Origin of the sequence: Pantoea sp. At-9b, from assembly GCF_000175935.2 — a bacterium.
GTDB lineage: Bacteria > Pseudomonadota > Gammaproteobacteria > Enterobacterales > Enterobacteriaceae > Pantoea.
In genome coordinates this window covers 2,247,403-2,359,251 of sequence record NC_014837.1, presented here as the reverse complement: position 1 = coordinate 2,359,251, position 111,849 = coordinate 2,247,403, and the positions used below count along the sequence as shown (strand labels likewise).

General features: G+C 53.2%; 116 protein-coding genes, 1 tRNA gene, 3 pseudogenes and 1 other annotated feature (1 of these 121 only partly in view). Of the genes and pseudogenes, 79 read left to right on the top strand and 41 right to left on the bottom strand.

Going from position 1 to position 111,849, the window contains the following annotated elements; translation table 11 throughout:
* Positions 1-255: 255 nt before the first annotated feature.
* The 3 genes from PAT9B_RS30595 to PAT9B_RS10865 form a co-directional block, all read right to left on the bottom strand.
* Positions 256-354 (bottom strand): YoaK family small membrane protein, encoded by a 99-nt coding sequence (locus tag PAT9B_RS30595; RefSeq protein ID WP_150105787.1) that lies wholly within the window; start codon positions 352-354, stop codon positions 256-258.
* 136 nt (positions 355-490) lie between these two features.
* Positions 491-703, bottom strand: coding sequence for a DUF2116 family Zn-ribbon domain-containing protein (locus PAT9B_RS10870; RefSeq protein ID WP_013509317.1), 213 nt, complete (start codon positions 701-703; stop codon positions 491-493).
* 19 nt (positions 704-722) lie between these two features.
* Positions 723-1,448, bottom strand: coding sequence for a LexA family transcriptional regulator (locus tag PAT9B_RS10865; protein ID WP_013509316.1), 726 nt, complete (start codon positions 1,446-1,448; stop codon positions 723-725).
* Positions 1,449-1,552: 104 nt separating this feature from the next.
* On the opposite strand from PAT9B_RS10865, the gene PAT9B_RS10860 reads away from it, so the two are divergent.
* From PAT9B_RS10860 to PAT9B_RS31345, 17 genes are all read left to right on the top strand, one after another.
* Positions 1,553-1,792, top strand: a complete 240-nt coding sequence (locus PAT9B_RS10860) for a helix-turn-helix transcriptional regulator (protein WP_013509315.1) — start codon at positions 1,553-1,555, stop codon at positions 1,790-1,792.
* Between the two features lie 62 nt (positions 1,793-1,854).
* Positions 1,855-2,178 (top strand): hypothetical protein, encoded by a 324-nt coding sequence (locus PAT9B_RS10855; RefSeq protein WP_013509314.1) that lies wholly within the window; start codon positions 1,855-1,857, stop codon positions 2,176-2,178.
* The gene (locus tag PAT9B_RS10850) at positions 2,108-2,356 is read left to right on the top strand and encodes a DUF4222 domain-containing protein (protein WP_369700776.1); all 249 of its coding nucleotides are present in this window, start codon (positions 2,108-2,110) and stop codon (positions 2,354-2,356) included. Before PAT9B_RS10855 ends, PAT9B_RS10850 begins: the two co-directional genes overlap by 71 nt.
* A gap of 272 nt (positions 2,357-2,628) precedes the next feature.
* Entirely contained in the window at positions 2,629-3,633 is a 1,005-nt protein-coding gene (locus PAT9B_RS10845) for a replication protein (RefSeq protein ID WP_255360044.1), read from the top strand.
* Positions 3,626-5,011, top strand: a complete 1,386-nt coding sequence (locus tag PAT9B_RS10840) for a replicative DNA helicase (protein WP_013509311.1) — start codon at positions 3,626-3,628, stop codon at positions 5,009-5,011. Before PAT9B_RS10845 ends, PAT9B_RS10840 begins: the two co-directional genes overlap by 8 nt.
* Positions 5,011-5,367, top strand: coding sequence for a RusA family crossover junction endodeoxyribonuclease (locus PAT9B_RS10835; protein WP_041525956.1), 357 nt, complete (start codon positions 5,011-5,013; stop codon positions 5,365-5,367). The genes PAT9B_RS10840 and PAT9B_RS10835 overlap by 1 nt, the downstream gene beginning before the upstream one ends.
* Before the next feature lie 33 nt (positions 5,368-5,400).
* Positions 5,401-6,240, top strand: coding sequence for an antitermination protein (locus PAT9B_RS10830; RefSeq protein ID WP_013509309.1), 840 nt, complete (start codon positions 5,401-5,403; stop codon positions 6,238-6,240).
* Between the two features lie 212 nt (positions 6,241-6,452).
* A tRNA-His gene (locus PAT9B_RS10825) sits at positions 6,453-6,532 on the top strand.
* A gap of 1,803 nt (positions 6,533-8,335) precedes the next feature.
* Positions 8,336-8,674 (top strand): phage holin, lambda family, encoded by a 339-nt coding sequence (locus PAT9B_RS10820; protein WP_013509307.1) that lies wholly within the window; start codon positions 8,336-8,338, stop codon positions 8,672-8,674.
* Positions 8,675-8,677: 3 nt separating this feature from the next.
* A complete protein-coding gene (locus PAT9B_RS10815; protein ID WP_013509306.1) occupies positions 8,678-9,307 on the top strand; it encodes a glycoside hydrolase family 19 protein in 630 nt (209 codons plus the stop codon).
* A 1-nt stretch (position 9,308) separates the two neighbouring features.
* The gene (locus PAT9B_RS10810) at positions 9,309-9,515 is read left to right on the top strand and encodes a hypothetical protein (protein ID WP_041525799.1); all 207 of its coding nucleotides are present in this window, start codon (positions 9,309-9,311) and stop codon (positions 9,513-9,515) included.
* Positions 9,512-9,904 carry a hypothetical protein gene (locus PAT9B_RS31110; RefSeq protein ID WP_049792186.1) on the top strand — a complete coding sequence of 131 codons (393 nt, stop codon included), beginning with the start codon at positions 9,512-9,514 and terminating at the stop codon, positions 9,902-9,904. The genes PAT9B_RS10810 and PAT9B_RS31110 overlap by 4 nt, the downstream gene beginning before the upstream one ends.
* Complete coding sequence (locus tag PAT9B_RS31105; RefSeq protein WP_223300445.1) at positions 9,876-10,052, top strand: hypothetical protein; 177 nt, start codon at positions 9,876-9,878, stop codon at positions 10,050-10,052. Before PAT9B_RS31110 ends, PAT9B_RS31105 begins: the two co-directional genes overlap by 29 nt.
* Positions 10,049-10,291, top strand: coding sequence for a DUF1378 family protein (locus PAT9B_RS10800; RefSeq protein ID WP_013509304.1), 243 nt, complete (start codon positions 10,049-10,051; stop codon positions 10,289-10,291). The genes PAT9B_RS31105 and PAT9B_RS10800 overlap by 4 nt, the downstream gene beginning before the upstream one ends.
* 102 nt (positions 10,292-10,393) lie before the next feature.
* Positions 10,394-10,615, top strand: a complete 222-nt coding sequence (locus tag PAT9B_RS10795; RefSeq protein ID WP_013509303.1) for a hypothetical protein — start codon at positions 10,394-10,396, stop codon at positions 10,613-10,615.
* 573 nt (positions 10,616-11,188) lie between these two features.
* On the top strand, positions 11,189-11,410 hold the full coding sequence (locus PAT9B_RS10790) for a hypothetical protein (RefSeq protein ID WP_013509302.1): 222 nt from the start codon (positions 11,189-11,191) through the stop codon (positions 11,408-11,410).
* 216 nt (positions 11,411-11,626) lie between these two features.
* On the top strand, positions 11,627-11,755 hold the full coding sequence (locus PAT9B_RS31345) for a hypothetical protein (RefSeq protein WP_013509301.1): 129 nt from the start codon (positions 11,627-11,629) through the stop codon (positions 11,753-11,755).
* A gap of 176 nt (positions 11,756-11,931) precedes the next feature.
* Here the strand turns inward: PAT9B_RS31345 and PAT9B_RS10785 are convergent, their stop codons facing one another.
* On the bottom strand, positions 11,932-12,189 hold the full coding sequence (locus tag PAT9B_RS10785) for a biofilm development regulator YmgB/AriR family protein (RefSeq protein WP_013509300.1): 258 nt from the start codon (positions 12,187-12,189) through the stop codon (positions 11,932-11,934).
* Between the two features lie 1,262 nt (positions 12,190-13,451).
* Positions 13,452-13,703, bottom strand: a complete 252-nt coding sequence (locus tag PAT9B_RS10775) for a hypothetical protein (protein ID WP_013509299.1) — start codon at positions 13,701-13,703, stop codon at positions 13,452-13,454.
* 64 nt (positions 13,704-13,767) lie between these two features.
* On the opposite strand from PAT9B_RS10775, the gene PAT9B_RS10770 reads away from it, so the two are divergent.
* The 27 genes from PAT9B_RS10770 (at position 13,768) to PAT9B_RS10640 (ending at position 37,665) form a co-directional block, all read left to right on the top strand.
* Entirely contained in the window at positions 13,768-14,385 is a 618-nt protein-coding gene (locus tag PAT9B_RS10770; RefSeq protein WP_041525954.1) for a putative metallopeptidase, read from the top strand.
* A gap of 30 nt (positions 14,386-14,415) precedes the next feature.
* On the top strand, positions 14,416-14,895 hold the full coding sequence (locus tag PAT9B_RS10765) for a DUF2280 domain-containing protein (protein ID WP_013509297.1): 480 nt from the start codon (positions 14,416-14,418) through the stop codon (positions 14,893-14,895).
* Complete coding sequence (locus PAT9B_RS10760; RefSeq protein WP_013509296.1) at positions 14,882-16,345, top strand: hypothetical protein; 1,464 nt, start codon at positions 14,882-14,884, stop codon at positions 16,343-16,345. Before PAT9B_RS10765 ends, PAT9B_RS10760 begins: the two co-directional genes overlap by 14 nt.
* Positions 16,346-16,354: 9 nt before the next feature.
* On the top strand, positions 16,355-17,812 hold the full coding sequence (locus PAT9B_RS10755; RefSeq protein WP_013509295.1) for a DUF1073 domain-containing protein: 1,458 nt from the start codon (positions 16,355-16,357) through the stop codon (positions 17,810-17,812).
* 7 nt (positions 17,813-17,819) lie between these two features.
* Positions 17,820-18,758 carry a phage minor head protein gene (locus tag PAT9B_RS10750; protein WP_013509294.1) on the top strand — a complete coding sequence of 313 codons (939 nt, stop codon included), beginning with the start codon at positions 17,820-17,822 and terminating at the stop codon, positions 18,756-18,758.
* A gap of 36 nt (positions 18,759-18,794) precedes the next feature.
* Positions 18,795-20,204 (top strand): DUF2213 domain-containing protein, encoded by a 1,410-nt coding sequence (locus PAT9B_RS10745; protein ID WP_013509293.1) that lies wholly within the window; start codon positions 18,795-18,797, stop codon positions 20,202-20,204.
* A gap of 3 nt (positions 20,205-20,207) precedes the next feature.
* Positions 20,208-20,642 (top strand): hypothetical protein, encoded by a 435-nt coding sequence (locus PAT9B_RS10740; RefSeq protein ID WP_013509292.1) that lies wholly within the window; start codon positions 20,208-20,210, stop codon positions 20,640-20,642.
* A gap of 11 nt (positions 20,643-20,653) precedes the next feature.
* The gene (locus PAT9B_RS10735) at positions 20,654-21,733 is read left to right on the top strand and encodes a major capsid protein (protein ID WP_013509291.1); all 1,080 of its coding nucleotides are present in this window, start codon (positions 20,654-20,656) and stop codon (positions 21,731-21,733) included.
* Between the two features lie 9 nt (positions 21,734-21,742).
* Positions 21,743-22,111: a hypothetical protein gene (locus tag PAT9B_RS10730; RefSeq protein ID WP_013509290.1), complete on the top strand. Its 369-nt coding sequence runs from the start codon at positions 21,743-21,745 to the stop codon at positions 22,109-22,111.
* A gap of 2 nt (positions 22,112-22,113) precedes the next feature.
* Complete coding sequence (locus PAT9B_RS10725; RefSeq protein WP_013509289.1) at positions 22,114-22,491, top strand: hypothetical protein; 378 nt, start codon at positions 22,114-22,116, stop codon at positions 22,489-22,491.
* Between the two features lie 168 nt (positions 22,492-22,659).
* On the top strand, positions 22,660-23,007 hold the full coding sequence (locus PAT9B_RS10720) for a hypothetical protein (RefSeq protein ID WP_013509288.1): 348 nt from the start codon (positions 22,660-22,662) through the stop codon (positions 23,005-23,007).
* A 2-nt stretch (positions 23,008-23,009) separates the two neighbouring features.
* On the top strand, positions 23,010-23,450 hold the full coding sequence (locus PAT9B_RS10715; protein WP_013509287.1) for an HK97 gp10 family phage protein: 441 nt from the start codon (positions 23,010-23,012) through the stop codon (positions 23,448-23,450).
* Complete coding sequence (locus PAT9B_RS10710; protein WP_013509286.1) at positions 23,447-23,830, top strand: hypothetical protein; 384 nt, start codon at positions 23,447-23,449, stop codon at positions 23,828-23,830. The genes PAT9B_RS10715 and PAT9B_RS10710 overlap by 4 nt, the downstream gene beginning before the upstream one ends.
* 24 nt (positions 23,831-23,854) lie before the next feature.
* A complete protein-coding gene (locus PAT9B_RS10705) occupies positions 23,855-24,598 on the top strand; it encodes an Ig-like domain-containing protein (protein WP_013509285.1) in 744 nt (247 codons plus the stop codon).
* A gap of 50 nt (positions 24,599-24,648) precedes the next feature.
* Entirely contained in the window at positions 24,649-25,377 is a 729-nt protein-coding gene (locus PAT9B_RS10700) for a DUF6246 family protein (RefSeq protein ID WP_013509284.1), read from the top strand.
* Between the two features lie 67 nt (positions 25,378-25,444).
* A complete protein-coding gene (locus PAT9B_RS10695; protein ID WP_150105786.1) occupies positions 25,445-26,182 on the top strand; it encodes a hypothetical protein in 738 nt (245 codons plus the stop codon).
* A 45-nt stretch (positions 26,183-26,227) separates the two neighbouring features.
* Positions 26,228-29,257 carry a phage tail length tape measure family protein gene (locus PAT9B_RS10690; RefSeq protein ID WP_013509282.1) on the top strand — a complete coding sequence of 1,010 codons (3,030 nt, stop codon included), beginning with the start codon at positions 26,228-26,230 and terminating at the stop codon, positions 29,255-29,257.
* Positions 29,258-29,293: 36 nt separating this feature from the next.
* The gene (locus PAT9B_RS10685) at positions 29,294-29,506 is read left to right on the top strand and encodes a hypothetical protein (protein WP_013509281.1); all 213 of its coding nucleotides are present in this window, start codon (positions 29,294-29,296) and stop codon (positions 29,504-29,506) included.
* Positions 29,507-29,562: 56 nt separating this feature from the next.
* Positions 29,563-29,916 carry a phage tail protein gene (locus PAT9B_RS10680; RefSeq protein ID WP_013509280.1) on the top strand — a complete coding sequence of 118 codons (354 nt, stop codon included), beginning with the start codon at positions 29,563-29,565 and terminating at the stop codon, positions 29,914-29,916.
* Positions 29,913-30,617, top strand: a complete 705-nt coding sequence (locus tag PAT9B_RS10675) for a phage minor tail protein L (protein WP_013509279.1) — start codon at positions 29,913-29,915, stop codon at positions 30,615-30,617. The genes PAT9B_RS10680 and PAT9B_RS10675 overlap by 4 nt, the downstream gene beginning before the upstream one ends.
* The gene (locus PAT9B_RS29660; RefSeq protein ID WP_013509278.1) at positions 30,614-31,342 is read left to right on the top strand and encodes a C40 family peptidase; all 729 of its coding nucleotides are present in this window, start codon (positions 30,614-30,616) and stop codon (positions 31,340-31,342) included. The genes PAT9B_RS10675 and PAT9B_RS29660 overlap by 4 nt, the downstream gene beginning before the upstream one ends.
* Complete coding sequence (locus PAT9B_RS10665; protein ID WP_013509277.1) at positions 31,285-31,809, top strand: tail assembly protein; 525 nt, start codon at positions 31,285-31,287, stop codon at positions 31,807-31,809. Before PAT9B_RS29660 ends, PAT9B_RS10665 begins: the two co-directional genes overlap by 58 nt.
* A 63-nt stretch (positions 31,810-31,872) precedes the next feature.
* Positions 31,873-34,941: a host specificity protein J gene (locus PAT9B_RS10660; RefSeq protein ID WP_013509276.1), complete on the top strand. Its 3,069-nt coding sequence runs from the start codon at positions 31,873-31,875 to the stop codon at positions 34,939-34,941.
* Entirely contained in the window at positions 34,941-35,216 is a 276-nt protein-coding gene (locus PAT9B_RS10655; protein ID WP_041525795.1) for a hypothetical protein, read from the top strand. The genes PAT9B_RS10660 and PAT9B_RS10655 overlap by 1 nt, the downstream gene beginning before the upstream one ends.
* Positions 35,216-35,941 carry a hypothetical protein gene (locus PAT9B_RS10650; protein WP_013509275.1) on the top strand — a complete coding sequence of 242 codons (726 nt, stop codon included), beginning with the start codon at positions 35,216-35,218 and terminating at the stop codon, positions 35,939-35,941. The genes PAT9B_RS10655 and PAT9B_RS10650 overlap by 1 nt, the downstream gene beginning before the upstream one ends.
* Before the next feature lie 72 nt (positions 35,942-36,013).
* Entirely contained in the window at positions 36,014-37,285 is a 1,272-nt protein-coding gene (locus PAT9B_RS29390) for a tail fiber domain-containing protein (protein ID WP_013509274.1), read from the top strand.
* Between the two features lie 176 nt (positions 37,286-37,461).
* Positions 37,462-37,665 carry a hypothetical protein gene (locus PAT9B_RS10640; RefSeq protein WP_013509273.1) on the top strand — a complete coding sequence of 68 codons (204 nt, stop codon included), beginning with the start codon at positions 37,462-37,464 and terminating at the stop codon, positions 37,663-37,665.
* A gap of 586 nt (positions 37,666-38,251) precedes the next feature.
* Here PAT9B_RS10640 and PAT9B_RS10635 read toward each other — a convergent pair.
* Together PAT9B_RS10635 and PAT9B_RS10625 are read right to left on the bottom strand one after the other, a co-directional pair.
* Positions 38,252-38,496: pseudogene (locus tag PAT9B_RS10635) on the bottom strand (DinI-like family protein).
* Positions 38,497-39,043: 547 nt separating this feature from the next.
* Positions 39,044-39,340 (bottom strand): YciI family protein, encoded by a 297-nt coding sequence (locus PAT9B_RS10625; protein WP_013509271.1) that lies wholly within the window; start codon positions 39,338-39,340, stop codon positions 39,044-39,046.
* Between the two features lie 204 nt (positions 39,341-39,544).
* Between PAT9B_RS10625 and tonB the strand changes: the two genes are divergently transcribed.
* Positions 39,545-40,288: a TonB system transport protein TonB gene (gene tonB, locus PAT9B_RS10620; protein WP_190274630.1), complete on the top strand. Its 744-nt coding sequence runs from the start codon at positions 39,545-39,547 to the stop codon at positions 40,286-40,288.
* A gap of 33 nt (positions 40,289-40,321) precedes the next feature.
* On the opposite strand, the gene yciA is transcribed toward tonB, so the two are convergent.
* The 4 genes from yciA to PAT9B_RS10600 all read right to left on the bottom strand — a co-directional run bounded on the left by yciA (position 40,322) and on the right by PAT9B_RS10600 (position 42,573).
* Positions 40,322-40,738 carry an acyl-CoA thioester hydrolase YciA gene (gene yciA, locus PAT9B_RS10615; RefSeq protein ID WP_041525794.1) on the bottom strand — a complete coding sequence of 139 codons (417 nt, stop codon included), beginning with the start codon at positions 40,736-40,738 and terminating at the stop codon, positions 40,322-40,324.
* 66 nt (positions 40,739-40,804) lie between these two features.
* The gene (locus PAT9B_RS10610; protein WP_013509268.1) at positions 40,805-41,344 is read right to left on the bottom strand and encodes a septation protein A; all 540 of its coding nucleotides are present in this window, start codon (positions 41,342-41,344) and stop codon (positions 40,805-40,807) included.
* A gap of 50 nt (positions 41,345-41,394) precedes the next feature.
* Entirely contained in the window at positions 41,395-42,129 is a 735-nt protein-coding gene (locus PAT9B_RS10605; protein ID WP_013509267.1) for a YciC family protein, read from the bottom strand.
* Positions 42,130-42,156: 27 nt separating this feature from the next.
* Positions 42,157-42,573, bottom strand: a complete 417-nt coding sequence (locus tag PAT9B_RS10600; protein ID WP_013509266.1) for a YkgJ family cysteine cluster protein — start codon at positions 42,571-42,573, stop codon at positions 42,157-42,159.
* 250 nt (positions 42,574-42,823) lie between these two features.
* On the opposite strand from PAT9B_RS10600, the gene ompW reads away from it, so the two are divergent.
* Complete coding sequence (gene ompW / locus PAT9B_RS10595) at positions 42,824-43,456, top strand: outer membrane protein OmpW (RefSeq protein ID WP_013509265.1); 633 nt, start codon at positions 42,824-42,826, stop codon at positions 43,454-43,456.
* A gap of 53 nt (positions 43,457-43,509) precedes the next feature.
* On the opposite strand, the gene PAT9B_RS30590 is transcribed toward ompW, so the two are convergent.
* From PAT9B_RS30590 to PAT9B_RS10580, 3 genes are all read right to left on the bottom strand, one after another.
* Positions 43,510-43,719 (bottom strand): hypothetical protein, encoded by a 210-nt coding sequence (locus PAT9B_RS30590; protein ID WP_150105784.1) that lies wholly within the window; start codon positions 43,717-43,719, stop codon positions 43,510-43,512.
* Between the two features lie 195 nt (positions 43,720-43,914).
* Positions 43,915-45,588: a lytic polysaccharide monooxygenase gene (locus PAT9B_RS10585; RefSeq protein WP_013509263.1), complete on the bottom strand. Its 1,674-nt coding sequence runs from the start codon at positions 45,586-45,588 to the stop codon at positions 43,915-43,917.
* Positions 45,589-45,792: 204 nt separating this feature from the next.
* The gene (locus PAT9B_RS10580) at positions 45,793-46,107 is read right to left on the bottom strand and encodes a BON domain-containing protein (RefSeq protein ID WP_013509262.1); all 315 of its coding nucleotides are present in this window, start codon (positions 46,105-46,107) and stop codon (positions 45,793-45,795) included.
* Positions 46,108-46,308: 201 nt separating this feature from the next.
* Between PAT9B_RS10580 and PAT9B_RS10575 the strand changes: the two genes are divergently transcribed.
* Positions 46,309-46,749, top strand: coding sequence for a hypothetical protein (locus PAT9B_RS10575; RefSeq protein WP_013509261.1), 441 nt, complete (start codon positions 46,309-46,311; stop codon positions 46,747-46,749).
* Between the two features lie 44 nt (positions 46,750-46,793).
* Here PAT9B_RS10575 and trpA read toward each other — a convergent pair whose 3' ends face one another.
* From trpA to PAT9B_RS10545, 5 genes and pseudogenes are all read right to left on the bottom strand, one after another.
* On the bottom strand, positions 46,794-47,597 hold the full coding sequence (gene trpA, locus PAT9B_RS10570) for a tryptophan synthase subunit alpha (protein ID WP_013509260.1): 804 nt from the start codon (positions 47,595-47,597) through the stop codon (positions 46,794-46,796).
* Complete coding sequence (trpB, locus tag PAT9B_RS10565; protein WP_013509259.1) at positions 47,597-48,787, bottom strand: tryptophan synthase subunit beta; 1,191 nt, start codon at positions 48,785-48,787, stop codon at positions 47,597-47,599. The genes trpA and trpB overlap by 1 nt, the downstream gene beginning before the upstream one ends.
* Positions 48,788-48,832: 45 nt before the next feature.
* Positions 48,833-50,200 (bottom strand): bifunctional indole-3-glycerol-phosphate synthase TrpC/phosphoribosylanthranilate isomerase TrpF, encoded by a 1,368-nt coding sequence (gene trpCF / locus PAT9B_RS10560; RefSeq protein WP_013509258.1) that lies wholly within the window; start codon positions 50,198-50,200, stop codon positions 48,833-48,835.
* A 1-nt stretch (position 50,201) separates the two neighbouring features.
* Positions 50,202-51,795 (bottom strand): annotated as a pseudogene (gene trpD / locus PAT9B_RS31100) (bifunctional anthranilate synthase glutamate amidotransferase component TrpG/anthranilate phosphoribosyltransferase TrpD).
* A complete protein-coding gene (locus PAT9B_RS10545; RefSeq protein WP_013509255.1) occupies positions 51,795-53,357 on the bottom strand; it encodes an anthranilate synthase component 1 in 1,563 nt (520 codons plus the stop codon). The pseudogene trpD and the gene PAT9B_RS10545 overlap by 1 nt, the downstream one beginning before the upstream one ends.
* A gap of 23 nt (positions 53,358-53,380) precedes the next feature.
* Positions 53,381-53,485: a sequence feature (Trp leader region), on the bottom strand.
* Positions 53,486-53,619: 134 nt separating this feature from the next.
* On the opposite strand from PAT9B_RS10545, the gene PAT9B_RS10540 reads away from it, so the two are divergent.
* Positions 53,620-54,525 carry a PHP domain-containing protein gene (locus PAT9B_RS10540; RefSeq protein WP_013509254.1) on the top strand — a complete coding sequence of 302 codons (906 nt, stop codon included), beginning with the start codon at positions 53,620-53,622 and terminating at the stop codon, positions 54,523-54,525.
* Between the two features lie 12 nt (positions 54,526-54,537).
* Positions 54,538-55,158, top strand: a complete 621-nt coding sequence (locus PAT9B_RS10535; protein WP_013509253.1) for an L-threonylcarbamoyladenylate synthase — start codon at positions 54,538-54,540, stop codon at positions 55,156-55,158.
* Here PAT9B_RS10535 and PAT9B_RS10530 read toward each other — a convergent pair whose 3' ends face one another.
* Positions 55,159-55,815: a hypothetical protein gene (locus PAT9B_RS10530; protein WP_013509252.1), complete on the bottom strand. Its 657-nt coding sequence runs from the start codon at positions 55,813-55,815 to the stop codon at positions 55,159-55,161.
* Positions 55,816-56,625: 810 nt separating this feature from the next.
* Between PAT9B_RS10530 and rluB the strand changes: the two genes are divergently transcribed.
* Entirely contained in the window at positions 56,626-57,498 is an 873-nt protein-coding gene (rluB, locus tag PAT9B_RS10525) for a 23S rRNA pseudouridine(2605) synthase RluB (protein ID WP_013509251.1), read from the top strand.
* Between the two features lie 35 nt (positions 57,499-57,533).
* Here rluB and cobO read toward each other — a convergent pair whose 3' ends face one another.
* Both cobO and PAT9B_RS10515 read right to left on the bottom strand, forming a co-directional pair.
* A complete protein-coding gene (gene cobO, locus PAT9B_RS10520) occupies positions 57,534-58,124 on the bottom strand; it encodes a cob(I)yrinic acid a,c-diamide adenosyltransferase (RefSeq protein WP_013509250.1) in 591 nt (196 codons plus the stop codon).
* The gene (locus tag PAT9B_RS10515; RefSeq protein ID WP_013509249.1) at positions 58,121-58,885 is read right to left on the bottom strand and encodes a YciK family oxidoreductase; all 765 of its coding nucleotides are present in this window, start codon (positions 58,883-58,885) and stop codon (positions 58,121-58,123) included. Before PAT9B_RS10515 ends, cobO begins: the two co-directional genes overlap by 4 nt.
* A gap of 176 nt (positions 58,886-59,061) precedes the next feature.
* Here PAT9B_RS10515 and sohB point away from each other — a divergent pair, with 176 nt between their 5' ends.
* Complete coding sequence (sohB, locus tag PAT9B_RS10510) at positions 59,062-60,108, top strand: protease SohB (protein WP_013509248.1); 1,047 nt, start codon at positions 59,062-59,064, stop codon at positions 60,106-60,108.
* Positions 60,109-60,134: 26 nt separating this feature from the next.
* On the opposite strand, the gene PAT9B_RS10505 is transcribed toward sohB, so the two are convergent.
* Positions 60,135-60,383 carry a DUF2498 family protein gene (locus PAT9B_RS10505; RefSeq protein ID WP_013509247.1) on the bottom strand — a complete coding sequence of 83 codons (249 nt, stop codon included), beginning with the start codon at positions 60,381-60,383 and terminating at the stop codon, positions 60,135-60,137.
* 369 nt (positions 60,384-60,752) lie between these two features.
* Here PAT9B_RS10505 and topA point away from each other — a divergent pair, with 369 nt between their 5' ends.
* The 5 genes from topA to acnA all read left to right on the top strand — a co-directional run bounded on the left by topA (position 60,753) and on the right by acnA (position 68,472).
* Entirely contained in the window at positions 60,753-63,353 is a 2,601-nt protein-coding gene (topA, locus tag PAT9B_RS10500; RefSeq protein ID WP_013509246.1) for a type I DNA topoisomerase, read from the top strand.
* 190 nt (positions 63,354-63,543) lie between these two features.
* Positions 63,544-64,518, top strand: a complete 975-nt coding sequence (cysB, locus tag PAT9B_RS10495) for an HTH-type transcriptional regulator CysB (protein WP_013509245.1) — start codon at positions 63,544-63,546, stop codon at positions 64,516-64,518.
* Between the two features lie 495 nt (positions 64,519-65,013).
* Positions 65,014-65,172 (top strand): YmiA family putative membrane protein, encoded by a 159-nt coding sequence (locus tag PAT9B_RS29655; protein WP_013509244.1) that lies wholly within the window; start codon positions 65,014-65,016, stop codon positions 65,170-65,172.
* 3 nt (positions 65,173-65,175) lie between these two features.
* On the top strand, positions 65,176-65,355 hold the full coding sequence (locus PAT9B_RS10490; protein WP_041525791.1) for a hypothetical protein: 180 nt from the start codon (positions 65,176-65,178) through the stop codon (positions 65,353-65,355).
* A gap of 435 nt (positions 65,356-65,790) precedes the next feature.
* Positions 65,791-68,472, top strand: a complete 2,682-nt coding sequence (gene acnA / locus PAT9B_RS10485) for an aconitate hydratase AcnA (protein WP_013509243.1) — start codon at positions 65,791-65,793, stop codon at positions 68,470-68,472.
* A 31-nt stretch (positions 68,473-68,503) separates the two neighbouring features.
* Here the strand turns inward: acnA and ribA are convergent, their stop codons facing one another.
* Complete coding sequence (ribA, locus tag PAT9B_RS10480) at positions 68,504-69,097, bottom strand: GTP cyclohydrolase II (protein ID WP_013509242.1); 594 nt, start codon at positions 69,095-69,097, stop codon at positions 68,504-68,506.
* Between the two features lie 228 nt (positions 69,098-69,325).
* Between ribA and pgpB the strand changes: the two genes are divergently transcribed.
* The 5 genes from pgpB to yciH all read left to right on the top strand — a co-directional run bounded on the left by pgpB (position 69,326) and on the right by yciH (position 72,929).
* Complete coding sequence (gene pgpB, locus PAT9B_RS10475; RefSeq protein ID WP_013509241.1) at positions 69,326-70,090, top strand: phosphatidylglycerophosphatase B; 765 nt, start codon at positions 69,326-69,328, stop codon at positions 70,088-70,090.
* A 127-nt stretch (positions 70,091-70,217) separates the two neighbouring features.
* The gene (locus tag PAT9B_RS10470) at positions 70,218-70,523 is read left to right on the top strand and encodes a LapA family protein (RefSeq protein ID WP_013509240.1); all 306 of its coding nucleotides are present in this window, start codon (positions 70,218-70,220) and stop codon (positions 70,521-70,523) included.
* A 6-nt stretch (positions 70,524-70,529) separates the two neighbouring features.
* The gene (gene lapB / locus PAT9B_RS10465) at positions 70,530-71,699 is read left to right on the top strand and encodes a lipopolysaccharide assembly protein LapB (protein ID WP_013509239.1); all 1,170 of its coding nucleotides are present in this window, start codon (positions 70,530-70,532) and stop codon (positions 71,697-71,699) included.
* A 199-nt stretch (positions 71,700-71,898) separates the two neighbouring features.
* Entirely contained in the window at positions 71,899-72,606 is a 708-nt protein-coding gene (gene pyrF / locus PAT9B_RS10460; protein WP_013509238.1) for an orotidine-5'-phosphate decarboxylase, read from the top strand.
* Positions 72,606-72,929: a stress response translation initiation inhibitor YciH gene (yciH, locus tag PAT9B_RS10455; protein WP_013509237.1), complete on the top strand. Its 324-nt coding sequence runs from the start codon at positions 72,606-72,608 to the stop codon at positions 72,927-72,929. The genes pyrF and yciH overlap by 1 nt, the downstream gene beginning before the upstream one ends.
* A 75-nt stretch (positions 72,930-73,004) precedes the next feature.
* Here yciH and osmB read toward each other — a convergent pair whose 3' ends face one another.
* Entirely contained in the window at positions 73,005-73,220 is a 216-nt protein-coding gene (osmB, locus tag PAT9B_RS10450) for an osmotically-inducible lipoprotein OsmB (protein WP_013509236.1), read from the bottom strand.
* Positions 73,221-73,569: 349 nt separating this feature from the next.
* Here osmB and araD point away from each other — a divergent pair, with 349 nt between their 5' ends.
* The 3 genes and pseudogenes from araD to PAT9B_RS10435 all read left to right on the top strand — a co-directional run bounded on the left by araD (position 73,570) and on the right by PAT9B_RS10435 (position 76,483).
* Positions 73,570-74,268: an L-ribulose-5-phosphate 4-epimerase gene (gene araD, locus PAT9B_RS10445; RefSeq protein WP_013509235.1), complete on the top strand. Its 699-nt coding sequence runs from the start codon at positions 73,570-73,572 to the stop codon at positions 74,266-74,268.
* A gap of 224 nt (positions 74,269-74,492) precedes the next feature.
* A pseudogene (gene kdgT / locus PAT9B_RS10440) lies at positions 74,493-75,476 on the top strand (2-keto-3-deoxygluconate transporter).
* Positions 75,477-75,616: 140 nt separating this feature from the next.
* On the top strand, positions 75,617-76,483 hold the full coding sequence (locus PAT9B_RS10435; RefSeq protein WP_013509234.1) for a crotonase/enoyl-CoA hydratase family protein: 867 nt from the start codon (positions 75,617-75,619) through the stop codon (positions 76,481-76,483).
* A gap of 15 nt (positions 76,484-76,498) precedes the next feature.
* Here the strand turns inward: PAT9B_RS10435 and pdeR are convergent, their stop codons facing one another.
* The 5 genes from pdeR to PAT9B_RS10410 form a co-directional block, all read right to left on the bottom strand.
* The gene (gene pdeR / locus PAT9B_RS10430) at positions 76,499-78,484 is read right to left on the bottom strand and encodes a cyclic di-GMP phosphodiesterase (protein WP_013509233.1); all 1,986 of its coding nucleotides are present in this window, start codon (positions 78,482-78,484) and stop codon (positions 76,499-76,501) included.
* 156 nt (positions 78,485-78,640) lie between these two features.
* Entirely contained in the window at positions 78,641-78,925 is a 285-nt protein-coding gene (locus PAT9B_RS10425; protein WP_013509232.1) for a YbdD/YjiX family protein, read from the bottom strand.
* A complete protein-coding gene (locus PAT9B_RS10420; RefSeq protein ID WP_013509231.1) occupies positions 78,918-80,984 on the bottom strand; it encodes a carbon starvation CstA family protein in 2,067 nt (688 codons plus the stop codon). Before PAT9B_RS10420 ends, PAT9B_RS10425 begins: the two co-directional genes overlap by 8 nt.
* A 185-nt stretch (positions 80,985-81,169) precedes the next feature.
* Positions 81,170-83,104, bottom strand: a complete 1,935-nt coding sequence (locus PAT9B_RS10415) for an exoribonuclease II (protein ID WP_013509230.1) — start codon at positions 83,102-83,104, stop codon at positions 81,170-81,172.
* Between the two features lie 124 nt (positions 83,105-83,228).
* The gene (locus PAT9B_RS10410; RefSeq protein WP_013509229.1) at positions 83,229-85,535 is read right to left on the bottom strand and encodes an FdhF/YdeP family oxidoreductase; all 2,307 of its coding nucleotides are present in this window, start codon (positions 85,533-85,535) and stop codon (positions 83,229-83,231) included.
* A 248-nt stretch (positions 85,536-85,783) separates the two neighbouring features.
* Between PAT9B_RS10410 and PAT9B_RS10405 the strand changes: the two genes are divergently transcribed.
* The 3 genes from PAT9B_RS10405 (at position 85,784) to PAT9B_RS10395 (ending at position 89,085) form a co-directional block, all read left to right on the top strand.
* Positions 85,784-87,373 carry a PTS transporter subunit EIIC gene (locus tag PAT9B_RS10405; protein WP_013509228.1) on the top strand — a complete coding sequence of 530 codons (1,590 nt, stop codon included), beginning with the start codon at positions 85,784-85,786 and terminating at the stop codon, positions 87,371-87,373.
* A 79-nt stretch (positions 87,374-87,452) separates the two neighbouring features.
* Positions 87,453-88,172, top strand: coding sequence for a YoaK family protein (locus tag PAT9B_RS10400; RefSeq protein WP_013509227.1), 720 nt, complete (start codon positions 87,453-87,455; stop codon positions 88,170-88,172).
* Positions 88,173-88,188: 16 nt separating this feature from the next.
* On the top strand, positions 88,189-89,085 hold the full coding sequence (locus PAT9B_RS10395; protein WP_013509226.1) for a LysR family transcriptional regulator: 897 nt from the start codon (positions 88,189-88,191) through the stop codon (positions 89,083-89,085).
* Here PAT9B_RS10395 and PAT9B_RS10390 read toward each other — a convergent pair.
* The 8 genes from PAT9B_RS10390 to pspF form a co-directional block, all read right to left on the bottom strand.
* Positions 89,082-90,194 carry an oxidoreductase gene (locus PAT9B_RS10390; RefSeq protein ID WP_013509225.1) on the bottom strand — a complete coding sequence of 371 codons (1,113 nt, stop codon included), beginning with the start codon at positions 90,192-90,194 and terminating at the stop codon, positions 89,082-89,084. The two genes, PAT9B_RS10395 and PAT9B_RS10390, sit on opposite strands and share 4 nt — an antisense overlap.
* Before the next feature lie 206 nt (positions 90,195-90,400).
* Entirely contained in the window at positions 90,401-91,189 is a 789-nt protein-coding gene (gene fabI / locus PAT9B_RS10385; RefSeq protein WP_013509224.1) for an enoyl-ACP reductase FabI, read from the bottom strand.
* A gap of 141 nt (positions 91,190-91,330) precedes the next feature.
* Positions 91,331-92,134, bottom strand: coding sequence for a putrescine export ABC transporter ATP-binding protein SapF (sapF, locus tag PAT9B_RS10380; RefSeq protein WP_013509223.1), 804 nt, complete (start codon positions 92,132-92,134; stop codon positions 91,331-91,333).
* A gap of 2 nt (positions 92,135-92,136) precedes the next feature.
* On the bottom strand, positions 92,137-93,132 hold the full coding sequence (sapD, locus tag PAT9B_RS10375; RefSeq protein ID WP_013509222.1) for a putrescine export ABC transporter ATP-binding protein SapD: 996 nt from the start codon (positions 93,130-93,132) through the stop codon (positions 92,137-92,139).
* On the bottom strand, positions 93,132-94,022 hold the full coding sequence (gene sapC / locus PAT9B_RS10370; RefSeq protein ID WP_013509221.1) for a putrescine export ABC transporter permease SapC: 891 nt from the start codon (positions 94,020-94,022) through the stop codon (positions 93,132-93,134). The genes sapD and sapC overlap by 1 nt, the downstream gene beginning before the upstream one ends.
* Complete coding sequence (gene sapB / locus PAT9B_RS10365; protein ID WP_013509220.1) at positions 94,009-94,974, bottom strand: putrescine export ABC transporter permease SapB; 966 nt, start codon at positions 94,972-94,974, stop codon at positions 94,009-94,011. The genes sapC and sapB overlap by 14 nt, the downstream gene beginning before the upstream one ends.
* Positions 94,975-94,976: 2 nt before the next feature.
* A complete protein-coding gene (gene sapA / locus PAT9B_RS10360; RefSeq protein WP_013509219.1) occupies positions 94,977-96,599 on the bottom strand; it encodes an ABC transporter substrate-binding protein SapA in 1,623 nt (540 codons plus the stop codon).
* A 681-nt stretch (positions 96,600-97,280) separates the two neighbouring features.
* A complete protein-coding gene (pspF, locus tag PAT9B_RS10355; RefSeq protein ID WP_013509218.1) occupies positions 97,281-98,273 on the bottom strand; it encodes a phage shock protein operon transcriptional activator in 993 nt (330 codons plus the stop codon).
* A gap of 164 nt (positions 98,274-98,437) precedes the next feature.
* Here pspF and pspA point away from each other — a divergent pair, with 164 nt between their 5' ends.
* The 7 genes from pspA to tyrR all read left to right on the top strand — a co-directional run bounded on the left by pspA (position 98,438) and on the right by tyrR (position 104,206).
* Positions 98,438-99,103 carry a phage shock protein PspA gene (gene pspA / locus PAT9B_RS10350; protein ID WP_013509217.1) on the top strand — a complete coding sequence of 222 codons (666 nt, stop codon included), beginning with the start codon at positions 98,438-98,440 and terminating at the stop codon, positions 99,101-99,103.
* A 42-nt stretch (positions 99,104-99,145) separates the two neighbouring features.
* Positions 99,146-99,373 (top strand): envelope stress response membrane protein PspB, encoded by a 228-nt coding sequence (pspB, locus tag PAT9B_RS10345; RefSeq protein ID WP_013509216.1) that lies wholly within the window; start codon positions 99,146-99,148, stop codon positions 99,371-99,373.
* Positions 99,370-99,729, top strand: a complete 360-nt coding sequence (gene pspC / locus PAT9B_RS10340; RefSeq protein WP_013509215.1) for an envelope stress response membrane protein PspC — start codon at positions 99,370-99,372, stop codon at positions 99,727-99,729. Before pspB ends, pspC begins: the two co-directional genes overlap by 4 nt.
* 14 nt (positions 99,730-99,743) lie before the next feature.
* Positions 99,744-99,992 (top strand): phage shock protein PspD, encoded by a 249-nt coding sequence (gene pspD, locus PAT9B_RS10335; RefSeq protein ID WP_013509214.1) that lies wholly within the window; start codon positions 99,744-99,746, stop codon positions 99,990-99,992.
* Positions 99,973-101,358 (top strand): YcjX family protein, encoded by a 1,386-nt coding sequence (locus PAT9B_RS10330; protein ID WP_013509213.1) that lies wholly within the window; start codon positions 99,973-99,975, stop codon positions 101,356-101,358. Before pspD ends, PAT9B_RS10330 begins: the two co-directional genes overlap by 20 nt.
* Positions 101,355-102,428, top strand: a complete 1,074-nt coding sequence (locus tag PAT9B_RS10325) for a YcjF family protein (RefSeq protein WP_013509212.1) — start codon at positions 101,355-101,357, stop codon at positions 102,426-102,428. Before PAT9B_RS10330 ends, PAT9B_RS10325 begins: the two co-directional genes overlap by 4 nt.
* A 212-nt stretch (positions 102,429-102,640) precedes the next feature.
* Entirely contained in the window at positions 102,641-104,206 is a 1,566-nt protein-coding gene (gene tyrR, locus PAT9B_RS10320) for a transcriptional regulator TyrR (RefSeq protein ID WP_013509210.1), read from the top strand.
* A gap of 75 nt (positions 104,207-104,281) precedes the next feature.
* Here the strand turns inward: tyrR and tpx are convergent, their stop codons facing one another.
* Positions 104,282-104,782: a thiol peroxidase gene (gene tpx, locus PAT9B_RS10315; protein WP_013509209.1), complete on the bottom strand. Its 501-nt coding sequence runs from the start codon at positions 104,780-104,782 to the stop codon at positions 104,282-104,284.
* Positions 104,783-104,935: 153 nt separating this feature from the next.
* Here tpx and ycjG point away from each other — a divergent pair, with 153 nt between their 5' ends.
* The gene (ycjG, locus tag PAT9B_RS10310) at positions 104,936-105,922 is read left to right on the top strand and encodes an L-Ala-D/L-Glu epimerase (RefSeq protein WP_013509208.1); all 987 of its coding nucleotides are present in this window, start codon (positions 104,936-104,938) and stop codon (positions 105,920-105,922) included.
* Here ycjG and mpaA read toward each other — a convergent pair.
* On the bottom strand, positions 105,891-106,604 hold the full coding sequence (mpaA, locus tag PAT9B_RS10305; RefSeq protein ID WP_013509207.1) for a murein tripeptide amidase MpaA: 714 nt from the start codon (positions 106,602-106,604) through the stop codon (positions 105,891-105,893). The genes ycjG and mpaA overlap by 32 nt on opposite strands.
* Positions 106,605-106,785: 181 nt before the next feature.
* On the opposite strand from mpaA, the gene PAT9B_RS10300 reads away from it, so the two are divergent.
* The 3 genes from PAT9B_RS10300 to PAT9B_RS30915 all read left to right on the top strand — a co-directional run bounded on the left by PAT9B_RS10300 (position 106,786) and on the right by PAT9B_RS30915 (position 109,972).
* Complete coding sequence (locus tag PAT9B_RS10300; protein WP_013509206.1) at positions 106,786-108,405, top strand: ABC transporter substrate-binding protein; 1,620 nt, start codon at positions 106,786-106,788, stop codon at positions 108,403-108,405.
* Positions 108,406-108,522: 117 nt separating this feature from the next.
* Entirely contained in the window at positions 108,523-109,506 is a 984-nt protein-coding gene (gene zntB / locus PAT9B_RS10295) for a zinc transporter ZntB (RefSeq protein WP_013509205.1), read from the top strand.
* Positions 109,507-109,825: 319 nt separating this feature from the next.
* Positions 109,826-109,972, top strand: a complete 147-nt coding sequence (locus PAT9B_RS30915; protein WP_013509204.1) for a hypothetical protein — start codon at positions 109,826-109,828, stop codon at positions 109,970-109,972.
* A gap of 51 nt (positions 109,973-110,023) precedes the next feature.
* Here PAT9B_RS30915 and ttcA read toward each other — a convergent pair whose 3' ends face one another.
* Entirely contained in the window at positions 110,024-110,959 is a 936-nt protein-coding gene (ttcA, locus tag PAT9B_RS10290; RefSeq protein ID WP_013509203.1) for a tRNA 2-thiocytidine(32) synthetase TtcA, read from the bottom strand.
* Positions 110,960-111,736: 777 nt separating this feature from the next.
* Here ttcA and PAT9B_RS10285 point away from each other — a divergent pair.
* A protein-coding gene (locus PAT9B_RS10285; protein ID WP_013509202.1) for a TonB-dependent siderophore receptor crosses the window boundary here: on the top strand, positions 111,737-111,849 show its start. 2,020 nt of this gene lie beyond the right edge of the window; the window shows 113 of its 2,133 coding nt (coding positions 1-113); the start codon lies at positions 111,737-111,739; its stop codon lies beyond the right edge, outside the window.

The following is a 111,849-nucleotide window of genomic DNA, read 5'->3' as shown; positions in this document are numbered from 1 at the left end:
TCCCTGTGGAAAGTGTTAGCCCTCTAACTTGGATTGCACTTGTTGTCTCTTGCACCAATCTATCTGTAATTCTATTTCTCATATGGCGCTTGAGAGACTAACTAAACGTCTCTTCCGGCCTACCAGATGTGTATCACAAATCCCGTAAGGAGTAAGGACATCGCCAAAGTTACAGCTATCGCAGCCAACCTTTTAAGCGACTTATTAAGAATGACCATCCTTTCATTCCTCTCTCAGGTACTCTCTTGCTTTACATCACCCACCCGGCGCATAAGCCCCGCTTGCGATGAACCATACCAGCAGTGCTAAGCCAGCGACGATGATAGCTACTGGGAACAAGTATCCGATTTTCATGCTAATCCTGTTTTGTCCTGTTAACTATGGCTTCATCAGCCAGATTAGGGCCGCTATAGCAATGACGATAATTACTATTGAGCGTAGTATATGCTCATCTGGCATTTTCGCTCCTGTTCAGTGCTTCTAGCGGCTATTACTCAACAAGAATGCGTTGTTTCATCTCACGTTGGTGTTTATGGTAATCCTCACCGCACTCGGCAGAGCAGAACGCGGTATCAGCCACTACAGCCTCGTCCAGGCACCAGATGCACATGCCATTACGGCTAATGAGTCGCGGTTTACGCGCAAAGAGTGAAGCAGCCAGGTGCGCTTCTTCCCGTTCCTGCGCCAGATCTACATCATCCATAATTCAACTCCTTATTCATTTACTCAAAAGTATCTTCAGACCACTGAGCTTTAACCACTTTCCCAATGATCCGGCAATTCTCATTACAGGGAATGCTCTGATAGCGCGGATTCGTGTTAAGTGGTTCCAGCCACGGCGTCCCGTCTTCCCATACAAAGCGCTTAAATGTCACTTCCGAGTTGTTGTAGATACCCGCAACGCAAAAATCACCCGGCTTCACTTCCTGTTCAGGGTCAACAAGAATCAGTATGCCTTCAGGGAAGCTGGGTCTGCCTCCGGGAGGTGCCGTCATTGAATGACCAGACACTTCGAGCCAAAAGGCTTTTTCGCTGGCTTTTTTCGTAGTTGCTACCCAATCTTTGGCATCCTGCTGAGTGTATGTACCTGTTTCGGTAAATGATCCTGCTTGTACGCTAGTGTAGAGAGGATATTCGTATTTGGCCTCGTTTCGCTGGTTATCTTGAGGAGCTGCTGTCCCTCTAATATGAGCGAGTAATGGGCCAATACTTGGCTTGAGCTCTTCAGGAGCAACCTCTAGTAATGCTGAAAACTTCAGTATGTTTTCCGTGTTGATAGGTGCCTTAGCGTTCAGGAATTGGCTTATCGCAGCCTGAGTGCTGAACCCAAAGAAATCTGCAGCCTTCTCTTGGTTCAATCCCAACTGCTCTTTTTTGGCATCCCAAATCTGCCTCAAGCGGTTCGCAGTCTGGATGTCTTCTTCAGTAATAACGTTTTTCTTTGCCATAGCCTCAATTTTATTTGTATTACTAATATTATAAAAATAGTGCTGCTATTGATTTTGTAAATCAGTAGCACTAATATCAGTGTGTTAAAAAATGGAGAAACAACATGAATCTGAATGACTACCTGAAGCAAAACGGCATTAGTCAAGCGGACTACGCGGTGGTTGTCGGTGTTAGCCAGGGTTTTGTTAGCCAAGTTATTGCTGGCCGATACAAACCAAAGGGGCGGAAAGCTATCTGCTGGTCAGAGGCAACCAATTGGCAGGTAACGCCCCATGAGCTGAATAGCGAAGACTACCCAAATAAAACAGACGGCCTCCCAGCTGAACAAGTTTCAGTTGCCTGACCAGATTTGTGACTTACTCACTTGAGTACCACCTAACAATCCGTATAGAAGGAAAATAATCAATGGAATCAACTGCAATAGCGAGCAATTCCGTTCGCGTTAACTGTAAGCCTGAAGCGCTGGAGAGCTTCTTTCACCGAGAGGCGATATCGCGGGGGAATAAAAGTCTCGCGCTGGAAATGGGGATACATCCATCGAGGTTAAGCCGTCAGAAAATCAGCATTTTCGAACTGGCGTGCCGGATGATCCACGAACTGGGCTTGCCTCAGGGTAGCGTGGCTGCGCCGGGTGGTGAGCAAAACGTGATTCTGACAGGTGAAGAGGCCCGGAAGCTGCTTTCGATGCTGGAACACCTGCGCGAACCTGCGGAGGGTGCTGGTGGATGAAAGGTATGTTGAAACCGATAAACGATACCGCGACCGGCGGGGCGTTATTGTGCGCATTGTCAGTTATGACCGGCAGGACCGGCGCGTCATCTTCATGCGGCCCAATTATCCGGATCTGTGTTTCGTACCGAAGTGGTATTTCGAGAAGTATTTCAGGGAGTTTGAAGGGGATGGCTGAACAGCGGGAACTGCTCAGCCGGGGACTTCTACAGATATTACCTTAAGCGAAATCAATTATGCGACATAAACGCCGTAAAGCGCAACCAGAAAACACTGTATATAAAGACATGGCGCGCGATGAGTTTGCGCGCCAGATAGCGCCCGGCGTCGGGCGTCATCTTCGTGATGCTCTCGAACAGGCTAAACAGCTGAAGCGTGAGAGGTCCGGGGATGAGTAACACTGCTGAGGTTATCAATTTTCCCGCTCGCACAGAGCGTGTGGAGTCACGCATGGCCGATACCGATGATGGTTTCACTCGGCTGGCTAACGAGCTGTACGAAGAGCTGATTGGCGCTAACCTCACGCGTAACCAGGCGAAGGTAGCGCACGCTGTGTGCCGTAAAACTTATGGCTTCAACAAAAAGCTGGATCGCATCTCTGACAGCCAGATTTCTGAGCTGACTAAACTGCCACGCCAAAAGGTAAACAAGGCTAAGAATGAGCTGATCGCCATGCGCGTTCTGGTTCGTGAAGGGATGCAAATTGGCCCAAACAAGTGCCTTTCTGACTGGCAAATTCCAGAGTGTCACCAAAACGGTGTCACTGTCACCGAAACAGTGACAAATAGTGTCACCGAATCAGTGACAGGGTTGTCACCAAAACGGAGACACACAAAAGACACTATTCAAAAGACAATAAATACAGATCCCCCTAACCCCCAGAAGGGGGAATTTTCGGAGGAAGTTCTCTCACAGGCAAAACAGGTCCTGGAGTATTACAACGAGGTCACAGGCACTGCGTGCCGCTCTGCTGAAGCCTTTGCCATTTTACTCACAGAACGCTCTTCCCGTGATGCTTACACCGTTGATGACCTGAAGCTGGTGATCCGTTGGGTAGCCATGACGTGGAAGCGTCGTAACGGCACCGTGGCCAAGCCAGCCAATATCTGCCGGGTGAACCGCTTTGACGGATACCTGGCCGACGCCACTGCGTGGGAAGCCAATCAGGTTGATGTTGACTGCGTAATGGTGATCGAGGATTACAACGAGCTGGCCCAGGGACGGCTCGCCTGGGCTGACATCGACGATGGCCGTCTTGTTGCGATTCGGCGTTTGGCTTGTGAATTACCAAAAACACAGTCAGCCAATGAGAGTTTCCGTAAATATTTCAGATACTTTTTTGACCGGGCCAGTGATTATTATTTCGGGAAAAACGAAAGGGGCTGGCATGCCAATTTCGACTGGCTCATGAAATCTGAAACTCTCACGTTAGTGCGGAGGGGCAACCATGTCTGATCTGCACCTTGAGGCCAGTGTGATCGGCTGCCTGCTGCACTCTGGTCTGACGCCTGATGCGGTTGACGTTCTGAACTCAGTCGATTCATCGGCGTTTACGCATCCGTTTTACAGCCGCCTGTACAGCGAAATTAAGCGCCAGGCGACACACAAGAAAATGATCGACGCGCTGCTGGTGGCGGAGGCGATGGGCAATGAGCCGGGCATCTTTGCGGATGTGATGGAAACTGCCAAGACGGTGCCCAGCGTCAGCAACATGAAAGGATATGCAAAGCGCCTGAATGAGAAGGCCATGATCAGCGGGTTTGCTCGCCTGATGGAAACGCATTACGACAAAATCACCGGGGCAATAAACCATGATCTGGCAGTAGAGCAGATCCAGGCATTCACGCGTGAGCTGATGAACATCAATCGCCCGGATGATGAAGTGCAGCCCGTTCGGATTGACAGTCTGCTGGATGGTCTGATGGATACCATAGACAAGCGCATCAGTGATGGGGATGAGACCCAAACCGTTAAAACCGGGATCTGGGAGCTGGATAACGTTACCGGCGGCCTGAACGACACCGACCTGATTATCATCGCCGCTCGTCCTGGTATGGGTAAAACCGAGCTGGCACTTAAGATTGCGGAAGGAGTTGCCCAGCGCACCGTCACGCTTGGAACTGAGAAGGTGAAGCGCGGCGTGCTGATCTTCAGCATGGAGATGCAGGGTGAACAGATTGTCGAGCGCCAGCTGGCTTACGCCTCCAATCTTTCTGTTTCTTCGCTGCGAAAAGCCAGCCATCTCAGTGATGAGGACTGGGGACGCCTTTCCAACGGCATAGGCCAGCTGGCCAACCTCGATATCAGTGTTGTGGATGCAACCAACCTCAGTATCGACCAGATCCGTGCAGTGGCCACACGCCACAAAAGCCGCTATCCGGGGTTGTCTCTTATCATGGCTGATTACCTCGGCCTCATCAGAAAACCCTCTGCCGAACGTAATGACCTAGCGATCGGGGAGATTACGCGCGGGCTGAAAATGATGGCGATGAACCTGCACACACCAGTGGTCTGTCTGAGCCAGCTGTCACGTGACGTGGAAAAGCGCCCCAATAAGCGGCCGGTTAATGCCGACCTGCGCGACAGCGGCAGCATTGAACAGGATGCAGACGGCATCTGGTTTATCTATCGCGACGGTGCTTACAACCCCGACAGCCCGGCGGCACATCTCGCCGAAATCATCATCGGTAAAAACCGCCACGGCCCACAGGGTGGCGTGATTTATCAGGAATTTCGTAACGGCCATTTCTTTGACACCGACCAGGCAGTCGCGGCGCAACTCGCCCGCGAGAAACCGGCCTATGGCGGTAAACATTCCGGGAGAGACTTTTGATCCAGATTTACGACATCACGCCACTGGGCAAGCCCAGGCAGACACAGCGGGACAAATGGGCAAAGCGTCCGGCGGTGCTGCGATACCGGGCATTTTGCGATGAGATTCGCCTGAGGGGCGTAACTCTGCCTGAGGCCGGATGCCACATTACGTTTGTGCTGCCGATGCCTGACAGCTGGAGCAAAAAGAAACGGGCTGAACTCATCGGGCGTCCTCATCAGCAAAAGCCGGATGTTGATAACCTGCATAAGGCGCTTATGGATGCGGTATTCGACGACGACAGCGCGGTATGGGATGCGCGGATCACCAAAGTTTGGGGGGAGAAGGGGCAGATACGGATCGGCAGTATTGACTGATGTAACACGCCAATAAATATCAGGAGAATCAAATTGAATCTGGAAAACTCTATCAAATTTTTCGCGCCTAAATCACCTATGTTCAGCGATTCTCCCCGGGCAACGGCCAGTGACAGCCTGACCATAACGGATGTGATGGCATCCTTTGGTCTCACCGAAGCGCAGGCACGCTTCGGCTTTGAGCTGTTTCTGTCGAAACACGGCATCACTACCAGCGACCGTGCCGTGGAGATGCTTACTGATTTCGGTCTGAGTCAGGCGGTGCTTTACCGGGCGATTGCCGAACTCGAAAACGATATTAAACGCGACCTGGTGCAATTGCTCGCAACATTCGCTTATCAGGATTATTCACGCAGCGCGGCCAGCACCCGGCAGTGCCCATGCTGTGGTGGTAGCGGGTTTACTGATGCAGAAGTGTTCACCAACAAAACGTATTATCCCGACGGCAAGCCGCCGAAGTGGGCGCACTGCACAAAAGGTGTATTCCCGTCGTACTGGGAAGAAGTGAAGGCAAAACGCGAGGTTGTGCGCGTTCTGTGTAAATCATGCGACGGCAAAGGCAAAATCAGCAATGCTTGTCGCTGCCACGGAAAGGGGAAGGTATTGGACAAAGAGCAAAGTGATTTACAGGGCGTACCGGTTATGAAGAGCTGCCCGAAATGCTCTGGCCGTGGTTATGCCCGGCTGCCGGGGGAAACGGTGCGGCGCGCTGCTGGTTATGCGGTGATGGCCATCAGTGAACCTACCTGGCGGCGGAGCTTTAAACCGTTCTATGAGCTACTGATCATCCAGTGCCACAAAGAAGAGGCGCACGCTGATGACATGCTACTGAAGGTAACGAGAAACCGGGAAAATTTAGAAAAAATCAATTAGGTCCGGTTCGTTGTATTGACGTTGTGACGAAATTGGCCCAATATCACGTCAATGATGGGATTTCTGTGTGCTGTTCATCAGAGCCAATCCCTAAATGAACTAGATCCAAAGCCCTGCAACTGTGCGGGGTTTTTTATTACTTGCCACATATTTCCTGTATAAAACTCATGGTTGAGCGGTATTTTAACGGGCGTTATTATTTCCACTGAAAACCGCCATTAGCTCAACGAGGCAGAGCATTGCTTTGTGACAGGAAGTAAGGGCCGGGGTTCGAGGCCCCGATGGCGGTCCATTTTTGACTCTGCGATCTGGCAGGCTTGACATCCAAAAAGAGATTTTGTAAATAAACTATCGCCTGACGTGATCTGTTCAACGGTCCAATCATTCATCTCGCATGTCAGGCCGGAAGCCCCGTCTTAACCGATGGGGCTTTTTGTTTTTGCTGGTTTAGCTCAGTTGGCAGCGTGCCAGACCTGAAATCAGGATGTCGTGGGTTCTGTACCTGCAATCGGCACCACATAATCCCTTCGGCTGACGAGCCAGGCAATTAACACCGATGTGCGGCAGGGTTTTCTTCAGTATCGCATTTTGATAATTTGAATTTAATGCGGTGAATCCCCCTGTGCGGAGGGGCACGCAGTCAGGACTCCAGAAGGGTAGATAGCGCGGGTAAAGTTGACTGGCTTTACTCACCGGGAGGCACCCGGCACCGCAGAATTTTGATTTATTCTTACTATTTACCGCCAGAGATGAGAGCCATTACATGCTGAATTCAGGCAATAAAAGAAATATTGCTGATGTTAAGATAAATGCAATGCGGTGAATCCACCTGTGCGGATGGGCTAAGTCATAGTTGTCGGAACATTACCAGTAGCGAGTCAGAATCTGACTTTTCTGACTCACCGGGAGGCACCCGGCGCCGCAACAAAATTCAAATGGAAAAAAATCCCGCACATCTCAAAGAAAGGAAATGTGCGGGCAGAAACGAAAAACATCACAGGGTTATTCCGTGTGCATAATGACATTAGGTTAATTACTCTGCTAATGTTTTCGTGCGTTACCTTTAACATGTCCTTTACATGCTGTGGTTGCTAGGGTCCCGCCCCCCATAAGAAACTTACTTGAAATATAACCGGGTTTTATTATCTGTCTGGTTTTGATAATTTGCGCTTAATGCGGTGAATCCCCCTGTGCGGAGGGGCTTACAGTGAAGCATAGTCTCGGTCGAAAGCGGGTAAAGTTGCTGTGCTTTACCCACCGGGAGGCACCCGGCACCGCAGATAAAAATATTTCTGTGCTACGATTATGTGGCGGTGAATCCCCCTAAGCGGAGGGGCGAAAAGTCTGAATAAAAAAGTAGTGGTTGTCCATGTCATAATTCGCGAGCCTTTTGACTTGAAGGCTTACCGGGAGGCACCCGGCACCGCAGCAAAATTTCTTCCTGATGCTAAACTACAAGGGCGGTGAATCACACTATGCGGCGGGGCCAGGTCAGAAGTTTCGAAAGAAATTGTATCGCACAGGGCGATTCAGGTTGCTGATCTTTCTGAATCACCGGGAGGCACCCGGCATCGCAAATATCTATACTTTCTTGGCTGCTCTGAATCCCCCTAAGCGGCGGGGCGTATGGCATAACACAACAGTGGTCCCAAGCGCACGCGAACTCAAACGCCATTAAGAGTTCACCGGGAGGCACCCGGCATTGCAGCGCCGTCCTTGCATCATGGGCTTTCATTAAACATTTGCTACAGTATAATCGGCACCCGGTGAATCTTGCTTAGTGGCAGGGCAGTAGTCAACGCTCCGGATGAGCTGTCTGAGCAATGCGGGTAAAGGGACTGCACTTTACTCACCGGGGTAACGTCCGGCACCGTTAAATGACCACAATCTTCAGCAATTCCAAAGGCTCGCTTCGGCGGGCCTTTCTTCATTCCAGAACATCCAATAAAAAACCCGCGAATTTCGCGGGTTTGCTGCATTCAGAATCAGCTAAGTCCAGAGATTTTTCACCACGAAGAAAAGTTTAACCGGGCTTGGGCTGTTCAGGATGTAGACAATTCCGAATTCGGACAAGCCCTTAAGAGGGTGAGAGAACATGAAAATGCATAACGATCCCCATTCCTGGCCCGATATTTACGAGCTGCTACAGAGCTGGTGGCGCGGAGATACGCCAATTGGTGCCGTTCTTCTTGCCATCGTAATGGCCGGGCTACGTATCGCATACAGCGGTGGTGGATGGAAAAAGATGCTTCTGGAGGGCTTGCTGTGTGGTGCATTGACGCTGACAGCCGCATCCGGTCTTGAGTACCTGTCGATCCCCAAAGCACTGTCGGTGGGTATTGGCGGCGGCATCGGGTTTATCGGCGTCGAGCAGTTTCGAAAGCTGTTGATCAACATCCTCACAATCCGTTTCGGCGGCACCCCTAAGGCGTAATTAATGAACCAGACACAATTTCAGCAGGCGGCTGGCTTAAGCGCCGGATTAGCCGCGCGCTGGTTTCCACATCTCACCGCAGCGATGAGCGAATTTGGCATTTCATCAGCGGTTGACCAGGCAATGTTTATCGCGCAGGCAGGCCATGAAAGCGCTGGTTTTAACAGTCTGGTGGAGAGCTTCAATTACAGCATTGCCGGTCTTGCTGGCTTTGTACGTGCCGGACGGCTGACACAGGACCAGGCCAGCGCTCTCGGTCGTCGGCCGGGGGAATCATCTCTGCCGCCGGAACTCCAGCGTGCAATCGCCAATCTCGTTTACGGCAAACGCATGGGCAATAAGGGGCCGGGCGATGGCTGGTTTTATCGTGGTCGCGGGATCATCCAGATCACCGGCCTGTCGAATTACCGCAGTTGCGGTGACGGGCTGAAAGTGGATCTGGTATCGCAGCCCGAATTGCTGGCGCAGGATGAATACGCCGCCCGAAGTGCTGCGTGGTTCTTTGCCAGCAAAGGTTGCCTGAAATACAGCGGCGACCTCGTGCGCGTTACGCAGATTATCAATGGCGGCCAGAATGGCATTGATGATCGCCGCGTCCGCTTTCTCAAAGCTAAATCGGTTCTGGTGGTGTGATATGAGGTTAGTCGCTGACTGGAAGCGTTCATGGCGCTGGTTGTCTGTTCACTGCCTCGCGCTCGCCGGTTCTATCCCCGCCGCCTGGGTATGGCTTCCTGATGACCTCAAGCGCCACATTCCACCTGATTATATGGGGGCCATCACCGCCGTGGTTGCTGTGTGCGGCATCGTTGGTCGTCTTGTGGATCAGGGTAAAAAGCCATGACAGCAGAGATAAAAGCGGCCGTCGGCGTGTTGTTGTTGCTTATTCTTCTCGGTCTGGTTGGTGGTGGGGCTTATCTGGGCTACCAGTACAGAAGCAACAGCGCCCGCGCCGATGCTGCTGAGAAAACAGCGAACCAGGCCAGCACTGTGACAGCCAACGTTCTGAAGGCTGTTTCTATCATCAACAGCATTGTCCAGGCGAATGCAGATGCAAAGCAGAAAACTGACCAGCAATCAGCGGAGCGAATCGTTGTTATTCAACAGGCCGTTGCTGTTGATGAGTGCGCTAAACGCCGTGTACCTGCCGCTGCTGTTGAGCAGTTGCGGGACCACGCGAACCGAATACGTGCAGGTGCCACCCGTGCAAATACCGGCAAGCCTGCTGGTTGACTGTGTCATCCCCGAGTTCCCTTACCAGATGACGTGGAGCGACAGTCTTACGCTGAATGAGCAATTGCTGGCCGTGGTTGAGAAGTGCAACCGTGATAAAGCAGACATCCGTGCCATTGAACAATCCAGACAGGAACAAGCCAAATGACCTTTTATGAAACAATCATGTTGTGGTTCTCAACCATCGTTTCCGCGCTGTATCTCATTGCAGGTGGCTGGGTAAAAATTCGCGATTACTTCAAAGCCAAATCGCAGGCGAAAGCCGATGCGATTGAGGCTGAAGTGCAGACGCGTTTAAAGGCCGCGCAGGCGGGAAGCAATGATGCTCCGACAGCAACAGCCACATCCGTAGCTGGCTCAGTTAATGAATTAAAAACGACAGCATAGTTAATTATATGAATCGGTTATATATTTCGGTAGCAACTTTTATCAAAGCAGCATGTGAGTTGTGAATTACACTCATTTGGTTACAGCTATGAGGTAATTGAAATGAAAAGTAATGAATCAGCTTACATTGATGACACAGGTAATCTGGCCGTTATCGATATTTTTGACTCAGTCAGACACGTTCCACTTGCGGAAGTTGATTCACCTGAGCAACTGATTCAGCAACTCCAACTGTTGACCGCGCAAAGTAGTTTCAGTCATAAAGCATTGGATATGGCTTTTGAGATAATGGCTGAGAAAATCGGCCTTGGTGCCGGTTGCTGATTCGGTTGGTGAGTTTAATAAGTTTTCATCATAAGGCGCATTTATGAATGCGCCTTATGATCAGGCACCAGGAACTATATAAACGCTGTCTCGCAATAATGATTGCTCATCAGCGGAATGAATACCCGGAGCGATGTAATCATCCCGATACCTGATCACATCGTCAACATTCACAGGTGAAGAACAATCCCGACATTGCATATGAGTCACTGATTGTGACTCTGGCGTGCCAGCTAAGGCAATAAACTTCGTAGACCCGCAATTTTTACAAATCAAGCGAATGACTGGCATGATGGATGAGTGAGTAAAGTATGGTTAAATTCAGATTAATCTCATTTATTGGCCGTAGCTATGCTGGATTTGTAAGCTTTTCGAAAGGGCTTTGTTTTTGTAGGGTTTAAAGTTTTAGTGCTGTTTTAATCGCTCAATTAAAAGTCCCTGTATCAGAAAGATGAACAATCTGAAACCCTGATTTTTAATGTAATATTTTCGTAAATTCCCCGTCCTGCACTTCTGAGACGCATCACTAAAAGTTACATTCCGGTCTCCTGAATCAGTTCCGGAAATCTATAAATGGCAGAAGAAAATAGTACCCGACAGTACGACCTGGCGCTTGCAGCGGCAATGGCTAACCCCAGAGCTGAGTCAGAGGTTAGGCTAACTGAAGCCAGGATAACAATTACCTGGCGCTGGGCTGATGGTATACACGAAGTTGACATGACATTGACCGGCCTGACGGATGAAGTTCTGCTCGAATGTTTGTTCAGAGCTGCTATTGATATGGCTCGCAGATAACAGTTTGTAATTAAAAAACAGACAGCCACCTGCGGGTGGTTTTTTATGTTGCTTAGCAGTTTTTTGTCGATAGTCGAAGCGTGAATAAAAGAAAGGTGCTAATGCATTTTTATTTATTTTTTACGCTTAACTCACAGCCATGATAGAGAATTAGCATGTTTCGTTCATTACGGACCTAAAATAAAAGTTCCCATACGGGTATTAGTGGAGGTGAGTATGTCAGAACGTCCAGATGATGTTAAGCCGCTTCCTGATGAGGGCACCGTTCCGGATGGTCAATTTCCGGACGAAGATGATGACGATGCAGATACCGAGTTTCCGAATGAGGAAACTCCCAGACCTTAAAATCTACCAACCCCCTCATGGGGCGGTTTTCTTTTAAGCAGTTACAGCAGTATTTAATGTGCTTTTTTAAGTGCTTCTGTCAAAAAAAGCCCCCTGAATAAGGGGGCAACGGATTGAGGGAAGGGATAAAAAGTCCGTTTTTTATTGTTTGACTTTTAAATTGTAGCACATGGGATTCAGTAAGAAGCATCATCAGGTGTTTGCTGAACAACAATTTCTAAAGCTTGTCTGTAAATGTCGAGTTTTATCACATCTTTTTCTTCTTCCAGTAATTGAAGTAAGGCAAGGATGATGTCTTTATTACTTATGGTATTGTTTTTATGAGATAAATCATTGTAAATTTTAGATAAAACTTCCCTCTCGCTGGCATATTGAGCACCAAGATCCTTGAAGGATTCGGCTAACTGGGACTCTGTTGATGTAATCTGTTCCATTTCACGCCTCAGGTTTGTGCAGCTGAAATTAAGCATGCTGATTAGCAGGAAATATAAGTTTAGTGTCTTGCTTAATTTTTATGCAAAAAATTACCATCTGAAGATGGAAATCCATAACAGCTCCAGAGGCGATGCAAGGCACCATTGGTTCAAGGAACTTATTAACACCCAGTAAACATATGCAATGAAATTGATTTTGTAAAATTTCATCTAGAGCGAGTCGTGTGGTCGTATGAGTGAAGAGTAAATTGATTCAGCATCGGAATTAATGCGTCGATGACCTAACATGCATAGCATGATAGTAGAGACGGAACTTTTGATAAAACATCCCCTCTCATGGAGGACTTTTTGTGGTTAAAGTTATACTGCGCAACTCATTCAGAGTCTAAAGAACGCAAGCTGGAAATGTCGAACTGGTGCAGTAATTTTCGGGCGGCCTGACGTGCGAAGCCGCCCATCAGTTAAGACATTATGGTCCCGGGCGGCTTCCACCGCCTCCGCCACCTCCACCAGGACCCTGAGCTGGCCCGCCACCGCCGCCACCGCCATCATGTGGTCCCCACGGCCATACGCAGCCAGATAAAGAAGATACACTTGCAAGCGCAAGCACTAACAGAATGATTTTTTTCATATGCACTCCTTTTATGATGCTTTTTAACTATAGCAATGCAGAACTACCTGGAATGTCGGACATATGAAAAGGGTTACTCACTAAAGTGTAATGAACCACCATAAGCGGATGTTTTCGGAAGTGTCTTAAGGGTTAATAATCCGAACACTCACGGTATGAGCCCGGATTAAATTTAATTAGCTCGATACAAAAAAGAGCCGCCGTATCGGACAACGGCGGAGGAATGCGTGAAGACAAGGTCGGCTATATTGCCGCTATATACTGAGGTGACGGAGGGTCCGCTCGTCACCAGTGCATGACAGATACTAGTTCTCTTCCCGGATGAGTCCAGCAGCATTACGAAATAATTAAACGCTGCTAATAAATTCTTCACGTAATGCCTCTACCATTTAACAGATGAAAGGCCCAATGATTAATCGTTAATTAAATTTATCAGGTAGTTCGGCGCTATCTGTTTTCAGATTTGTATAATGTCTGTACAAATGGTGCGGTTTATAAAGTTGTAATTTCTCATTTTGGTACAGTTTTTAAATTTCCATTTTTTTTCAGTGTATTACAATTTTAAGTGATGAGGTTGTTCCCATCCATCCTGCTGCCAGGAGTAATGCAACCACTTGGAGAAGGAACGCGATTAGATAAAGTGCTGCAACTTCTTCTGAATGGCAAGCAACCGTTGTTTGGCTTCTTCATCAAGGAGCTCAATCAGAGGTCCAGTGTTCTCATTCTTAATCGCTTCAGAAATTAGCCTTCTCTTCTCCTGGCCATGAATACCTTCGAGGAAAGATAACAGGACATGAATTACTGTTTGTTGAGCAGCAACTTCCAAACGTAAATCCTTTAATTCGGCTTTGATATCTTCAAATTGTGCTAATTCATTAGTCATAGAAAAATCCTTAAGGTAACTCATGGTACTCACTGACCTGAAAGAAATATTCTCAATTGATCCGATGGCGCGTCCATACCCTCTTAATGGGGTTTTGTCTGAATTTCATCCCTATATAAGTCTGATGCCTGCCAATGAGCTCCAGGAATGGGTTACCAAGAACATCCTCACCGAGGGTGGGCATCTCTATAACCCGGATCACTCCCACCTTCTCGATGCTAACCTCCGCTTCATGTGGGCGTCATCTGCATTCGAAAAGCAGGGCCGGTTTGTTCTTGGTCAGGCGGAAGAGGTAGCAATACGAGCTGGCGGCTGGCAAAAGGCCAGAATGCAGCAACAGATGTATGAATGGTTTGGCGAGTTGCCTGATTACATCATCACATTGGCTGCGGATTACTGCGCTGAATGCAGTGATGTGGAATTCTGCGCCTTGGTGGAGCATGAGCTTTACCACATAGCGCACAAAACAGATGATTTTGGCGCACCAGCATTCTATCGCGATACCGGGAAGCCGAAGCTGTGCCTGCGAGGGCACGATGTTGAAGAGTTCGTTGGCGTGGTACGCCGCTATGGCGCCAGCGTTGAAGTGCAGGAACTTATCGACGCCGCCAGCCAACCGGCTGAGGTGGCAAAACTCGACATAGCCAGGGCGTGCGGCACATGCATGCTGAGGCTGGCATAAACCAGGACAGACCAGGACGGATGGTAAACTATGGCGGCATTAAAACCAGAGGTTAAAGCCTTTATAGTTCAGTCTGTTGCATGCTTTGATACACCATCACAGGTTACCGAGGCTGTCCTGAAAGAATTCGGTATAAAGATTAACCGCCAACAGGTTGAACAACACGACCCGACGAAGGCCAGCGGAAAGAGACTGGCGCAAAAGTGGGTGGACATGTTCAACGCCACCCGCGAACGATTCCAGACTGAGTTAGCCGACATCCCGATCGCCAATAAGGCGTACCGGCTGCGCGCACTCGACCGTATGGCGACGCGCACTGAAGGCATGAAGAACTTTGCGCTGACCGCTCAGCTGATTGAGCAGGCGGCCAAAGAGTGCGGCGACGCATTCAGCAACCGGCAGAAAGTGGAGCACACCGGCAAAGATGGCGGCGCCATCCAGACAATCACCATGAGCAAAGAGGATTACAAATCCGCCCGGCAGGAGATGATGGAGGATGACGACTGCTGAGCAAAAGGTATTCGCGCGCCGGATAGAGTGTGAAGAGGATGGCATGTATTTTGCCCGCTACTTCTTCAAGCAGCGCACCGGCGGCAAGATGATTGTCGCGCCGCATCACCAGGTGATTCAGCAAACGCTCGATCGCGTCATCGATGGCGAGATTAAGCGCCTCGTTATCAACGTTCCGCCCGGTTACACCAAAACAGAGCTGGCGACCATCAACATGATGGGGCGCGGGCTGGCGATTAACCGGCGTGCCCGCTTCATGCATCTGTCGTACTCGCATAATCTGGCGCTGCTCAACTCATCGACCGCGCGCGGGATGATCAAATCGAGCGCCTTTCAGGGCATGTGGCCGATGGATCTGCGCGACGACGCAGACAGTAAGGCCATGTGGTGGAACGAGTATGGCGGCGGCGTTTATGCGTCGTCGGCAGCCGGACAGGTCACCGGCTTTCGCGCCGGGCATATGGAACCTGGCTGGCAGGGCGCGCTGATCATCGATGACCCGGTTAAGCCGGATGATGCATACAGCGATACCGTGCGCGGCGGCGTTAATGACCGATTCAACGAAACCATCAAATCACGACTGGCCGTCGAAACGACACCAATGATCGTGATTATGCAGCGCATCCACTATCACGACCTCAGTGGATATCTGTTGCGTGGTGGCAGCGGCGAAATGTGGCATCACCTGAATTTGCCGGTGATCATCGATAACAGCCGCAGCTATGCCGAGTTATACCCGGACAACACCCACGCCATACCGATTGACCATGGCCTGCCTGATGGCTGGCTGTGGCCATTCAAGCATAACGAATCGCACCGCGTTTCACTCTTCTCCCACCGGCGAACCGCCGAGGCGCAGTACATGCAGAATCCGAAGCGTTTCAACGCCGAGGGCGCACTGTGGAATGAGGCTCTGATATCTGGAGCACACGATTTACAGATCCGCGAAGAGAAGGTGCGGACGGTCGTGGCCATTGACCCACAGGCAACGAATAGCGAAGAGAGTGATGAGTCAGGGATCGTTGTTGCCAGCGCCTATGGTGTCGGTGACAAAAAACAGTATTCGGTCGATGGCGATTACAGCGGCAAGTATTCACCCGCGGGCTGGGCCAAGAAGGCAATGTTTGCTTATGAACAGCATGAGGCTGACGCGATTGTCATTGAAACCAACCAGGGTGGCGATATGGCCGAGGAAACGCTGCGCAACGCGGGTTTTAAGGGGCGCATTATTCGGGTTCATGCATGTAAGGGGAAGTTTGCCAGAGCTGAACCGATTTCTGCTCTGTATGAGCAGGGGCGGGTGGCTAACCACGGGAATCTCTATGTACTGGAAAATCAGTTAATGGAATACGTCCCGGCCACGGCCAAAAAGTCGCCAGACCGCCTCGATGCGATGGTTTATGCGCTTACCGAGTTAAGCGGCATTTCTGTCGGCGCAATATTCTTCTAAGGAGCACCAGTGAGTGAATTAAAACCGGGGGAAAACTTCCTCGTAAACGCGCTGGCCGCTACCGTGGGGCGTCTGCGCTCCCTCTATGCCGGGGTGAATGGCAACACGAAGCGAACCAAGCTTTGGGATGAGTTCGGCTACCCCGATCAGATTGGCTTTGACCAGTACTATCGGGCTTATGAGCGTAATGCTGTGGCTCACGCAGCAGTACACAAACTGCTTGATAGTTGCTGGATTGATAATCCGACCATTATCGATGGTGATGAGGCGAAGGAATCGACGAAAACTACGCCATGGGAGGCGCAGGTAACCAAGTTACTGAAGAAGCACTGGCCGAAAATCAAAGATGCCGATCGCCGCAACCTGATTGGCCGCTATTCGGCAATTCTCATTCAGTTCCGTGACGGGCAAGAGTGGAGCCAGCCGGTTGACCGTAATGCTGTAAGAAAACTCAAAGACAAAGCGATTGTGAAGTTGATCCCGGCATGGGAATCACAGGTAAAGCCTGGCAATTTCGACACAGACACAATGTCGGAAACTTATGGGCAACCGATCAGCTACAACTTCAACGAGCAACCCGTTGGCGACGACGGAACGTATGGTGTAGTGCGCGGTGTCACGGTGCATCCCGAACGAATAATCATCCTGAGTGAAGGCTCTGAAGATGAAAATATGCTGTCTGGGGTGCCTTTCCTGCGTGCCGGGTACAACAAGTTGCTCGACCTTGAGAAGATTTCCGGCGGTAGCTCCGAAGGCTTCCTGAAGAATGCCAGTCGCCAACTCGGTATTGCATTTGATGCGAATACGGATATGCAAGCCATCGCTTCTCAGGCGGTAAAAGCCGGTTACGCTGACATTGGCGAGGCCATGAATGAGAAAATGCTAAAACTCAATCGTGGTACTGATTCGGCGCTTGTTACGCAGTCCGGTACAACGTCAGTGTTATCTGTGGCTGCTGCCGATCCTGAACCTACATGGACAGTTACAGCGAATGAGTTTGCTGCATCAATTCAGTGTCCATTCACCATTCAGTTCGGTCAGCAAACGGGCAGACTTGCATCTGATGAAGATAAAACGGACTGGGCGAAGCGCTGCAATGGGCGGCGTTGGGGTTTTATGACAGCAGTGATTACCACGCTCATTGAGCGGTTCTGGATCACGGGAATAATTGACCCACCAAAGTCCGGGGAAATTACACTGGCATGGTCTGACTTACTCGCGCCAAGCGAGAAAGAGAAGATAGCCAACATGAATGCAATGGCTGACGTGGCTGTGAAAACGACCAATGCATTTGGTCGCTCTGCTATCAGTCCTAATGAGGTTCGTGCTCAGGGAGAACTGGAGCCGGATCCAGAACTGGAAAACACCGATGACGACGAACCTCCAGCCAAGCGCGCCGATCCTCTCGGTGGAAACGATGATAAACCGGAAGCCAAAGAGTCCGGTGATTCCACGGTCACGAGTTGATCCCACAATGTCGGGTAAGTCAGTCAGCAAGATGGCCCGGGACATTGATGAACGGTATTACCAGATAAAGCTGGCGCTTAAATCGCTGTTTGATCAGCGCCTGACAGGGCGGCAGCCAGAGGGTAATTCTCACCAGTGGCATTTCCTGTGTCATCAGAACGGTGATATGCCTACGCTGTATCAGGTCAACGCTTCAGCCTACATCTACGACATGACGAGCCAGCAGCTCAACGAGATGCTGAATCTGATGCAGGCAATTCTGGATAATCACCTGATGGCTGGCGGGCAGAATGATTTCTGGGCTTCCGGTTACGTTGAGCAGGAGCTACAGCGCGGCACGTTTGAGGCGTTCAATAATCTGTCCCGGCAGTCTGATTACTACGCCCAGCAGACGACGCTGGCGCAGCTGCTGAGCAGCCCGGCATACCAGAACCAGGTAGCAGCGGCCGCGCTGTCTACTTACAGCGACTGGAAAAGCATTAGCGATGCGGCGCGCGGCGATCTGGCGGGTATCGTGATTGATGCGGTGGCGCGCGGTGTGAACCCGATCGAAACCGCGCAGGTGGTCAGCAAACGCCTTGATGTATCGATGTCTAAGGCGCTGACCATTGCCCAGACTGAGCAGGTTGGCGCTTTACGCAAAGCGCAGCGCAACGAAACAAAGTGGACGCGGGACCGGCTGGGGCTTAATACCGTCATGCTCTGGATGTCAGCGCTGAAGCCCACCACGCGCCCGTGGCACGCCTCGCGGCACGGCAAGCTGTACACCCCGGAAGAGGTTGAACAGTTCTATGCCGAGAACGGCAACCGCTATAACTGCTATTGCAGCCAGATCCCGGCGCTGCTCGATGACGACGGCGAGATAGTGAACCGGGGTATGGTGGAAAAGCTCGCTGCCGAGCGGGACGCCTGGAAGCCCGGAACCGGAAAAACACGCCGCAGTTAGCGGCTTTTTTATTGCCTGTAAAAAGAGGACGCAACGTTGAAGCTATCCAGCATTCACGTTAAATCCCTCGCCATCAACGCCTCCAACATCTCAACGACCACCATCGATGGTGCCGAGCATTACGTCATTCGTGGCGTGGTGCCGATCGTCGACGACATCGTGATGAATGGCGGCCTGTATCCGGCGGAGGAGATTAACAACAGCTACCAGTCGATGGAAGGCAAGCTGATGCCGCTGTCGCATCCGAAGGTTGACGGCAACTATGTCAGCGCCAATGATCCGCGCGCCGTGAATAAATATCACGCTGGTGCGTGGGCGCAGAACGTCAGCAAGGCCGGTGACAAGGTCGTGATGGACGTTTACGTCAATAAGGCGGTCGCCGAATCCAAGCCGGACGGCAAGCGCCTGATTGAACGCCTCGATGGCATGGTGGCGAACACCAACACCGACCCGATCCACGTTTCCACCGGCCTGCTCACCAACAAGGAAACCAGAGCGGGCGAATCGAAGGGCAAGAAGCATTCGTGGATCGCCCGCAATATGCGTTTCGACCACATTGCCATCCTGCTCGATGAGCCGGGCGCTGGCACGCCGGAAGAGGGCGTGGGCATGTTCGTAAACGCTGACGGTGAGCAGGGTGAAGTCGAGAGCGCCAGCATTACCGAGGCGGCCAACAACACCCGGGATGGCATCTGGAACAAGGTGAAATTCTTCTTCAGCAACGCAGCGGCTATGTCCTTCGACGACATCTACCAGGCGCTGCGCATGGCTATCAAATCCGACGATAAGACGTGGCGCTACATCGTCAGCGTCTGGCCGGATCATTTCATTTACGAGCAAAACGCTGAAGGCGCTACGCCGAAGCTGTTCGACCAGAAGTACCTCATGGCTGACGGCGTAGCGACGCTGGTTGGCGATCCTGTAGAAGTCGTGCGCAAACCCACTGAGTACGAAATTAAAACCAACGGAGAAAACGATCCGATGAAAGACATCATTGTTAATGCGCTGAAAGCAGCTGGTAAGCCGACTGAAGGCAAGACCGACGCCGAGCTGATGGATGCGTACAACCAGATGCAGGCTGACAAGGCGAAAACGCCTGTTGAAACACCTGAAGAGAAGGCAGCTCGCGAGAAGAAAGAAGCTGAAGAGAAGTCGGCTAAAGAGAAGGCTGCCAACTCAGAAGAAATGCCAGGTTGGGCGAAGTTGCTTTCCGAAGATATTGCCGGACTGAAAACCCAGCTTAATGCCAACTCTGACAAAGAGAAGTCAGAGAAGCGAGCCGCTGTGAAGCTGGCGTTAAACATGAGCGATGAAGAGGTCGCGGATCTGGATGGTAAGGCGCTCGACCGTCTTTATGCCAACTGCCAGAAATCACATGGTCTGAACGGCGGCATGCGCCATCAGGTGAACAATAACGAATCATTCAGCGACGAAATGCCGGAGTAAAAAATGGCTAAAGACGGTAAGCACGTAATTCACGCGGGCGGCATTTTTGCCAACCCGCAACTTCATCGAGAAGGTGCGGCTGCGGCTGCAACTCAGCCGGGTACAGTCGGATTTTTTGATGCTGGCCTGTTCACCGCGTCAGTTGATGGTAATGAAGATGCGATCCTGTATGTCGCTAACTACGACTACCTGCGCTGCAAAACTGTCGATGACACCATTGCTGCCGGTGATTGGGTTGTGGCTATGCATCCGACACCCGGCGTTTTCTTCAACATCCCGGCGGCTACTGGCACGTATACAAAAGGCCAGCCGCTTTCCATCGCCAATGGGCGCGTAAAGGCTGCTGCGGAAGGTGAGTCTATTCGCGCTTTTGTGGAAGAAGACAGCGCATACACCATTGCGACAGCAGGCGACCTCCTGCGCGTTGTTATTAAGTAAGGAGATACTGAATGTTTGCATTTTCCACCAAGCAGGCGACCGCCAGCGGCAACCTGCAAGCCAACCAGGCTCAGTTCCGTGAGCTGGGTTTTGCCCGAAACGCCAGCGCGCAAGCCGTGGCTGACTTCATCTCTCGCACGCGGTGGCGTGGAGATGCAGATAATGCGCCGGTGATTGATGCCGTGAACGCCATTGATGATATTCGCCGTCTGTATAAGGCGTATGACCAGACTGTTCTGGCAGAATTCCAGCCCAACACCGAATTCACATTGCTGAATGACCTGATGGCGCTATCCCGCTCTGTTCGCCTGGAAGAGTCCGTGTACGAGTACGCTCGCACTGGCGGTCGCGGCTGGGCGCACACTTCAATGTCAGGTCAGATTGGTGCGGCTCTGGATGCGAAGTCTTATACCTTCGACGGAACGATGGTTCCTATCCACGACTCCGGCTTCAAGTTCAACTGGCGTGACCCGGTATTCAACAAGGGGTCTGCACTGTCATCTCTGGCAGATGCTCAGTCCGGCTCTGTTGATGATGTTCGCCGCCAGTACGTTGATTACATCTGGAACGGCTTCCGTGACAGCGAAGGTAATTTCATCAAGTTTGATGATTACACCTGGAAAGGCTTACGCGGTGATGAGCGCGTTGCGCATGTGACCCTCGCTGTAAACTTTGCTACCAGCACCGACCCGGCAGCCATGCGTGCGGCGGCGATTGCGCTTCGCGATGTTCTGAAGTTGCAAAACTACCAGTACGGTCAACAGACCTGGTATGTGTCAGCCGACATCATTTCCAACTGGGAAAAGATTTACTTCGATGTGAATCAGACCCGCACAGTGATGGATGAAATCCTGAAGCTGGCAGGTATCGCTGGCATCAAAGAAGATTCCCAACTGACCGGCAACCAAATTCTGATTGTGCCGCTGGCCGCAGGTGTCATTGCCCCAATCGTTGGTCAGGCATTCGGTACGGTTGCTGATCCGCGCCAGTTCTACAACAGCGATTACGTATGGCGCACCTGGGGCGCTGCTGGCCTGATGGTTAAGCAGGATATTAACGGCCATTTCTCTGTCGTCTACGCCTCAAGCTAAGGAGCAATCATGGCACTTGTGAAAATCCTGTCGAATAACGTTTTCGCCGGTGCCAACTTCCAGAAACTGGAGGTTGGTAAGGTTTATGACGTGGACAGCGCCATCGCTGAAAAGTGGATCGGCCAGAAGAAAGCGGAAGCATCCAAAGAGAAAGGCGGCGAGAAGCTAACTTTCGAAGTGGCTACACCTTCCGTGCCGGTGAGCGCCGATGCGTCAGCTTTGCAAACCCAACTTGATGCCGCTCTTGCTCAGGTTAAACAATTGCAGGAAGACGCCACTGCAAAAGACACCGCACACGCGGAAGCTCTTGCGGCAGAAACCAAGCGCGCCGACGACGCCGTGGCAGCGTTAGCGGCGACCACCACTAAGGATAAGTAACCATGGCAGCCCAAATCACGCTGTCTGACGTCAAACCGCTGATGGCTGAGTTGGGCTTCACGGTGCCTGATGTTGTCCTGCAGTTGCTCATCGACCAGGTAAACGCCACGTCTTCATGTATGGACGGGGCGGGCTACTCCGAAAGCCTGCAGAAGCTCATGCTTATCTATGCAGCCGCGCGACTGGCCGCCCTGTCCGGAGCCAGAAAGATTGCTTCACAGTCAGCCCCATCTGGTGCGTCACGTTCGTTCACTTATGACAGTGCTGGTACGGATTACCTGTATAAGCAATTGCTGGCATGGGACACGAATGGGTGTCTTGGTGGTCTGCCTATCGCCGGTGCGTCGGTTGGTTTTTTTGATGTTGTTGGGGGCTGCTGATGAACTGGCAATCCCCATCATCACCGCCCAAACCATTCGAACGCGTATGGCTCAAAACGTCCACTGGCCGGGAAACAACCGGCTATGTGAACAGCAGCGGCGAATGGGTAATAAATTGCCGCCGTATCGCAGCCGATAAGCCCACTGTAATCAGCTGGAGGTCATGACATGTCAAGTTTAAGCGCATGGTCATACACCGCCCAGGCGACCATCTGGAAACGATCCGGGGCCGCCAGTGAATATCGTGATCCGGTATTCGAAGCGCCTGTGGTGATCGCCTGTGATTATCAGGGCGGTCTGTCTAAGCGAGTCGGTGATATTGGCAGCGAAAAGGTGGTGAAAAACACCATCTGGACTGAATACGCGCTGGCCGATACCGGCGATTACATCCTGATCGGCGTATCGACAGAGGTGGATCCGATTGCCGCCGGTGCCGATGAGATAATGCAGGCAATTCGCTATGCGGATACGTTCGACCGTCTGGCCGATGATTTTGCGATCATTACAGGAGCGTGAATATGGGCATAAAGGTCAGAGGTGTGGCAAACAGTGTTAATGCCCTGAACCGCCTTATCGACAATATACAGACGCGGAAAATTCCCCGCGCTCTACAGTCGGCGAACCTCGTTATTGCCGCACAGGCAGCCATCATCACCCCGGTTGATACCTCTACACTGCTCAACTCTCAGTTCCGCGAGATTATCGTGAACGGAACGCGGATCACAGGACGGGTTGGTTATTCCGCCAACTATGCGCTTTATGTGCACAACGCGTCCGGGAAACTCAAAGGGCAGCCGCGCGCGCATTTCGGCAAGACCCGAGACGGTAAGGAATTCGGTGGAGGCACCGGTACCGGTAATTATTGGGATCCGCATGCAGAACCTCACTTCCTTACCAAAGGGGGCGAGCAGGCGAGGGATGATGTCGATCGGGTTATCAGGAAGGAGTTATCACTTTGAACCCTCCAATGCACACGCGGGTGCGCAATTATTTTGAGGATGCCGGATTACTGACTGGATTCACGCCTCAGTTGCTGGTGTGGAACGACAGCGGCAAACAGAACGAAGCATTTATGGTGTTCAGGCCAAACGGAGGATCACCCATACGTAATGGCCTTGGCAGCGAATATTACGTGATGGTTGATGTGGTCGGTGCCAGGGGTGGCGATGTAGCAGTTGATGCTGCTGTGCAGGCCATTATTGATTATGTCCAGCAAAACCCCATGACCGACAACTGCGTTGGTTATCTGCAAAACCTCGGCGGCATCCCTGCCCCCGTTCTTACAACCGAAGGCCGCCTGGTCTATCGGCTCCAGTTCGTCGCCACCTACGGCGATTAGTTAAACGTCAAAGAGGAATTACCCATGGCAAATTGCCAGAACAGCAACGAACGTTTGTTCGGTGGCGCGGTTGTGCTTGAAGTTGCCGACGGATGCAGCGATACAGTTCCTGCTGAGTCAGAGTTTCTGGCTCTTGCAGCCGGTACGTCGAAGGGATTCGACTTCAGTCCAAACAGTGTGACAAGCGATGCGGATGATGGTGGTGGTTATGTTGAGAGCATCATCACCAATTCGGATTTTACCATCAGCTTTGAAGGTGAAGTGCGTAAAAAAGATAAGCTCGATCAGTATGGCATTGGCCGCTTTATCAAATACTTCGCTGCCGAGCTTAAAGCACGCCGTCAGCCTGGTATCTGGGTGCGTATGGAGTTTGGCCCTGTAACCTTTGTTGGTTATATGGTCGTCACTGCGCTCAGTTCTGACGGCGGTACCAATGACATCGTCACCTTCTCCACTGAGTTTAAAGTAGGTGATGCGTCCACCATTCAGGTGAACGACACTGAGGAAGATGTTGCGGTTACTGGCGTCAGTGTAGCCCCGTCCACTGCGTCAGTGGCTGAAGGTGCCACAACTCAGTTAACGGCGACCGTAGCGCCTTCTGATGCGACCAACACGTCAGTAACCTGGTCATCTTCTAACACAGCGATCGCCACGGTGAACGCTTCCGGCCTGGTGACCGGAGTGGCAGAAGGTTCAGCAACCATCACCGCCACTACGGCCGATGGCAGCTTTACCTCTACCTCTACAATTACCGTTACCGCTGCGTAATCATTACAAGGGGTGGCGTGCTGCCCCTGATAATGGTTATGGAGACACTGATGAACCCCCTCAAAGAAATTGGCGAGTGCCTGATAAGCGATGGCGATCAGGATTTCTTTTTCCGACCATCGTTTATTGCAATGACACAGTTGGGTACGCCAGAAGAAATCGTGACCACCTTTCATGATTTGTTCGATGACAGCGTGGCTCGAAAGATAGTTGCCGAGATTCAGCGCTTGCGTAACGTTTCGCCGTCAATGCGCATCCTTTACACGGCGATGACTGGAAAGGTTGACGATCAGCAGTGGCTGTTGCGGCAACTATGCAGCGCAATGACTGCCAAGCGAACCATTATGGCTGCGTACTCTGTTATCCAGGCATGCTGCGACCGGGACGCCACTCCATTGATCGGCGAACTCATCCCCAGTAAAAGTGGCAAGTGGGCTTTCGTGTACCGAGCGGGAAAACTTCCGGTGGCAGACATGATAACGGTCGCGCGATCGCTAATTGTCCATGGCCTGATTGGTAAAGCAAAAGTGCGACGTCTCCAGCGGCATGAATCATCAACCGGTTCGACTGAGTTCAGTGCGCTTGAGTACATCAACGCGGCGCGCAGCCACTTCGAAATCAGCCGACATGAAGCCGAACAACTCACGATGACTGAGTTTCAGATGATGATCGCCATGAAGTACCCCGATCAGAAGGGCTTCACCCGCGAGGAATACGACAAAGTAGCAGATGACTATCTGGCTAAGAAGGCACGGCGAGAGGCACGGGCAAAGCATTAACGAGTTGCATGTGATTGCGCTGGTTTGATGATAGGATTTGTCCGAACTTTACTTTGGGGATAGGGATATGAAAAAGTTACTTTTGTTATTGGCATTACTCGTTTTTGCATCGACACTCCATGCAAAAGAAAAGAAGGATCCAAGAAATATTTCATGGGTTAAATCAATTCAGGAAGTTGCGATGCTTAAGTGTTCCTCTTATGAGGATCAGACTTATACGAATGATTTCAAAAGAAATGAACTAACTATTAAGAAGAGTGTTTTTAAAATAAGTCCGGTTTTTGATGGCGGAAAGAAAATTTGCTCTTTGTCCCAAAACTCTCAGAATCTGAACATACCAGAGGTATCAATATCTGAAAATGCTGAAATTGATAAAATCTTGGTGAGTGTATACTATACCGATGGCTCTGGAATGATTGGATCAGAATTTAATGATTCAGCCACTTGGTTTTCTAAGTGCTCCTCAGATGTCATGACAGACGAAGTAAGATGCTCAGTGTATCAGAAAGATATAGCGTTGGCGCGAGACAAGGATGGCTATCAAATTGTGATAGGCCATAGTAATTATCCTGGAACAAAAGCTATGTTTAGATCAGGGAAAGAAAAACCAATTACTGCGATAAATGAATCCAGTTTTTCAGAGAGTGATACCATTCGAATAATTGAGCAGCTTTCGAGTGGTAGTCCGGCAGTATCCAGATATACAAGTTGGCCTGATGGGAAGTTAGTGGATAATGAAATAAATCCTAAACAATTTTCCGCAGCAAAAAAGTTCTTAGATAAAATATTCGAAAGCCACCATTAAAATATAACCCGCGAAATGCGGGTTTTTTATTTCTCGGAGATCCGTATGTCAGAAAAGGTTGGGGAGATTTATTACGACGTTGAGTTGGAGACTGCCAAACTCCTGACTGGTGCCAATGAGGTTAAATCGGCTTTGTCTGACATGACCGGTAACGCTAAGAACACCGGGAAAGCAATTGATAATCTTGGTAAAGAAGCAAAGTCTACAGCGTCTAATCTGGATCAGATCACCAGCCATGCCAAATCAATGGATGGCAGTCTTCAATCGCTGAACACCACGTTTTCTGCCGTAGCCACAGCCATCAGCCAGGCCAACACAAACTCTGTAGCCGCCAGCATGACGCTGACACAGATGAATGCCGCCATGCAGACACTGATTTCATCGGTGAACTCTATGGCGAGCGCTATGAAGGAGTCTTCCAGCAGCACGGCTGCGGCATCAAGCGAGTATTCACGCGCCGAGTCAATGATTGAGGGGCTTGGCAACCAGATAGCCATTCTGGAAGAAGCCAACGAGAATGGAGCGCGTAGTGCGGCTGTCCTGGCTGCGCAGTTGCGGGCTGGATCTTCTGCAAGTGATGAAGAAAAGCAGAAAATTGGTCAGTTAACCGGACAGCTTTTCGACATGAAAAACAGTGTCGATCAGGGTACCAAAAGCCATGGGGCATGGCGTCAGCAAATGCAGCAGGCCGGGTATCAGGTGCAGGACTTTATTGTCCAGGTTCAGGGAGGACAATCTGCGCTGGTTGCATTCAGCCAGCAGGGTTCTCAACTGGCTGGTGCATTCGGTCCGAGCGGTGCCATTATCGGTGCGATAATCGCGTTGGGATCCGTGCTGGTAGGAACTCTGGTTAAGTCGCTGGGTAATGCTGAAGATAAAATGAAAAATTTGGCGGCTGCCACAAACGCATTGGACCAAGTAATTTCTATTTCTCAGGGGGGAGTCGCAGCGCTTTCTGATAAATATGCATTATTGGCTCGGACGAATGCAGAAGCGGCAACAATATTAAGAAATCAGGCTGTTTTAGAATATAAACAGGCTGTGTCAGAACTACCAAGTGCAATGAGCGATGCAGCAAAATCTATTGTGTCATTTGGTGATGCGTTAATTAGTGGAATCGGAGGAGGTTATGCATCTCTTGAAACTTTCTCATCAGCATTAAAAACATTGAAAATTGACACCTCTGATTATGAATCAGCGTTAAAGCAGGCTGATAATGCTGGAAGTGGGTTTTCAGCAACAATTAACAGCATGACTAACACAGTAGGGGCAATATCCAGCAAGTTCGATATATCTCAGCAGCAGGCATTTGAACTGGCAAGGGGATTGGATAATGTAGCTACGTCCAAATCACCCGAAGCCTTAAGGGATTTAATTTCCAGACTCCAAACATTTACTTCCACAACTCCAGACGGAACTAAGGCACTATTGGAGTTTGTAAAAGGTTTGGTCGCTTTATCATCACAAGCAACAATAGCAGAAGGTCAGTTGAAATCCTTGCAGGCTGAGAGGGATAATTTTACTCAGGGGCAGAAGAACCTGATACAGCAGTCAGAACGGGATTTGGAACTTTCGCAGAAGCAGGGTGCTGCTCGTGCCAGATTACAGGCACTTTACAAGGCCAGGGATGCAGGATTTTCTGATGACAGCAAAGAAGCTATCAGAATGCAGAACGAGGCCGAGCAGACATATAACAATATCCAGGCTCAGCAGAAACTTAAAACCAGCAGTAGCCAACTGGCTAAGCAGGAAGAGACTGTCGCCCAAAAATTGGCGAACCTGAAACAGCAGTCTGATCTTGCTGCAAACTCGACAACTGAACTGAGCCGTGAACAGGCCATCCTGACTGCGCAGCAGTCTCTCGGCAAAGGTGCAACTCAGGAACAAATCGCGCTGGCCGGGCAGTACGCTGCAAAAAAATGGGACACGGCAAACGCACTTAAGGCTCAGGCAGCAGCTGAAAAGCTCATCCCGGAAGCAAAGGAAAATGCCAGCTATGCGCAGGATGTTAAGGATCTGCAAACTGCATACGATGCAAAGAAAATAACCCAGCAGCAGTATAACCAGACCAGCGAACAGCTGGAGCAACAGCACCAGGTTAATTTAGCCAAGATCCGGGCAGACCAAAATTCCGGGGTTACCCCTCTGCAGGATGCTCAGGGAACCATCGACCCGGTACAGCAACTGGCTAACGAGAACGCCCGAAAACTGGAATTAATTAAGCAATTTGAAACCGAAAAGGGCGTGCTGACGCAGAACGGGCTGGCGCTCATGAATGCTGCCAACACCGAGTATGAGCAGGCACGTCTCGCCGCGCAGTGGGAGATTTACAAGGCCCAGAGCGATTCAAACGCATTACTGGGAACAGCCATTGAGTCATTGAGCGGTGGCGCTACCAACGCAATAACAGGCCTTCTCAACGGCACTCAAAGCCTTTTAGAAGCATTGTCCAATATTGGCACATCTATTCTTAATGGCGTGGTGAGCAGCCTGGTTCAGATGGGAACGCAGTGGGTTATGTCCGCAGTAATGGGACAAACAGCCCAGACTGCGGCAATCGCAGCCAACCAGGCATCAGCAACTACGGCGCTGGCTGCATCAACTCTTGCCGGAACGGCAGCGGCAACCACATTACTGGCTTCATGGTCACCTGCTGCCATGGCTGCTTCTATAGCGACATCCGGCGGCGCGGCCACTGCCGGACTTGCCGGGTACACCGCCGCTATGACGACAGCGCAAACTATGTCAGTGGCTGGTGCTCGCGAACACGGCGGCCCTGTCAGCGCAAACAGCATGTATAAGGTGGGCGAGGGCGGTAAGCCAGAAATATTCAAGGCCAGCAATGGCAGCCAGTACATGATCCCCGGTGATAACGGCTCGGTGATCAGCAACAGGGACATTGGTAGCTCCAGCAGAGGATCGACAATTCAGCAGGAAGTGCATTTCAATATCCAGACCACAGGCGGCATTGACGATGCGACTATGAACAAAATGTCTGCAATGATGAAGCAGGTTGCGCTATATCAAATCAAAGATCAGCAGCGCCCGCGCGGTATGTTAAGTAAAACAAAATAATGCTGTAATAATTACCTGACAACAAGGAGTGAGAAAATGCAACGCTACATCGAAGATATTACTGCTTTCGAGCATGAGGACGACTCGGGAATTATTGCCACGGTTAAGTTCATTTATGACGATCATAACCGGACCATCAAAGTGTTAGTGCGCATTCCTTACGACAAATTGGCGTCTCTGGCTGAAATTGAGCGGCGTCTGTTTGAAAAAGCCAAGCAACAGCTGCAAGAATTGGTGTCGGAAATTTAATATCCACACTGCATATTGAGAACCCGCTCCGGCGGGTTTTTTATTTGGAGTAACCCATGCCAGAAACTTTCACATGGCCACCGCAGAAGGCCTATACCGTCTCGCGGGAGCCGAACGTGTCTGTTGTGTCTCTGGGGGACGGCTATGAGCAGCGTCAGACCAAAGGCATCAACCCACTCATGGACAGCTACTCGCTTAAATTCGTGGGTTATGACGATTCAAAATGCTCCCGGCCTAATGTGGCAAAAGAGGCCGAAGCCTTTATTAAAGCGCGGTTGGCAGTTGATTCATTTTACTGGACGCCATCAGACACTGGGGTCCAGGCGCTTTTTGTGTGCCGATCGTGGTCAATGACGAAAACCGGCAACTATTACGAGTTAACCGCAACATTTGAACAGGTGCCAAGATGAGAGATATACCTGCCGAACTCATTATCGAAAGCGTCGATGCCGGTGTTGATGCGATGCTCGATCTGTTTGAGCTTGACCTTCAGGCATTTGGTGGCGATGTCATCCGCTTTCACTCAGGTACTAACGGTTATTACAACAATGTGATTTGGAAGGGGAATGCTTACTCAGCTTATCCGATTGCTGTAGAGGGGTTCGAAACTAAATCCGAGGGCACCTATGCCCGTCCGACAATGGCTGTCGCCAACATGGACGGTCTGATTACCGGGATCAACAGTGATTTTAATGATGCAAGCGGAGCAATATTGACCCGCCGGCAGGTGCTGGTAAAACATCTTGATGCAGTGAACTTTCCGAACGGGAATCCGGATGCTGATACCACGATGGAAGCTGTGTCCCGTTACACCGTGGAGGAAATGTCTGAAGAGACATTCGAGCAGGTCACTTACAGCCTTTCCACCCCGGTAGATCAGGACAACGCCGTGATCCCCGGCCGCACCATTCTGGCTGATGTATGTCAGTGGCTTTACCGGGGTGACGGGTGCGGTTACAGCGGCGGCGCGGTGGCTGATGAGTTCGATCAGCCGACATCGGATGCAACGAAAGACCGGTGTTCAAAACACCTCAGCGGTTGCCGCCTCCGGTTTCCCGCACCAGCGGTTAAACCCTACGGGGGGTATCCGGGGGCGAGTAAAATATCATGACTCTGGAAGATGAGTGCCTTCTCTACTCTGCTTCATCCGGTAATGAGGTGTGCGGCCTGATCCTGAATAACACGCACCTTGTCCGTTGTGAGAATGTCCACCCACAGCCATCCCAACATTTCAGAATTAGTGATGAAGACTGGATCAAAGCTGAAACGGCTGGAGAAATCACCGCCGTTTTTCATTCTCATCCAAATCCAAAACTGGTGCTGTCACCGGCTGACCGCACTGCACAGATAGCCACGGGCATTGACTGGTGGCTCGCCAGTGCCGGGTTACTGCGCAAAATCCGGCCTGTTCCTCATCTGCTGGGCCGCCGGTTCATTCATGGCATCACGGACTGCTACACGCTGTTTCGGGATGCCTATCACCTCTGTGGTATCGATTTGCCTGATTTTGAACGCACGAATGGATGGTGGCTGCGTGGCGAAAATCTGTATTTGAAAAACATGGCAGCAAACGGATTTTATGAAGTTTCCGCCGCAGATATCCAGCCCGGAGATGTCATTATCCGGCGCGCATTTCCCGAGGCGGACCCATGCCACGCCATGATATGGCTGGGGAATAACACCATTCTGCATCATGAGGTTTACGGGCGTCTGAGTCGGCGGGAGCAGCTTCGGAGGATTTACGCACCGTTAATCCATTCCATCTGGAGGCATGAACAATGCTCATCTTTAGATTTGCGGGGAATTTACGACGACATTTCCGCCAGATCGCTTTAAATGTTGATACCCCTTCACAGGGGCTGCGCTTGCTGCTCGCCCAGTGTCCTGCCTTCAAACGAGATTTTTATAAAACCCGCCTGCGTATCCGCATCGATGGCGGTGATGTGTCCAGCGACAGCCTGGCATTTCATATGGATCGGCATCTGAAAGACGGCGCGGCAGTGCTGTTCGTTCCGGTTGTTGAGGGAGCCATTGAGGCAGCGACAGCGGCCTGGATTATGGTGGCGGTTACGGTCGCCTCAGTGGCCTACTCGCTTTATATGACATCCACGCTGAAAACCTCCAGCTCATCGCAAAATGACTCAACCAGCATTACGAACAACTCGTTTACCAGCGCTGAAAACCGCGTCGGGCAGGGTAACCCCGTGCCAATACTTCTGGGCGAAATGGTGATCGGTTCGAACGTTGGCAGTCTCGGGATTGACACCAGCAATAACGAGGACTGGGACATCGCAATCAGCTGATAAACATAAAGTTAAATATTTACAGGGCTGCCTTAGGGCGGCCTTTTTTTGTGAGGTGCATTCATGAGTTCTGGCGGCGGCGGTAGCAGCACTCCAACCCTGGTTGATGACAATCTCAGATCAAAACAATACTACCGTGTACTCGATATTCTGACAGAAGGACCGATCTACGGTCCTGTTGATCAGACTTACCTTTCCTCCTTCCTGCTGAGTGGCACCCCCGTTACCGACGCCAGCGGCAATGTAACCATAAACGGTGTCAGCGCAGCATGGCGACCGGGTAGCGCCACACAGACGGCGATCACGGGTTTTGACACTATTGAAGCCACCACGATCGTCAACGCAGATGTGACCTATGACACGCCTCTGGTGCGAACGGTCAGCGATGTAAACGTCAGCCGGGTTCGTATGAATATTGGCGTGTCATCGCTGGTGGAGCAGGACTCAAAGGGAAACCAGAAAAATACCTCGGTCACAATGGTGATCGAGACTCGCACGGGTACGGCGGCATGGACGACTGCGAAAACGGTCACCATTACGGGGAAAATCTCGGGAGAGTATCTGGAAGCGCATCTGGTTGACGTGCCGGAAACCAAACCGTTTGACATTCGCCTGCGCCGTATAACAGCAGATAGCACAAGTGATCTGCTGAACAACGGTACAGTGTGGAACAGCTTCACTGAAATAACTGATGACAGCCTTTCCTACCCTTATACGGCTGTCGCGGGTTGCGTCATTGACCGTGACCAGTACACGGACACACCAACCCGCACTTATCATCTGCGCGGCCTGATCGTTGATGTGCCGGATAATTATGACCCCGAGACACGTACCTACACCGGGATCTGGACCGGTGGATTTAAGTCGGCATGGACCAATAATCCAGCCTGGCTGTTTCGTGCGTTGGTGAAAAATACCCGGTATGGCCTGGCTAAATATGCGGGCTATGTCGATGTTGATGACGGCACGCTATACATCCTTTCCCAGTTCTGCGATCAGGAAGTTGATGACGGTTATGGTGGTAAAGAGCCGCGCATTACGATGAACGCATACCTGACCGACGCCTCCAGCGCCCGCGACGTCCTGGATAAGATTGCCAGTGCGTGCCGGGGCATTGCACTCTGGGACGGGATGCGGTTTTCGATGATTATCGATAATCCGGCAGACCCGGTTGCCGTCGTGACCAATGCCAGCGTGGTTGACGGTAAATTCACGTACAGTTCGATGAAGCGCAGCGAACGCTATAACGCTGTTGTCGTCTCGTGGACAGACCCGAACAACGGCTGGAGCGCGTCGAAAGAATATGTTTCTGATGATGAGCAAATCAGCCTTTATAACTACAACGAAACGACGCTGGAGGCGTTCGGCTGCACGTCCCGTGGTCAGGCCGTGCGGGCCGGAAAATGGCTGATTGAGTCCTGCAAGCGTGAATACCGTAAGGTTTCATTCCAGATGGCGCGCGATGCTATTGCCTTCATGCCGGGCGATATTATCGAGGTTGCGGATAACAACCGTGCCGGAACGCGGCTGGGTGGTCGGATAATATCGCACAGCGGCCCACAGATTACCGTTGACGCTGATGTGACCAGCCTGGCCGGTAGCGGTGACTCGATGTCGATCATGGGTGCTGACGGGAAATTTGCTAAACACACCATTTCAGTGGTGAACGGTCCGGTTATCACGCTTTCCGCTGCACCGGCCTGGGTGCGTGACGGTACTGTGTTTGCAATTTCAATGGGAGAAGTGGCAACACAGCTTTTCCGGATCATGGGTATCACCGAAGATCAGAACAACTCCACTTACACCATCTCTGCAACCCGCCACGACCCGAACAAACAGGCGGTAGTTGACGAGGGTGCGGTGTTTGAAACGCCCAGCGATACGCTGAACACATACCGCGTGCCCAATGTTGAAAATCTGACCATCATCAATACCAATTCTGAAACCGTCCAGGTTACGGCGAAGTGGGAAACCGCAACCACCACCAAAAAGCTGACGTTTGAACTTACGGTTTACACGGAAGCCGGAACAGTGGTGAAAAGTTACGAGACTGAGGCATTTACTTATGATTTCTATGGGCTTGATGCGGGGAGCTATACGCTGGGGGTGCGTGGCCGCAACAGCAACGGCATGAAGGGGGCGGAAACGCAGGTCAGTCTGGTGATAGGCGCACCGTCTGCGCCAACCTTTATTCAGTGGACCCCGGGCATATTTTCGGCTGATATCGTACCGGTAATGAATGTTACTGCAACCACGGATACCTCTTTCGAGTTCTGGTACACCGGCGAGGTGCAGGCCAGCAGCGTTGCTTCGGTTGAGGATGAAGCGCAGTTCCTCGGTCGTGCGTCACAGTGGACGCTGCACGGCCTGAAAGCCGACACGACGTATTACATGTATGTGCGCACCAAAAACGCCTTCGGTGTATCTGCATTCGTGGAAGCGTCTGGTATGGCGTCTGATGATATACCGGGGATGATTGACTATATCGACGAGGCTATACGCAATTCGGAGACATTCGAAAACCTGTCGAAGGCGGTTGATACCAACATCGAAGGTATCCTGCAGGCCGCTCTCGACAGTGACGCAACCACCACCCATCAGATGGTCCAGTCAGGTAAAAACCGGGCTGACATTCTGACTGTACAGACCACCATCGCCACCAATGACAAGGCATATGCGCAACAATTCCAGCAAATCCAGGCGTCAGTTGATGACAACACTGCTGTAGTCAACGAGACCGCCACAGCGCTGGCCGACACTCAGGGGAATCTGTCAGCTCAGTGGGGCATTAAAGTTCAGACAAACAGCAATGGCACCACATCGATTGCAGGAATGCAGCTCGGGGTTGAAGGGAACGGATCAACAGTCCAGAGCTATGCGCTTTTTAATGCTGATACGTTTGCCGTCTACAATGGCACGAATGCACAGACGCCATTTGCCATCACTAACGAGCAGGTGTTCATAAACAGCGCATTCATTGCTGACGCGTCAATCACCAATGCGAAGATCGGGAGTTATATTCAATCCACAAATTACGGGGTTTCCGGTTATTCCGGCTGGAAACTGGATAAAACAGGTGGATTCTCTCTGGTGGATGCGAACGGCGTGGTCCGTATGGAGTGGGGGATTTAATGGCAAACACCTTTATCTGCCGAAATGCTGACGGAACAGTACAGTTCGATATGTCAAACCGTCTGGGGAAAATAAGGGGTATTACGCAGATTGCGGCCGGGGCAGCGGGGACAATCAACACGGGCATAGATACCAGCGTCAGTGATGTGTGGTTTTATGTTTATGCCTCGCAGTCTGATGTTTTTTCTGTTCCGCCCTCTGTATCAGTTTCCGGGGCGACAATTTCTTACTCCGGGGCGGGTTCTGCATATTCTCTTATTTATGGGGCTTACTGATGGCCTATTTCAGGCAGTACAATTCTGCAGGAAAGCTACTTTTTGATGCTTCCGCCCCGGCATATATGTGCATTGAGAAAGCAACGGTGACATTAAATGCACCGGTCAGTAACTATTATTCCGGGCTTGCCGCATATTACACGGTGTCTTTTACCGTGAAGACGGCATATCCGCCGATGATTTTTGTTCGGAGCGAGACGGCGAGTACGAATCATTACCGGGCTGCCTGTTGCATATCTTCACTTTCTGTCAGCGGGAACACGTATACGTTTACTATCTGGGGTGAGGGAACATCAAACCTGAATTCCCAGCAGGTTACGTATTATATTTTTGCGTGTCCATCAGACGATACCAGCGCAAGAGTGGGCGTTATGGCCCTGTGGAATGAGTCGGGTATCAAGACGTTTGACAGTGATTATAAGTACCTGCTCATCTCTCAGTTTTACTCATCACAGAATTCGACTCTTCCGGCAAACGTAACCGGCTCACTCTCTTCCGGACGGTCTTATGCATTCTGCAACACCCAGCTATCCGGGTTTGATGATTTTGGGGGTTCAAACAGTACAACCATTGCAGCTGTGGACCGATTCCAGTTCTGGCAGGATTCCGCAACCAGCTTTATCTATGGTCTTGGCGTTCTGAGCGACGCGCTGTCAAACAAACCTGCAGGGTCATTTCAGAATTTCAACCTCTCATTCATTCTCGCTGATGTAACGTCAATCTGACTGATATATAACGCATATTAACGTAACCGCAGATTCTGCTCTGTGGGGACACTGCACGCATGGAGAAGAGTTATGCCAGCAGGCACGATTACTTTAACCAATGGTTCCACTGCTGTAACAGGTAGCGGAACAGCTTTTACAACTGATGTGGCGGTCAACGGGTTTATCGTGGCGAGCGTTGGCGGTACGGCGTATACGCTGGGGATCAGCGCAATAACAAGCAATACTGCGCTGACATTGACGCAGGCATACACCGGCCCGACAACATCGGGTGTTTCATTTGATTATGTCCCTCTGGCAACGCTGAATCTGATAACGTCTGCGCTGGCATCTCAGGTTACTTACGCCATTCGCGGGCTGAACCTGGACAAAGCGAACTGGCAGCAGATTTTCAGTGGTACCGGTAATGTCACTGTTACCTTGCCAGATGGGACGACATGGACGGGACCGGCATGGAATGGAATCTCAACTACTCTCGCTGGGAAAATGGATAAAAGTGGTGGTACGTTCACTGGAGCTATCAACGGAAATTCACTGAGCTTTGCCGGAGGGGCATTCTCCGACAACGTGACTGGTGCGACCATTCAAGCTACATCTACCCTACGATGTGGGGACTATACGAATAGCCAGAACTATGTCACTACAGGTTCGGGTGTTATCGAGATGTATGCTGCTCAGCCTTTCATTGACTTCCATTATGGAAACAGCGCGCTTGACTATACCTCCCGCATTATTAGCGACGGTTCCTATCAGATTACGGTGAACTTCGCCAGTTCGCTTACAACTGGTGGCGGCATGTTCCGTGTGAACAATGGCGGCTATTGCTGTAAGGCTGGTAGCACAGGTGCATTTGCATCTTATGTCTATAACATGAACTGGGTAAATCCGGGTTCTGGTTCTCAGATGGCCCTGTATGTCGGCACCACCAATACGGGATATATCACGACCACATCTACTTCTGACAGGCAGCTTAAAAAAGACATCACTTACCTTGAATCTTCGGCACCAGATGACACGCTTGCTGAAGTCCTGAAGTGGAAGGTTGCCAGCTTCCGATATAAGGCACGGGGTATCATCGAAGAATCCATTGAGAAACTTGGATTCATAGCCAATGACCTGGTGGAGGTTTCCCCCCAGACGGTTACAGGTAACGGTCTGCCGGAAGATTATGATATTGAGGCTGACCCTAATGGGATAGGGGATGCATATGCCCTGGACCAGGTGGCCTTGATAGCCAAACTTACGATGGCTGTGCAGGCACAACAGCAGTTGATAAGCGCACAGAGTGAGGCCATCACGACTCTGGAAAACCGTTTAGCTGCGTTAGAAGTAACTGGCTCATAAAAAAAGCCCGCGCTCCAGTCAGGTAAGCGCGGGCAATGTTGAGATGTTACTGATGACAAATTTACCACCACTCCCATAATGTCAATTTTTCAAAGTATGCCGCACTAAATGCTAAAAACCTGTCCTCTATTACACGGCAATAATCAAGTCGGGTCGACATATTAGTGAGATTACTTATGGAAATTGATGAAGAAAGAATGCGCATGATGGTCTCTGCGATAGGACGTGCAGCTGTTGATCTGAAATTCAGCGGTCGGCGGGTATCCGAACAGACTATTGCAGAAAAGCTTGACCAGTTCAGGCGGGCTGAGCCTGGAATTGTCGGAAAAAAAGTATACATGGATGCTGCCGACATTATGAGATATGGCAGATTACAGTGAAAATCGTTAGCTCTGAGTCTCAAATAAAAAAAGCCCGCGGTCCAGGATTGATGTGCGCGGGCGAAAGGTTACCTTGATTTATGAGAGCAACATGAGGTTGACATGTTACATACACAGTTTAGCAGTGATATATGACGGTGATAAAAAAATACCTGCGCAGGGCAGGTAGAAGTGTTCAGAAGGGGAAATAATCTCGTATGCAACACGTATGCTGTGTGTGATGCATCTCTATAATAGAGACAATCGCTACTTTGTACACAATCGGCACTATGATTTAATTTTGTCAGTCCGATGCATTAATCTTCTGTATGTCAGACGGACACACAGGGATGCTGTAAGCAGTGATGCAAACAAAAAAACCGGCACTAAGGCCGGGGGTATAATCTGCACCATCAATACGGAACCAGCAAGTTCCAGTGCGCTGAGAATAGTTTAGAGACGTTATAATATGAAGTGATATAAATCATTCCTGGCGATAAAAAAATCCCGCGCTCCGGGAGAGATGGTGCGCGGGTAAATGAATCATCAATGCTTAGTCCACGGCATGTCGGTGTGGCATGCCATAGAATAATTGTAGCAGAGGATATCAGTGGAACCAGTCGTCAGCAGATTCCCACGCCCCCTGAAGCAGCTTCGAAACAATCTCTTTGTCGCCTTCCTTATCCCTCGCTCTCATACTGACAGTCCGTCATTACTGGCGGTCTTCACTACGACATTCAGATCGGGATAGCTCCGGCTGAGTCGCTTTGTCAGTTCCACCTGCAGCGCATCCATTGCACCTTTCGGCATTTTCCCTGCTTTCTCTTTCGCAATCTTCACTTCAACAATCATGCTTCCCCCTGATCACTTTCCAATAACCATTACCCATAACCGGTTCTGGATGGATGTACAGTTAATTTATGTGCTGTGATCTCATACAGTGCAACAGCGGAGTTGAAATCATGGGCTTCCCATCTCAGGCCAGTGACTACGTCGAGCGTCGACTCGATTGAATGAGTTGATGATATTGCACCCGGCAGCAACAATTTTTGTCCCAACAGCAGACGGGATTGGACTGGTCGACAGATCGATAAGGCCAAAAGCGGGGGACACGATTTACTTTGAGGCGTTCGGCGGATGTCAGTATGGTGCGCTTGGATCTCACTGCATTATTTGCCAAGACGGCGATACACTTGAGGGAGAGGCCTGGAAGAGGTGACGATTATCGGCGTTTAGACTTGGGGCATAATCCGGTCTTGGTATGGAGAAGGGCCGACAATTTAGATGCTGGTTAATTTTCAAACAGAAAAAATAATGTGTACCTTATTGTGTACTCTTTAATATCAACCAGCCATGAGATTATTCATAACTGGTTGATTTTATATTAATTAATAATTACTCAAAATACCCGTTTGAACGGCTTGACCGCCACTTGCTTATACACACCCGCCGCAATATAGGGGTCGTCATTGGCCCATGATTGTGCTGCTTCCAGTGACGGGAATTCGGCAATCACCGTAGAACCGGTAAAACCCGCAGCACCAGGATCGTTGCTGTCGACGGCGGGCATCGGGCCAGCAATAATCAAACGCCCCTCATCCTGCAACAGTTGCAGTCGTGCCAGATGGGCAGGGCGTACAGCGGTGCGTTTTTCGAGCGAGTCTGCATTGTCTTCCGCATAAATGACATAAAGCACGATAGGGAACTCCCGTTAGACTGGTCTGATTTGCCGAACACGTTAAGTGATCGTTACACAGAGTGCAAACGAAAGATAATCCCACTGCTATTCGGCGCAAATGGGGCTAAAAAAGGCATTTACGGTACACACTTAACACTGCTTATTGAAACTGATTGCTATTTGCATTTAAAATCTGCGCTTCACTCAATGAACATGACTGTTATGACGACGCTGACTACGCCTTTTCCCAAACGTACCCCCGTTTCTGTGCTGTTATCTGTGGTTCTGCACGGCACGGTAATTGCCGGCATTCTTTATGCATCGTTTCATCAGGTCATTGAGGTTCCGAAAGCATCCCAGCCGATCAGCGTTACGATGGTAGCCCCTGAAGTGCAGCCTGAGCCAGCACCGACGGTGCAGACCCCGCCACCGCCGGAACCAGAGCCCACTCCTGAGCCAGTGCCAGAAGTCGCGCCGGAACCGCCGAAAGTTGAGCCTGTTCCCATCCCAATTCCTAAGCCTGAACCGAAGCCGAAGCCCAAACCAAAGGTTGAGAAGAAGCATGAGCCGAAACGTGAGGTGAAACCGCGCGAAGAAGCGAAGCCTCAGGCTCCGGTGAAAACGGATGCGCCGACGACTCAGACGCGCCCGACCACGGCACCGAGAACCACCCCAACGTCAACGCCTTCCGTTTCTGATGGCCCGAAAGCGATGAATGTCAGCAAGCCAGCTTATCCGGCACGCGCCTTCGCGCTGCGTGTTGAGGGGCGTGTGCGTGTGCAGTTCGATGTTGATAGCGATGGTCGTGTCGATAACATCCAGATTCTGTCTGCGGAACCGCGCAACATGTTTGAACGTGAAGTGAAACAGGCGATGAAGAAATGGCGTTATCAGCCAGGTCGTCCCGGCACTAATCTGACGATGAATATCGTCTTCCGTATCAACGGCGGTGCGAATATCGAATAAGAAAAAAGCGGTCAATGACCGCTTTTTTTGCTGTTAATCGCTCAAATTCGCTTTGCCGGGTGGTAGTGGACGTGATTTGCCGGTGTTATCGATGGCGACGTAAATAAACACCGCTTCGGTTGCACAATATGTCTGACCAATCGGCTCCGACGACACTTTTTTGATCCACACTTCGACGTTAATCGTCATGGAACTATTGCCGGTGCGAATACAGCGGCAATAGCAGCTCACCACATCGCCTACCGCAACCGGCTTCAGAAAACTCATCCCGTCGACCCGCACGGTGGCAACACGGCCTTCGGCAATCTCTTTAGCCAGGATAGCACCGCCCATATCCATCTGCGACATCAGCCAACCGCCAAAAATATCACCATTGGCGTTGGTATCTGCCGGCATGGCCAGCGTGCGCAGCACCATTTCGCCTTGCGGCAATTTATGTTTTTCGTCCATTGCTTCAGTTCTTATGCAGGTGAGGCGGTGACCGCCAAAAAACCCGGCATAGCCGGGCATCAGAGATTATTTTTCTTCTTGTTGTGGCATATGTCGCCAGATGTAGGCGCCACTTAACAGGGTAAACAGCAGGGTAAGACCCGTCAGACCAAACACCTTAAAGTTAACCCAAAACGCCTGCGATAACCAAAATGCAACATAAATATTCGCGAGGCCACAGGCAAGGAAGAAAATCGCCCAGGCAATATTCAGACGTCGCCAGACGGCATCGGGTAACTGCAACTCTTTACCCAACATGCTTTGGATCAGCGGTTGCTTCATAAACCACTGACTGTAGAGCAGCGCCAGCGCAAACAGTGAATAAATCACCGTGACTTTCCATTTGATAAATTCATCGTTATGGAACACCAGCGTCAGGGTGCCAAACACGGCAACCAGCACGAAGGTGATGATGGTCATTTTCTCCAGTTTACGGTACAGCACCCAGCTGGCGATCAGCGCAATGCCCGTCGCGACCACCAGCGCACCTGAGGCGACAAAAATGTCGTAAAGTTTGTAGAAAACGAAGAACACGACCAGGGGAAGAAAATCGAGTAACTGCTTCATAGGATATCCAGTCAGGGCGTTAATTAAGGCGCTCAGTGAGCGCCATAATGTTAACGTAACAGCATATACAGCCGGTACAGGTAGATAATCAGGATCGCGGACACCAGGTTCCCCAGGGCGTTCAATACCACCGACGCGACGTTCGCGGGTAATACCGTCAGCGAGGAGAAAAAGAACATCAGCGCGATTTTCGCCAACAACCAGACAATAATGGCCGGGGCGATCAGTTTCATATTTTTCCACGCCATGCGCATGCTGGCCCGCATTGCGCCCATCACACCCATCTTCTCACTGACCAGCATCACCGGGGCCAGCGACAACAGGATCGCCAACATTACGCCCGGCACCATCAGCACCATAAAGCCAATCTGGACCAGCAAGGTGATCAAAAAGGTTTGCAGCAGCAATTTCGGCAGCACAGGCGCGGAAGTACCAATGGCGCGCAGGGCGCTCACTCGCTGCCCGCTCGATACCATCGGGATCAGGCACAACATACCGCCCAACAGCAAGGTGTTGCCGACCAGCGCCGCAAAGGTGCCTGCCGCCGAGGCACGCAGCAGAATACGCTGCTGTTCCGGCGACATATTTTGTACCAGTTCAAACAGCGAGGATGCGCTGTCGTCGCTCTGACTTAACAGCGACAGCTGATCGGCACCAGGCGTCAGCGCATGGCCGATAATCACGGTTATAAATGAGGTAAGCAACGCCATCAGCACGATGGTAATCAGCTGATGGCGCAGAAAATTTCCTGTGTCACGGTATAACGAGCTTGCCGTGATAGACATGTACACTCCTTGAAGAAACCGGGTTAATTAACCCGGCGATTGTACATGTTCTGCTGGCGTGCTGGCACCCGGATTAGGATAACTTTCTGTCATCTCAGGTAAAGAAGGGTGAAAAAGCGCGGGTAAACCATAGCGCGCTCTGGCCCGATCGCAGGCTTCGTTCAGCACGCCGCCTTCACCTGACATCGCAAATTCCCGGCAGGGTGAAGGGCGCTGCTGATAAACGCCGCAAGAGACGCAGCCGCCGATCTCGCCCTGTAACGCGACACAGCGCGGTTCGCGTGCGTTGGTGCCACGCATGTTGCGCATCAGCAGGCTCAGGGGTTCGGTTAGCTCAACGGGCACCACACCACCCGCATCGTCAGCTTCAGCCCAATAGAAAGAAACACGGAAATGGGCGCAGCAGGCACCACAGGTCATACAAGGGTTAAGTGAATCGCTCATTTGATCGCCCGCTTCTCCTAAGCATCGAACCAAAATCAACGGAAGAGAATCAGCAAAGTAGTCACGCCGTGAAATTTTCGCAAGAGGATTTTTATTACGCCGTGTAAGGCCAAAATTGATCTGAATCAATTCATTGTTTTATAAGTGATTTATTTGAATTGATTCACATGCATTTTGCCTGAAAACGCGATAGATCTCTTGCCACAGACTCTGATCAATAACATCAACAATTCTGGCAAAGGAGTGAATAATGAAACTGGCAAAATGCGCGCTGCTGGTAGCACTGGCGATCCCTCAACTGGCGCTGGCCCATGAAGCGGGTGACTTCTTTATGCGTGCGGGTACGGCGACGGTGCGTCCGACCGAAGGCTCTGACAATGTGCTGGGTTTGGGCGGCTTTAGTGTCAGCAATGACACGCAACTGGGGCTGACTTTTACCTATATGGCAACCGATAACATTGGTATTGAGTTGCTGGCAGCCACACCGTTCCGTCATAAAGTCGGACTGGGTGCGACCGGTAACCTGGCCACTGTGCGTCAGTTGCCGCCAACGCTGATGGCGCAATATTACTTTTTCGATAGCAAAAGCAAATTCCGTCCTTATGTCGGTGCGGGTATCAACTACACCACTTTCTTTGATGCAAAATTCAATCAGACCGGTCGTGATGCGGGCCTGAGCGATCTCAGTGTGAAAGATTCCTGGGGTCTGGCGGGGCAAGTCGGCCTGGATTATCAGATCAACCGCGACTGGATGCTGAACGCGTCACTGTGGTACATGGATATCGATACCGAGGTGAAATTTAAAGCCAATGGTGTTAACCAGAATATCAACACCCGTATCGATCCCTGGGTGTTCTTCTTTGGCGTTGGCTACCGCTTCTGATTGGCGCGGATGGGATTTGCAGGGTCGCCATTTATGGCGACCTGATAGGTTAATCAGTGGTTAAGCGGCAAAGTTTGCGCGTCTTGCGGCTGGCCGTCAGCGGTAACAGGCGTAAACACCACCTCTTTCTGCAACGGCAAATGGTGTGGGCAGGCACCATAGACGATGACGGTTTGTCCCGGAAGCACGGTGGTTTCATTCAACATCACAGGTGAGTCATCCGGTAGCAGTTTGATGTCTTTGTCGAGTTGGATTGGCTCCATACCCGTATTCGTCACGGTCAGCCTTTGATCTTTTATGCCCCAAACCAGTGGCAGAGGGGCAGACTGTACTGCCTGAGAAAACAGTGAGCATAACAGCAACGCTGAAGGTACAAGGCAAAGAGCTTTGATGGTCCTTGTCATATGATAATTTCCTGAGAATTCGTCTCCTGCACGCGGCAGGAGACGAGGACACAATTAACGGCGAACTTTAACCGTTTGAGTGGCGGTAGAGGAAAGGCCTGTGCTGGGATCGGTAATTTTTACCTGCACGTCAACATCGAAATCTTCCATGACCACTGCGGCAGGGTAATCGATGGTCGCAAGCTGGCCATGGTTATGCCTGAACACGATTTTATTGGCGTTCTTCAGCACCGACCATTCAAACTTAGCGGTATCCAGTGAGGCATTACCCGGTAAGGTTGAGTTGGCAGCACTTAACGTCACGTGCGTGTTGCCAGTATTGATGGTGTCACTACCCTGGATCTCCAGATTGGCGACCGGTTTGGTTTCCGGCGCTTTGACCGTTACAGTGATATCGTTGCTGCTGGTTTTATCACCATTTTTAACTGTCAGGCGATAGGTCACTTTACCCACTTTACCTGGCTTGATCAGGGCACGGGCTTTAGCCGTGTTGACTGTTTGTACCCAAGAACCACTGTCCATGGTTTGCAACGCACCCACATCGTGACCGGAGACAATACTCCAGACGTAGGATTTCGCATTCTGACTGGCGGAACCATCCAGAGGATAATTACGAGATTCTTTATTGCTAGCGACGGTGAAACTCGCACCGGCAATGGCGACGGGTGCATTTGCCGCTTTTTCAACGGTCATTATTACCGACTGATTTTTGTCTTGCAGGTAAATGCCGTTATTTCGCAAATCTGCTGGATCAAAAGAGATATTTCCGCTGGTGGTTTGCTTACCGATCAAAACAATATTGGAATGATTGGTATTAATTTCAGTCGCCAGCTCAGAAATCCATTTATCGTTGACGTTAACGGCGGTGATCTCTTTTTTGATATTTACCAGATCTTCGCCTTTCGTGCCGCCCATCAGGCGGAAGTGCACATATTCACCCGCGACAGGTTTATGCTCGTGGGCAAATTTGCTGTATTCAAACCAATCGGTCACCTGACCACCGTCTTCACCACCCGGATTTTCAGGTTCAGGAGGCAATTCTCCACTGCCCGGCTGATCAATAATCACATCGCTACAGTTATAAAAACCTTCATTACCAGCATCATTACGCTGCCAGCGAGCGAAGATTACTGCACGGCCTGTACGGTCTGCCGGAATGCTGATGTTATAATCTTCATAGCGATTATAAAGCGTACCTGAGCTTAGATGAGTGACTTTGGAAGAAACGACGGTATCCAGCAGTTCAATATCGTCCCACCCCAGTGCTTTCTCAGCCGGATTGAAACCTTTTTTGCTGATATAGAATTCAATCCATGACGGGTCATGAGGTTGCGTATAACCATAACGCATTCTCACCTTACCATTGCTGTCTGGTTTGATCACTGTAGTCGCCCAGTCAGAGCGAGGCATGCTAAAGCCACGCCCATTGAATTGACCGTGGCAAATCTGGTGGCTGGGGATCTGCTCTCTGGCTCGATCAGCACTATGGTTACCATCAACAAACCCCACCAGTTGTTGCCAGGTGTAAATTGATTGACCACCATCGGCGCTGTCGGATGATGCTTGTTTACAGGTAGCAGACATATTACCCGTTCTATTTTCTAAGGCACATTTATATTGGCGTGCTGGTGGTTCAACTAATCCACCATGACCAAATACGCTGGGCACGGATCCAGCACAGATGCTACCAATCACTAAAGATAGCAACGTCTGATGTTTAAGCTTCATCAAGGAATTTCCTTTTGATTATTTATTTGCTGTGTGATTCATAAGAAACGGTGGTTATCACCTCTTTCCTCGTAATTATAAAAACGGCTTGGCCGGGATAAAATAATCAGCGGATAAGAATAAAGAAGGGTTAGTTTAGAAATGTCCTGATGATTTGAAGATATCGCGAAATAAAACCGGGCGACCGGCTGGTCGCCCGATAACTTATTTGATCTGCATATTATTCACGACAGATTTAACCCCTGCGACACTGCGCGTCACGGCCACGGCGCGATTCGCCATCTGTGGTGAGCTGACAAAACCACTCAACTGTACGCGTCCTTTAAAGGTTTCCACATTGATCTCGGTGGATTTCAGCGAGTCATCCTTCAACAACTCGGTTTTGACTTTGGTGGTAATCACCGTGTCATCAATGTAACCCCCGGTTCCTTCCTGCGTTGACGTCGGTGCACACGCGCTGAGAGCCAGCGCCATCACCGCAGCCATCACCAATCCTGCCACGACCTTAAACAATTTCATCGGTTATCTCCTTGTCATACATGATGTTTCACCGCGATGCGACGGTGCGATTAAAGTGTGGTTTGGCGGTTGAGAATGGTCAAATGACCAGGTGGAAAAAAGAGGGAATATGGCGTTTTTTGCCACTTATTGATCCCATTGCTTTATTTGACAATCGGTTACGCTTTGAGCACCCCAACTGCTGCCTTCAGGGATCTAACAATGAAAAAAAGCGTTATCCTGATCATCGCCACCCTTGGCTATCTTTCCTGGTTGCAGCTGTTTGCCAGCCAGACGCTGCCAGTGCCACGCGCGCAGGCGGAGCCTGCTCTGATCAATCCACACCTGGGCACCATCTGTAAGGCGACCGCAGCCATCAGCTTCGGGCGTAATTTCCGCATCATGCAACTGGATAAAGTCGACGAACAGGGCATCGCCTGGGTGCATTACCTGCGGCCGTCAGATCACTCGCGCTGGGCGATTCGGTGCCGCTTACAGGAAGATCGGGTGATTTGGATGGCGGATAATCGCGACAGTGATGCCCGTTGGCGTATCGGGGCGGATGATGAAAAGATCAGCTGGCGTATCCAGGGGAATGATCTCACGCTCAGGCTGGTCTACCCGGATGGCTCCGGCGATGAGCAAACCTTTCAGCTAGAGTGAGGAAGAACGCCTTACCTGCCGTGCGGCAGATAAGGCGAGGGAGATTAACGGGTCGCGGCCTTCAGGTTGCTGACAAAGGCTTGCAGCTCGCTCAGCAGCGTCTCCGGTTGGTTTTGATGGCGTTCGATAATTTTCACAATCGCAGAACCGGAAATGGCACCGGCAGCACCGGCGCTGACGGCTTCTTTTACCTGGCCCGGCTCGGAGATACCAAAGCCCTGCAACGGCGGAGCAGCATGGTACTCGCGCAGTTTATTGATCAGATGCTGCAACGGCACATGGGCGCGGTTTTCTGAACCGGTCACCCCGGCGCGCGACAGCAGATAGGTATAACCACGGCCATGCGACGCGATTTCGCGCAGCAGGTCATCATCCGCATTCGGCGGGCAGATAAAGATCGGTGCCACATTGTGGCGCATCGCGGCCTGGCGGAACGGGGCGGATTCTTCCACCGGCACATCAGCCACCAGCACTGAATCGACACCCACCGCAGCGCACTGCGCATAAAAATTATCGATCCCTTTGCTAAACACCAGATTAGCGTACATCAGCAGGCCAATCGGCAGGTCAGGGTATTTCTGACGCACAGCGGCAAGGATTTCAAAGCATTGCGCGGTGGTGGTCCCGGCCGCGAAAGCGCGTAAGGTCGCGTTCTGGATGGTTGGGCCATCGGCCAGCGGATCGGAGAATGGGATGCCTAATTCCAGCGCATCAGCACCGCCTGCGACCAGCGCATCAATAATCTTCAGCGACATCTCAGGTGACGGATCGCCGAGGGTCACGAAAGGAACGAACGCGCCTTCATGGTTCGCCGACAGACGTTTAAACAGCTGATTGTAACGTTCCATCAGATCTCTCCCTTCGCTTTCAGAATATCGTGTACGGTGAAAATATCTTTATCGCCGCGACCAGACAGGTTAACCACCAGCAACTGCTCTTTTTCCGGGTTTTCGCGGATCATCTTCAATGCATGCGCGAGGGCGTGTGAAGATTCCAGCGCCGGGATAATCCCTTCCGAACGGGACAGCTGTTTGAAGGCGTCCAGCGCTTCGTCGTCAGTGATTGAGACGTAGTCCGCACGACCAATGCTGTTCAGGTGCGCATGTTGCGGTCCGACGGACGGGAAATCCAGACCGGCCGAGATGGAGTAGGACTCTTCAATCTGGCCTTCTTCGGTCTGCATCATCGGTGCTTTCATGCCGAAGTAGATGCCGACACGCCCGTGTTTCAGCGGTGCGCCGTGCTCACCGGTTTCGATACCATGACCTGCCGGTTCTACGCCGATCAGGCCCACACTGGTTTCATCGATAAAGTCAGCAAACATGCCGATGGCGTTAGAACCGCCGCCGACACAGGCCAGTACCGCATCCGGTAAACGGCCTTCTTTCTCCAGAATCTGCGCTTTGGTCTCTTCGCCGATCATACGCTGGAACTCGCGCACAATGGTCGGGAACGGGTGCGGACCGGCCGCGGTACCCAGCATATAGTGCGCGGTTTCATAGCTGCCAGACCAGTCACGCAGTGCCTCGTTGCAGGCATCTTTCAGCGTGGCGGAGCCGCTATGCACCGGAATCACTTCAGCACCCATCAGGCGCATACGGAACACGTTAGGCGACTGACGTTCTACGTCCTTGGCACCCATATAGATACGGCATTTCATACCCAGCAGCGCACAGGCCAGGGCAGACGCCACCCCGTGTTGACCCGCGCCGGTTTCTGCGATGATTTCATTCTTGCCCATGCGCTTCGCCAGCAGCGCCTGACCGAGCACCTGGTTGGTTTTGTGCGCACCGCCGTGCAGCAGATCTTCACGCTTCAGATAGAGGCGGGTTTTGGTGCCCTTGGTCAGGTTGCGGCACAGCGTCAGTGCGGTAGGACGACCTGCATAGTTCTTCAACAGGTCCGTAAATTCGGCCTGAAACGCGGGATCGCGCTGGGCTTCAACAAATGCAGTTTCCAGCTGGCGCAGGGCCGGCATCAGGATCTGCGGCACATACATGCCGCCAAACTCGCCAAAATAGGGATTCAGTAACGTCATCTTCTCATCTTCCTTATCCAGCCCGCCCCAGGCGGGCAAGAGAAATTAATAGGCGCGTAACGTGCGGAACACCGCGGCAATTTTGCTGGCATCTTTCATGCCAGGTGCCGATTCCACACCAGAGTTGAAGTCCAGACCGGCGCAACCCAGTTGTGCCGCTTCGACACAGTTGTCGGCGCTTAAGCCACCGGCCAGCAGCACATTGCTCAGATCCTGCCCCTGGAGCAGTGACCAGTCGAAACGCTGACCCGTACCGCCCTGACCATTGTCGAACACGTAGCGGTCAACATGCGGCCAGTCACGTGCCGGGAGCGCCTCTTTGATGCTCAGCGCTTTCCAAATCTGCACGTTATCCGGCAACGCCTGACGCAGCTCGGCAACAAAGGCCTGATCTTCATCACCGTGCAACTGAACGGCGCGCAGATTCAGCGCAGCACTCTGCGTGACAATGTCACTTACTCGCTGGTTACGGAACACGCCGACGTATTTCAACGGCGCGGCGGCGATTACCGCCTGTGCCTGCTGTGTGTTGACCAGGCGTGGTGAGCCAGCGGCAAAAATCACTCCGCCATAAATGGCACCCGCTTCATAGGCACTGCGGGCATCTTCGGCGCGGGTCAGGCCGCAAACCTTGTTGTCACCCAACAACACACGCCGCACGCCCGCATTGAGATCGTCTTCTTCCATCAGCGCCGAGCCAATCAGGAAACCGTTGGCAAAATGGCTGAGTTCACGGATCTGGGCATAGTTATGAATGCCGGATTCGCTAATCACCGTCACGCCATGGCTGAGACGCGGTGCCAGCTGGCGGGTACGATTCAGATCAATCGACAGGTCGCGCAGGTCACGGTTATTGATGCCCACCACTTTGGCTTCCAGTGCGATGGCACGTTCCAGCTCTTCCTCGTTGCTCACCTCCGTCAGCACCCCCATTTTCAGGCTGTGGGCAACGGCGGCCAGTTGGCGATACTGTTCATCGTCCAGTACCGACAGCATCAACAGGATGGCGTCGGCCTGGTAATGACGCGCCAGGTAGATCTGATAAGGGTCGATGATAAAATCTTTGCACAGCACCGGCTGCGTGATTGCCGAGCTGACGATGGGCAGAAATTCAAAGTTGCCCTGGAAGTATTTTTCATCGGTCAAAACGGAGACGGCGGATGCGTAATGACGATAGATACCGGCAATGGTCGCCGGATCAAAGTCCTCACGAATCAAGCCTTTCGATGGAGAAGCCTTTTTGCACTCCAGAATAAAGGCAGTTCGCGTACCGCGCAGCGCATCGTAAAAATGGCGTTCGGCCGGTTGCAGGCTGTTCTGGAAGGTTGTCAGCGGCTGCTGCGCTTTACGCGCCTCGACCCAGACGGCTTTATCCAGCACAATTTTTTCTAACACGGTTCCCTTAATGCTCATCTCATCCTCTCGCTGCCAGTGCGACAACGCGTTCATACGCCTGACCGCTGCGAATGGCGGTGATGGCGCGTTGGGCGTTCTCGCGCAAATCTTCATTACCAAATACTTTCAACAGCATCGCCACGTTCACCGCAACGGCTTCCTCGTGGGCCTGCTGGCCTTTACCCTGGAGTAAACGCGCCAGAATGTCACGGTTTTCTTCAGGCGTGCCGCCTGCCAGCGCCTCTTTGGCGTGGAAGCGGAAACCAAAGTCTTCAGGCGTCAGTTGATAGCCGGTAATTTCACCGTCACGCAACTCCGCCACTTGCGTCGGGCTGTGCAGCGCGACTTCGTCCATGCCACCGCCATGTACCACCGCCGCACGCTGATAACCCAATACTTTGAGCGTTTGGGCAATCGGCAGCACCAGCTCAGGACTGTACACGCCGATCACTGCCAGCGGCGGACGCGCCGGGTTGATCAGTGGGCCAAGCACGTTGAACAGGGTACGGGTTTTCAGCTGTTGGCGCACCGGCATTGCGTGGCGAAAACCGCTGTGGTACTGCGGTGCGAACAGGAAACACACGTTCAGATCATCGAGCGCCTGGCGTGCCTGCTCAGCGGGCATATCCAGATTGATGCCAAAGGCGGCCAGCAAATCAGACGAGCCGGATTTGCTCGATACGCTACGGTTGCCATGTTTCGCCACTTTCAGGCCACAGGTCGCGGCGACAAAGGCACTGGCGGTCGAGATATTAATGCTGTTGCTGCCGTCACCCCCGGTGCCGACGATATCGGCAAAGGTGTAATCCGGACGCGGGAAGGGTTTGGCATCTTCCAGCAGCGCGGAGGCGGCACCGGCAATCTCTTCCGGGCGCTCGCCGCGCACCTTCATGGCAATCAACGCGGCGGCCAGTTGGGTCGGTTCCAACTGACCAGTAATAATGGCGCTAAACAGCTGATGGCTTTCTGCCTGGGTCAGTGTCTGGGCCTGATAAAGTTTTTCCAGAATAGCTTGCATCATTATCTCCCTATTACTTCGCCAGCGCCCAGGCCAGCGTCTGCTCTAACAAACGCGCGCCCTGGGTGGTCAGAATAGATTCAGGATGGAACTGGAAGCCGCATACGCGATCGGCATCGTGGCGTACCGCCATCACCATACCGTTGTAGCTGGCGTTCACCGTCAGCTCAGCCGGGGTGTTGCTACCCACCAGCGAGTGATAGCGGGCTACCGGCAGCGGGTTAGGCAGACCGGTAAACATACCCATGCCGTCATGGGTAATGGAGGAGGCTTTACCATGCAGGATTTCTCCGGCCTGACCGACCTGGCCGCCGTAAGCTTCAACAATCGCCTGATGGCCAAGACAGATACCGATAATCGGCAGCCGACCACGCAGGGTGCGTAACAGCTCCGGCATACAGCCCGCATCTTTGGGTGCGCCCGGGCCAGGTGACAACATCAGCACCGGGTTTTCCATCTGCTGTAAACGCTCAATGAGCAGCTCGGCGGGCAGATTGTTACGGTAGATCACCACGTTGTGGCCGAAGGTCCGCAGCTGATCAACGAGGTTGTAGGTAAAGGAGTCGATATTATCGAGCAGCAGGATATCGGCCATCAGAAAATCTCCTTGCAGTGATGGGCGGTGGCAATGGCGCGCAGCACGGCGCGGGCTTTGTTGCGGCTTTCATCGGCTTCGGCCTGTGGCTGGGAATCCAGTACGACGCCAGCGCCAGCCTGCACCGTTGCTACGCCATCTTCCACCCAGGCGGAACGGATGACGATGCAGGTGTCGAGATCACCATGAGCGGTGAAATAACCCACCGCGCCACCGTAACTGCCGCGACGGGTGCCTTCGGCGTCAGCGATCAGCTGCATGGCGCGAACTTTCGGTGCGCCGCTCAGGGTGCCCATGTTCATCACCGCGCGATAAGCATGCAGCACATCCAGGTCATGGCGCAGCGTACCCACTACACGGGAGACCAGATGCATCACAAAGGTGTAACGGTCGACGCTGGTCAGGTCGGCCACGTAGCGGCTGCCCGGCAAACAGATACGCGCCAGATCGTTACGCGCCAGGTCAACCAGCATCAGGTGTTCGGCCAGCTCTTTATGGTCGGTGCGCATTTCAAGCTCGATACGGCTATCCAGATCGCGATCTAATGAACCATCGGCATGACGACCACGCGGACGCGTGCCGGCAATCGGATAGATTTCAATCTGGCGGCTGGTGGCGTCATATTTCAGCGAGCTTTCTGGTGACGCACCAAACAGGGCGAAATCCTGATCCTGCATAAAGAACATGTAAGGACTGGGGTTGCTGTTTTTCAGCGTGTCATAGGCGGCCAGTGGTGACGGGCAGGGCAACGAGAAACGACGCGACGGCACGACCTGGAAAATTTCACCAATGCGGATGGCCTCTTGCATCTGGTTGACGACATTGCAGTAAACCTCGTCGCTTTGGTTGGTGCTGAGCATCATATGTTCCACGGTCTGCACCGGCAAGGCAGGCGCCGTCTGGGTCATTTGACCGCGCAGCTGTTCAATACGGCTTTGCAGGCGCTGGAACTCGCTGGTGGATGGGCAGAACAGACTGGCCTGCAACCGGGCGCTACGCGTTTGATGGTCAATCACCAGCAGCGTTTCTGCCAGGTAGAAGCAATAGTCCGGGCAGCGCTGATCGTTGCGCAGCGCAGGTAACTCTTCAAATCCGGCCACCAGGTCATAGGCAAATAACCCCCCGAGGAACATCGCTTCACGTTCTTCTTCCGGGCTTTGTACCAGTTGTGGAATCAGACGCAGCGCGTCAAAAACCGACAGCGCTTTCAGGCGCGAATCTTCATCCTGTAAATCTGCCGGTTGCGGGAAGTGCAGCTCACGACCATCGGGACGCACGTCAATGCGCACTGCCTGCGGCAGAGCTTCATCCAGCAATGACAGCAGTGCCCGGCCATTCTCAGACAGCGCCTGAAGGGTGACCACGTTACCCAGCGCGCTGATGCGCAGGGCGCTATCAACGATTAACAGGCTTTTCAGGTTACGTTTGCTGTCGATATCGGCGGATTCAAGCAGCAAGGTTGCCGGACGTGCGCCGCATAATTGATGAAACACTGCGGCCGGATCTTCGCGGTAGGGCGCGGTGCCGGTAATCAACTTCAATGTAGGTTTCGCATTTGGCATGATGAATTCTCTGAATTTAGCTCAAAAAAAAGCCCGCTCGGTGGCGGGCTCAGGTATCTGCACAGCGTTTACGCAAGTTGTGCACGACGACGTCGCCCGTGTTCGGGAACATCGCGCCACCAACCATTTAAATGCGTGTGAACAACAGCCATGATTAAATACCCGTTACGTGTGAACTTGTGTACTAGTTAACTGGTTCAGGCGAAAAAAGTCAATACCCTTTTTCAGTTAAGGGCAAAATCGTTATCATGCCTGCCGGTTTATGCAGTTGCTGGAGCTATCTTTGACGGACATCCCCCGTTTTCCTCTTTACGATTTACACAGCCATACGCTGGCTTCTGATGGCGTGCTGACCCCAGCGGCGCTGGTTCAGCGTGCGGTGGAGATGCGCGTGGGCGTGCTCGCCATTACCGATCACGACACCGTTGTCGGCGTGGCGGAAGCGCAGCAGACGGCGGCAGAGCTGAATTTACCGCTTAAAGTGCTGGCCGGGCTGGAAGCCTCAACCTTATGGGAAAACCATGAGATCCACATTGTTGGGTTGCAGGTGGACTGCCAGCATCCGCGACTGACCCAATTCCTTGCGCAACAACATGATTGCCGGGTGCAACGCGCGCAGATGATTGGCGAACGGCTTGAGCGCGCACGCATTCCCGATGCACTGGCCGGGGCGCAGCGTTTGGCGCAGGGCGGGGTGATCACCCGTGGCCACTTTGCCCGTTATCTGGTTGAAATCGGCAAAGCGGATAACCTCGCCCAGGTATTTAAGAATTACCTGGCGCGTGGGAAAACCGGTTATGTGCCGCCGCAATGGTGTACAATTAAACAAGCCATTGATGCCATTCATGATTCCGGTGGCTACGCGGTGCTGGCACACCCCGGGCGCTACGGTCTTTCCGGCAAATGGCTGCGACGACTGATTGCCCATTTCGCTGAAGTAGGGGGGGATGCGATCGAGGTGGCGCAATGTCAGCAGGCACCAAACGAACGCAGTCAGCTGGCAACCTATGCCCGCGATCATCAGCTGGCAGCATCGCAGGGATCGGATTTTCACCAACCCTGTCCGTGGATCGAACTGGGTCGCAAGTTGTGGTTACCCGGCGGTGTGGAGCCGATCTGGGAACGTTTTCCCACGCTTGCGCCTGAATTGATGCCAACCGACAGGTGATATGAGGTTTTTATGAGTCAACTGTTCCATATTCATCCGGAAAACCCGCAGCCGCGTCTGGTCAACCAGGCGGTGGACTATCTCAACAAAGGTGGGGTGATTGTCTATCCGACCGATTCCGGTTATGCGCTGGGTTGCCGTCTCGAAGAGAAAAATGCCATGGAGCGCATCTGTCGCATTCGTCAACTGGATGGGCACCACAATTTCACCCTGATGTGCCGCGATTTGTCGGAGCTTTCAACCTATTCGCAGGTAGACAACTCGGCGTTCCGTATCATTAAAAACAATACGCCGGGAAGCTACACCTTTATCCTGAAAGCGACCAAAGAAGTGCCGCGTCGTTTGATGAATGACAAGCGTAAAACCATTGGCCTGCGGGTGCCGTCGAACCCGGTGGCTCTGGCGCTGTTGGAAGCGCTTAATGAACCGATGATGTCCACTTCGCTGATGTTGCCAGGTAACGATTTCACCGAATCTGACCCGGAAGAGATCCAACACAGCATTGGCAAACTGGTCGATCTGATCATCGATGGCGGTACGCTGGGACAACAGCCGACCACGGTGGTCGATCTCACCAGCGATGCGCCGATTATCGTTCGTGAAGGCGTGGGCGATATTCGTCCGTTCCAGTAATTAGGTATGGTCAGGCGCGCTGTCCGGCGTCTGGCCAATATTACTCTCCAGCCAGTTTCTGAATTCACCGTAGGGAATATACAGCGAGACATCCTTCAATACCGCCTGACCGCTACGGATATTATCAATCCGATGGCTATAGCCGACAATCACACCGGCCATCGTCTGATCGGAATTATACACCGCCCCTCCTGACATTCCCTGCACAACGCCAGCATTGGTAGCCATGGCCACACATGGTTTTTTATTCCAGTGATTATTAATGGCGGTACGCGCTAAATTCACGCCACTGGATTCCACTGGCATCGCAGAAATAAAACTGTAGCCATACATCTTAATTGGTTCGCCAATGTTACTTTTGCGGAATTTAACCAAGGTGCTGGGATCGTTCTTGTGATAAATAATTGCCACATCACAATACGGGTGATAAGCCTTCACACGCTGGACGGCAGTGGTCGCAACGTGAGCAGCTGTCAGGCTGTACTCTGGTGTTAAAGGAATGGTTGTGCCGAGGACACCTAAACCCAGTACAGTCGGGATGCCGGTCACGCTCATATCCACGTGTTGCAGCGCCGCACGGCTGTACTCAGTATGGCCCACGGAACAACCGCTCAGTGCCAGCGCGGCGAGCGCAGGCCAAAGCAGGGAAGTTCTCATGATAGTAATCTTTATTCAGGCATACCGGTAAAATCCCTGGTGAAGATTTTTGGTATGCAAGTTTAATTCGTACCTGAATGAATTAACGCAACAACTCCCGCGCGCGCCGGTTTATATTATCAATGAAATTTCACAGTGCTCGTTAATGATTTGTTAGTAAATCGATAATAAAAGGTAAGGCTTAAGTTTTTTTATTTTCACGATGCACTGGATTTCAGGCTCAAATTTTACACAGATTTTAAATCAGAACAATTCAGAAATTTAACCTTTATCAAATAAATCAGAAAATATAGATATAATCCAATCCACGCTATTATTTAGCTGGTAATTTACATTTATTGGGGGAATGAGGCTTACTTAAGCGTGTTGATTAGAATTAAATTCTGTTTTTACCTTTCCGGGTAGTCTTTGTAATCGCACTTTAACATAAGCATAGATGGCTCTGCTGTGATTGCAGTATTGAGAGTGGCTAATGTATCAGTTTGTTTAAGTGCGACTACTTTTCAGACAACAACACTCAGGTCAAAAAGGCAAAAATTCAGGGGGTTGGGGAAAAATAGCCTGACATCGCGGTGGGCTATTTATTAGTTTTTCGAATGGATAGCGTTTTTCTCTGCGAAATGGACACAAAGTGGGCGACCCTTGTTATCGGCAGAAAAGTAAAAGGTTTTAACGCTGCTATGCTTAGTGTAAAATCGCGGGCCGCTTGCAGGTCTGGCGGCTGAAACGAATTCTGATATGGGAACTGGTAATCCCTGTATCCGCACCTTCTTACCACGACGCCTGGGAAGGCGACAACGAGGCTGCTCAATGAGCGAGAAATTACAGAAAGTATTAGCGCGCGCCGGACATGGCTCGCGCCGCGAAATCGAAACCATGATTTCGGCCGGACGCGTCAGCGTTGACGGCAAACTGGCGACGCTGGGCGATCGCATCGAAAACGACAAATCCCTGAAAATCCGTATTGATGGTCATCTGGTGTCCATCGCAGAATCCACCACTGAAGTCTGCCGGGTGTTAGCCTATTACAAGCCGGAAGGTGAACTCTGTACGCGTAACGATCCGGAAGGTCGTCCGACCGTGTTTGATCGTCTGCCGCGTCTGCGTGGCTCACGCTGGATTGCCGTAGGCCGTCTCGACGTGAACACCTGTGGTCTGCTGCTGTTCACCACCGACGGAGAGCTGGCGAACCGCCTGATGCACCCGAGCCGTGAAGTCGAACGTGAATATGCGGTGCGTGTGTTTGGTGAAGTGGGTGATGATAAAATTCGCCAACTGAGCAAAGGCGTGCAACTGGAAGATGGCCCGGCCGCGTTCAAAACCCTGCGTTTTGCCGGTGGTGAAGGGATCAACCAGTGGTACAACGTCACGCTGACTGAAGGACGCAACCGTGAAGTGCGTCGTTTATGGGAAGCGGTTGGGGTGCAGGTGAGCCGTCTGATGCGCGTGCGCTACGGTGATATCCAGTTACCGAAAGGCCTGCCCCGTGGCGGCTGGATGGAGCTGGAGTTACCGGCAGTGAACTATCTGCGTACCCTGGTGGGTATGCCGGAAGAGACGGTGACCAAAGTTGCGGTGGAGAAAGATCGCCGTCGTACTAAGGCCAACCAGATTCGCCGTGCGGTGAAGCGCCACAGTCAGGTGAGCAACTCACCGCGTCGCAGCAGCAAACGCGGTGCCTGAGTGGTCAAGGGACGCCATTGCGGCGTCCTTTTTTTTTACCAGTCGATCCCCTGCTGGGCCTGAATCCCGGCATCAAAAGCGTGTTTTACCGGGCGCATCTCCGTCACGGTATCCGCCAGCTCGATGATGCTGCGATGGCAGCCACGACCGGTGATAATCACGCTCTGTCCCGCTGGTCGGTGCTGTAAGGCGGCGATCAGTTCATCCAGATCCAGATAATCCATGCTGACCATATAGGTGATTTCATCCAGAATCACTAAATCCAGGCGAGGATCGGCCAGCATACGTTTTGCATGTTGCCACACCTGCTGGCAGGCGGCGGTATCCGTGGCCCGATTCTGGGTTTCCCAGGTAAAGCCGGTCGCCATCACCTGAAATTCAACCCCATGCTGTTCCAGCAAATTACGCTCACCGTTGGGCCATTCCCCTTTAATGAACTGAATGGCTGCGACCTGCTTACCGTGACCGCAGGCGCGCAGAGCGGTGCCAAAAGCGGCGGTAGTTTTGCCTTTGCCATTGCCGGTGAACACCATCAGGATGCCACGCATTTTAGTTGCTGCTTTGATCCGCGCATCAACCTGTTCTTTCAAACGCTGCTGGCGTTGTTGATGTCGTTGTTCACTCATGCGCTGGCCGGTCCGGGTTTACGGCCTGGCTGGGCATCAAAACTGATGCCGGTTTTGCGGCGGCTGTCGTCGCCCATCAGGTAAAGGTATAACGGCATCAAATCCGCTGGCGTTTTCAGCAGGCTGGCGTCTTCATGCGGGAAAGCGCTGGCACGCATTTTGGTGCGAGTACCACCCGGATTGATGCAGTTCACGCGCAAATGACGGTTTTTATATTCATCAGCCAGCACCTGCATCATGCCCTCGGTGGCGAATTTCGATACCGCATAGGCTCCCCAACCGGAACGACCGACGCGTCCGACGCTGGAGGTGGTGAAGATCAACGATCCCGCCTCAGATTTCAGCAGCAGCGGCAGCAAGGCCTGGGTGAGATAAAAGGTGGCATCGAGGTTAATCTGCATCACCTGACGCCAGATATGCGGTTCCAGTTCTGCTAAGGGTACGATCTCACCCAGGATACCGGCGTTGTGCAGCACGCCGTCGAGGCGCGGCACCTGTTGTGCCAGTTGTTCCGCCAGTTGCTGACAGCTTTCAGGCGTGGCATGGGCGAAGTCCAGCAGCAGGGTAGAGGCCGGTTTTTTATGCAACTGGTTAATCGCCTGCTCGGTGTGTTGCAGGGTCTCCGGGTTACGTCCCAGCAGGATCACCTGCGCACCATAGCGCGCGTAGGTTAACGCGGCTTCGCGGCCTATACCGTCAGACGCGCCGGTGACCAGGATAATACGATTTTCAAGCAGATCGCTTTTCGGTTGATAATGCACAGCGATGTCCTTTGCACAGGTCAGAAGGTTTTTTGGCTTTATGCCTTAATTTGCTGTCCGGTGCAATCGCTCAACCGCGCTTTCTGTGCCGCCCGCGGGCAATTCAGGCGACGAATGCCGCTAAAGCGGGTAAACTCGGACTTTGTCTGTAATTCACTGTTTAATAAGGCGGCAGAATGGATTTACTCTCCAGCTATGGATTATTTCTGGCCAAGGCCGTCACCTTAGTGGTGACGATCGCAGCTATTGTTCTGATTGTGCTCAATGCGGCGATGCGAAAACGTCACAGCGGTGGTCAGCTGCGCTTAACCCATCTGGATGAGGACTACCACCAGATGAAAGAAGATTTGCAGCTGGCGAAGATGAAACCGCAAGCGCAAAAAGTCTGGTTAAAGCAACATAAAAAAGAAGAGAAACAGAAAGCCAAAATCGCGAAACGCAATGCGAAATCGGGCGTGACGGAAACTGAAAAACCAACGCTTTACGTGCTGGAATTTAAAGGCAGTATGGACGCCGGAGAAGTCAGTTCGCTGCGCGAAGAGATCAGCGCGGTGCTGGCGGTGGCAACACCGGGCGACGAAGTGCTGCTGAAACTGGAAAGCCCGGGTGGCGTGGTACACGGCTATGGCCTGGCAGCCTCGCAATTGCAGCGTCTGCGCGATGCGGGACTGACGTTGACCGCTGCCGTGGATAAAGTGGCGGCCAGTGGTGGTTATATGATGGCGTGTGTGGCCGATCGTATTGTTGCTGCGCCTTTCTCGATCATCGGTTCGATTGGTGTGGTGGCACAGATCCCCAACTTTAATCGTCTGCTGAAGCGTAATGATATTGATGTTGAGTTGCATACCGCCGGGCAATATAAGCGCACCCTGACATTATTCGGAGAAAATACCGATGAAGGACGTGAAAAGTTTCGTGAAGATCTGAATGAAACCCATCTGCTGTTCAAAGATTTTGTGCATCAGATGCGTCCAACGCTGGATGTGGAAAAAGTCGCCACCGGCGAACACTGGTACGGTCGTCAGGCGCTGGAGCTTGGTCTGGTCGATGAAATCGGCACCAGCGATGCGCTGATTATCAGCCAGATGGAGCGCTTCACCGTATTGGGTGTGCACTATGCGCGCAAACGTAAAATGATCGATCGCATGACGCACAGCGCCAGCCTGGCAGCGGAGCGCCTTATTCTGAAAATGTGGCAACGTGGCAACAAGCCGCTGCTGTAAATTGACCCGGCTTTGGCCGGGTTTTTTTACTCCAGGTGATACTGAGACGAGAAGGTAATCGCCAGGTGTTTGAACACGTTAAACACGGCGGTAGTTTTGGCGGTCGGTAGCTCGTCCTGATCGAGAAACAGCGGGCCGCGAAACACCAGCACATCACGTTGCTGGACGACGTCATTCGCTTCCATACCGGCAAAATAATCATCGTGTTCTTTGATCAGGCGATTCGCTTTTTCCAGTAACGCCTGGCGTGAAATGGATTCCGTAAAAGCTGACATTATTCACTCCTTTTTTGACAGCCACTTTTCTCCTTCTATATTACTTGCCAGGGAGCATGTGGTGCAAATCCGTGCAGGTGTCAGCACTGGCGCAAAATTAACCAGGATGCTAATTAAGTTGCGTAACGGATTTTATCAGGTAGAGTGTGGGCGATTCAGATTTCAGGGAGATCACACCGGGATGTGTGATACTGTCAGATGGAAAACTCGCTCCTAATCATAAAGTTGCATAAGTCGATGCAATCTGACCTGAAATTGTCCCGGTTGCCTTGAAAAGTAAAACAGTGGCAGCAATATTGAACCCATTGGGTTTTAGGGTGTTCAATCCTCTCCCGTTTATCAGGACGTTTCAATTAGGTAAAGGTACATATGGGTAAAGCACTCGTCATCGTTGAGTCCCCGGCAAAGGCCAAAACAATCAATAAATACCTCGGTAATGACTACGTGGTGAAATCCAGCGTCGGTCATATCCGTGATTTGCCGACCAGTGGTTCAACTGCCCGTAAATCTGCCGATGGGGAAAAAACGAAACCGGCTGGCAAAAAGGTCAAAAAAGATGAAAAAGCCGCGCTGGTCAACCGTATGGGCGTGGATCCCTGGCATGGCTGGCAGGCAGATTATCAAATCCTGCCGGGCAAAGAGAAAGTCGTCTCTGAGCTAAAAAGTCTGGCGGCCGATGCCGACCATATCTATCTCGCAACCGACCTTGACCGCGAAGGGGAAGCCATTGCCTGGCACCTGCGGGAAGTGATCGGGGGTGATGACAAGCGCTTTAGCCGCGTGGTGTTTAACGAAATCACCAAAAATGCGATTCGTCAGGCGTTTGAGAAGCCTGGCGAACTGAATATCGAACGTGTTAATGCCCAACAGGCGCGCCGCTTTATGGACCGCGTGGTGGGGTATATGGTTTCTCCGCTGCTGTGGAAGAAAATCGCGCGTGGACTCTCTGCTGGCCGTGTGCAGTCGGTGGCTGTGCGCCTGGTGGTGGAACGTGAGCGCGAAATCAAAGCCTTCGTCCCGGAAGAGTACTGGGAAGTGGATGCGGACCTGGTGACACCGAAAGGTGATGCCCTGGCGATGCAGGTCACTCATCAGGGTGATAAGGCCTTCCGCCCGGTCAACCGCGAGCAGACCTATGCCGCTGTGGCATTGCTGCAAAAAGCCCGCTACGACGTGCTGGATCGTGAAGATAAACCGACCAGCAGCAAACCGTCCGCGCCTTTCATTACCTCCACCCTGCAACAGGCGGCCAGTACGCGCCTCGGCTTTGGCGTGAAGAAAACCATGATGATGGCGCAACGGTTGTATGAAGCGGGCCACATTACCTATATGCGTACTGACTCTACCAACCTGAGTCAGGATGCTATCGCGATGGCACGCAGCTACATCGATAAAAATTTCGGTGCTAATTATCTGCCGGCTGCGCCTAATACCTACGCCAGCAAAGATAACTCGCAGGAAGCGCACGAAGCGATTCGTCCTTCCGACGTGGCCGTGGCCGCCGAAAAACTCAAGGATATGGAAGCCGATGCGCAGAAGCTGTATCAGCTGATCTGGCGTCAGTTTGTGGCCTGTCAGATGGTTCCGGCGCAGTACGATTCCACCACCCTGACCGTCGGTGCCGGTGACTTTAAACTGAAAGCCAAAGGACGCACCCTGCGTTTTGATGGCTGGACGCGCGTGATGCCAGCGCTACGTAAAAATGATGAAGATCTGACGCTGCCACCGGTCAACGTTGGTGACGTGCTGGATCTCAAAGAGGTGCTGCCAAGCCAGCACTTCACCAAACCGCCAGCCCGTTTCAGCGAAGCCTCACTGGTTCGCGAACTGGAAAAACGCGGCATTGGTCGTCCTTCGACTTACGCGTCGATTATTTCCACCATTCAGGATCGTGGTTATGTGCGGGTAGAAAACCGCCGTTTCTATGCTGAGAAAATGGGTGAGATTGTTACCGATCGTCTGGAAGAGAACTTCCGTGAGCTGATGAACTACGATTTCACTGCCCATATGGAAGACAGCCTCGACCAGGTAGCGAACAATCAGGCTGAATGGAAAGGTGTGCTGGATTCGTTCTTCAGCGATTTCAGTCAGCAGTTGGATCAGGCGGAGAAAGAACCGGAAGAGGGCGGCATGCAGCCGAACCAGATGGTGCTGACCTCTATCGACTGCCCGACCTGTGGACGGAAGATGGGGATTCGTACCGCCAGTACCGGTGTATTCCTCGGCTGTTCTGGTTATGCCTTGCCGCCGAAAGAGCGCTGCAAGCAGACCATCAACCTGATCCCGGAAAACGAAGTCCTGAACGTGCTGGAAGGTGATGACGCGGAAACCAACGCATTGCGCGCCCGTCGCCGTTGCCAGAAGTGTGGTACCGCGATGGACAGCTACCTGATTGATAACCAGCGCAAGCTGCACGTCTGTGGTAATAACCCGGAATGTGACGGTTACGAAATCGAGCAGGGCGAGTTCCGTATCAAAGGCTACGATGGCCCGATTGTTGAGTGCGAAAAATGTGGTTCGGAAATGCACCTGAAAATGGGGCGTTTTGGTAAGTACATGGCCTGTACCAACGACGAGTGTAAAAACACCCGTAAAATCCTGCGTAACGGTGAAGTTGCACCGCCGAAGGAAGATCCCGTGCCGCTGCCGGAACTGCCGTGCGAGAAATCAGATGCGTATTTCGTTTTGCGTGACGGTGCAGCGGGTGTGTTCCTCGCCGCCAACACCTTCCCGAAATCACGCGAAACCCGCGCACCGCTGGTGGAAGAGTTGCAGCGTTTTGCCGACCGTCTGCCTGAGAAACTGAAATATCTGGCGGAAGCCCCGGCAGCCGATCCGGAAGGCAACAAAACCATGGTGCGTTTCAGCCGTAAGACCAAACAACAATACGTTGCCTCGGAGAAAGAGGGCAAAGCGACCGGTTGGTCAGCCTTCTATGTCGATGGTAGCTGGCAGGAAGCGAAGAAGTAATCCCCCCAAGGCCAGCGTCAGCTGGCCTTTTTACCATCCTTATAGCTAATCGTTCTACATTCTTTCTTTAACTGATATAGTAGTTATAGATTTTACGTTTCGCGTACACGCTTTCCCTGAAATACCTTACTTAAGGCGGAAACACGCTGGCTGGGAATGCTCCTCTGTCGCCTACCGGGAAGATATAACTATGAAATTGCAGCAGTTGCGTTACATCGTTGAAGTGGTCAATCACAACCTCAATGTCTCTTCGACGGCAGAAGGTTTATACACGTCGCAGCCGGGTATCAGTAAGCAGGTCAGAATGCTGGAAGATGAACTGGGCGTGCAGATTTTTGCCCGCAGCGGTAAGCACCTGACGCAGGTAACGCCCGCCGGTGAGGAGATCATCCGCATTGCCCGCGAAGTGTTATCAAAAGTGGATGCCATCAAATCCGTTGCGGGTGAGCATACGTGGCCTGACAAAGGTTCGCTGTATGTTGCGACCACCCATACCCAGGCGCGTTATGCGCTGCCAGGCGTGATTAAAGGTTTTATTGAGCGCTATCCCCGCGTTTCCCTGCATATGCATCAAGGCTCGCCCACGCAAATCGCCGAAGCGGTGTCCAAAGGCAATGCCGACTTTGCCATTGCCACCGAAGCGCTGCATCTGTATGACGACCTGATCATGCTGCCTTGTTATCACTGGAATCGTGCGATTGTGGTGACGCCAGACCATCCGCTGGCAGGAAAAGCACAGGTGTCTATTGAAGAGCTGGCTGAGTTCCCGCTGGTGACCTACACCTTTGGCTTCACCGGTCGCTCGGAGCTGGATACCGCCTTTAATCGCGCGGGTCTGACGCCCCGTATTGTCTTTACTGCAACAGATGCGGATGTGATCAAGACCTATGTACGTCTGGGGCTGGGAGTAGGGGTGATCGCCAGTATGGCGGTAGACCCGGTCTCTGATCCTGACCTGGTACGTATTGAAGCATCAGAAATTTTTACCAATAGCACCACGAAGATTGGCTTCCGACGCAGTACCTTCCTGAGAAGCTATATGTATGATTTTATTCAACGTTTCGCGCCACACTTGACCCGTGATGTGGTGGATACCGCGGTCGCATTGCGCTCTAATGAAGATATCGAAGCGATGTTCCGGGATATCAAATTACCCTTCAAATAGCCCGCAAACTCATCAGGTTACCGGGGTGTCCATTGGGCACCCTTTCTTTTTGCTGAGGGTGCTTAGCGCCATTGGTAGCTCAAAAATTAGATTAATTTTATGTAAATGAAACATCGGTCACATGTTTTTTCATTGTTAGTTGTTAAATGCGAATTAGTACACATTTTTTACGTTATCGCTTTGCGCGATCCCAGGAATATTCCCATACTCCAGTTAAGAGTTGATGGAGAAGGGCTTTTTATCTGGCCCGCTAAATTAAACTCGAATTTAAAATGGATCTAATTCCGATTTAACCCAAATTTACAAAGTTAGTTTTTAATTAATAGTTTGCTTAGTTATTAAATTTATCTCATCTTTTTTCGATGTTTTGATAAATAGCATTAATCGTTGTGCTCAATAAAAATAACTGGATTTTTGGACTTAAGGCGTTTAGGATTCGTCCTAAATCTTAATCGATGTTAACAATCGTTTTATTGAGAGTGATTATCAAAAACTATGGCTACGAGATTGACTGTACAACCGGATTTCCGGGCTAAAAGCACCAAGGTTGAGCGTTCAGGTAACATCCGTCGCAAAGCCTGGTTGACTGTCTTCGCTGCATCAGCCTTGTTCTGGGTAGTGGTGGCATTAATGATTTGGCGTATGTGGGGTTAAGCCATGTGGGCAAATACACTCAGTCGTAAGTCTCCGGTTTCTGCACGTCAGCCCAACACGCCCGCGTGTAAAGGCAAAGACGTTGCCAGCACAGAACAAGATGTGGCGATTCCTGCATCTTGGGAACTGAGTGAAAAGCAGCGCAGCTTTATTGAATCTTTCATGGATCCGAAGTCGAAATAACGCAGTCTGCGTTCAGTTCTTTATATAGACGAATAGTCCTTCTCTTTACCGGGTTATCCGGTGGGCAATTTGAACGCCCTTCCTTTAACACTCAGCATATAAAAAATGGTGTCATCAGCTCAGGCTGAAGACCTTAGCCCTTTTTTACCCGGAATCCGGGAGGGAGTGACCCAATGAATACTACCATTACCATGTCATGGTTTAGCGTATATGCCTTCTCATTTGCTTTTTGGGCCGCTGCCGTATGGATGATGATGTAATTTAATAACTCAAATTATTTCTTTCTTTAAATGCCCTGGCCAATATCCGGGGCATTTTTGTTTCTGAATCAATGTGTCAATTCGTGTTGTTATCAAAACGTTAACGAAAATGTGGTCTATCTTTAAGCTAAACCTTGCGGTTACTGAGGTTAAGAGAAACCCATGAGGAGGAGCTATGTCGTTAACGTTGCGCGAGCAGAGCCGGGAAACGCTCGAAGTTGGTAACCATACTTATCACTACTACAGCCTACAAAAAGCATCCCACCAATTTGGTCATATCGATCGTCTGCCGAAGTCCATGAAAGTTCTGCTGGAGAATCTGTTGCGCTGGCAGGACGGGGATTCCGTCACGGCGGAAGACATTCAGGCGTTAGTCGCGTGGCAAAAAGATGCGCATGCCGATCGTGAAATTGCCTATCGTCCGGCGCGGGTATTGATGCAGGATTTTACCGGCGTACCCGCCGTCGTCGATTTAGCCGCGATGCGTGAAGCGGTGAAGCGATTGGGGGGGGATGTGGCGAAGGTGAATCCACTTTCTCCGGTTGATCTGGTGATCGACCATTCGGTGACCGTTGACCATTTTGGTGACGATGAGGCGTTTGACGAAAACGTGCGATTGGAGATGGAGCGCAACCATGAACGTTATGTGTTCCTGCGTTGGGGACAAAAAGCCTTCAATCGTTTTCGCGTCGTGCCACCGGGCACCGGTATTTGTCACCAGGTAAATCTTGAGTACCTGGGTCAGGCGATTTGGCATGAAAGCCAGGATGGCGCAGAGGTCGCCTATCCTGACACCCTGGTTGGCACGGATTCCCATACCACCATGATCAATGCGCTCGGCGTACTCGGCTGGGGGGTGGGGGGCATCGAAGCGGAAGCGGCAATGCTTGGACAGCCAGTATCGATGCTGATCCCTGACGTGGTCGGATTTAAACTCACCGGCAAGCTTCGCCCTGGTATCACCGCCACCGACCTGGTGTTAACCGTGACGCAGATGCTGCGTAAACACGGCGTAGTCGGCAAGTTCGTTGAATTCTATGGTGATGGCCTGGCGGATTTGCCGCTGGCCGATCGCGCTACCATCGCCAATATGGCCCCCGAATACGGGGCTACCTGCGGTTTCTTCCCGATAGATGACATCACCCTTAGCTACATGACGCTGACGGGGCGCGACAGCGAGCAGGTCAGTCTGGTCGAAACCTATGCCAAAGCGCAGGGGATGTGGCGTCATCCGGGCGATGAACCGATATTCACCAGTACGCTGGCGCTGGATATGAACGAGGTGGAATCCAGTCTCGCCGGTCCGAAACGTCCACAGGACCGCGTTTCTCTGGGTGATGTCCCGGCGGCCTTCGCGGCCAGTAACGAACTGGAGGTCAATCAGGCGCAGAAACCGCATAAAAGCGTCAGCTATCGCGACAGCGAAACGGGCGATAGCTATCAGTTGGACGACGGCGCTGTAGTGATTTCGGCCATTACCTCCTGTACCAACACCTCGAATCCCAGTGTATTGATGGCTGCGGGTTTGCTGGCGAAAAAAGCGGTGGAAAAGGGACTGATGCGCAAGCCCTGGGTCAAAGCATCGCTGGCTCCCGGTTCCAAAGTGGTGTCCGATTACCTGGCGGTGGCTCAACTGACGCCTTATCTGGACGAGCTGGGTTTCAATCTGGTGGGTTATGGATGTACCACTTGCATTGGTAACTCTGGTCCACTGCCGGACAGTATCGAGAGCGCGATTAAAGAGGGCGATCTGACCGTGGGGGCGGTGCTGTCAGGCAACCGTAACTTTGAAGGTCGTATCCATCCGTTGGTCAAAACCAACTGGCTGGCGTCGCCGCCGCTGGTGGTGGCGTATGCATTGGCGGGCAACATGAAGGTCAATCTGCAAACCGACCCGATCGGGCAGGATCAGCGTGGCCAGAATGTCTATCTGAAGGAGATTTGGCCGTCACCGGAAGAAATCGCCACCTATGTGCAGAAAGTGACCAGCGATATGTTCCATAAAGAGTACGCCGAAGTGTTTGATGGCACCCCGGAATGGCAGCAGATTAAGGTGAGCGAAGCCGCCACCTACGACTGGGATGAGGGCTCAACCTATATCCGTCTCTCGCCATTCTTTGACGATATGGAAAAAACGCCGAAACCGGTGCAGGACATCAAAGGGGCGCGCATTCTGGCAATGCTCGGTGACTCCGTCACCACTGACCATATCTCTCCGGCAGGCAGTATCAAGGCTGAAAGCCCGGCAGGGCGTTATCTGCTGGCGCACGGCGTGGAGCGCACGGATTTCAACTCCTACGGATCTCGCCGTGGCAACCACGAAGTGATGATGCGCGGGACCTTTGCCAATATCCGCATTCGCAATGAAATGGTGCCGGGGGTAGAAGGGGGCTATACCAAACACTTCCCGAGCAATGAGCAACTGGCGATTTATGATGCGGCGATGAAATACCAGGCCGATGGCGTACCACTGGCGGTGATTGCCGGGAAAGAGTATGGCTCAGGCTCCAGCCGCGACTGGGCGGCTAAAGGCCCGCGCCTGCAAGGGGTTCGCGTGGTGATTGCCGAATCCTTTGAACGTATCCACCGTTCAAATCTGATCGGGATGGGGATTCTGCCGCTGGAGTTTCCACAAGGCGTGACGCGCAAAACGCTGCACCTGACGGGTGAAGAGCAGATTGATGTGGCAAACCTCAATCAACTGAAACCCGGTTGTACGGTTAAGGTGACGCTGACGCGTGTGGATGGCCGTGCGGAGACGCTGGAGACCCGTTGTCGTATCGACACCGGTAATGAGCTGACCTATTACCAGAACGACGGCATCCTGCACTATGTGATACGCAATATGCTGAACTAACAAAAAAGCCGGGAGATTTCCCGGCTTTGTTTTATGACTTCGGCAGCAAATGGCCCATTTTTTCGGCTTTGGTATCGAGATAATGCGCATTCTTCGGGTTACGCCCGACGATCAAGGGTACGCGTTCCACGATATTGATCCCGGCTTCGCTGAGGATTTCCACTTTACGCGGGTTATTGGTCAGCAAACGCACTTCATTCACACCCAGCAGTTTGAACATATCTGCACACAGGGTGAAATCACGCTCATCGGCGGCAAAACCTAACTGATGGTTGGCTTCAACCGTGTCATAGCCTTTATCCTGCAAGGCATACGCGCGAATCTTATTAAGCAGGCCGATATTACGACCTTCCTGACGATGATAAAGCAGGATACCGCGTCCTTCTTCAGCGATGGCGGTTAACGCGGCTTCCAGCTGAAATCCGCAATCGCAACGCAGGCTGAACAGTGCGTCACCGGTCAGACATTCGGAGTGGACGCGTGCCAGCACCGGATTGTGGTCGCTAACATCACCATAAACCAGCGCGACGTGGTCGTGACCGGTTGCCAGTTCTTCAAAACCAACCATGAGGAAATCACCCCAGGGCGTGGGCAGTTTGGCTTCTGCTACCCGTTTAAGCTGCATGTGACTCTCCAGAACCTTCAGAGGATGCGCTATCATCATGATAACGCACGGGCCTGTGTGGCCCGAAAAACTGACAATATTGTGCCACAACCTGGATGCAGGCAGTTAATCAGTCAGAGTTATTGTAGTGATAAAGCACAATTATCCAAGCTGCAACGGTTATGTTATTCTTTTTTCAGCTAAAGTTATGCTTGGTACAGTGTTTTACGCGGTTTCGAAGGAAGATGGATGTTAAAAATTATACAACGCACCACCCTTGGTACGCTTTTATTGCTGATTATGCCGCTGAGCGTCTGGCTTTCCGGCTGGCAATGGCAACCGGGAGAGCAGGGTGCGCTGTTGAAACTGTTGTACTGGATGACCGAAACCGTCACCAGCCCGTGGGGAACCCTTACCAGTCTGCTGCTCAGTGCCTGGGTGTTGTGGTGCCTGCGTTTCCGGCTCAAACCGGCCATTCTGTTGCTGATCATCATGAATGGCGCGATTCTGGCGGGGCAATACACCAAGTCTTTCATTAAGGATCAGGTGCAGGAGCCACGCCCTTACGTGGTGTGGCTGGAAAAAAGTCACGGCATCAATGAAAACCAATTCTATGAATTGAAGCGTAAACAACGTGGCAAGCTGGTGGAGCAGCTGGTGGCGAATGATACGCAACTGCCGGGTTGGTTAAAAAAACATTGGGCTTTTGAGACCGGCTTCGCTTTTCCCTCGGGTCATACCCTGTTTGCCGCCAGTTGGGCGCTGCTGGCGATTGGCCTGCTCTGGCCGCGTCGCCACACCCTGACGATTGTGGTGGTGTTTATCTGGGCCTCACTGGTCATGGCCAGCCGCCTGATGCTCGGTATGCACTGGCCGCGTGATTTGGTGATGGCAACGCTGATTGCCTGGCTGTTGGTGACGGTTGCGACCTGGCTGGCACAACGCTTTTGCGGGCCGTTAACCATCCCGCCAGCCGAAGCAAAAGAGATTGCACAGCGTGACGACGGATTGTAATTTTCGCATCCAGCCCCATATTATTGATTGCACTTGCGTAAATCAGGCGGTTTGATGCGGTGATAAGCAGCATCGACGCCGCTTTTTTGGCATACTTCTACTGGATAACCTCACGACAGGATGCATTGTGAAATATTTGCTGATTTTTCTCGTGGTATTGGTCATTTTTATCATCTCCGTGACGCTCGGAGCACATAACGATCAAATCATCACTTTTAACTATCTGCTGGCGCAGGGCGAATTCCGTATTTCTACATTGCTGGCTGTTTTGTTTGGTGCTGGATTCTTGCTGGGATGGGCGATCTGCGGCCTGTTCTGGTTGCGGTTACGCGTATCGCTGGCACACGCGCAGCGTAAACTGAAGCGTATGCAAGCGCAGAATGAACAATCGACGGCGGTGAGCGCGTCGCCTTCTGCTGGTCGCCGGGATTAAGCTTAGATGCTTGAATTGCTGTTTCTGCTTCTCCCTGTAGCTGCGGCGTATGGTTGGTATATGGGCCGACGCAGTGCGCAACAGGATAAGCAACAGGAAGCCAATCGCCTGTCACGTGAGTACGTCGCGGGGGTTAACTTCCTGCTTTCCAATCAACAGGATAAAGCCGTTGATCTCTTCCTCGACATGTTAAAAGAGGACAGTGGCACGGTCGAAGCCCATCTCACCCTGGGGAATCTGTTCCGTTCCCGTGGCGAAGTTGATCGCGCAATCCGTATCCATCAGTCGCTGATGGAAAGCGCGTCGCTCAGCTATGATCAACGCTTGCTGGCGGTACAACAATTGGGCCGTGATTACATGGCCGCCGGGCTGTATGACCGCGCGGAAGATATGTTTAGCCAACTGGTGGATGAAACCGATTTTCGTATCAGTGCGTTACAGCAGCTGCTGCTGATCCACCAGGCAACCAGTGACTGGCAACAGGCCATCGAAGTGGCGGAAAAACTGGTTAAGTTGGGCAAAGACAAGCAGAAAGGCGAAATAGCCCATTTCTACTGTGAGTTGGCTTTGCAGGCACTCAGCAGTGATGATCTCGATCGGGCTATGACGTTGTTGAAAAAAGGCGAAGCGGCGGACCGTCAAAGTGCACGCGTGTCGATTATGACCGGCCGTATCTTTATGGAGCAGGGCGAATACACGAAAGCGGTGGAACGTTTACAACGGGTACTGGAGCAGGATAAGGAGTTGGTGAGTGAAGCATTGCCAATGCTCGAAACCTGCTATCAACGCCTGAACCAGCCTGAACAATGGGCGCAGTTCCTGCAACGTTGTGTTGATGAGAATACCGGGGCGGTCGCAGAGCTTTATCTCGCCGATATCCTTGAGCAGCAACAGGGGCCGGAAGCGGCACAACTCTATATCAATCGCCAATTGCAACGCCATCCGACCATGCGGGTGTTCCATCGCTTAATGGATTTTCACCTGCATGAAGCGGAAGATGGCCGTGCCAAAGAGAGCCTGATGGTATTGCGCGATATGGTTGGGGAGCAAATCCGTACCAAGCCACGTTACCGCTGCCAGAAGTGTGGCTTCACGGCGCATGCTTTGTACTGGCATTGTCCTTCCTGTCGCACCTGGTCATCGGTAAAACCGATTCGTGGACTTGACGGTCAGTAACGGCCGTTTTTTCTAAAAAATCCCCAATATAGTTACAACATACTAAAGATCACACTATTTATCTCATTGCGGCATCGTGCCGTCTTTCGTCAAACAGGGCGTTAATCGTGGCGCTGTGATTGTCGTTGCCAGACCACGCAGGTAGAATGCTTGCCGTTTGTCTAACGCGCCTGCGGGTGCCTGTAACTGAGGAAACGTTATGCCTGTTACCACTTCACCCATTCTGGTGGCACTCGACTATCATAATCTCGACAGCGCCCTGCAATTTGTCGATCGGATCGACCCGAGCCAATGCCGCCTGAAAGTGGGCAAAGAGATGTTCACGCTGTTCGGCCCCACGCTGGTGAAAACGTTGCAGGATCGTGGCTTCGAAATTTTCCTCGACCTTAAATTCCACGATATCCCGAACACCACGGCACATGCGGTGGCCGCAGCGGCAGACCTCGGGGTGTGGATGGTGAACGTCCATGCCAGTGGCGGGGCGCGCATGATGAACGCCGCACGTGAAGCGCTGGTGGCATATGGGAAAGATGCCCCGTTGCTGATTGCGGTCACGGTACTCACCAGCATGGATGAAGAAGATCTGAAAGGCCTGGGCATTACGCTGTCACCGGCGGCACAGGCGGAACGTCTGGCGCGCCTGACGCGTGACTGTGGTCTGGATGGCGTGGTGTGTTCCGCTCAGGAAGCCGCACATTTTAAACAGGTCATCGGTAAAGATTTTGCGCTGGTCACGCCGGGAATTCGTCCGGCAGGCAGTGACGCGGGTGATCAGCGTCGTATCATGACGCCACAACAGGCGCAGCAGGCTGGGGTGGATTATATGGTAATCGGGCGTCCGATCACCCAATCTGCCGATCCCGCCGCCACCCTGCAACAGATTCTGCACAGCTTACAGGAGGGCTAATGGCTCAGGACAATCCCCTGGTTTACTCCACTGAGACTGGCCGTATTACGCCAACGGAAGAGAAAGCCGTGCGCCCGAAAGGCGATGGCATCGTGCGTATTCAACGCCAGACCAGTGGGCGCAAAGGTAAAGGTGTCTGCCTGATCACCGGCGTCGATCTTGATGATGAGGCCATGGCCAAACTGGCCGCTGAACTGAAGAAAAAGTGTGGCTGCGGTGGCGCAGTTAAAGACGGCGTGATTGAGATTCAGGGCGATAAACGCGACCTGCTGAAATCGCTGCTTGAGGCCAAAGGCATGAAGGTCAAACTGGCTGGCGGTTAAAATGACCAGGCCACTCAATGAGTGGCCTGTTTATGTAGATGCGCTGCGTTAAGCCTTTAGTTATGTAGTCAGGAATTAATGAACCTGATGGCCGATAATGCCACCTACAGCAGCACCACCAATGGTGCCCAAAGCACTTCCGTTAGTCAGAATAGAACCGCCAATTGCACCCGCACCCGCACCAATCGCGGTATTACGGTCACGTTTGGACCAGTTTGAACAACCGCTCAGGGCAATAACCAGGGTGGTAGCCAGCACAGCGGCGGTCAGACGTTTCATTGTTGTTGTCATAAACTTCTCCTTGATTGTACATACAGGGACAACGGTTTAAGTATAGGTGTTGTTTCCTGCAATCGTTTCACCCTGTGATTTCATAACGGTTCTCATCCATGAGCCTGCAATCCGCAGCCCGCACGCAAAAACAGGGGGATAGCCGCGCCAGCGGGCAGCACAATCGACCCGTGTTTGGCTGGAGACAGTCTAATCATTACGGGATTTTTCCGAAGATGGAAAACTCCTAATTCACGCCACATTTTTACGCCCTCAGCCACTTTCCGCAGCTTTTACAGCGATTCCCTCCATAACGTTTTTGCCGCAGGCTTTGCACAATTTCTCCATCACATCTTGCAGGAGAAAAAACATGCTGGAAGCGCTGAAGCAACAGGTGCTGGAAGCCAATCTGGATCTGCCACGTTACAACCTGGTGACCTTCACCTGGGGCAATGTCAGTGCCCTCGATCGTGCGAGCGGTCTGCTGGTCATTAAACCTTCCGGGGTGAAATACGCGGATATGCAACGTGACGATATGGTGGTGGTGGAGCTGGAGAGCGGCAAGGTGGTGGAGGGTAAGATGCGCCCTTCATCCGACACCGCCACCCATCGCGCGCTGTACCTCGCCTGGCCGGAAATTGGCGGTATAGTCCATACCCATTCACGCCATGCGGCCATCTGGTCGCAGGCGGGGCGCGACATTCTTGCCTGGGGTACCACCCACGCCGATGATTTCTACGGCACCATTCCCTGCACACGGGCTATGCGGCGGGAAGAAATCGAACAGGATTATGAGTGGAATACCGGGCAAGTGATTATCGAGACCTTCGCCAAACGCGAAATATCGCCGAGCGCTGTTCCGGCGGTGTTAGTCAATTCACATGGCCCGTTTGCATGGGGCAAAGATGCCGATGCAGCGGTACACAGCGCGGTGGTACTGGAGGAGGTCGCCTATATGGCGCTGCATACCGAACAGTTGCATCAGACACTCCCACCGATTTCACAAACGCTACTTGACCTGCACTACCTGCGCAAACACGGCAAAAACGCCTGGTATGGGCAGAAGTAATAAAAACGATCAGGGCGCCAGATGGCGCCTTTTTTATTGCCGGGAATCAACTGGTATGGCGACCACGGTCAAAAAATAAAACCATAATCCAATAAAAATAAAACAACGTTTCATAAATACATTTGCGATCACTTTTTTGTGGGGCCGGAGCCGTTATCTTGCCGCTTATGCCGCATGGCAATCCTAAACGCACCTCCCTCTGGCTCAGTACAGGTGAAACGCAAATGCATATCAAACGTGCAATCGATAAAATTCCTGGCGGTATGATGTTGATTCCGCTCTTTCTTGGCGCGCTTTGCCATACCTTTTCTCCCGGCGCGGGCAAATATTTTGGCTCCTTTACCAATGGATTGATGACCGGCACAGTACCGATTCTGGCGGTATGGTTCTTTTGCATGGGCGCATCCATCAAACTCAGCGCCACGGGCACCGTGCTGCGCAAATCCGGCACCCTGGTATTGACGAAAATCGCGGTCGCCTGGGTGGTCGCGGCCATTGCTTCACGTGTGATGCCGGAAAATGGCGTAGAAGTCGGGATGTTTGCCGGTCTCTCGACGCTGGCGTTAGTGGCGGCAATGGATATGACCAACGGCGGTTTGTATGCCTCGATCATGCAACAATATGGCTCCAAAGAAGAAGCGGGCGCGTTTGTGTTGATGTCGCTGGAGTCAGGGCCACTGATGACAATGGTGATTCTGGGTACGGCGGGCATCGCCTCCTTTTAACCTCATGTCTTTGTCGGTGCCGTGCTGCCATTCCTGGTGGGTTTTGCGCTCGGCAACCTTGACCCGGAGTTACGCGAATTTTTCGGAAAAGCGGTACACACCCTGATTCCCTTCTTTGCCTTTGCGCTCGGCAACACCATTGACCTGGCGGTCATCGCACAAACCGGCTTGCTGGGGATACTGCTGGGTGTCGCGGTCATCATCATCACCGGTATTCCGTTAATCCTGGCGGATCGCTTGATCGGTGGCGGCGATGGCACGGCGGGGATTGCGGCGTCCAGCACCGCTGGTGCGGCGGTAGCGACACCGGTTTTGATTGCTGAAATGCTGCCACAGTTTAAACCTGTTGCACCGGCTGCCACCGCATTAGTGGCAACATCGGTAATCGTGACTTCAGTATTGGTACCGATCATTACCGCGCTATATTCACGCCGCATTAAGCGTTTTCATGCTGCCGTCGGCCAACGTGCCGCTATTAAGTAACCGTGCTTATCTTTCCCCGACCCCTGTGTCGGGGAAATCTCTGGAATTTGCTATATAAATCAATCTCTCATTTGGTCTGGCCTCACTCTGGATTACGCTGATATTGCGTTTAACGCATCACATAACTAGAGGATGAGACTATGACAGTGATTAACCAACCGACATGCCGACTGTTCACCGAAGTCGGACAAACCACCCAGCTGGCGGCCTACTATGAAGAAGGTCGCCACACCATGTGGATGATGCTGCGGGCGCAACCGCGTCCCAGTTTCAATCACGAATTAATCGAGGAAATCATGAACCTGAGCTACGCCGCTCAGCGTTCCGGTTTACCGATTGATTTCTGGGTGACGGGTTCGTTAGTGCCGCAGATGTTTAACGCCGGGGGCGATTTACGTTTCTTTGTCGAATGTATTCGCAACAATCGTCGTGAAGCGCTGCGCGCCTATGCACGGGCTTGTGTGGATTGCATCCATTCGGCGGCACGAGGCTTTGATACCGGCGCAGTCACGCTGGCGATGATTGAGGGCAGTGCGCTCGGCGGTGGCTTTGAAGCCGCCCTGGCGCATCACTTCATTCTGGCGCAAAACAGCGCACGTATGGGGTTCCCGGAGATCGCCTTTAACCTGTTCCCCGGCATGGGCGGCTACTCGTTAGTGGCGCGTCGTGCGGGGATGAAGCTGGCGGAAGAGTTAATTTGTGAAGGGGAGTCACACAGCGCGGAGTGGTATGAAACACGCGGTCTGGTCGACAAAGTTTTCCAGCCCGGCGACAGTTATCGCGCCACGCGCACCTTTATCGATACATTACGTCCCAAACTGAATGGTGTACGGGCGATGCTGAAGGCTCGTCAGCGGGTATTGCAACTCTCAAGGGCGGAACTGATGGATATCACCGAAGATTGGGTAGATTATGCTTTCACGCTGGAACCGAAAGACATTGCGTATATGGAACGTCTGGTACAACTGCAAAACCGTCATAGCGCATCCCTGCGCAAAGCCGGATAATTTCGCAGACCAGGGTTAAACGCGGGCAGGATGCTTAGCCAGCCAATGCCCGAGCTGGTCCGCGGGCATTGGTTTTGCGTAGTAATAACCCTGACGCCCATCGACACCGTTAGCCATAACAAATTTTTCTTCGGCTTTGGTTTCAATACCCTCGGCAATCACCTGCAACTCCAGGGCCTTGGCCACAGCCATAATGGCACGCACCAGTGACTGTGCCACCGGTTGCTTATTGATATTACGAATAAAACTCTGATCCAGCTTGATGGCGTCAATCGGCACGCGCGCCAGCTGTGACAACGAAGAGTAACCGGTCCCGAAATCGTCGAGATGCACTTGTGCACCTAACTCCTGGAACTGTTTCATCAGCTTCAGCGCGCCAGCTTCGTTCTCGATCAGGCAACTCTCAGTCAGTTCAATATCAATCGGGCAATCCGTCATGCCGCTCTCAATCAAAGCCTGCTTGAGATCGCTATAAATACTCTGATCAATCAATTGTTTGGCCGATACATTCACCGCCACCCGCAGCCAAATACCCGCCTGACGCCAGGCGATGATTTGCTGCAACACATTCAACATCACCCAGCGGCCCAACGGGACAATCAGGCCCGACTCCTCGGCGTAAGCGATAAAGTCGCCTGGTGGCACCAGACCGCGCTCGGGCGAATTCCAGCGCACCAAGGCTTCGGCACTGCGCACCTCGCCATCGCGATCAATTTTTGGCTGGTAGTACACCACCAGATGATCCTGGTCCAATGCTTTACGCAGATTGGTATCCAGCCACAGATACTCAAATACGCGTTGGTTCATCTCGCTGGCGAACACACAAAATTTGCCGCGACCATTCTCTTTGGCATGGTACATGGCGGTATCGGCATTACGGATCAGGCTTTCACGGTCTTCACCGTGCAGCGGGGCGAGGGCGATACCGAGCGAGCAGCCGCTGTACACCTCAATCAAACCGATACGAAAAGGCTGACGCAGGCGTTCAAGAATACGCGATGCCATCGCTTCCAGTGCCGCCTGGCTGGTATTCTCCGCCAGCACCACAAACTCGTCGCCGCCGAGGCGAGCCAGGGTTTGATCTTTGCCAAGGCAACTGAGGATCGCCAGCGAAACGGCTTGCAGCAGTTGGTCGCCAAACATATGACCGTAGGCGTCGTTGACCTTTTTGAAATTGTCTAAATCGAGGTAGACCACACCGGTCTGAGCGCCTTTCGCTGTCTCCAGTGCCAGACTAATTTGCTGGTGGATGGCGTTGCGATTGGGTAAACCGGTCACCGTATCGGTGTTGGCCAGCACGCGCAGGCGTTCCTGAGCACGTCGCTCCTCGGTGATATCGGTTCCTGAACAGATGAGGAAAATTTCATTTTTCCCGCTGCCGCTGTGCACGAACTTATTACGAAACAGAAACAGTCGTTGACCTTTCTTCGTCTTGATCCAGCGTTCCACTTCGTAGGAGTTGCCATCGCGAAAGAATCCGGCAATGTTGCGTCGCGAGGCCTGTGCTTCCTGTTTGGTCATAAACAGCTGGAACACATTGCGGCCAATCACCTCGTGTTCTTTCAGACCAGTGTATTCTTCACTTAACCGATTGAAACGCTGGATATTACCGCGTTGATCGAGGATGACGATCACCGAGTTGGCCTCGGAAACCACCTGCTCGGCAAACGACAGGCCGAGGGTCAAATCACGTGCGACCGACGAGGTGTCACCCCAGGCCGAGGCGGTGCCTGCCCATGTTGCCTGATTCACTTTACGGCCAACAAAATGCATAGGTACCGGCACGCCATGCAGCGATAGCGTCAGGTTAATGCTGGAGGTGATAACGGTCATGGCGCGCAGCAAGCTGGCCTGCGCGGGAGTAAGCGGAACTGCCAGATTTGTATGGGCATTTTCCTCTTCGGCAAAATGTAAAGCATCGCTGTCCGCGGTCAGACGCCAATGAGGGCTGGTGGTGCCAAACAAGGTGTATAGCAACGTTTGCCCTTGTTCATCGGTCATGGAAACTTCCTCCAGGGAGTACTCAGCAGACGGTATCTCATTATTTTAGCAACAGTATTCATCCTCTTGCACAAGCACAAGATGCAATCCAAATATATTTTTGTTTAGATAAATGAATGGCACGAAAAAGCCCCAAAAATTTGGGGCTAAACAGAATTAACACGGGCACTTACCCAATTTTCCGGGTTGGCTGGGGAACCGGGCATCGAGACAGTAACGATAAAATTCACGCTCGTTCATCGGCGTCTGTCCGGGATGATGCCGTCGCATATGCTGCAAATAATTTTGATAATCATGCACGCCGACCATCAGGCGAAAACTCTGCTGCAATCCATGCCAGATTTTTTGCCAGCGGCTACGCGGTGGATCGCCCAACGGCAGACATTGGTTTATCTGCCAGCTGCCAGACGGTTTACGCCAGGCTAAAATGGCCTCAGACATTACGCACCTCCTTGCGTAGCGAAACCGGAGCCTCATGCACGGTAGGTACGTCACTGCGCAGGGCGCGGCGAATAACAAAGAAGGCCGCAATCAGCATGGTGACGGCCACCAGCATAAAGAAACCGCACAGCACGGCGTTGATTTGGTTGCTGAAGACAATGGTTTGCATATCGGCGACGGTTTTCGCGGGGGCGATAATCACCCCTTCATCCAGCCCTTTGCGGAATTTATTGGCCTGGGCAAGAAAACCAATCGACGGTTTTTCATGGAAAATTTTCTGCCATCCGGCGGTCATCGAGGTGATAAACAACCACGCGGTCGGCAGAATGGTCACCCAGGCGTAACGCTGTTTCTTCATCTTAAACAGCACCACGGTGCCGAGTATCAGTGCCATTGATGCCAGCATCTGGTTACCGATGCCGAACAACGGCCACAAGGTATTGATGCCTCCCAGTGGATCGACCACACCCTGATAGACAAAGAAACCCCAACCGGCCACGGCCACGGTGGTGCCCGCCATATTGCCGAACCATGAGCGGTTGTTAGCCAGTGACGGCACCACGGTGCCGACCAAATCCTGCACCATAAAACGACAGGCACGGGTACCGGCATCGACAGCGGTAAGGATAAACAGCGCTTCAAACAGGATGGCGAAGTGATACCAGAACGCCATCATGGCGCGGCTGTTGAACACGTCGGTGATAATGTGTGCCATCCCCACGGCAAAGGTCGGTGCCCCTCCGGCGCGCGACAAAATCGTATTTTCACCCACTTCAGAGGCGATGGTGGTCAGCATTTCCGGTGTGACGACAAAGCCCCAACCGTTGATCACCTGCGAGGCATTCTCCACCGTGGTGCCAATCAGCGCCGCCGGTGCGTTCATCGCAAAGTAGACCCCCGGGTCCAGTACCGATGCACAAATCAGCGCCATGATGGCAACGAAGGATTCCATCAGCATTGCGCCGTAGCCAATAAAGCGAATATGGCTTTCACGTTCCACCAGTTTCGGGGTCGTGCCGCTGGAGACCAGCGCATGGAAGCCGGAAATCGCGCCACAGGCGATGGTAATAAACAGGAACGGGAACAGCGCACCGGAGAACACCGGGCCGGTGCCATCAATAAATTTGGTCACTGCTGGCATTTTCAGTTCCGGCATGGCAAACAAAATGCCGACCGCCAGACCGATAATTACGCCAATTTTCAGGAAGGTAGAGAGATAATCACGCGGTGCCAGCAACAGCCATACCGGCAGCGATGAGGCAACGAAACCATAAATCACCAGCACCCAGGTAAGTTCGGTGCCTTTTAGGGTAAAGAACGGTCCCCAGAACGGATGTTGTGCAATATCACCGCCAAAAATAATGGCTGCCATCATCAGGACAAAACCGATTACCGACACTTCGGCGATTTTCCCCGGACGCAAAAAGCGCATATACACGCCCATAAACAGGGCAATCGGAATGGTGGCGGCGATGGTGAACAAGCCCCAGGGACTGTTAGCCAGCGCTTTGACCACCACCAGCGCCAGGGCAGAAAGAATAATAATCATCACCCCCAGTGCGCCGAGCATGGTGATCACCCCGGCAAAGTTGCCAAGCTCCTGGCGCGCCATTTCCCCGAGTGAGCGGCCATCGCGACGCGTAGAGATAAACAGCACGAGGAAATCCTGCACGGCACCGGCCAGCATCACCCCGACCAGAATCCAGATGGTGCCGGGGAGGAAACCCATTTGTGCCGCAAGAATGGGGCCGACCAGCGGACCCGCACCGGCAATAGCGGCAAAGTGGTGGCCGAACAGCACCCACTTGTTGGTGGGCACGTAATCCAGCCCATCGTTGAAACGTTCCGCCGGGGTACGACGGCGGTCGTCCAGTTCGAAGATACGGCGGGCAATAAACAGGCTGTAAAAGCGATAAGCGATGCTGTAGCAGGCCACGGCGGCGATGACCAGCCAGACGGCATTGACGTGCTCGCCACGGCTTAGCGCCAGCATGGCGAACGACGCCGCACCAATTAACGCCACCGCGAACCAGATCAATCCGGTTTTGACGTTGTTCATGAGTTAACTCCTTGTAGGGACCGGGAAAAATAAACGATCGAATACAACAAGTTAAAAATAATGTAATGGAATGTAAGCGACAGCGAATCGATAAAGAAGTGTGAAGCGAGGAGCAAATTTAACAATTGTTTAATATGGCGGGGAAAAATGCGGGATAACAGCTGTTATCCCGCGAGTTTTCATGCTCAGGCGGCAGGGCGCGCGACGACGCTGCGGGTTTCCATGCGCACTTCGGCGATGGTCACATCAATCACATCGGTGACGCGATAAGCGACTTCGCCTTTGATCTGCACGGTGCCGCTTTCCTGCGAGCACACCAGCTCATCACGCACCGCGTGGATGAACGGGGCAGGGATAAAGGCCACCGCGCCATTCTCCAGCAGGCGCACACGCATACCACCGCGCGAGACGTCGATGATCTCGGCGCTGAACTTGCGATCGCCACCGGCAAACGGGGCGAGGAAACGTGCGTACAGCCAGTCGCCCACATCACGCTCGGCCATACGGTTCAGACGACGACGTTCACCCATGGTCACCGTCAGCTCATCCTGCGGGCGCTTGATCGCTTCACCGCGAATGATGGCTTTCAGCAGACGGTGGTTGATCATGTCACCAAACTTACGAATCGGCGACGTCCAGGTTGCGTAAGCCTCAAGACCAAGGCCGAAGTGTGGGCCTGGCTCAGTGCTGATTTCGGCAAAGGCCTGGAAGCGACGAATACGGCTGTCGAGGTACTGGGTCGGCTGGGCATCCAGTTCACGACGCAGCTGACGGAAGCCGTCCAGCGTGGTGATGGCCTGCGCATCAACGGTAATACCGTGACCAGCCAGCACGCCTGCTGCCTGTTCGGCGTTGGCGAGGTCGAAACCGGTGTGCACGTTGTAGATACCGAAGCCCAACTTCTGTTGCAGCACGTTAGCGGCACAGACGTTGGCGAGGATCATCGCTTCTTCAACGATACGGTTAGCAATGCGGCGTGGCTCAGCGATGATATCCAGCACTTCGCCTTTTTCACCCAGCACGAAACGGTAGTCCGGGCGATCTTTGAACACCAGCGCATGGGTCTGACGCCAGTCACTGCGCGCCAGGCACAGACGATGCAGCAGACGGATCTGCTGGGCAATCGCCTCACTGCCGGGCTGCCAGCTGCCGCTGTTTTCCAGCCAGTCTGACACCTCGTCATACACCAGCTTGGCTTTAGACTCGATCCACGCCGCGAAGAAGTGGATATCGTCGGCCAGGCTACCGTCTTTCAGCACGGTGACACGGCACGCCAGTGCCGGACGGCGGACATTCGGGCGCAATGAGCAAACGTCATCAGACAGTTCACGCGGCAGCATGGGAATGTTAAAGCCGGGCAGGTAGTTGGTGAAGGCGCGTTTGGCGGCCAGTTTGTCCAGCGCGCTGCCTTCTGGCACATAAGCGGTAGGATCGGCAATGGCGATGGTCAGCAGCAGGTTGCCTTCGGCAGTCTCTTCCGCGTACAACGCATCGTCCATATCTTCGGTGCTGGCGCTGTCGATGGTGACGAAATCGAGCGCGGTCAGGTCTTCACGCGTCAGATGTTCATCCAGCATCTCGCCAAAACCGACTTCCGGCGCTTCGCGTTCCAGGTTGTGACGCGACAGCGTCACCCACCACGGTGCCAGATGGTCATCCGCAGTGGTGATAAATTCGGTCAGTTCGGCATAAAAACCGCGATCGCCTTTCAGCGGGTGGCGGCGCATTTCCGCCACGGCCCAGTCACCGGCCTGGAAATCGTGGGTGACATCACGGGCGGCACGGCACTGGATGGCATCTTTCAGCAGTGGATGATCCGGCACGATAGACAGGCGATCATCTTTCTTCTGCACGCGGCCGACAAAACGCGTCAGGAACGGCTCAACCAGGCTTTCCGGCTCGGCACTTTCGCGATCTTTATCGGTGTGGATCACCGCAACGATACGGTCGCCGTGCATCACTTTCTTCATTTGCGGCGGTGGAATGAAGTAGCTTTTCTGAGCATCAACCTCCAGAAAGCCAAAACCTTTTTCCGTGCCTTTCACCACGCCTTCGGCGCGCGGCGTCTGCGCGTGGAGCTTCTCTTTCAGCTGCGCGAGCAGCGGGTTATCCTGGAACATAATTTATTTAGTTTCGTGGCCTAAGAGCGGCTGACATTTTTACGCGAATCATACCCGCGCGGCAAGGCCAAAACAGGGTAAAAAGCCGTTTAGCGCGGCTTTTTACCTTCTGATAACCTTCGGATCAGGCAATGCGTTGGGTTGGTACGGCGGCGGTTAAAGCCAGTTTGACCGGCACCGATTTTGAGGTCGGCGTACCGCTGCCATCACCAAAGCTGGACAGGGGGACGAGTGGGTTGGTTTCCGGGTAATACGCCGCCAGGTTGCCGCGCGGAATATTGTACGGCACCAGTTTGAAACCACTGACGCGACGGGTCAGGCCGTCGTTCCACAAGGTTTCAATATCCACCAGTTGGCCTTCACTGAAGCCCAGCGCCTGCATATCATCCGGGTGAATAAACACCACTTCACGCTGGCCGTACACGCCACGATAACGGTCATCGAGGCCGTAAATGGTGGTGTTGTACTGGTCATGCGAACGCAGGGTTTGCAGCGTAAATGGCACTTCCACGTCGCCCAACTGCGGGAACAAGGAGGTGGGCAGCGCGGCATTGCTGAACTCTGCTTTCTGCGACGGGGTGTTGAAACGCAGTTCTGCTGCGGCGTTACCGAGGTAAAAACCGCCGGGGATATCGCATTTGGTGTTGAAGTCAGCAAAGCCCGGAATGGTGGCGGCGATATGATCGCGGATCAGATTGTAATCACCGGCCAGCGCCAGCCAGTCCACCTTCTCACTCCCCATGGTCGCATGGGCGATACCGGCCACAATCGCGGTTTCTGAACGTTGGGTATCCGCCAGCGGAATGCCCACGCCTTCAGAGGCGTGCACCATGCTGAAGGAGTCTTCGACGGTGACAAACTGGTTACCGGTTGCCTGGCGATCGCGCTCAGTGCGGCCCAGCGTCGGCAGAATCAAACCTTCATGACCCGGCACCAGATGGCTGCGGTTAAGTTTGGTGCTGATATGCACCGTCAGCCCACAACGTTGCAGCGCTTCTTCCGTCAACGGAGAATCCGGTGCTGCCGCCGCCAGGTTACCGCCCAGTGCGATCAGTACCTTCACTTCATCGCGCAGCATGGCGTTCAGTGCCTCAACGGTGTTGTGGCCGTGCTCACGAGGGGGTTCGAAATCAAAATGCTTACCTAACGCATCGAGGAACGGTTTATTCGGCTTCTCGTCGATGCCCATGGTGCGGTTGCCCTGCACATTACTGTGACCACGTACCGGACACAGGCCCGCGCCTTTCTTGCCCAGCTGACCAAACAGCAGTTGCAGGTTGACGATTTCGCGCACCGTATCAACCGAATGCTTATGTTGGGTGATGCCCATCGCCCAAGTACAGATCACCCGGTCAGCGCTTTGGTAAATGGCCGCGGCCTCACGGATCTGCGCTTCGCTCAGACCGGACTGACGCACGATATCATCCCAGCGCGTGTTATCTACCGCCGTCAGATAGGCTTCCACGCCTTGTGTCGCAGCGTTGATAAAGGTTTCGTCGAACAGACCTTTTTCGCCAGCGGCAATCAATGCGCGATGGGTTTCCAGCAGCGTTTTCACCATGCCGCGAATCGCTGCCATATCACCACCCAGATTCGGCTGGTAATAGGCAGAACTGATGGTGCCAGCCATGGAGGTCACCACTTCCAGCGGTTTTTGCGGATCGGCAAAACGCTCCAGACCACGTTCACGCAAGGTATTGAAGGTGACGATACGCGCACCGTGATCGGCGGCGTGGCGCAGGCTGTGCAGCATGCGCGGGTGGTTGGTGCCGGGATTCTGGCCGAAAACAAAAATCGCATCGGCGTGATCAAAATCGTCAAGACGGATGGTGCCTTTACCGACGCCAATGCTGCGTTTCAGGCCAGAACCACTGGCTTCATGACACATGTTAGAACAATCGGGGAAGTTGTTGGTGCCCATCAGGCGGCCAAACAATTGATACAGCCACGAAGCCTCGTTGCTGGCGCGACCGGAGGTATACAGCTCCATCTGGTCGGGATGATCCATCGCCTGTAAATGGCTGGCAACCAGCGCAAAAGCCTCATCCCAGCTGATTGGCTCATAATGATCGGTGTCGCGGTTGTAGCGCAACGGGTGGGTCAGACGGCCCTGGTATTCGAGGAAATAGTCACTTTGTTGATACAGCGTGCTGACGCTGTGCTGCGCAAAGAACGCCGGTTCCACCACGCGGCGGGTCGCTTCCCAGGTCACCGCTTTGGCCCCGTTCTCGCAGAAACTAAAAGTACTTTTGTTGTCATCGCCCCATGCACAACCCGGGCAGTCAAAGCCGCGTGCTTTGTTCATACGCAGCAGGTTGCGCATGTTTTTCAGGGCAGCTTTGCTATCAAGGACAAAACGGGTGGTTGCTTCCAAAGAGCCCCATCCACCCGCAGCAGCGCGGTAGGGCTGAATTTTACGTTTAAATTTCATAGTAAATGCAGGCTTATTGTTTAGGAGTTGTTATCAGGATATGTCGACTGTTGGTGAGAAGTTTGCGACTGACAGCAAAAGTTGTCTAATTGATTGACTTAATGGTGCGATAGTTGGCGTTTATCGCGTAAAACGGACAGAAGCGTGAGCCAGTTCAAACTTTGGCGGATCGTCGCCCGGGCGTGGTTACGTGCGATGCGGATAACTGGCTAATAATTGTACTTTCAATTATTGCAAGGGTTTGAACCATGAAGAATCTGGCCAGCCAAATTCACGCCTTCGGTAAAGCCTTGATGATGCCCATCTCGGTGATTGCCGCCGCCGGGATCTTCCTCGGCCTCGCCGCGGCGATGCAGAACCCGGCAATCACCGGGGATGCATTCGCGCACCTGCAGGTGCCGCAGTTGATCATTGGTTTTATCCGTAAAGTCGCGGGTGCGTTGTTCGCCAACCTGCCGGTGTTCTTTGCTGTTGCCAGTGCGATTGGACTGGCAAAAGCAGAGAAACCCACCGCCGCCTTTGCCGCTGTGATTGGCTATATCGTCATGAATGTCGGCATCAGTACTACGCTGGCCGCCAAAGGGCTAACCGCCGCGACCACCACGCCGCAAGCGTTGCAGGCAGCCGGGATGGACCAGACCACGGCCATGATGACCTCGGCAGAATATATCGACATGCTGGGGATCTTCACTTACAACATGAGCGTGCTCGGCGGGGTAATTGCCGGGCTGATCACCGTAGCGCTGCATAACCGTTTTTATACTCAGCAACTGCCCACCGCCATCAGCTTTTTCGGTGGGCGGCGCTTCGTGCCGATTGTTACCGTGGTGGTGTTGCCGTTAATTGGCGTGTTGCTGGCGTTAATCTGGCCGACTATCGGTGCCGCTATCGCCTGGGTAGGGCAGATGATCGGAAAAAGCGGTCAGTACGGGGCGTTCTTATTGGGTGCCTGCGAACGTCTGCTGATCCCAACCGGTTTGCACCATATCCTCAACGAAACCGTGCGTTTCACCCCGATTGGCGGCATGGCGACGGTGGAGGGACACACCATTGTCGGGGCGCTGAACATCTTTAACACCTCGCTGACCAACCCGGGAGCGATCCCGGATGACACGGTGCGGGCCGCTACGCAATTTCTCGCGCAGGGTAAAATTCCGGTGATGATGTTCGGCCTGCCAGCGGCGGCGCTGGCGATTTACCACACCGCGCGTCCGGAACATAAGCAACGCGTCAAAGCCCTGATGCTGGCGGGGGCGCTCACCTCCTTTACCACCGGTATCACCGAGCCGCTGGAGTTCTGTTTTATCTTCGTCTCGCCGGTGCTTTACATTCTGCATGCCTTGTTGATGGGGCTGTCGTTTATGTTGATGTCGCTGCTGCATCTGATGATTGGCAACGTGCAGGGCGGTGCGATTGATTTGGTGGTGTTCGGCATACTCGGCGGCAGCAAAACCCACTGGTGGTGGACGCTGGTGCTGGGGGTGATTTACGTCCCGATTTACTACTACGGTTTCCGTTTTGTGATCACCCGTATGGGGGTGGAAACACCGGGACGCGAATCCGACGATGAGCAAAAACCGCAACAGGTGGCTGCGGATGAACGTACCAAGGTGATCATCAGCGGGCTGGGCGGTGAGGGCAATATCGAGGACGTCGATTGCTGCTTTACCCGCCTGCGCGTCCGCGTTAAGCAGATGAATGAAGTAGTGGATCAGACGCTGATGACCACCGGTGCCAATGGCGTCAATCGCGTTAGCGAGCATGATGTGCAGGTGATTTACGGCCCGCAGGTGGAGAAAATCGCTAACGAAGTGAAGAGTGCGCTGGGTGTCGCCTGACAGGAAAATGGTGGAAGCGCTTGAGAATCTTCAGCACTGGCAGGATGATAGCCGGGTTTAGGGTTGTCAGGGATATGCCATGCTGTTAAGCACTGAGAGTTCCAGAACGTATAATACTGACCGCCGTCTTGCCTGTACGCTGGCGGCGGTAGCCGGAGCGCTAAATACCGCTGCGTTTGAAACCGTGGGTTTTTTCTCGGCCAATATGACCGGTAACGTCTCGTTACTGTCGGATCATCTGGCCAAAGTTGATCTGCATATCGGCCTGTTTTTCCTGGTGATTATTCTGTTGTTTATCGCCGGGTCCTCCGTCTCGACCTTGATTATCAACGCCGGGCGGCGGCGTGAGATTCGCGGTATCTATGCCATCAATATCTTTATCGAGGGTATCGCCTTGCTGGTGCTTGGCGTGCTGGAGAGTTGGTTTCCCAATAACGATTCCGGCATGCAGCTGATTCTCAGCCTGAGTTTCTTGCTGGGATTGCAGAATGCGGTGGTGACACGGATTTCCAACGCACGCGTCAGGACCACGCATGTGTCAGGCACCTCGACTGATATCGGGATTGAGCTGGCGATGCTGCTGGATGTTCTGCGCCGTAAAGAGTCGCCGAAAGATGCTCCGTTATATATTGAACGACTGAAGCTGCATCTGTTCACGGTACTGGCCTTTCTCGGCGGGGGCGTGGTGGGGATCGTGCTGCTGAAAGCCATCAGCTTCAAATTGTTATTAATGATTGGCCTGATGTTGACGATGATGTCACTGACTGCCCTGCATCGCGCCCGCCAGGTGGCGCGATAATCCTTGTGAAAAAAGTATGGACATCAAACAGTTAATCTACCTTTGCAACCTTGAGCGCGAGCGCCATTTTGGCCGTGCGGCGGAAGCCAGCTTTGTCAGTCAGCCGACGTTATCGATGCGCCTGAAAAATCTTGAGCGCGAACTGGGCCTGTCCTTGATCAACCGCAGCAACAATTTTGATGGTTTTACCCCGGAAGGCGAACGGGTGCTGGCGTGGGCGCGTGAGATTGTTTCGGTCTATCAGGGACTGAAGCTGGAAGTGGAATCGCTGAAACACGGGGTAAATGGCACCCTGCGCCTTGGCGTGATGCCGCAGTGCAGCGTGGCATTACCCGCGTTGCTGAAAGCGGTGGAAGCCCGTTATCCGCAACTCGACTACCGGGTGTCGGCGATGAGCGCGGACCAACTGCTGGAAGCGCTGAACAGCCATACCGTCGATGGTGGCATTGGTTTTTTTGAACTCAATGCGCTGCGTGAGCTGCATTTCCAGACCGCACTGCTGAAGGACAGCGGTGTGGAGGCGGTGTTCAACCCCGATTTTTTTCCTGCGCTGCTGGAACATCAGACGTTGGATCTGGCATTGCTCGCCAGCCAGCCTTTGTGTCTCGCTGAGCCGACCCGCTATTTCCGTCGCTATATTGACAGTCAGTTGCGGGCGCTGGAGCTACTGCCCCGGGTGATTGTCGAAAGCGCGTCGATTATGCAGCTACTGCAAAGCGCCCAGGTGGGATTGGGGGTGATGGTGTCACCGCGCGGGCATCTGCTGCCAGAGATGCTGCAAAATCTGCAACGCCGACCGATTAATATCGCCCCGATGGGACGGCAGGCCGCGTTGGTGATTGCTGAGCCGGGCAGGGCGACGCCGCTGGCTCAACATTTCTTCGACGAAGCGCGCGGACACTTGCCCGATTAACGTGTTTCGCCCAGCGCCATCAGCAGGCGGTCCTGCCAGTTTGCCAGTGCCACTGCCTGTAGCAGGATAAAGATGCGATCCGCTTCCCAACCGGCATTCAGCAGCGGTTGCAGATGGGCGGCACTGAAACGTTCGGGTAAACGGGTCAGCTGTGCGCTCAGCGCCACCAGCGGATTGTCGTCGGCAACGTCTCTGAGCAGCGCCTCGCGTGCGCTTCCGGCGCAGCGATCAAACTGGCGCTGGCAGCCGAGAATACGTGCGCTCACTGCCTGAGCCACGGTTTCATCTGCTGCAAAATGTTCGCTCAGTCGTTGCTGTAACGTCGCCCAGCCATACAGCGCCTGAGCGTCGTGCACCAGCAACCACACCGCCTCTTCCAGACCCGCCATGCCCTGACAAAAGGTGATGGCCGCCAGTTGTTCCGCCGAGGCGTAACGTAATTCAACCGGTTTCAGTGCAGGTTGCCAGCTGGGAGAAGGCTGAAACAGCGCCGCATCGGCATCGGCGGGCGGTGACACACCGGGTATCCAGCGCACCGGCAAGCCAATCATTGCCTGTAACCCCGCCACGACGCGCGCCTGATAGCTGACAAAGCCTACCAACTGATTCAGGGTGACGATATCGGGTTCGGTCAGGCCAACCGCATCCAATGCATTGATGCTATTGGCGGTAATTAACGCCGGTTGCATCGCCAGTTGGCGGGCATATTGGGTGATTTGCGTGAGCCGATTATTACTTTCGCGCGATGAATCCGGCCCAGGCAGGGGATTCAAGCGCGCCGCATAGTGATTGCATAACCGTTGTACACCCGCGACCTGTGCCACGGTCAGCGCGGTGCTGAGGCGATCGTATAACGTCAGCGTGTGTGTCAGGGTCGTGGTTAATGAATCGGGAAACAGGATCTGACTCAGATCGCGCGCCGCCAGCAGCGCGGGTTGAAAACGCTGTAACAGTGGCTGCAATGCGCTGGCCTCCTGCTGCAAACCCAGCAGGAAACGATCGTCAAGATGCGCGGCCTCGGGAACCAACGGTGCCACGGCGCTGTGCTGCGGACGGGTCTGGCTTTCATAAAACCACTGGTCATGGCCTGGAGAACGGCGTTGTTCCATGGTCATTCCTTTTGCAAAAAACGGACTCAGTGCGGGTCGCCACAAGCTGAAAAGGGCGGGCGCACTAAAGGGCTAGCTTATCGTCGCCGAAGGGCGGTCCGGGGCAAAAGAATGATCGGTGATAATTAATAGCAAGAATGTATAAGGGGAGGTGCAGGTGCGGGTTTTAAAACGAAAAAGGGCGAGCCAGGCTCGCCCTCAGAAACTTATTTCAGTTCCAGCTCGTTCATCGCGGCAATGCTGAAGCCGCCATCAACGTGGACCACTTCACCCGTGATACCACCGGCCAGGTCGGAACACAGGAAGGCCGCAGAGTTACCCACGTCTTCGATAGTTACGGTACGGCGAATCGGGGTGACCGCTTCGCAGTGTGCCAGCATCTTACGGAAATCTTTGATGCCTGACGCCGCCAGAGTACGGATCGGACCGGCTGACACGGCGTTAACACGCACGCCTTCCGGGCCCATGGCATTCGCCATGTAACGCACGTTGGCTTCCAGAGACGCTTTTGCCAGACCCATCACGTTATAGTTCGGGATCGCGCGCTCTGCGCCCAGATAAGACAGGGTCAGCAGTGCTGAGTTCGGGTTCAGCATCGCACGGCACTCTTTGGCCATCGCAACAAAGCTGTAGGCGCTGATGTCGTGAGCGATTTTGAAGCCTTCACGGGTAACGGCGTTTACATAGTCGCCATCCAACTGGTCGCCCGGGGCGAAACCAATGGAGTGAACGAAACCGTCAAATTTCGGCCAGGTTTTTGCCAGTTCGGTGAACAGCGCAGTGATGCTCTCGTCTTCTGCCACATCGCACGGCAGAACAATGTCTGAACCCAAATCTTTAGCAAACTCTTCCACACGACCTTTCAGTTTGTCGTTCTGGTAGGTGAAAGCCAGCTCTGCGCCCTGTTTGTGCATCGCCTGCGCAATACCGTAGGCAATGGAAAGTTTACTGGCAACGCCAGTAATCAGAATGCGCTTACCGGAAAGAAAACCCATAGCTGTAATCCTTATGGTCATTGTTGTTGGCGGCCGCAATGATTAAAAAGTGTGCGACCGACGTTAATCGACGTGCGGATTCTAGCACGTCTCTATCAAATGCGGTAAATCGCACCGCGTTTTCCGCGATGCAGCGAACAATCAACGTTCACGCCGCCAGGCTTCGGCGGTTAGTGCTTCGCCAAAATGACTGGCAATCAGTCGTTTGGTCAGCTCGTGTAGCGGGGAAGCCAGCACATCGGCGGTACCGCCACGCTCCACCACTTCGCCCTGATGCATCACCAGCACCTGATCGCTGATATGCTTCATCATCCCAATGTGCTGCGTGACATAAATATAGGAGATGCCGTGCTTCTCCTGAAGTTCCAGCATCAAATTGACCAGTTGCGAGCGCATGGTCATATCCAGCGACGCCAGGGCTTCATCGGCGATAATCACCTTGGGTTGCAGGATCAGTGCACGCGCCAGCGCCAGGCGCTGTTTCTGGCCCGGTGCCAACATATGCGGGTAATAACCGGCATGATCGCGCAGCAAACCGACCTGGCGCAGCGTGGCGATAATCCGCTTCTCACGCTCTTCATCGTCCAGTTCGGTATTCAGCCGCAAGGGAAAATCAAGGATCTGACTGACGCGCTGCCGTGGATTGAGCGAGGTTGACGGGTCCTGGAAAATCATGCGGATACGCTGGCTACGATAGCCGTAGTCACCATATTCCAGCGGATGATCGTCAATCAGGATTTGTCCCTCGGTCGGCGGCACCATACCGCTCAACATCTTCGCCAGCGTCGATTTGCCGGAGCCGTTCTCACCAATAATCGCCAGCGTCTGTTTATCGCGCAGGGTAAAACTCACGTCTTTCACCGCTTCGACATGCTGGCGGCGAAACAACCCGGTGCGATAACGGAAGGTTTTGCTCAGGTTACGCACTTCAAGCAGCGTTTCCATGCTTACTGGCCCTCCATATTCAGCGGGAAGTGGCAGGCGTACAGATGCGCTTTGTTGCCGTTAAGGCGCGGTGTTTCGATGCATTTGCGCTGCGCATAGGGGCAGCGGGGGCCGAGGCGGCAGCCAATCGGCAGATGTTCCAGCGACGGAATGGCACCGGTCAGGGTATTCAGACGGCTTTTATGCGGCAATGCGCTACCGAAATCCGGCATCGCGCGGATCAATGCCTGAGTGTAAGGATGGTGGGGCGTTCCCATCAGATCTTCGCTCTGCGCGGTTTCCACCGTCTGGCCGCAATACATCACGTTGATGCGGTCCGCCCATTGGCTCATGGTGCGCAAATCATGGCTGATCAGCAAAATGGTGGTGTTGTTGTTCTGGTTGAGGCGGCTCAACAGGCGGAAGATCTGCGCCTGGGTGGTCGGCTCCATCGCGTTAGTGGGTTCATCGGCGATCAACAGGCGCGGCTGATTCGCCAGCGCGATGGCAATCATCACTTTCTGGCACTCCCCTTCGGTCAGCTCATAGGGGAAGCTACGCATGATGTCTTTATGATCTTTGATACCGACGCGGTGCAGCAACTCAATGGCGCGCGCTTTGCGCCAGAACCACAACCGCTGATACCAGCGACCTTTAAACGTCCAGCCAGGGATGGCCTGCATCAACTGGCGGCCAATGCTTTCTGAGGGATCGAGACAGGATTGCGGTTCCTGGAAGATCATCGACACGTTATGGCCGACAATACGGCGGCGTTCACGCGGCGAAAGGCGCAGCAAATCGATATCATCGAACCGCATACGGTCGGCGGTGACGCGCCAGTTATCTTTGGTGACGCCACAGATGGCTTTCGCCACCAGGCTTTTGCCGGAGCCGGATTCGCCGACCAGTCCGCGCACTTCGCCTTCGGTCAGGGTCAGATTGATACGGTCGACCGCTTTCACCGGCCCGTCGGCGGTCATAAATTCGATGGTCAGATTGCGGATATCGAGTAACGGCATTATTCAGCTCCCGCTTCTACGGCGCGACGGATGCCATCGCCCAGCAGGTTAACAATCAACACGCTCACCATCAGCGCCGCGCCAGGCAGCATCACCGTCCAGGGGGCGACATAAATCAGTTCCAGCGAGTCACCCAGCATCGCGCCCCATTCGGGCGAAGGCAGTTGTGCGCCAAGATCAAGAAAGCCGAGGGCCGCGATATCGAGGATCGCCATCGACAGGGAGCGGGTAAATTCACCCACCAGCAGCGGCAGCACATTGGGCAGCACCGCGCTCCACAGAATATTCAGGTTGCGCGCACCATCAAGACGCAACGCCACCACATACTCTTTTTCCATTTCGTCATGCACGGCGGTGTAGATTTCGCGCACCAGTCGCGGGATCAGCGCCAGCCACACCGCCAGCATCGCATGTTCGAGACGTGGGCCGAGAAACGCCACCACGATGATCGCCAGCAGCAGCGACGGAATCGACAGCAGGGTATCCAGCACGTGATTCATCACCGCCGAGCGCAGACCGTGCGTAATGCCAGCCAGCACGCCGAGCAACAAGGCGCAGAAGCCGGCTAACAGCGTGACCAGAATGGCCGAACCTACTGTGGGTGCCACGCCGCTCAGCAGACGGCTTAATACATCGCGCCCCAGATCATCGGTGCCGAGAAAGAACGATACATCGCCATAGCGTGACCACGAAGGCGGCAACAGTTGGTAGCCAAGGAATTGCTGATCGATGCCATAGGGGGCGAGCAAGCCACCAAACAGGCACAGGAACAGCAACGCACCAAAGCCGTACAGGCCAATCATCGCGCTGGTGTCGTGGTAAAAACGCTGCCAGCTAAGGCGGAAGGTGCCGGGCTGCCGTTTTTCGGCGTAGATATTATCGTAGGGCATACCATTCCTTATGCTTCAACGGGTTAAGCGCCGCCCCAATAATGTCAGACAAGACGTTAACCACAATCACCAGGCTACCCACCACCATCACACCGGCGGAAATCGCCGCATAATCCTGCTGACGGATGGCGTTAATCAGCCAACGCCCCAGCCCCGGCCAGTTGAATACCACCTCCGTGATCATCGCCAGCGTCAGCATGGTGGAGAATTGCAAACCCAGACGCGGGATCACCGGCGGCAGCGCATTATGCAACACGTGACGGCGAATCACGGTAAAGCGTGATAAGCCACGCGTGGCCGCCGCTTTGACATAGTTCTTATCCATCACCTCGCTGGTACTGCCACGCAGCAGGCGAATCACTTCGGTGGTCGGCGCTACCGCCAGCACAATCACCGGTAAAATCATATGCGTCAGGGTGCTGATCAACATTTCACGCCGCCACGGTGAATGACTCAGCCAGGCATCAATCAGCGCAAAACCGGTAACGTTCTGCACCGGATAGAGCAAATCAAAGCGCCCGGACACCGGCAGCCAGCCAAGGGTTAACGAGAAGAACAGGGTGAACAGCAGCGCCAGCCAGAACACCGGCATGGAGAAGCCAAGCAGTGCCAGCGCGCTGATGGCTTTGTCCTGCCACTTATTCCGCATCACCCCGGCGCAAATGCCGAGCGGGATGCCCACCAGCAGCGCCAGCATAAACGCCAGAATGCACAGTTCGAGCGTGGCGGGGAACACTTCACGGAGCTGGAGATCAATCAACTGGCCGTTGGTGCTGGAAACGCCAAAATCGAGTTGCAACAAGCCTTTAAACCAGAACCACCAGGCATCAAACAACGATGCGCCTTCCAGCGGTGCGTTGGGGGTGAAATAACTGAGGCTGAAACTCACCAGCGACAGCAAAAACAGCGTAATGATCAGCAGCAGCAGGCGACGCAGTATATAAATGATCATGTTTACTCCTCGCCGGCTTCATCGCGGTAGACGCCCGCGAACGAGGCGTTGCCAAACGGACTCAGTACCAAACCTTTAATATCATGGCGATAGGCCTGCAAACGCAAAGACGATGCCAGCGGCAACACCGGCAACTCCTGCGCCAGGATCTGCTGGGCATTATCATAACTCTCGATACGCGCTGCCAGCTGTTGTGACAGCAGAGCGCGTTGCAACACTTCATCAAAGGCCGGTGAACACCAGTGCGCGTAGTTAGTTTGTGAGCGAATCGCGGCACAGCTCAGTAACGGGCGGAAGAAGCTATCGGGATCGTTACTGTCGGTCGCCCAGCCGGTGAGGGTGATGTCGTGATTCATCGCCATCAGCTGCGCTTCCTGAAAGCGGCCTTCTACCGGCACGATGGTGACGCGTACCCCAATCTGCGACAAATCAGCCTGTAACAGCTCTGCGGTTTTCAGCGGGCTGGGATTCCACGCCTGCGATGCCGTTGGCACCACCAGCCGCAGATGGAGATTCTCCACGCCCAGCGCCTTCAGTTGCTCCCGTGCCTTGGCCGGGTTGTATTCGGTGACGCGCGCATCATTATCATACGCCCACGAGGCACGTGGCAGGATCGATGCTGCGGTTTCGGCGGTGCCGTAATAAATCGACTCCATCAGACGTTCATTATTGATCGCCAGTGCCAGCGCGTGACGGACTTCAGGCCGATCCAGTGGCGGTTTACGGGTATTAAACGCCAGATAAGCGATATTCATGCCGGGACGCAGTGTCATGCGCAGTCGTGGGTCATCGCGCAGAATACTCAACTGGCTGGCGGCAGGATAAGCCAACACATCACACTCGCCGGTCAGCAATTTCGACAAACGACCGGTGCCGCCGACGCCAAGGTCGATCACCACTTGCTGCAAACGCGGCACGCCTTTCCAGTAATGGGGATTGCGTGCCAGGCGCAGGTATTGTCCGGTGCGGTATTCGCTCAGCTGGAACGGGCCCGTGCCGACCGGTTCACGATCCAACTTTTCCTGCTGGCCTTTGGCGGTCAGTTGGTCGGCGTACTCTTTGGAGAGCACCGGGGCGTAATGGGTGGCGATGTGCCACAGGAACGACGCATCCGGGCTGTTCAGGCGAATTTCGACGGTATCGTTATCGATCTTTTTCACGCTCTGCACGGAGTCGGCAAATTGCAGGCTGTCGAAATAGGGGTAGCTGCCGCCGTTGACGTTATGCCATGGGTGCTGGCGATCGAACATACGGGCAAAACTGAACACCACATCGTCGGCATTCATGTTGCGCGTGGGGGTGAACCAGTTGGTGTGCTGGAAGGGCACATCTTTGCGCAGGTGGAAGCGGTAAGTCGCGCCATTATCACGCACCTCCCAGCTTTGCGCGAGATCGGGCATCAGCCGGTAGGTATAAGGATCAACATCCAGCAGGCGATCATAAAGTTGCGCGGCCAGCGTATCCACCACCAGACCGCTACTCGCCATCTGCGGATTGAAGGTATTTACCGTGCCATTCACGCAATAAACAAAACCGCTTTGACGAATATCGTTCGCGGGAGCTGCCCATGCGGACGCACTCAATACGCTGAGACCGAGCAACAGCGTGGGGATTAATTTTGGCATAGAACTCAACGATTCTGAGGCAATAGCGTGAGTGTATCGCAAACGCCGGGCACTCCCCAAATTAAGGCGAATTATGCTGTCTTTTTCACCAACGTGTAAGTGGGGTAATCACACCGTTAGTGTGGAAATGAGAAAAATTCTCAATTAGGGCTTTACAGATGATAATAAGAATGATTATTATTCTTCTGCGCTTCGACGGTGGCTCTACCGAAGAAGAGCACGACATTGCTCACATTGCTTCCAGTATTAAGTTGCCCGCTTCTGCGGGCTTTTTTTTTCTTCATATTTTGCACTGTAGCGGCGTTGGCTACGGTTGCTCACCCCGGTCACATACTCAGGTATGCTCCCGGGGATTCGCGCCCTTGCCGCCTTGCTACAGCACAAAATATTTCGAAAAAACCTGCTTACAACAACGTTGCGGCGTTGGCTACGGTTGCTCACCCCGGTCACATACTCAGGTATGCTCCCGGGGATTCGCGCCCTTGCCGCCTTGCTACAGCACAAAATATTTCGAAAAAACCTGCTTACAACAACGTTGCGGCGTTGGCTACGGTTGCTCACCTCGGTCACATACTCAGGTATGCTCCCGTAGCGGCGCGATTTATCGCGCTGTTTTGATATGCGGCAATCCAGAAAGGCGCGCGATAAATCGCGCCGCTACGAGTCGGACATGCGCGGAAGTTAACCTTCGTCCCGCACCTGAATTCCGTGCTTTTTCATCATCGCCCGCAACTGGTGATAAGTTACCCCCAGCAAATCCGCTGCACGGCGTTGGTTATATTTCGCCTCTGCCAGGCTGCGATCCACCAACTGACGCTCCTGCTGGTTCTGCCATAGGCGCAGATCGAGTGGCAAAGCGGGTAGCGCGTCAGGCGCTGCCGTCGCCACGACGGGCGCACTGCGCGCGGCAAACGGATTGATAATGATGTTATCCAGTTGCAGGTCGACGCTGTGATGGCGATAGACCGAACGTTCCACCACGTTTTTCAGCTCACGCACATTGCCAGGCCAGGCGTAATTCAACAGCGTTTGCTGCGCCTGTTCGGTAAAACCGGGGAAGAGCGGCAAACCCAGCTCGCGACACATTTGAATCGCAAAATGCTCCGCCATCACCAGGATGTCGCTGCGCCTTTCGCGCAGCGGCGGCAGTTGCACCACATCAAACGCCAGACGATCCAACAGGTCGGCGCGAAACTTGCCTGCCGCCGCCAGCGCCGGGAGATCTTCATTGGTGGCGCACACCAGTCGCACGTTGACCTGCAAGGACTGGTTGCCACCCACGCGTTCCAGTTGCCCATATTCAATCACGCGCAGCAGTTTTTCCTGCACCAGCATTGGCGCGGTCGCCAGTTCATCCAGAAACAGCGTACCGCCGTCGGCGCGTTCAAAACGGCCCAAATGGCGTTTCTGCGCACCGGTGAAGGCACCCGCTTCATGACCAAACAATTCGGAGTCGAGCAGGTTTTCATTCAACGCGGCACAGTTGAGGGAGATGAACGGGCCTTGCCAACGATCGGAGAGATAATGCAGGCGGCTGGCGATCAGTTCCTTACCGGTTCCGCGCTCACCAATCACCAGCACCGGTTTTTCCAGCGGGGCGAGGCGCGAAACCTGTTCCAGCACTTCAAGAAAGTTATTTGATTCGCCGAGGAGATTGTCGTTGCCATTGGCCATGATGAATTTCACTATCAGTTAATCAATTTCACTACCTTAAGGGAAAAGTTCGGCAGTGTAAAATAATCAATGCGAGTAAAATCAGTGAGATAAAAATTGGCACGGCTTTTGTATTAAGTGTTCAGCGCCTTGCGCCAACTTATGACACTAAGAGGAACATCATTATGGGTATTTTTTCTCGTTTTGCCGACATCGTGAACGCCAACATCAACTCACTGCTGGAGCGCGCCGAAGATCCGCAGAAACTGGTACGCCTGATGATTCAGGAAATGGAAGACACGCTGGTGGAAGTCCGTTCCACCTCCGCACGCGCACTGGCGGAAAAGAAACAGCTGCTGCGTCGCATTGAGCAGGCAGATATTCAGCAGGCCGAATGGCAGGAAAAAGCGGAACTGGCGCTGCGTAAGGACAAAGATGATCTGGCGCGTTCAGCGCTGATCGAAAAACAAAAATTGACCGATTTGATCGCGGCCCTGCAACAGGAAGTGGCGCAGGTTGAAGAGACGCTGGAACGTATGAAAGGCGAGATTGGCGAGCTGGAGAAAAAACTCAGCGAAACCCGTGCCCGTCAGCAGGCGCTGACCCTGCGCCACCAGGCGGCTTCTTCATCTCGTGATGTGCGCCGTCAGCTCGACAGCGGCAAACTGGATGACGCGATGGCGCGTTTCGAATCCTTTGAGCGTCGCATTGACCACATGGAAGCGGAAGCGGAAAGCCAGCGTTTCGGTAAACCGAAAAGCCTCGATCAGGAATTCGCCGAACTGAAGGCCGATGATGAAATCAGCCAGCAGTTGGCGGCGCTGAAAGAAAAAATGAATCGCGGCGAATAATTGGCCTGCACCCGCTACCGGTTAAATGATTAAGGAGAGTCAATGAGCGCACTTTTTCTGGCCATACCGCTGACCATCTTCGTGCTGTTTGTCGCACCGATTTGGTTATGGCTCCACTACAGCAACAAACGCAACGGCGGTGCGGAGCTATCATCGAATGATATGCAGCGTTTACAGCAACTGACGCAGGATGCGCGCCGGATGCGCGAGCGCGTTGAAGCGCTGGAAGCGATTCTGGATGCGGAGCACCCGAACTGGAGGCAGCCATGAGCGGAACCAGTCTGAAAGGGCGCAAGCTGTGGCGCATTCCTCAGCAGGGCAAAGTGCGTGGCGTCTGCGCCGGTGTGGCCGAGTACCTCGACATTCCGGTGACGTTGCTGCGGGTGATTGTGGTGCTGTCGATGTTTTTTGGATTGTTCGGCTTCACCCTGATCATCTACTTTATTCTCGGCTTTGTGCTGGATGTGAAACCCGAAGATGAACCGGGTGAACGCGCGCCGAGCGCCAGTCAATTGCTGGATGAACTGGATGACGCGCTCAAGTTCGATGAGCGCCATGTGCGGGACATTGAACGTTACGTCACCTCAGAAACATTCAGCGTGCGTAGCCGTTTTCGTCAAATCTGATACTGGAGGTTGCCTTGTCTGCCCAACGTTTTTCTACTCTGCGCCGCCGTGCGGCACCGGCGTTGAAGTCGGCGGGGAAATTTATCATTATCAGTGCAGTCACTTACGCGCCCGGCGGTATCGCTGGCTGGGCGGTAAAATCGGTGGCGCGTCGCCCGTTACGTCTGTTGCTGGCGGTCGCGCTGGAACCGTTGCTGAGCAAGGTGTTTAACCGCCTGTCGGCACGCTTCATCAGGGAGAACGATGAAAAGACTGCAAAATGAATTGATGGCGTTGGTGAATCGCGGTGTCGATCGTCACCTGCGCCTTGCCGTGACCGGCCTGAGCCTTAGCGGCAAAACCGCCTTTATTACTTCGCTGGTTAATCAGCTACTCCACGTGCACAGCGGCTCTCGTTTGCCGCTGTTTAGCGTGGTACGTGAAGAGCGTCTGCTTGGCGTGAAACGCGTGCCACAGCGCGAACTTGGTACCCCCCGTTTTACCTACGATGAAGGTCTGGCGCAGTTATACGGCACACCGCCGATGTGGCCAACCCCGACGCGTGGCGTCAGCGAAATCCGTCTCGCGTTACGCTATCGGCCGGATGAATCGCTGCTGCGTCATTTCAAAGATACCGCCACTCTGTACCTGGAAATCGTTGATTATCCGGGGGAATGGCTGCTCGATTTACCGATGCTGGCGCAGGATTATGCTGGCTGGTCACGGCAGATGCTTGGTCTGTTGCAGGGCGATCGGGCGGAATGGGCGCAGCACTGGCGTAGCCTGTGTGCCGATCTCGATCCTTATGCTGCTGCCGATGAAAACCGTCTGGCGGCGATGGCTGCGGCCTGGACCGATTATCTGCATCAATGCAAAAACCAGGGGCTGCATTTTATTCAGCCCGGCCGCTTTGTCTTGCCTGGCGATATGGCGGGTGCCCCGGCGTTGCAGTTTTTCCCCTGGCCGCAACAGGAGGATCTCCAGCGTCAGGCTCCGCCAGGCAGCAACTACGCCATGTTGCAGCAACGGTTTAATTACTACTGCCAGCACGTGGTGAAAGGCTTCTACAAGAACCATTTTCTGCGCTTTGACCGTCAGATTGTGCTGGTCGATTGCCTGCAACCGCTCAACAGCGGGCCGCAGGCGTTTAACGATATGCGACTGGCACTGACGCAACTGATGCAGAGTTTTCACTACGGTCAGCGCACGCTGTTTCGCCGCCTGTTTTCGCCGGTGATCGACAAGCTGCTGTTCGCGGCCACCAAAGCCGACCACATCACCGCCGACCAACACGCCAATATGGTGTCGCTGTTGCAGCAACTGGTGCAGGATGCGTGGCAAAACGCCGCCTTCGAAGGCATCAGCATGGACTGTCTCGGCCTGGCGTCGGTGCAGGCGACCGAGAGCGGGCTGGTGGACCATCGCGGCGAGAAGCTGCCTGCACTGCGCGGTCATCGTCTGGCGGATGGCGAAGCCCTGACATTTTACCCGGGCGAAGTACCGCCACGGTTGCCGGGCCATAGCTTCTGGCAACAACAGGGATTTCAGTTTGAACAGTTCCGGCCGCAGCAGCTCGATGTTGATCGTCCGCTGCCGCATATTCGCATGGACGCGGCGCTGGAATTTTTATTGGGAGACAAATTGCGATGAACGATGAAACCCCGTTAAAACCGCGTATTGATTTTGCCCGCCCGCTGGAGAGCAGCGAGGAAAAACCGCTGCGCGCCGCGCAAACCTTTGCGGCTGACAGCGAAGCGGCTTTTCTCGCGCTACGCGAAGAGGAACCGCTGGAAGAGGGGGCTGGTGAAAAAGCGGTGGAAGCGGCGCTGCGCCCGAAGCGAAGCCTGTGGCGCAAAATGGTGGGCGCGGGACTGGCGATTTTTGCTGTCAGCGTGGTGGCGCAGGGCGTGCAGTGGCTACACGATGCGTGGCTGACACGGGACTGGTTCGCGCTGGGCAGCGGTGTTGCTGGTGGTTTGATTGTCGCCGCCGGGGCGGGTGCGCTGATCGGTGAGTGGCGTCGCTTGTATCGCTTGCGTCAGCGGGCGGAGGAGCGCGATGTGGGGCGCGAGTTGCTGCACAGCCACGGCATCGGTAAAGCCCGCCCGTTCTGTGAAAAACTGGCGCAGCAGGCACAACTGGATCAGGCGCATCCGGCGTTGCAACGCTGGCACGCGGCGTTGCATGAAACCCATAACGACCGCGAGATCGTTACGTTGTATGCCCAACTGGTGCAGCCGGTGCTGGACCGCCAGGCACGGCGGGAAATCAGTCGTCATGCCGCCGAAGCCACGCTGATGATCGCCGTCAGCCCGTTGGCACTGGTGGATATGGCGTTTATTGCCTGGCGAAACCTGCGGTTGGTAAACCGCATCGCCACGGTTTACGGCATCGAGCTGGGCTATTTTAGCCGATTGCGGTTGTTCCGCCTGGTGTTACTGAATATGGCGTTTGCCGGTGCCTCGGAACTGGTGCGTGAAGTGGGTATGGATTGGGTGTCGCAAGATATTGCCGCACGCCTGTCGGCCCGTGCCGCACAAGGCATTGGTGCCGGCTTGTTGACGGCGCGCCTGGGTATCAAAGCGATGGAGCTATGCCGCCCCTTGCCGTGGCTGGAGGATGATAAACCGCGCTTGGGTGACTTCCGCCGTGAATTGATCGGCCAGCTGAAAGAAACCCTGAGCAAGAGTGAGGGCAAAGCAGGGCAGAGTGCTAAATAATCGCCGCCTGTTCACCTTTCACACTAAAAAGCGTGTGAAAGGTGAGATTTTCTTTGTTAATTGTGATTTTTGACGGGATTAATCGTGGTTGTTCCGTTACAATTTTGCCCATCGCCTGCCTCTGACTGTCAACTTTTCATGACAGGCCCCTTCTGAGGCGTCGCAAGTTAGCGTATTATCACTAAAATCAAAACCTGATTAAGGCCATCGCAATGCGTTTGGAAGTTTTCTGCCAGGACCGTATCGGTCTGGCGCGCGAGCTGCTCGACCTGCTGGTTGCACGCAATATTGACCTGCGCGGCATTGAAATTGCCCCGCTTGGCCGTATCTACCTCAACTTTTCCGCGCTGGAATTCGAATCCTTCAGTTCGCTGATGGCGGAAATCCGCCGTACACCTGGCGTGACAGATGTTCGTACCGTGGCGTACATGCCGTCCGAACGTGAGCATCGCGCGCTCAGCGCGTTGCTGGTGGCGATGCCGGAGCCGGTGCTGTCTATCGACCTTAAATGTAAAGTCGAGCTGGCTAACCCGGCGGCACAAAACCTGTTTAACCTCGACGAACAAAAAATCCGCAACCAGAATGCCGGTTCCCTGATCAGCGGTTTCAACTTCCAGCGCTGGATGGAAAACGATCGCGTGGACGCGGAAGCGCAGCACGTGGTGATTCAGGGGCGTGATTTTTTGCTGGAGGCGCGGCCAATCTATCTGGCTGAAGAAGAGGGCCAGAACGATCAACCGGTTGGGGCGATGATCACCCTGAAATCCACTGCCCGCATGGGCCGCCAACTGCAAAACCTGACCGTGACCGATGAATCGGAGTTCGATCATATTGTCGCAGTGACGCCGAAGATGCGTCAGGTGCTGGACCAGGCGCGCAAACTGGCGATGCACGATGCGCCGTTGTTGATTGTTGGCGACACCGGCACCGGCAAAGACATGCTGGCGCGGGCCTGCCATTTGCGCAGCGCGCGTGGCAAGAAACCCTTCCTGGCACTGAATTGTGCCTCGCTGCCGGATGATGTGGCGGAAAGCGAGCTGTTCGGTCACGCTGCGGGGGCTTATCCCAACGCGCTGGAAGGCAAAAAAGGCTTCTTTGAACAGGCCAACGGTGGTTCGGTGCTGCTGGATGAGATCGGCGAGATGTCACCGCGAATGCAGACCAAACTGCTGCGTTTCCTCAACGATGGCACTTTCCGCCGCGTGGGTGAAGAACATGAGGTCCATGTGGATGTGCGGGTGATCTGCGCGACGCAAAAAAATCTGGTGGAACTGGTGCAGCGCGGCGAATTCCGTGAAGACCTGTTTTACCGCCTGAATGTCCTGACCCTCAATCTGCCGCCGCTGCGTGAGCGTCCGCAGGATATCCTGCCGCTGACCGAGATGTTTGTCGCACGCTTTGCCGATGAACAGGGGCTGCCAAGACCGCGCCTGTCACCGCAACTGACCGCCTTCCTGACGCGTTACAGCTGGCCGGGCAACGTGCGACAGCTGAAAAACGCCCTGTACCGTGCCATGACTCAGCTGGAAGGTTACGAGTTGCGCCCGCAAGACATCATCCTGCCGGAACAGGCGTTGGATGTGTCGCTGGGGGAAGAGGCGATGGAAGGCACGCTGGATGAGATCACCAGCCGTTTTGAGCGCTCAATCCTGACACGGCTGTATCTCTCTTATCCCAGCACGCGCAAGCTGGCGAAGCGCCTCGGCGTCTCGCATACCGCGATTGCTAACAAGTTACGTGAGTACGGTTTAAGTCAGAAGCGTAACGACAGCGAATAACGCTGTCGCGTCGCCAGCCGGGCATAAAAAAACCGTCTTCATCACTGAAGACGGTTTTTTTTAATCTGTCGCGGATTACAGCGCCGCCAGCGCCGCATCATAGTTCGGCTCGCTGGTGATTTCGTTCACCAGTTCGCTGTAAATCACTTTATCGTTCTCATCCAGCACCACCACCGCACGGGCAGTCAGGCCTTTCAGTGCGCCATCTGCAATCGCGACACCGTAATCTTCTTTAAATTCTGCACCGCGCAGCGTCGACAACGTCACCACGTTGTTCAGGCTCTCAGCGCCGCAGAAACGTGACTGCGCAAACGGCAGGTCAGCAGAGATGCACAGCACCACGGTGTTGTCAGCTTTGCCAGCCAGTTCGTTGAACTTGCGCACAGAAGCGGCACAGACACCGGTATCAATGCTCGGGAAAATGTTCAGGACTTTGCGTTTGCCTGCATACTGAGAAAGGGTCACATCAGCGAGATCTTTAGCCACCAGAGAGAACGGTTTAGCCTGTGCGCCTGCCTGCGGGAACTGGCCTGCTACCGGCACCGGGTTACCCTGGAAGTGAACATTCTGAGACATACGATTTCCTTTTAACGATGAAAAAATCTGACTTTTACTCGGTCAGAACAGGTATAGCCGTTGTTTATGACATATTTTTTAAGGGTTTACGAGGGCAAATCGTAGCGGAAACTGCGCCAGCTCGCATTTAAGTAATGGATTTAAGGAGAAATAATGAGATCAGTGAAGAGTTATCCGGAAGCCTGGCCGTTGCATTCCCCTTTTGTGATTTCGCGTGGTAGCCGCACCGAGGCGCAGGTGGTGGTGGTAGAAATTGAAGAAAACGGACTGCGCGGCGTGGGTGAGGCCACGCCTTATGCTCGCTATGGCGAAAGCGAAGCCTCAGTACTGGCACAGATCGCCTCGGTGCTGACGCCATTGCAAAACGGGCTGACGCGTGCGGCATTACAGCAGGCGCTCCCGGCAGGCGCGGCACGGAATGCGATTGATTGCGCTCTGTGGGATCTGGAGCGCCAGCAACAGCAGCAAAGCCTGGCCGAATTGTGTGGCGTGAGCCTGGCCTCGCGTATCGTCACCGCCCATACCGTCAGCATCGATACCCCCGACGCCATGGCCAGTAGCGCGCTGGCGTTATGGCAGCATGGTGCGCAGCTGTTGAAAATCAAACTGGATAACAACTTTATCAGTGAACGTCTGGTTGCCATCCGCAGTGCGGTGCCGGAAGCCACGCTGATTGTTGATGCTAACGAATCCTGGCAGGCAGAAGGACTGGCGGCGCGCTGCCAGTTATTGGCCGATCTTGGCGTGGCGATGCTGGAGCAACCCTTGCCGGCTGCCCATGATGGCGCGCTGGCGAATTTTATCCACCCGCTGCCGATTTGCGCCGATGAAAGCTGCCACACGCGTGACAGCCTCGCGGCCCTGCATGGGCGTTATGAGATGGTGAATATTAAACTGGATAAAACCGGCGGCCTGACGGAAGCGCTGGCGTTGGCGGTCAGCGCCCGACAGCAGGGTTTTGCCATTATGCTCGGCTGTATGCTGTGCACCTCGCGTGCCATTCGTGCGGCGTTACCGCTGACGCCGCTGGCGCAGTTTGCCGATCTCGACGGTCCCACTTGGCTGGCGGCGGATGTGGAACCGTCGCTGCATTTTGCCAACGGCGTGCTTATGCCTGCGGTTGCCAGCGCAGCAGATTAATCATGGTTTCCAGATAGACTTCGGTGGCTTCGTCCACCGAAATCGGCGGCATTTCAGCCGTGATGCACAACAGGCCGATATCGTCGCACCAGCTGCCAAAAGAACCCGGCGTGGCATAGCCGACGCTGCTGACCACCGGCAACTGGGTTTGCTGCGACAGCCACTGCGCCAGTTCGCTGTGGTGGGGATCGTCAATACAGGCGAGCGGTTCATGCCAGGTTACCACCCAGCGTGGCTTGAGGCTATGGATTAACTGGCACAACGCCTGGGTTTCCGGCTCTGACGAAGGGTGTTCACCGGTGGAAAGCACCACATCACGCTCGTCCGCCACGCTGTTCCAGCGATAGACGGTGTCACCGCTTTGCCAGTTGGCGGCCGGGAAATTACGGTTGAGGTCGACACCGCGCGCATTGGCGCGCAGGCCGAGCTGACAGCCATCGGGATTCACCGCCAGAATGACATGATGACGGCGCAGCGCATCCGGCAGAGTGCGCATGGCGCCCGATAACGTGGCGACAGCGGCGTTTTCATCGCCGTGGGTACCGGCGATGATCAAACCGCTGTCAGCATCCGCCGCAGGCGCAGGAAACCACAACAGCGGTGCGCCCAGTACCGATTGCCCATATTGTTGCCAAACTGCATCCAGCTTGCCGCGCAACGGGCGCGGGTGTAGTGACGACATAAGCAAACATTCCTCAATAAGAAAACGCAAAATGTGACCGGAGATCCAGCCTCAACATAACGGTAAACAGCACGCCAGAAAATAGCTATTTATCAATCATCAATCTGCGATAAAGTGCCAAAAGTCGCTGGCGGCACCGTTCTTTTTTGCAGCCGCCTTTTTTCGGGTTAAAGGAGTGGTGATGAAAATAGCGTTTCGCAAGACCCTGGCTGCCTTAATGGTTATCGGTGCCAGCGCACCCGCATTGGCCGCCACCGTGCCCGCCGGGGCGCAACTGGCTCCGGTGCAGGAAATCGTGCGCCACATTAAAGATGAACCCGCGTCACTCGATCCGATGAAGGCCGTTGGCCTGCCGGAAATCCAGGTGATGCGCGACCTGTTCGAAGGACTGACGAATCAGGATGCGCAGGGCCATATCGTGCCGGGCGTGGCGCTCAGCTGGAGCAGCAACGACAACAAAACCTGGATTTTCAACCTGCGCAAAGACGCGCGCTGGTCCAATGGCGACCCGGTCACCGCGCAGGATTTTGTTTACAGCTGGCAGCGGTTAGTTGATCCGAAAAACAGCTCACCTTCTGCCTGGTTCGCGGCGCTGAGTGGTATCGAGAATGCTGAGGCCATCACCAAAGGGCAGATGAGCGCCGATAAACTCGGCGTGGCGGCGCTGGATGGCAATCGACTCAAGGTGACGTTGTCACGCCCGGTTCCGTGGTTCCCCAGCATGGTGGCCAATGCGGCGTTGTTCCCGGTGCCGGAAAAAGTTATTGCGCAATCGGGTGATGGCTGGACAGCGCCGGGCAAGCTGGTCGGCAACGGGGCTTATCAATTGCAGTCGCGCGTGGTGAACGAGAAAATTGTGCTGGTGCGTAACCCGCATTATTGGGATGACGCCCATTCCGTACTGACCAAAGTCACGTTTATCCCGATCAATGAAGAGTCGAGCGCCACGAAACGCTATCGCGCCGGTGATATTGATATCACCGAATCCTTCCCGAAAAATATGTATGCGTTACTGAAAAAAGAGTTGCCGGGACAGGTGTATACCCCGGACCAGCTTGGCACGTATTACTACGCCTTTAACACGGAGAAAGGCCCGACGGCGGATGTGCGGGTGCGTAAAGCGCTGACATGGACCATCGACCGTCGCATCATCGCGGAAAAAGTGTTGGGCACCGGGGAGAAACCGGCCTGGCATTTCACCCCGGATGTCACCGCCGGTTTTACGCCGCAGCAGAGCTATCTGCAACAGCACAGCCAGCAGGAGCTAAACGCTCAGGCCAAGGCGCTACTGAATGCCGCTGGCTATGGCCCGGCTAAGCCGCTGCACCTGACGCTGCTGTATAACACTTCAGAAAGTCACCAGAAGATTGCTATCGCAGTAGCGTCGATGTGGAAAAAGAATTTGGGTGTTGATGTCACGCTGCAAAATCAGGAGTGGAAAACCTATATCGACAGCCGTAACAGCGGCAACTTCGACGTGATCCGCGCCTCATGGGTGGGGGATTATAACGAGCCGTCGACGTTCCTCAGTTTGCTGACCTCCAGCCATACCGGCAATATCGCGCGTTTCCGTAACGCCGATTATGATGCGGTGCTGGCCAAAGCCAGTGCTGAGACCAGCGCGCAGGCGCGTAATCAGGACTATAACCGCGCCGAGCAGATCCTGGCGGAGCAGGCCCCGATTGCCCCGATTTATCAGTACACCAACGGGCGTCTGATTAAGCCGTGGGTGCAAGGCTACCCGATCACTAACCCGGAAGATGTCGCCTATAGCCGCGAACTGTGGATCGCTAAACATTAAGTTACCTTTCTGGCGGCCTGACGGGCCGCCTGTCATGTTTGCTCACAGCCTGAAGATTGCAACTCGTCGTCGCCACGCTAGACTGTATCGTATTGATTTTGATAGAGAGGCGAGTACGTGAACGTCATTGAAGGTAAAGCATTGCAGGTTTCGGATGCCATTGTGGCTTGTCAGCTTGATGGCCAGGGGGGATTGATCGCCATTGAGGACACGGATGTCGTCAATTGTGAACGCCCCTGCTGGCTGCACCTCAATTACACCCAGCAACAAAGCGCCGAATGGTTGCAAAAAACCCCGTTGATTCCCGACTCCGTGCGTGATGCGCTGGCGGGCGATAGCATGCGTCCGCGCGTCACCCGTCTTGGCGATGGGTTTATGATTGTGCTGCGCAGCGTCAATCACAACACGGATTCGCGCCCGGACCAACTGGTGGCGATGCGGGTGTTCATCAACGACAAATTGATCGTTTCGACGCGCCGCCGCAAAGTCTACGCCATTGATGAGGTGCTGACCGATCTGCAAAACGGCAATGGCCCGATCGATGGTGGCAGTTGGCTGGTGGATGTGTGCGACGCGCTGACCGATCACGCCAGCGAATTTATTGAAGAGATGCACGACAAGATTATCGAGCTGGAAGATGCACTGCTGGACCAACAAATCCCGGCACGCGGCGAGCTGGCGCTGCTGCGTAAGCAGCTCATCGTGATGCGGCGCTATATGGCACCGCAGCGTGACGTCTATGCCCGGATGGCGAGCGAAAAGCTGACATGGATGGATGACGACCAGCGTCGTCGCATGCAGGATATCGCTGATCGCCTCGGACGAGGACTGGATGATCTGGATGCGGGCGTGGCGCGTACTGGGGTATTGACCGATGAAATCGCCTCGCTGTTGGCGGAGGCAATGAACCGCCGGACGTACACCATGTCGCTAATGGCGATGATCTTTTTGCCAGCGACCTTTCTTACCGGCCTGTTCGGTGTCAACCTCGGCGGCATTCCGGGCAATAGCTGGCACATGGGCTTTGGCGTGTTCTGCCTGCTGCTGGTGAGTTTGGTGGTGGGCTTGTTCTGGTGGCTGAGACAGCGCAAATGGTTATAAGCGCCGCGGGTGTGTTAATGCTGGGTTAGCAAAAGGTAACTGTTTGTAAATTAAGGGCGAAGCAGTAAAAAAGCGGAAAAAAACTGATCGACGTCAATATCCGCAACCGACAACAGGGGCAAACTCTCTCTCGCAGGTGAATGCAACGTCAAGCGATGGGCGTTGCGCTCCATATTGTCTTACTTCCTTTTTTTGAATTACTGCATAGCACATTTGATTCGTACGACGCCGGCTTATCCGCCGGCTTTTTTTTTGCCCGTTTGCCAGTGCCGCTTACCTTTTCCTATGCTTAAAGGACATTCGCAACAAGGAGAAGGGCATGCAACCGATTCGCGCCACCGATCCCATCCCCACTGATCCACCGCCTATCCCGGAACCGATTCCGCATCCACAGCCGTTGCCGGAACCAGATCCACCGTATGATCCCGAGTTTCCACCGATTATCGATCCACCACCGCATCGTTAATAAAAAAGGCGCGTAGCCGAAGCGACGCGCCTTTATTTATTGCGGGGAAAATTACTTAATCTGCAACACGTCGAGACGCACGCTCAAATCAGCGGCATCTTCCTCTTCCGGCTGCCAGCCGGCAGGTTGCACCGGCAGCGACTCGCGGTCGAATGCCAGATCGCCCCCGTCAATCACCGCATCGCCATGCTGAATGCCTTTGAAGTCAAACAGGTTGATATCAGCCATATGCGAAGGAACGATGTTTTGCATCGCGCTGAACATGGTTTCGATACGTCCGGGATAGCGTTTATCCCAGTCACGTAGCATATCCGCCACCACCTGACGTTGCAGGTTCGGCTGAGAGCCACACAGGTTGCACGGGATAATCGGGTACTGACGGGCTTCGGCAAAACGGATGATGTCTTTCTCGCGACAGTAGGCCAGCGGGCGGATCACGATGTGTTTACCATCATCGCTCATCAGTTTTGGTGGCATGCCTTTCATTTTGCCGCCGTAGAACATGTTCAGGAACAGGGTTTGCAGGATGTCATCGCGATGATGCCCCAGTGCGATTTTGGTACAACCCAGTTCTGTCGCCGTGCGGTACAGAATGCCGCGACGCAAGCGTGAGCACAGCGAGCAGGTGGTTTTGCCTTCCGGTATCTTCTCTTTAACGATGGAGTAGGTGTCTTCGTTAACGATTTTATACTCAACACCCAGCTTATCCAGATACGCAGGTAACACGTGCGCCGGGAAACCCGGCTGTTTCTGGTCGAGATTTACCGCCACCAGCGAGAAGTTAACCGGGGCGCTTTGTTGCAGATTGCGCAGAATTTCCAGCAGGGTGTAGCTGTCTTTACCGCCAGACAGACACACCATGATGCGATCGCCTTCTTCAATCATGTTGAAATCGGCAATGGCTTCGCCCACGTTACGACGCAGACGCTTTTGCAGTTTGTTCAGGTTGTACTGCTCTTTTTTTGTATTATCTTGATTTTGTTGCATTATTTACTGTCTCAGCCAGCGATTTTCAGCAAAAGGGGCATGACGGCGGCACTGCCAGCGACCAGGCGATTTTAGCGTTCAGTATTTTAACCTGCTTGCTATTCATCTCTGCAATCCGCGTAACATCAATCTCATACCCCCTCTGCGCATTCTCGTGTCCCCTCTGATGTGCAATAAACGAAGGGACCGCACCTGCTGACATCAGCCAGCAGGTAAAAGTATGTCGCGTATGGTACGGATTACGGCGGCGAATTCCAGCACGTTTTATAGCAGCATGGCAGGATGCACCGATCGCATTCGCTGCTGAAGGGGGATCTCTGGCTGCGGAAACACAGCGATAACCTTCTCTGAGCCAGCGCGGGTGCTGAGACGTCCGCCGTAAATATCTGCACGACTTTGCGTGTATAAAATGTAGTAGTCAAACGAAAAATACAGGCAAAAAGAGCAAGGTTAATTTCAATCTCTCGATGTTTTTTTGTTGGGCTGGAGATTGGTTAACTTTATGAAAAATAGATAGTTATTTGCGATCATGACCACCTCATTAATGTAAGGGTAGCTGAGAGTTTGACTGTAGCAGAAAAACTAAAATTTATATTTACTACTACATTCGCCCATGTTTGAATGATTATCAATTACATTATCAAATACACCTTGTCTTGATAAAAATACCGGTCCTGCCGATCGCGGCATCCTGCTCAACAGCAGCCGGAAGCATGACAGGATGGTGTCAGAGAATGAAAAAACAGTTTGTGTTAATTTTCAGGGAAAACATCAGAAATGCATGAAGGTAAAAATATTCAACACCACAAGCGTCCTTTGGGGAAAATATGGCTTGCGGTATACAGTGGTGCGTTAATTTCTTCAGGCAGCAGTTATGCCGCGACCGACAA

What these genes read in the sequence shown, in the direction of transcription:
- sohB (WP_013509248.1), top strand. Translation starts at nt 59,062, where the DNA reads ATGGATTTACTCTCCAGCTATGGATTATTTCTGGCCAAGGCCGTCACC.
- PAT9B_RS10665 (WP_013509277.1), top strand. Translation starts at nt 31,285, where the DNA reads ATGCTCATCTTTAGATTTGCGGGGAATTTACGACGACATTTCCGCCAG.
- ribA (WP_013509242.1), bottom strand. Translation starts at nt 69,097, where the DNA reads ATGCAGCTTAAACGGGTAGCAGAAGCCAAACTGCCCACGCCCTGGGGT.
- PAT9B_RS10395 (WP_013509226.1), top strand. Translation starts at nt 88,189, where the DNA reads ATGGACATCAAACAGTTAATCTACCTTTGCAACCTTGAGCGCGAGCGC.
- PAT9B_RS31345 (WP_013509301.1), top strand. Translation starts at nt 11,627, where the DNA reads ATGTCAGAACGTCCAGATGATGTTAAGCCGCTTCCTGATGAGGGCACC.
- PAT9B_RS10435 (WP_013509234.1), top strand. Translation starts at nt 75,617, where the DNA reads ATGACAGTGATTAACCAACCGACATGCCGACTGTTCACCGAAGTCGGA.
- yciA (WP_041525794.1), bottom strand. Translation starts at nt 40,738, where the DNA reads ATGGACGAAAAACATAAATTGCCGCAAGGCGAAATGGTGCTGCGCACG.
- PAT9B_RS10650 (WP_013509275.1), top strand. Translation starts at nt 35,216, where the DNA reads ATGGCCTATTTCAGGCAGTACAATTCTGCAGGAAAGCTACTTTTTGAT.
- PAT9B_RS10770 (WP_041525954.1), top strand. Translation starts at nt 13,768, where the DNA reads ATGGCGCGTCCATACCCTCTTAATGGGGTTTTGTCTGAATTTCATCCC.
- PAT9B_RS10815 (WP_013509306.1), top strand. Translation starts at nt 8,678, where the DNA reads ATGAACCAGACACAATTTCAGCAGGCGGCTGGCTTAAGCGCCGGATTA.
- trpB (WP_013509259.1), bottom strand. Translation starts at nt 48,787, where the DNA reads ATGACGTTACTGAATCCCTATTTTGGCGAGTTTGGCGGCATGTATGTG.
- fabI (WP_013509224.1), bottom strand. Translation starts at nt 91,189, where the DNA reads ATGGGTTTTCTTTCCGGTAAGCGCATTCTGATTACTGGCGTTGCCAGT.
- pspA (WP_013509217.1), top strand. Translation starts at nt 98,438, where the DNA reads ATGGGTATTTTTTCTCGTTTTGCCGACATCGTGAACGCCAACATCAAC.
- PAT9B_RS10795 (WP_013509303.1), top strand. Translation starts at nt 10,394, where the DNA reads ATGAAAAGTAATGAATCAGCTTACATTGATGACACAGGTAATCTGGCC.
- rluB (WP_013509251.1), top strand. Translation starts at nt 56,626, where the DNA reads ATGAGCGAGAAATTACAGAAAGTATTAGCGCGCGCCGGACATGGCTCG.
- pgpB (WP_013509241.1), top strand. Translation starts at nt 69,326, where the DNA reads ATGTTAAAAATTATACAACGCACCACCCTTGGTACGCTTTTATTGCTG.
- PAT9B_RS10415 (WP_013509230.1), bottom strand. Translation starts at nt 83,104, where the DNA reads ATGTTCCAGGATAACCCGCTGCTCGCGCAGCTGAAAGAGAAGCTCCAC.
- lapB (WP_013509239.1), top strand. Translation starts at nt 70,530, where the DNA reads ATGCTTGAATTGCTGTTTCTGCTTCTCCCTGTAGCTGCGGCGTATGGT.
- PAT9B_RS10600 (WP_013509266.1), bottom strand. Translation starts at nt 42,573, where the DNA reads ATGAGCGATTCACTTAACCCTTGTATGACCTGTGGTGCCTGCTGCGCC.
- pspB (WP_013509216.1), top strand. Translation starts at nt 99,146, where the DNA reads ATGAGCGCACTTTTTCTGGCCATACCGCTGACCATCTTCGTGCTGTTT.
- PAT9B_RS10545 (WP_013509255.1), bottom strand. Translation starts at nt 53,357, where the DNA reads ATGCCAAATGCGAAACCTACATTGAAGTTGATTACCGGCACCGCGCCC.
- PAT9B_RS10685 (WP_013509281.1), top strand. Translation starts at nt 29,294, where the DNA reads ATGCAACGCTACATCGAAGATATTACTGCTTTCGAGCATGAGGACGAC.
- PAT9B_RS10540 (WP_013509254.1), top strand. Translation starts at nt 53,620, where the DNA reads ATGCAGTTGCTGGAGCTATCTTTGACGGACATCCCCCGTTTTCCTCTT.
- PAT9B_RS10705 (WP_013509285.1), top strand. Translation starts at nt 23,855, where the DNA reads ATGGCAAATTGCCAGAACAGCAACGAACGTTTGTTCGGTGGCGCGGTT.
- PAT9B_RS10405 (WP_013509228.1), top strand. Translation starts at nt 85,784, where the DNA reads ATGAAGAATCTGGCCAGCCAAATTCACGCCTTCGGTAAAGCCTTGATG.
- tyrR (WP_013509210.1), top strand. Translation starts at nt 102,641, where the DNA reads ATGCGTTTGGAAGTTTTCTGCCAGGACCGTATCGGTCTGGCGCGCGAG.
- araD (WP_013509235.1), top strand. Translation starts at nt 73,570, where the DNA reads ATGCTGGAAGCGCTGAAGCAACAGGTGCTGGAAGCCAATCTGGATCTG.
- PAT9B_RS29390 (WP_013509274.1), top strand. Translation starts at nt 36,014, where the DNA reads ATGCCAGCAGGCACGATTACTTTAACCAATGGTTCCACTGCTGTAACA.
- sapA (WP_013509219.1), bottom strand. Translation starts at nt 96,599, where the DNA reads ATGCCAAAATTAATCCCCACGCTGTTGCTCGGTCTCAGCGTATTGAGT.
- mpaA (WP_013509207.1), bottom strand. Translation starts at nt 106,604, where the DNA reads ATGTCGTCACTACACCCGCGCCCGTTGCGCGGCAAGCTGGATGCAGTT.
- PAT9B_RS10680 (WP_013509280.1), top strand. Translation starts at nt 29,563, where the DNA reads ATGCCAGAAACTTTCACATGGCCACCGCAGAAGGCCTATACCGTCTCG.
- tpx (WP_013509209.1), bottom strand. Translation starts at nt 104,782, where the DNA reads ATGTCTCAGAATGTTCACTTCCAGGGTAACCCGGTGCCGGTAGCAGGC.
- PAT9B_RS29655 (WP_013509244.1), top strand. Translation starts at nt 65,014, where the DNA reads ATGGCTACGAGATTGACTGTACAACCGGATTTCCGGGCTAAAAGCACC.
- PAT9B_RS10535 (WP_013509253.1), top strand. Translation starts at nt 54,538, where the DNA reads ATGAGTCAACTGTTCCATATTCATCCGGAAAACCCGCAGCCGCGTCTG.
- ompW (WP_013509265.1), top strand. Translation starts at nt 42,824, where the DNA reads ATGAAACTGGCAAAATGCGCGCTGCTGGTAGCACTGGCGATCCCTCAA.
- PAT9B_RS10410 (WP_013509229.1), bottom strand. Translation starts at nt 85,535, where the DNA reads ATGAAATTTAAACGTAAAATTCAGCCCTACCGCGCTGCTGCGGGTGGA.
- PAT9B_RS10810 (WP_041525799.1), top strand. Translation starts at nt 9,309, where the DNA reads ATGAGGTTAGTCGCTGACTGGAAGCGTTCATGGCGCTGGTTGTCTGTT.
- pdeR (WP_013509233.1), bottom strand. Translation starts at nt 78,484, where the DNA reads ATGACCGATGAACAAGGGCAAACGTTGCTATACACCTTGTTTGGCACC.
- ycjG (WP_013509208.1), top strand. Translation starts at nt 104,936, where the DNA reads ATGAGATCAGTGAAGAGTTATCCGGAAGCCTGGCCGTTGCATTCCCCT.
- PAT9B_RS10660 (WP_013509276.1), top strand. Translation starts at nt 31,873, where the DNA reads ATGAGTTCTGGCGGCGGCGGTAGCAGCACTCCAACCCTGGTTGATGAC.
- PAT9B_RS10490 (WP_041525791.1), top strand. Translation starts at nt 65,176, where the DNA reads ATGTGGGCAAATACACTCAGTCGTAAGTCTCCGGTTTCTGCACGTCAG.
- PAT9B_RS10730 (WP_013509290.1), top strand. Translation starts at nt 21,743, where the DNA reads ATGGCACTTGTGAAAATCCTGTCGAATAACGTTTTCGCCGGTGCCAAC.
- PAT9B_RS10840 (WP_013509311.1), top strand. Translation starts at nt 3,626, where the DNA reads ATGTCTGATCTGCACCTTGAGGCCAGTGTGATCGGCTGCCTGCTGCAC.
- PAT9B_RS10800 (WP_013509304.1), top strand. Translation starts at nt 10,049, where the DNA reads ATGACCTTTTATGAAACAATCATGTTGTGGTTCTCAACCATCGTTTCC.
- PAT9B_RS10420 (WP_013509231.1), bottom strand. Translation starts at nt 80,984, where the DNA reads ATGAACAACGTCAAAACCGGATTGATCTGGTTCGCGGTGGCGTTAATT.
- PAT9B_RS29660 (WP_013509278.1), top strand. Translation starts at nt 30,614, where the DNA reads ATGACTCTGGAAGATGAGTGCCTTCTCTACTCTGCTTCATCCGGTAAT.
- cysB (WP_013509245.1), top strand. Translation starts at nt 63,544, where the DNA reads ATGAAATTGCAGCAGTTGCGTTACATCGTTGAAGTGGTCAATCACAAC.
- PAT9B_RS10695 (WP_150105786.1), top strand. Translation starts at nt 25,445, where the DNA reads ATGAAAAAGTTACTTTTGTTATTGGCATTACTCGTTTTTGCATCGACA.
- PAT9B_RS10860 (WP_013509315.1), top strand. Translation starts at nt 1,553, where the DNA reads ATGAATCTGAATGACTACCTGAAGCAAAACGGCATTAGTCAAGCGGAC.
- PAT9B_RS10585 (WP_013509263.1), bottom strand. Translation starts at nt 45,588, where the DNA reads ATGAAGCTTAAACATCAGACGTTGCTATCTTTAGTGATTGGTAGCATC.
- PAT9B_RS10820 (WP_013509307.1), top strand. Translation starts at nt 8,336, where the DNA reads ATGAAAATGCATAACGATCCCCATTCCTGGCCCGATATTTACGAGCTG.
- sapF (WP_013509223.1), bottom strand. Translation starts at nt 92,134, where the DNA reads ATGGAAACGCTGCTTGAAGTGCGTAACCTGAGCAAAACCTTCCGTTAT.
- PAT9B_RS10610 (WP_013509268.1), bottom strand. Translation starts at nt 41,344, where the DNA reads ATGAAGCAGTTACTCGATTTTCTTCCCCTGGTCGTGTTCTTCGTTTTC.
- PAT9B_RS10720 (WP_013509288.1), top strand. Translation starts at nt 22,660, where the DNA reads ATGTCAAGTTTAAGCGCATGGTCATACACCGCCCAGGCGACCATCTGG.
- PAT9B_RS10760 (WP_013509296.1), top strand. Translation starts at nt 14,882, where the DNA reads ATGACGACTGCTGAGCAAAAGGTATTCGCGCGCCGGATAGAGTGTGAA.
- PAT9B_RS30915 (WP_013509204.1), top strand. Translation starts at nt 109,826, where the DNA reads ATGCAACCGATTCGCGCCACCGATCCCATCCCCACTGATCCACCGCCT.
- sapD (WP_013509222.1), bottom strand. Translation starts at nt 93,132, where the DNA reads ATGCCGTTACTCGATATCCGCAATCTGACCATCGAATTTATGACCGCC.
- PAT9B_RS10690 (WP_013509282.1), top strand. Translation starts at nt 26,228, where the DNA reads ATGTCAGAAAAGGTTGGGGAGATTTATTACGACGTTGAGTTGGAGACT.
- PAT9B_RS31110 (WP_049792186.1), top strand. Translation starts at nt 9,512, where the DNA reads ATGACAGCAGAGATAAAAGCGGCCGTCGGCGTGTTGTTGTTGCTTATT.
- PAT9B_RS10785 (WP_013509300.1), bottom strand. Translation starts at nt 12,189, where the DNA reads ATGGAACAGATTACATCAACAGAGTCCCAGTTAGCCGAATCCTTCAAG.
- pspF (WP_013509218.1), bottom strand. Translation starts at nt 98,273, where the DNA reads ATGGCCAATGGCAACGACAATCTCCTCGGCGAATCAAATAACTTTCTT.
- PAT9B_RS10325 (WP_013509212.1), top strand. Translation starts at nt 101,355, where the DNA reads ATGAACGATGAAACCCCGTTAAAACCGCGTATTGATTTTGCCCGCCCG.
- ttcA (WP_013509203.1), bottom strand. Translation starts at nt 110,959, where the DNA reads ATGCAACAAAATCAAGATAATACAAAAAAAGAGCAGTACAACCTGAAC.
- PAT9B_RS10775 (WP_013509299.1), bottom strand. Translation starts at nt 13,703, where the DNA reads ATGACTAATGAATTAGCACAATTTGAAGATATCAAAGCCGAATTAAAG.
- tonB (WP_190274630.1), top strand. Translation starts at nt 39,545, where the DNA reads ATGACGACGCTGACTACGCCTTTTCCCAAACGTACCCCCGTTTCTGTG.
- PAT9B_RS10790 (WP_013509302.1), top strand. Translation starts at nt 11,189, where the DNA reads ATGGCAGAAGAAAATAGTACCCGACAGTACGACCTGGCGCTTGCAGCG.
- PAT9B_RS10530 (WP_013509252.1), bottom strand. Translation starts at nt 55,815, where the DNA reads ATGAGAACTTCCCTGCTTTGGCCTGCGCTCGCCGCGCTGGCACTGAGC.
- sapB (WP_013509220.1), bottom strand. Translation starts at nt 94,974, where the DNA reads ATGATCATTTATATACTGCGTCGCCTGCTGCTGCTGATCATTACGCTG.
- PAT9B_RS30595 (WP_150105787.1), bottom strand. Translation starts at nt 354, where the DNA reads ATGAAAATCGGATACTTGTTCCCAGTAGCTATCATCGTCGCTGGCTTA.
- PAT9B_RS10505 (WP_013509247.1), bottom strand. Translation starts at nt 60,383, where the DNA reads ATGTCAGCTTTTACGGAATCCATTTCACGCCAGGCGTTACTGGAAAAA.
- PAT9B_RS10425 (WP_013509232.1), bottom strand. Translation starts at nt 78,925, where the DNA reads ATGTCTGAGGCCATTTTAGCCTGGCGTAAACCGTCTGGCAGCTGGCAG.
- PAT9B_RS10725 (WP_013509289.1), top strand. Translation starts at nt 22,114, where the DNA reads ATGGCAGCCCAAATCACGCTGTCTGACGTCAAACCGCTGATGGCTGAG.
- PAT9B_RS10750 (WP_013509294.1), top strand. Translation starts at nt 17,820, where the DNA reads ATGTCGGGTAAGTCAGTCAGCAAGATGGCCCGGGACATTGATGAACGG.
- cobO (WP_013509250.1), bottom strand. Translation starts at nt 58,124, where the DNA reads ATGAGTGAACAACGACATCAACAACGCCAGCAGCGTTTGAAAGAACAG.
- yciH (WP_013509237.1), top strand. Translation starts at nt 72,606, where the DNA reads ATGGCTCAGGACAATCCCCTGGTTTACTCCACTGAGACTGGCCGTATT.
- PAT9B_RS10675 (WP_013509279.1), top strand. Translation starts at nt 29,913, where the DNA reads ATGAGAGATATACCTGCCGAACTCATTATCGAAAGCGTCGATGCCGGT.
- PAT9B_RS10740 (WP_013509292.1), top strand. Translation starts at nt 20,208, where the DNA reads ATGGCTAAAGACGGTAAGCACGTAATTCACGCGGGCGGCATTTTTGCC.
- topA (WP_013509246.1), top strand. Translation starts at nt 60,753, where the DNA reads ATGGGTAAAGCACTCGTCATCGTTGAGTCCCCGGCAAAGGCCAAAACA.
- PAT9B_RS10655 (WP_041525795.1), top strand. Translation starts at nt 34,941, where the DNA reads ATGGCAAACACCTTTATCTGCCGAAATGCTGACGGAACAGTACAGTTC.
- PAT9B_RS10580 (WP_013509262.1), bottom strand. Translation starts at nt 46,107, where the DNA reads ATGAAATTGTTTAAGGTCGTGGCAGGATTGGTGATGGCTGCGGTGATG.
- PAT9B_RS10330 (WP_013509213.1), top strand. Translation starts at nt 99,973, where the DNA reads ATGAAAAGACTGCAAAATGAATTGATGGCGTTGGTGAATCGCGGTGTC.
- PAT9B_RS10865 (WP_013509316.1), bottom strand. Translation starts at nt 1,448, where the DNA reads ATGGCAAAGAAAAACGTTATTACTGAAGAAGACATCCAGACTGCGAAC.
- PAT9B_RS10605 (WP_013509267.1), bottom strand. Translation starts at nt 42,129, where the DNA reads ATGTCTATCACGGCAAGCTCGTTATACCGTGACACAGGAAATTTTCTG.
- acnA (WP_013509243.1), top strand. Translation starts at nt 65,791, where the DNA reads ATGTCGTTAACGTTGCGCGAGCAGAGCCGGGAAACGCTCGAAGTTGGT.
- sapC (WP_013509221.1), bottom strand. Translation starts at nt 94,022, where the DNA reads ATGCCCTACGATAATATCTACGCCGAAAAACGGCAGCCCGGCACCTTC.
- pspC (WP_013509215.1), top strand. Translation starts at nt 99,370, where the DNA reads ATGAGCGGAACCAGTCTGAAAGGGCGCAAGCTGTGGCGCATTCCTCAG.
- PAT9B_RS10700 (WP_013509284.1), top strand. Translation starts at nt 24,649, where the DNA reads ATGAACCCCCTCAAAGAAATTGGCGAGTGCCTGATAAGCGATGGCGAT.
- PAT9B_RS30590 (WP_150105784.1), bottom strand. Translation starts at nt 43,719, where the DNA reads ATGGAGCCAATCCAACTCGACAAAGACATCAAACTGCTACCGGATGAC.
- trpA (WP_013509260.1), bottom strand. Translation starts at nt 47,597, where the DNA reads ATGGAACGTTACAATCAGCTGTTTAAACGTCTGTCGGCGAACCATGAA.
- osmB (WP_013509236.1), bottom strand. Translation starts at nt 73,220, where the DNA reads ATGACAACAACAATGAAACGTCTGACCGCCGCTGTGCTGGCTACCACC.
- PAT9B_RS10870 (WP_013509317.1), bottom strand. Translation starts at nt 703, where the DNA reads ATGGATGATGTAGATCTGGCGCAGGAACGGGAAGAAGCGCACCTGGCT.
- trpCF (WP_013509258.1), bottom strand. Translation starts at nt 50,200, where the DNA reads ATGAGCATTAAGGGAACCGTGTTAGAAAAAATTGTGCTGGATAAAGCC.
- PAT9B_RS10715 (WP_013509287.1), top strand. Translation starts at nt 23,010, where the DNA reads ATGGGCATAAAGGTCAGAGGTGTGGCAAACAGTGTTAATGCCCTGAAC.
- PAT9B_RS10855 (WP_013509314.1), top strand. Translation starts at nt 1,855, where the DNA reads ATGGAATCAACTGCAATAGCGAGCAATTCCGTTCGCGTTAACTGTAAG.
- PAT9B_RS10400 (WP_013509227.1), top strand. Translation starts at nt 87,453, where the DNA reads ATGCTGTTAAGCACTGAGAGTTCCAGAACGTATAATACTGACCGCCGT.
- PAT9B_RS10640 (WP_013509273.1), top strand. Translation starts at nt 37,462, where the DNA reads ATGGAAATTGATGAAGAAAGAATGCGCATGATGGTCTCTGCGATAGGA.
- PAT9B_RS10765 (WP_013509297.1), top strand. Translation starts at nt 14,416, where the DNA reads ATGGCGGCATTAAAACCAGAGGTTAAAGCCTTTATAGTTCAGTCTGTT.
- PAT9B_RS10390 (WP_013509225.1), bottom strand. Translation starts at nt 90,194, where the DNA reads ATGGAACAACGCCGTTCTCCAGGCCATGACCAGTGGTTTTATGAAAGC.
- PAT9B_RS10300 (WP_013509206.1), top strand. Translation starts at nt 106,786, where the DNA reads ATGAAAATAGCGTTTCGCAAGACCCTGGCTGCCTTAATGGTTATCGGT.
- pyrF (WP_013509238.1), top strand. Translation starts at nt 71,899, where the DNA reads ATGCCTGTTACCACTTCACCCATTCTGGTGGCACTCGACTATCATAAT.
- PAT9B_RS10845 (WP_255360044.1), top strand. Translation starts at nt 2,629, where the DNA reads ATGGCCGATACCGATGATGGTTTCACTCGGCTGGCTAACGAGCTGTAC.
- PAT9B_RS10575 (WP_013509261.1), top strand. Translation starts at nt 46,309, where the DNA reads ATGAAAAAAAGCGTTATCCTGATCATCGCCACCCTTGGCTATCTTTCC.
- PAT9B_RS10735 (WP_013509291.1), top strand. Translation starts at nt 20,654, where the DNA reads ATGTTTGCATTTTCCACCAAGCAGGCGACCGCCAGCGGCAACCTGCAA.